This window comes from Thioclava sp. GXIMD4216 (genome assembly GCF_037949285.1).
GTDB lineage: Bacteria > Pseudomonadota > Alphaproteobacteria > Rhodobacterales > Rhodobacteraceae > Thioclava > Thioclava litoralis.
Genome location: NZ_CP149926.1, coordinates 222,855 through 334,886 on the forward strand (window position 1 = coordinate 222,855; position 112,032 = coordinate 334,886).

Here is a 112,032-nt window from a genome sequence, read left to right on the forward strand (position 1 = left end):
TATCTGCCAATCGCGCGGCGCGATGCGCCGCAGCTGATCTTGGCGCGGGCGGGGTTATTTCCCGCCCAACCGGCGCTTCACGCGCCCCCAGAGGCCTTCGGCACGGTCTTCGACACCATCCCACGCCTCTTCCATATCCTCGATCACCGGATCGATGGAGCGCCTGCGAAACTGCCGCCACATCGCGCGCAAAAACAGCAGCACGATCAGCAGGAAGGTCAGGATAACGATATTCGCCCAAGGAACGATCGTCGCATCCGGCCCCGACACAACATTGATCGATACCGCATTGGGATAGATCGAGATCCACTCGTTACGCCAGCCATAATGGGTGATCGACACCCAGACCGGATTGGCCTTGGTCGAGACAAGATCCTGCGCCACGGCTTGCAGGTTAGAGCTGTCCAGCTTGAAATAGGGCGGCCAGCCCCAGCCGGTATCCTCGTTGCGATAGACCATCGGCTTGCCGTTCGGGCGCTGCGTCTGGATGAAAAACACATCGCGGCTGCCCACCGCCTGCGCCGCCTTGTCGGGCGTTGCCCAGAAGATCGAATGCTGCCCGTAATCGATGCGGCGATTCTCCGTTCCGACAATCCGGACGATGTCATGCTGCGGCAGGGTGTAGTGGAAAAAGGCGAAGACCAGCAGCGCAAGCACCGCGAAGAAACCCCATTTGAAATACCGCATCATGGCCTCATGTGTAGTTCATTAAATAGACGATACAGATCACCACGCCCACCGGCACCAGAATGACCAGCACCAGCAGGCGCTTGCGCAGGGAGCGCGCATAATCGCGCAGACCTTCGGCAATATAGGCTTCGGGGTCAAGCTGCCCGTCCGCCGCGCGCTCCAGCCCCTCGCGGACACGCGAGCGCGCGTAAAGCGAAACCAGCCAGTAGATCAGGCATAAAACCCCGAACCCGATGACTGCAAAGCTCAGAAATGCGCGCATATGCTCTCCACACCGAGGGGGGCGCCGCCATCCGCCGCGCCTAAACGGGAATATTATCGATCAAGCGGACATTGCCCAACCATAATGCCACCAACAGGCGTGCATTGTCTTCAAGCTGCGCCAGCGGAGCAAGGCTGTCTCCGGCGCGCAGATCCAGATACTCGACCGTGCCGAACCCTTTCGCAGCCAGCTCCGCGCGGGCCGAGGCCAAAGCCACCCCGACATCGGCACCCGCGCGCAAACTGGCGGCAAGCTCTTGCAAGACCTGATGCAAGAGCGGTGCCATGCTGCGGTCTTCGTGGCTCAGCCGGACATTGCGCGAGGACATGGCCAGACCGTCGGCCTCGCGGATGGTCGGGCAGCCGATCACGGTCACCGGCAGATTGAGGTCGCGCACCATCCGGCGCACCACCTGCAATTGCTGCCAGTCCTTTTCTCCGAAAAAGGCGCGCCCTGCCTGCGTCATGCCAAACAGCTTGGCCACCACGGTCGCCACCCCGTCGAAATGGCCCGGACGGTGTTCGCCCTCCATCGGGGCCGAGACCCCGCTGACCGATACGGTCGTGGAAAACCCGTCAGGATAGACCTCGGCCACGTCGGGCGCAAACAGCACATCCACCCCCGCCTCGTCCAGAAGCGCAAGATCACGCGCCTCGTCGCGTGGGTATTTGCTCAGATCATCGGTATTGTTGAATTGCATCGGGTTCACGAAGATCGTCACGATCACACGGTCCGACTGCGCCCTTGCCGCCTTCACAAGGCTCAGATGCCCATCATGCAGCGCGCCCATCGTCGGCACCACACCGACCAGCATACCAGAGCGTTTCCATGCCGCGACCTTGTCCTGAAGTTCAGCGGAATTACGGATCACCAAGGTCATTTCTTCACCTCGTCGGAAAACATATGTTCGGGCGCAGGGAAACGGCGCGCGCGCACCTCTTCGGCATAGGCAGCAACCGCCTGCCCTGCCGCATCGCCCAACTGCGCATAGCGTTTGACAAATTTCGGTTTGAAGGCGGTAAACAGGCCCAGCATGTCATCCACCACCAGCACCTGCCCGTCGCAGTTCACGCTGGCCCCGATGCCGATGGTCGGCACCGAAATCTCGGCGGTGATACGGTCGGCCAGCCCCTGCGGCACCTTTTCCAGCGTCACCGCAAAGGCTCCGGCCTCGTCCACCGCAACGGCATCGGCCATCAGACGCGCCGCCGCATCCCCACGCCCCTGAACCTTATACCCCCCGAAAACATTGACGGATTGCGGGGTCAGCCCGATATGCGCCACCACCGGAATGCCGCGCTGGACAAGGAAGCGGATCGTGTCGGCCATATGCGCGCCGCCTTCCAGCTTCACGGCCTGCGCGCCGGTCTTGGCCATGATACGGGCAGCGTTCCGGAACGCCTGCGCGGGGCTTTCCTCATAGGAGCCGAAGGGCATATCCACCACGATACAGGCCGCCTGCGCCCCGCGTGCCACCGCCTGACCGTGCAGAATCATCATCTCCAAGGTCACGCCCAAGGTGCTTTCAAGCCCGTGCACCACCATGCCCAGACTGTCGCCCACCAGAACCAGATCGCAATGCGGGTCCATGATACGGGCCATAGGGGTGGTGTAAGCCGTCAGACAGACAATCGGGCTTTGGCCTTTCATTGCGGCAATATCGCTCGGCATCTTGCGCGAGATCTTTGCAGCAGCACTCATGGGCTATGTCCTCCTTTGGCCTGCATATCCTCCGATGCAGGTGCCAGAGCAATAGCCCCCAGTTTCTGCAATTGCAAAGAAAACCCTGCCCCCTGCCACGAAGGTGCCACCCGCCCCCCGAAAGGCCGGTCCGGGCCTGGCATAAATGAAAGCGCGACAGACCGGTCGGCCTGCCGCGCATCCCCTTTTCCCACCCGTGGGAAAACCTGTTTATGCGATCAGTTCCCGCTCAGTGCGGCCTCGCGCTCTGCATCGGTCATGGCCGCCGGATAGATCGCCTCGTCGGCTTTTTCCGCAGCTTCTGCTGCCGCGACCGGATCCCCGCCAGATGCCTGTGCCTTGGCTGCGGCCACCGCGCGGTCATGCGCTTCCTTATCGGAGATGGCCGGATCCTCGATCTTGCCCTCATCCCATGCTTTCGCATCCGCCTCGATGGCTGCGGTATCCGACGAGGGCACCACATATCCCGAATGCAGCTCGGTCATCGGGCCTTCCATCTTCAGGCTTTCTGCCTTCGAACGCACCTTCACGACAGTGCCCAGATCCGTTTCGTCGAACATATCCATGATGTCCTGATTGAAGAAGCGGATGCACCCTGCCGATGTCGCCTTGCCGATGGAGGACGGGTCCATCGTGCCGTGCAGACGGTAATAGGTATCGCGACCGTTTTTATAAAGATACAGCGCCCGCGCCCCCAGAGGGTTCTCCAGCCCCCCCTTCAGCCCGCCAGACAGCGGACCATAGAGGTCGGGATCATTGCGGATCATGTTCTTGGTCGGCGTCCAGCTGGGATAAACCTCTTTACGACGGATCACGGCCGTCCCCGAGAAGCCCTTACCGGCCTTGCCGACCGCAACCCCCATACGCATCGCACGCCCCGGCGCAACGATGTGATAGGCCACGCGGGCATAGGGGTCCACAACGATGGTGCCGACCGCCTCGGGGCCGTTGTAATCAACCCATTGGCGGCGGTTACGCTCGGTCAGATAACGCGGATTGATGGCCGGAACGGTCACATCCGGTTCCAGTTCGTCTTGGCGCGCGCGATATTCAGCCGGAACCGACGCTGTCGAGATCCGGGTCGAGGGGCTATCGGTATGCGGCTGTGCGGCACATCCCGCCAACGCAACCAACCCCGCAGCCGCAATCATCGGCAGGCGAAAACGAACAAATAGAGATGACACAGCAGCAAATCCTTTCGGAACTTTTTTACAAACCAGCGCCTGCCGGGCAGATCGGCAGGTCGTGGGTTAACCGGACCTTATTTTCATGTTCCAGTAAGCGGTCAAGCCTATTGACCGCAACTCGGTTCCCCCGAAGGTGAAAAAAATGCAAGCGGTGGCCAACATATGACATTTGCGCCGGTTTCTGCGGCAGCAGGGCGCCGTTTCCCCGATCACACTTAACGCGGATAAATTAAACTTAATCATTCTGCGGGATCATAAGGGCTGATCGTCGCAACGGAGCCGTCATGGCCGTCTTCAACCTCAACTTCTTTGATCTGAGCTATGCCAGTACCACGGCGGGGACCTTCAGCAATAATGGGGGCTACCAGTTCACCGTCAATGTGGACACGATCACCCTGCAACCCGGCGCGACGAGCGACGTCCTTCAGGTCGATGACCAAACCAACGCGACCTTCGATGATGATGACAACACGCAAACTCTGGCTGCCGGATATACGATCGGCGGGGTCAACTATGCGGCAGGCACCATCATCGAGGCGGAATATGATGTCATCGTGCAGGATTCGCTGGGCAACACCTATACGCTGCAATTCGTCTCTTTGAATGGGGATGCGTGGAATATCGAAGGCTTCGTCATTCAGGGGACGCCGCCGCCCTATGGCGAACCGCTGACGGTGATACAGGCCATTGACTATACAAGCGGCAGCTATGCCTATGCCACCTCCGCGCCATCCTGCTTCGGCCCCCGCACCCGCTTTCTTATGGCGGACGGGCAGCAGAAAATGGCCCAAGCCCTGCGCCAAGGTGATATGCTGCGCTGTCATGATGGCACCGCCGCGCCGGTTGCCATGCTCTTGCAGTCGCGCGTTCCGCTCGACAGCGCGCGCGACCATCGGCCCATCCGCCTGCGGGCCCATGCGCTTGGCAATGGTCTGCCCGGAAAGACGCTGATTCTATCGGCGCATCACCGTGTATATATTGCCGAGATTGACGCGCTTCTGCCCGCCTCTTCGCTGCTTGTCCGCCCCCGCATCGGTCGTGCCCCGGAAATTGCGGGACCCTATATCCATATCGTCCTACAGCGGCATGCGGTGATTTTTGCCAATGGCCTCCCCTGCGAGAGCTTCTGGCCCGGACCGGTGGCGCTGTCGCTTCTACCGCCGGAAATTGCCCGAAAGATCCGCAAGATCATGGGTCGCACCCCCACTCCGGCCAAGCCGCTCTGGCCGATGCGGGCCGCGCAGCGCCATACAACCCACGCCTTGGCACAAGAGCTGCGGATCTCTCTGCCCCAATTCGGCCCATAAAAAAACCGCCACAAAAATCGTGGCGGTTTTCTGTTACAAAGATCGGGGCCTTAGCGGCGCTCGTCTTCTTCTTCGTCATCATCGCCATGCGGCAGGTTGAAGAAGCTGTCCGCATCGGAATAATCGGCGGGCGATTTACGCTCGTCGTCATCTTCCGGCTTCGAAAGCGAGAAATTCTCCAGCCCCGCAATAGAGGACGGCAGACGCGGCTCGTCCGACATTTCCAGCGACTGCTCGGTGGACACCAGCTTGCGGCGCTCGTCATCGGTCATGACGCCCATCGCAGCGGCTTTCTTCGCGGCCTTCTGCACTTCCATATCCAGTTCGGACTGACGGCACAGGCCCAGAGCCACCGGATCGATGGCGGTCATGTTCTGGATGTTCCAGTGGGTGCGCTCGCGGATCGAGGCGATGGTGGGCTTGGTGGTCCCCACCAGACGCGCGATCTGCGCATCGGCCAGCTCGGGGTGGAATTTCACCAGCCACAGGATCGCGTTCGGACGGTCCTGACGCTTGGACAGCGGCGTGTAGCGCGGGCCACGGCGCTTGTCTTCGCCAACAGCTGCCTTGTTGAACTTCAGCTTCAGCTTGTAGAGCGCGTCTTTCTCGCCCTTCTCGATCTCACTGGCGTCCAGCTGGCCATGCGCCACAGGGTCCTGGCCCTTCACGCCCACAGCCACATCACCATCGGCAATGCCTTGGATTTCCAGCTCGTGCATGCCGGTGAAGTCACCGATCTGCTTGAAGCTCAGCGTGGTATTGTCCACCAGCCACACGGCGGTCGCTCTTGCCATCAGGGGCTTGTTGGTCATCTCAGCCATCCTTTACATATCTCTCCCGTGCCGAGAAATCGGCTGCGGGCGGGAGATCCCTACGCCGCGATCCATTTCTGGTGGGGAATTGGCCTCGTATATACTCAAATCCACAGCTCGGGAAAAGAGAAAATGACGAAACTTCGCGCATTCCTGATAATCTTGGCACTTCTGAGCACCAGTCTTTCTGCGCAAGCCGAGGGCGAAAAGGCAGGCCAATTCGATTATTATGTGCTTGCGCTCAGCTGGTCCCCAACATGGTGTGCCTTAACGGGCGATGCCCGTAACTCGCCGCAATGCGACACAGACCGCAACGGACCGCATGATTTTGTCCTGCACGGGCTCTGGCCGCAAAACGAAACCGGCTGGCCCAGCTATTGCAACATGTCAGCACGCGATCCGTCCAAGCGGCAGACGGCGGCCATGGAGGATATCATGGGCACAACAGGGGCGGCTTGGTATCAGTGGAAGAAACACGGGCGCTGCTCGGGGCTTGAGGCGCAGACCTATCTGGATCTGGCACGCCGCGCCTATGACAGCGTGAAAATCCCGGATGTGTTCGAGCAGCTGCGCAAGGATGTCACCCTGCCCGCCAGCGTAGTGGAAGAAGCCTTCCTTGAGGCCAATCCGCAGCTGAGCGCCGATGGCGTGACCATTACCTGCCAATCGCACCGCATTCAGGAGGTGCGCATCTGCCTGACGAAAGACCTGACGCCCCGCACCTGCGGGGCCGATGTGATCCGCGACTGCCCCCTGACGGACGCGCTGATGGATGGCATCCGCTGAGGCCAAGGCACCAAAAAACCCCCAAGGAAACCAAGGGGGTTCAAGGTGCGGGCAAACCCGCCAGCTTTCTCAACACGTCGAAACTCAGAGAGCCCCTTCACGCTGTGCTTTTTTACGCGCCAGTTTACGGGCACGGCGAACGGCTTCCGCCTTCTCGCGCGCTTTCTTCACGGACGGCTTCTCGAAATGTTGCCGAAGCTTCATTTCACGGAAAACGCCTTCACGTTGAAGTTTCTTCTTCAGGGCACGAAGCGCCTGATCGACGTTGTTATCGCGAACGCTGACCTGCATGGTGTCACCACCTTCCTAAGTTAGAGTTGCATCGGTTTGCAGGAGCGCTTCATATAGCTATAAACCTTCCATTTGTCCACCACCTGAAAGGGGCCCGAAAGGGAAAGGCCATGAAAAACGATCATCTCGATGCCGATCGCGCCAAATCAGAGCTGTTGGATGCGATCCTGCCCCATGTTCCTTTCGATGGCTGGGCCAAACCGGCCTTCGATATGGCCGTAAGTGATTCGGGTATCGACCCGGGTGTCGCCAAGATCCTCTGCCCTCGGGGGGCGCTGGATCTGGCGGTGGAATATCACCGGCGCGGAGATCGGGCGATGGTAAGCGCCCTGAAAACCGCCGATCTGTCAGCGATGAAATTCCGTGACAGGGTCGCCTTTGCCCTGCGCACCCGTCTCGAAGCTGTCGACCCCGAACTGGTGCGCCGAGGGGCCGCAACTTTTGCCCTGCCGCAAAATGCCGCGACCGGCACCCGACTGGTCTGGGACACCTGCGACCTGATCTGGAGCACGCTTGGCGACAGCTCGACCGATTACAACTGGTACACCAAACGCATGACACTGACCGGCGTCTATTCGGCTTCAGTGCTGTACTGGATGGGCGATGAAAGCGAAGACCATGCAGAGACCTGGGCCTTTATCGACCGCCGGATCGAGGATGTCATGCAATTCGAGAAAGTGAAGGGCAGCGTCATGAAGCTGCCCTTTGTGAAGACCATGCTTTCGGGCATTCGCGCGCCGCAGGGCTGCGAGGATCTGCCCGGCAAAACCGCGGCCCCGCAGGATAAGGACTGAAAAATGAGCCTCCCCCATGAAATGCAGGTGATGGAAATCACCCAACCGGGCGCCCCCGAGGTCTTGCAACCCGCCCATCGCGCCGTGCCTGTGCCGGGCTATGGCGAGATCCTGATCGAGGTGGCCTATGCAGGTGTCAACCGTCCCGATGCGCTGCAACGCGCCGGAGCCTATGATCCCCCGCCCGGCGCATCCGATTTGCCCGGGCTGGAATGTTCGGGCCGTGTGGCTGCGTGCGGGCCGGGTGTCAGCGACTGGTCCGTGGGCGACGAGGTCTGCGCGCTTCTGCCCGGTGGCGGCTATGCCGAATTTGTCACCTGCCCTGCTGCCCATGCCCTGCCCGTCCCGAAAGGTATGGACCTGAAACTGGCCGCCTGCCTGCCCGAGACCTGCTTCACCGTCTGGTCCAACGTGGTGATGCGCGGCGGTCTGAAAGGTGGCGAACGCTTTCTGGTGCATGGCGGCTCGTCCGGCATCGGCACCACCGCCATCCAGATCGCCCGCGCGCTCGGCGCCACGGTTTTTGCCACGGCGGGCTCTGCCGAAAAATGCAAGGCTTGCGCGGATCTGGGTGCCACCGCCATCAATTATCGCGAGGAGGATTTCGTCAAGATTCTCACCGCTCAGGGCGGTGCGGATCTGATCCTCGATATGGTCGGAGGCGAGTATATCAAGCGCGACCTCAAAGCTTTGGCAATGGACGGGCGGCTGGTCTTTATCGCCTTCCTCCAAGGGCCGAAAGCCGAAATCAATTTCGCCCCTGTGATGACCCGCCGTCTGACCATCACCGGCTCGACGCTGCGCCCGCAAACCGATGCACAGAAAGCTGTTATCGCAAGCGAGTTGCTCGAAAGGGTCTGGCCGATGGTCGAAACGGGCAAGCTGAAAGTGTTGCTGGATTCAACCTACCCCCTGACCGAAGCCGCCGCAGCCCACGTCCGCATGGAGAGCTCGACCCATATCGGCAAGATCGTCCTGAAGGTCAAATAACCTCCGTCTCGGGGCGGGGCCTTCGGGAACAGAAGCCGCGCCACACACAGGCCACGGACAACAAAAAAGCCGCGACCCTTTCGGGCGCGGCTCGTTCGCTAAAGCTGGTTGCGTGAGCCTGACACCACCGAAATCTTACCGTTTACAAACTTTAGACGCTACCGGACCTTTTCCTGCGGAACACAATGGGCGGAAAGCGGACTTGCGGCAGTGCGGCTTGGCGCCTGCGGCGAGTTTGGGATAGCGGCCATTCATGCGCCGCGCAGCAAGGAACGCTGACCTTCGTTACGCATAGGGCGACAGAACCGCGAGAGCCTCATCATGCTACCTGCTCTGACATCTGCTTTTTCAGAAGATCTGCGAATGCCCTGATCTGCGTTTGGCGCAGAGCTTGAGGCCGCGTAACGAGAAACACGTCCAGTTTCGGCAGGCTCACGCTAGGGAAAAGCTCCACAAGCCCCACCGCTAGAGAATGTGGGAGAACGGCCGCCCCGTGCCCCCGCTCTACGGCCTGAATCTGGGCGGCAAAAGACGAGACCCTAATGCGGATGTTGCCAAATCCTGCTGCCCGCGCGGCTTTCATATGGGGCAACTGGTCCATTGGCGGCAAAAGCCCGATCATCGGTATGTCCTCGGGGCGAGCGTTCCGTTTGATGCCAAGATCTTTGATCGCGTAAAGGCCGAGTGAAACCTCAGGCATCCGTTGATAGATCAGCGACGGCTCTCCCAGATGTGCGGTGCGCACTGCGATATCGGAGGCGCCCTGTGCCAGCTCTACGAACTCGGGCGAACTGGTGATGTCGACGGAGCAGCCGGGATGCTCGGAAATGAAACGCGCGGCAACATCAGCAACCAACCCGATGAACCCGTCGCCCGCCGTCACCCTGACGCGACCGGAAAGACCAGCGCTCTTCTGTGGCAGGATAAGCGCGCTTTCGAACTCCTGCGCCGCTTGGATCAAAGTCGATCCCCTCTCGGTTAGGCGCGTTCCATCCGCGCCGCGTTCGACCAGAGCCGCGCCCATCTGATGTTCCAGCTGCGTGATCCGGCGTGAGAGGGTCGAGGCAGCCATGCCGAGCGTCTCGCCCGCCCTGAGGAAACTGCCGCGCCGCGAGATCGCCAGCAACAATCGGATATCATCCCAGTTCATCTTGGCTCTCTGCTGTGCATTTTGACAAAGCTGTTTTGCCATGGTGTGCGTTCTACGCAAAGCCCGGCTTTGCTATCAAATCGCTAAGCGGCGCAGTGTGCGCCCGCAAGGAGATCTTTCATGCAAACCGTTTTCGTCACTGGTGCCACCGAGCTATTGGGCAATAATCTCGTGCGGCTGCTGCTTGATCGCGGTATTTTCGTGCGCGCTTGTCCGCTCGCGGGCCAAAGCCCATGCGCAGTTCGGAGCGATCCCCCAGCTTGAGATTATCGAAGGCGATCTGCTGGACGTTACGACATTCGCAGCGGCGCTTTCGGGGTGCGACACGGTGTTTCACACCGCGGCTTATTTCCGCGAGAGTTATGGCGGCGGAAAGCACTGGGCCATGCTCAAGCGGATCAATATCGATGCCACAGAGGCGTTGATCTCCGCGGCATATACCGCAGGCATACGCCGTTTCATCCATACCAGTTCGATCGCGGTGGTGAATGGTCCCCGTGGATCGCTGATAGACGAGACGATGACCAGAGACCTGTCCAAACCGAACCCGCGTGAGGAATGGATCATTACCGAACAACCGGATCTACGGATCATCGAAGATGACCTTTGGCGCCGCGTGAAGGCACGGCAAGACACCATCCGGGAAGAGATGAACCATACCGCGCAGGATGACACACCGCTGCGCCGCGATTTCGCGCGCCAACCGAAGTTCCTGCTCTCCGGCTTGATCAAATGCGGCTGTTGCGGTGGCAACTACATCCTGATCAACCGCACCCGCTACGGGTGCTCCGTCTCCCGGAACAAGGGACTGGCAGTCTGCGACAACCGCGCGACCATCGGGCGAGAGGACCTCGAAGCCCGCGTGCTCGGCGGGCTGAAGGATCGCCTGATGCACCCGGAGCTGATTGCTCTGTTCGTCGAAGAATACCGCCGCGCCTGGAACGACGCGCTGGCTGGGCAGGTCGTGCAACGCGCCAAGGCCGAGCGTGAGCTTGCCCAGCTGGAGCGGAAGATTTCAGGTATATTGGCGGCGGTCGAAGACGGGATGTATGATCCATCGATGAAGGCACGAATGGAGACGCTGAAGGCCGAGAAGACACGGTTGACACTTGCCGCGGCGCCCGAGCCCCCTGCCCTGCGCCTGCATCCGGGACTCGCTAAGACCTATCGGGCGAAAGTGGCGGATCTGGCATCGTCGCTGTCAGACCCGGCGCACCAGCTTCAGGCGAGCGAGGCGCTTCGCGGGTTGATTTCGCAGGTACGGCTCATGCCGGATGCCGCTGCCATGGACGGGCACGCGATCGCGCTTGTGGGGGATCTGGCTTCAATTCTTACGTTGCAGGAGGCGGAAACGGCGCAAACCCCGCCGAATACGAGGCGGTGTGTTGGCGGTGATGTTGGTATGCAAGTAAAAGTGGTTGCGGGAGTAGGATTTGAACCTACGACCTTCAGGTTATGAGCCTGACGAGCTACCGGGCTGCTCCATCCCGCGTTATTTTGTGTCTGATTTGGGGGGGTGTTATCGTTATAGAGATGAATGACGCTCTTTATTAGGTTTGGCGGTGACCTACTCTCCCACGTCTTGAGACGCAGTACCATTGGCGTGTTGGCCCTTAACGGCCGGGTTCGGAATGGGACCGGGTGTATAGCCAGCGCTATGACCACCAAACCGAATAAAGAGCGTGCAAGTCAAGTTGTATGCATGATTTTGATCTGTAGGAGTGTCTGTCTACTACTGGATCAAATCAAGCCAATCGGGCAATTAGTACTGGTCAACTGAATGCATTGCTGCACTTACATCTCCAGCCTATCGACGTGGTGGTCTTCCACGGCCCTCAAGGGATACCTAGTTTTGAAGGGGGCTTCCCGCTTAGATGCTTTCAGCGGTTATCCTGTCCGGACATAGCTACCCAGCACTACCGTTGGCACGATAACTGGTCCACCAGTGGTCCGTTCACCCCGGTCCTCTCGTACTAGGGGCAACTCTTCTCAAGTATCCTACACCCACGGCAGATAGGGACCGAACTGTCTCACGACGTTCTAAACCCAGCTCACGTACCTCTTTAAACGGCGAACAGCCGTACCCTTGGGACCTGCTCCAGCCCCAGGATGAGATGAGCCGACATCGAGGTGCCAAACGGTGCCGTCGATATGGACTCTTGGGCACCATCAGCCTGTTATCCCCAGAGTACCTTTTATCCGTTGAGCGATGGCCCTCCCACTTGGGACCACCGGATCACTATGGCCGACTTTCGTCTCTGCTCGACTTGTCAGTCTCGCAGTCAGGCAGGCTTTTGCCATTGCACTCAACGACCGATTTCCGACCGGTCTGAGCCCACCTTCGCGCGCCTCCGTTACTCTTTGGGAGGCGACCGCCCCAGTCAAACTACCCGCCACACAGGGTCCCGGATCCGGATAACGGACCGCGGTTAGACATCAAGAGTGCGAAGGGTGGTATCTCAAGGATGCCTCCACCGGAACTGGCGTTCTGGTTTCAAAGGCTACCACCTATCCTGCACATCACAATCCTGATGCCAGTGTGAAGCTGTAGTAAAGGTTCATGGGGTCTTTCCGTCTAACCGCGGGTAGTGTGCATCTTGACACACAGTTCAATTTCGCTGAGTCCACGTTTGAGACAGCGGGGAGATCGTTACGCCATTCGTGCAGGTCGGAACTTACCCGACAAGGAATTTCGCTACCTTAGGACCGTTATAGTTACGGCCGCCGTTTACCGGGGCTTCAATTCAGAGCTTGCACCCCTCCTTTTAACCTTCCGGCACCGGGCAGGCGTCAGACTGTATACGTCGCCTTACGGCTTCGCACAGCCCTGTGTTTTAAGTAAACAGTCGCCACCCCCTAGTTTGTGCCCCCCACCACCAGTTGCCTAGCGATGGGGCCTCCTTCTCGCGAACTTACGGAGGCATTTTGCCGAGTTCCTTAAACGTGGTTCTCTCAAGCGCCTTGGTATTCTCTACCAGTCCACCTGTGTCGGTTTCGGGTACGGTCTTATAGAGAGGCTATTTCCAGGGACCTGTAGGCTGCCCACACAATCCGATAAGTGTGAACAACGGTTCAGATCCGTCACCATCTCACGGCCCAGGAATATTAACCTGGTTCCCATCGACTACGCCTTTCGGCCTCGCCTTAGGGGCCGGCTTACCCTGCTCAGATTAGCTTTAAGCAGGAACCCTTGGACTTTCGGCGACAGGGTCTCTCACCCTGTTTGTCGCTACTCATGTCAACATTCTCACTTCTGATCACTCCACCGGATGCCTTACAGCCCGGCTTCACAGTCAGAACATTGCCTCCAATGTATCCGAGGATACTAAGGAGGCAGCGTTCTATATCACAGAACGCTCCGCTACCACGCACTTCACAGTGCATCCAAAGCTTCGGCTCGTGGCTTGAGCCCCGTTACATCTTCGCCGCAGGACCTCTTGACTAGACCAGTGAGCTGTTACGCTATCTTTAAAGGATGGCTGCTTCTAAGCCAACCTCCTGGTTGTTTTGGAAGTCCCACATGCTTTCCCACTTAGCCACGAATTGGGGGCCTTAGCTGTTGGTCAGGGTTGTTTCCCTCTCCACGACGGACGTTAGCACCCGCCGTGTGTCTGCCGATCAGTTCTTCCCGGTATTCGGAGTTTGCTTAGACTCAGTAAGGCTGTGGGCCCCCATCATCCATGCAGTGCTCTACCCCCGGGAGAATACAATCGACGCGCTACCTAAATAGCTTTCGCGGAGAACCAGCTATCTCCGAGTTTGATTGGCCTTTCACCCCTAGCCACACGTCATCCGGACCCTTTTCAACGGGTGTCGGTTCGGACCTCCAGTTGGTGTTACCCAACCTTCATCCTGCACATGGCTAGATCACTCGGTTTCGGGTCTGATCCCACGAACTCGTCGCCCTTTTAAGACTCGCTTTCGCTGCGCCTACACCTATCGGCTTAAGCTTGCTCGTAAGACCAAGTCGTTGACCCATTATACAAAAGGTACGCCGTCAGAGCTCGAGGCTCCTCCGACTGCTTGTAGGCGTCCGGTTTCAGAAACTGTTTCACTCCCCTCGTCGGGGTGCTTTTCACCTTTCCCTCACGGTACTGGTTCGCTATCGGTCAGTAAGGAGTACTTAGCCTTCGAAGGTGGTCCTCCGATCTTCAGACAGGATTTCACGTGTCCCGCCCTACTTAATACGTCCCGTTGAGCTTCGTATACGGGGCTATCACCCATATTGCTGGACATTCCAGACCATTCTACTCACTCTCAAGGCTCGGCTGGTCCGCGTTCGCTCGCCACTACTAGCGGAGTATCATATTGATTTCCTTTCCTCCGGGTACTTAGATGTTTCAGTTCCCCGGGTTCGCTCTTAAAACCCTATGTATTCAGGTAATAAGTCCCTGGTTATGCCCGTTGTAAATTACCAAGGTAATTACAACAAACATTCAGGTGGGTTTCCCCATTCGGAGATCCATGGATCAAAGCTTATTCTCAGCTCCCCATGGCTTATCGCAGAGTATCACGTCCTTCATCGCCTCTTACTGCCAAGGCATCCACCAAACGCCCTTCTCGCGCTTGATTTGATCCAGAAGAAGATAGACTTCTTCCTGTATCAAAAGCATGCATACTATTCCCGCTGATGATCTAAGATCATCAACATTGGTTAGTGTACTTGACTTGAACAACATCGCTGCTTGCAGATCGAACTGCTGTCACCCGTACTTGGGCGACCCGCGATGCTGATGTTTAATTTCATCTCTATATACGATATCAAACCGTCCAATCGGACGAGCAAACCGTTCATCACTTGAACGTCTTGCTGATCTGATTGGATCTAGTCATCTTTGGTTTTACTGTCAGAAGTTATGGTGGAGCCTAGGAGGATCGAACTCCTGACCTCCTGAATGCAAATCAGGCGCTCTCCCAGCTGAGCTAAGGCCCCATAAACTGTGGAAAGTGGTGGGTCGAGGAGGACTTGAACCTCCGACCTCACGCTTATCAGGCGTGCGCTCTAACCACCTGAGCTACCGACCCATTCCTGGACCGAAGCCCTTGGCATTTTTCCGACTACTGAAGAGATATGAGGACGGCCTGGCCGTATATGTTTGAGGCTCTGACTGAGCCTCATGCTAAGTGTTTCACGAGCAAGGCAAGCCAAGCTACTAGAAACATCCTTAGAAAGGAGGTGATCCAGCCGCAGGTTCCCCTACGGCTACCTTGTTACGACTTCACCCCAGTCGCTGAGCCTACCGTGGTCCGCTGCCTCCATTGCTGGTTGGCGCACGGCCGTCGGGTAGACCCAACTCCCATGGTGTGACGGGCGGTGTGTACAAGGCCCGGGAACGTATTCACCGCGTCATGCTGTTACGCGATTACTAGCGATTCCGACTTCATGGGGTCGAGTTGCAGACCCCAATCCGAACTGAGACGACTTTTTGGGATTAGCCCATTGTCATCGCCATTGTAGCACGTGTGTAGCCCAACCCGTAAGGGCCATGAGGACTTGACGTCATCCACACCTTCCTCCGACTTATCATCGGCAGTTTCCCTAGAGTGCCCAGCCGAACTGCTGGCAACTAAGGACGTGGGTTGCGCTCGTTGCCGGACTTAACCGAACATCTCACGACACGAGCTGACGACAGCCATGCAGCACCTGTCACTGATCCAGCCGAACTGAAGGAAAGTGTCTCCACTAACCGCGATCAGGATGTCAAGGGTTGGTAAGGTTCTGCGCGTTGCTTCGAATTAAACCACATGCTCCACCGCTTGTGCGGGCCCCCGTCAATTCCTTTGAGTTTTAATCTTGCGACCGTACTCCCCAGGCGGAATGCTTAATCCGTTAGGTGTGTCACCGACAAGCATGCTTGCCGACGACTGGCATTCATCGTTTACGGTGTGGACTACCAGGGTATCTAATCCTGTTTGCTCCCCACACTTTCGCACCTCAGCGTCAGTATCGAGCCAGTGAGCCGCCTTCGCCACTGGTGTTCCTCCGAATATCTACGAATTTCACCTCTACACTCGGAATTCCACTCACCTCTCTCGAACTCAAGACTAGCAGTATTAAAGGCAGTTCCAAGGTTGAGCCCTGGGATTTCACCTCTAACTTACTAATCCGCCTACGTGCGCTTTACGCCCAGTAATTCCGAACAACGCTAGCCCCCTCCGTATTACCGCGGCTGCTGGCACGGAGTTAGCCGGGGCTTCTTCTGCTGGTACCGTCATTATCTTCCCAGCTGAAAGAGCTTTACAACCCTAAGGCCTTCATCGCTCACGCGGCATGGCTAGATCAGGCTTGCGCCCATTGTCTAAGATTCCCCACTGCTGCCTCCCGTAGGAGTCTGGGCCGTGTCTCAGTCCCAGTGTTGCTGATCATCCTCTCAAACCAGCTATGGATCGTAGGCTTGGTAGGCCATTACCCCACCAACTACCTAATCCAACGCGGGCCGATCCTTTGCCGATAAATCTTTCCCCCGAAGGGCACATACGGTATTAAACCCAGTTTCCCGGGACTATTCCGTAGCAAAGGGTACGTTCCCACGCGTTACTAACCCGTCCGCCGCTAGATCCGAAGATCTCGCTCGACTTGCATGTGTTAGGCCTGCCGCCAGCGTTCGTTCTGAGCCAGGATCAAACTCTCAAGTTGAAAGCGATTTACATCGCTAACCTTGACGCATGAACCTTCGCACATCGTCTATCCAATTGGATAAACGCTTTCTGCTTACCGTTCTCACTTGCGTGAAACCGACAAACAGTGAAGCTGACACTCACATCATCGGGCTAGACGCCCTAGTGAGCCGATATGCAAACGATCATTTAGTCGATCATCGACCAAACCGCCCGCATATCTCTTCAGTAAAACCATCAATGTCAAAGAGCCGAAGACAAAAATTACCAGCAGCACCCAATCCTCAGGTGCTAACCGCCAACCTAATCTTCCGAATTTCCTTCCGCCTCAACCACTCCAAACCGTCTCTTTCGATCCTGTCTGCCGCGGCTCAAGCGCCCCGCTGCGTCGTCTGCCGCTGCGGTGAAGCGGTATTTACGGAGAACACCCACAACCCGCAACCCCTTTTTTCACAAAAACATACCAAAAACCAAAAAAATCAACTAACCAACTGAAATTAAAGTATATATTTCGAACAGTTTTATGACGCCAATCCCCAACACACCCAAAACCACAGGAATCACCCGCCCAAAAACCAACCCACACACACCCTGCCCCAGCCGAACCCTCCCCGACGCGAAAACAAACCCACCTCAAAGCGCTCCTTAACGGCCCATCAAACCCCAAACACCCCGAAGAAGCATCAGCAGGGTGAATGCCGCGATCCAGATCCAGCCTTCCTGCGAGATCACCTTCATCTGCCAGACATAATGCAGCACGCCCAAGCCGACGGCCGGATAGACCAGCCAGTGCAGGCGGCGCCAGTTTTTGCCCAGATGCCGGATCGAGGCCTTATTCGAGGTCAGCGCCAGCGGGATCATCAGCACAAAGGCGGCAATCCCGAAGAACAGATAGGGGCGGCGATAGAGGTCGGGCAGCAACTGCCCCCAGAGCAGCGCCATATCCAGCACGATCCATGCCAGAAGATGCAGCGCCACATAGAAGAAGCCCAGAAGCCCCACGGCACGGCGATAACGCAGCAAGTTCACCCCCGTGGTTCGGCGCAGGGGCGAGATCACCAGCCCGCCCATCAGGAACCACAGCGCGATCTTGCCCAGACGGTGCTCGATCCCCTTGACCGGATCGACACCGATCCCGCCGGAAAGCACCAGCCACACCACCCAAGCCAAGGGGATCAGTCCCGCTATATAGACGAGCCATGTCGGCAGATGACGTGTGGCGCGATTGATCGGAGACGCGATAGCCAGCTGCATCAGTAGAACTTCCGCAGATCCATGCCTTTATAGAGAGAGGCCACCTGCTCGCCGTAGCCGTTGAACATCAGCGTCTCTTTCCGCCCGCCAAACAGCCCCGCGCCAATCACCCTCTCGGTGGCCTGTGACCAGCGCGGATGGTCCACCTGCGGGTTCACATTGGCATAGAAGCCGTATTCCTTCGGCTGCAGCGCCTGCCATGTATTCAGCGGCTGGTCTTTCAGAAGCGAGATCTTCACGATGCTCTTGGCCGATTTGAACCCGTATTTCCACGGCACGACCAGCCGGATCGGTGCGCCGTTCTGCTTGGGGAGGTCCTCACCATAAAGGCCGGTGGCCATCAGGGTCAGCGGGTTCATCGCCTCGTCCAGCCGCAGCCCTTCCTGATAGGGCCAGTCGATGCCGGAATACCCGCTCTGGCCGGGCATCTCTTTCGGGCGCAGCACCGAGGTGAACCCCACATATCGGGCGCCGGATTGCACACCGACGCTTTCCAGCAGGTCCGACAACTGGAACCCCGACCACGGGATCACCATCGACCAGGCCTCGACACAGCGGAAACGGTAGATACGTTCGCTGACGGTGACCATCTTCAGCAGATCCTCCAGCGCATAGGTGCCGGGCCTCTCGACCAGCCCGTCAATCTCCACCGACCAAGGGGTCGTGGTCAGCGCCGCCGCATATTTCTTCGGGTCCGACTTGTCCCAGCCGAATTCGTAGAAATTGTTGTAAGAGGTGATCTCCTCGAAGCTATTGGGCGTGAGCGCCTCGGCACGGGCTCCGCGCGGCAGGGCCGTGACACACGCCGCCCCGAGGCCACCAGCCATGATCTGGCGGCGGTTGAGAAACATCTCCTTCGGGGTGACATCCCGATCCTTGTAGATATCCCAGTCTTGGCGCATCATCGACCCTCCGGCTATAGGCATCTGGCAAAGCATACGGGGAAGTATACGGGCCGGACGGGGCAGAAGTTTCAGGCTTTGCGCAAAAATCCCTCACGATTTGGTCACCCCGCAGCCTGTAGGATCTTTACTCGGGCGGCCAGCCGCCCTATCTCTGCCCGATCATGGCTAAGAAACCGAGTTCCGAGAATAACGGCCTGATCGCCGAGAACCGTCAGGCACGCTACCATTACGCCGTCGAGGATACGCTCGAGGCGGGCATCGTGCTGACCGGATCCGAGGTCAAGTCCCTGCGCAATGGCCGCGCCAATATCGCCGAGAGCTATGCATCCGTCGAAGAGGCGGAGCTGTGGCTGATCAACGGCAATATCGAGAAATACGCTCAGGCCAAGACCTTCGGCCATGAGGAACGCCGCAAGCGCAAGCTGCTGGTGTCCAAGCGTGAACTCTCGCGGCTGTGGAATGCGACCCAGCGCGAAGGCATGACCATCGTGCCGCTGAAGATGTATTTCAATGAAAAGGGTCTGGTGAAGCTCTTGATCGGCATCGCCAAGGGGAAGAAAGTGGCCGATAAACGCGCCACCGAAGCCAAGCGCGACTGGGATCGCCAGAAGCAGCGCCTGCTCAAGCAGAACCTCTGACCTGACGCGCGGATGCAAGCTGCGGCTGTGCGGGCAAGGCAGCCTTGCCCGATCCGCCCTTGCACCCCCGATCCTCTTCCGTTTAATCAGGAAGCTGAGTAAAAGGGAGGGAGGCGCGCGATGGATAATCCGAAGATACTGGTATCGACCGACTGGCTTGAGGACCATCTGAAAAATCCCGATCTGCGGGTGATCGATGCATCCTGGTTCATGCCGGGGTCCGATAAGGATGCGAAGGCGGCGTATGACGCCTGCCATATCCCCGGCGCACGCTTTTTCGATATCGACGAGATTTCCGACCAGCGTTCCGATCTGCCGCATATGGCACCGCCCGCCGAAAAGTTCATCTCGCGGATGCGGGCAATGGGCGTGGGCGACGGCCATCAGGTGGTGATCTACGATCAATGCGGCATCTTCTCGGCACCGCGCGTGTGGTGGCTGTTCAAGCTGTTCGGCAAAGCCGATGTTGCGGTGCTGGATGGGGGCCTGCCGAAATGGCTGGCCGAGAACCGCCCCACCGAAGACATGCCGCCCGTGCTGCGCGAACGGCATATGACGGTGCAGCGTCAGGCGCAGCTAGTGAAGGATGTGACGCAGGTCGCGCATAGCTCGAAACTGGGCGATGCGGTGATCATCGATGCGCGTGCCGCCGAACGCTTTGCGGGCAGCCAGCCCGAGCCGCGCCCCGGTCTGCGGGCAGGCCATATCCCCAATGCGCGCAATGTGCCCTTCGGCACGGTTCTCAACGCGAACGGCACGATGAAATCCCCCGAGGATCTGCGCGCGATTTTCGAAACAGCAGGCGTCGATCTGGCGAAACCCGCCATCACGTCCTGCGGATCGGGTGTGACGGCGGCCGTGCTGGCGCTGGCGCTCGAATCGATGGGCAAATCGGATTGGTCGCTTTATGACGGCAGCTGGTCCGAATGGGGCATGTATAACGACCTCAGGGTCGCAACCGGAGAAGCATGATGTTCAGCAATCTCAAACCCACGCCGGCGGACAAGATCCTTGCCTTGTCCGGCCTCTATCGCGCCGATCCGCGCGACGAAAAGATCGACCTTGGTGTCGGCGTCTACAAGACTGCTGAAGGCAAGACCCCGATCATGTCGGCAATCTCGAAAGCCGAGAAGATCCTGCACGAGACCGAAACCACCAAAACCTATGCCAGCCTGATCGGCCAGCCGGATTTCCACGGCGCAATGGCCGCGATGGTGCTGGGCGAAGGCTATCCGGCGGACCGTCTGGCCTTCCTGTCGACCGTCGGCGGCACCGGTGCCTGCCGTCAGGCCTTCGAACTGGCGCGTCTGGCCAACCCCGAGATGAAAGTCTGGGTGTCGGACCCGACCTGGCCGAACCATATCGCCATCCTGAATTTCATGGGTGTCGAGGTCAAACCCTACCGGTATTTCGACAATGACGCCCGCGCGGTGGCCTTTGACGCGATGATCGAAGACCTCAAGCAGGCCAAGAAGGGGGATGTCGTCCTGCTGCATGGCTGCTGCCATAACCCGACCGGCGCGAACCTGACGCTGGAGCAATGGGCCGTGGTTGCCGAGACCCTGCTGGCAAACGGCGCGACCCCGATGATCGATCTGGCCTATCAGGGCTTTGGCGACGGTCTGGAAGCCGATGCCGCAGGCACCCGCCTGATGGCCGAGAAGATGCCGGAACTGATGATCGCGGCCTCCTGCTCGAAGAACTTCGGCATCTACCGCGAGCGCACCGGCTGTCTGATGGTGCTGGGCGATGCGGCCAATACCGCAATCACGCAGGACAATCTGGGCAAGCTGAACCGTCTGGCCTATTCCTTCCCGCCCTTCCACGGGCAGGCGCTGGTGGCGAAGGTCCTGACCGACCCGACCCTGCGTCAGGAGTGGGAAGACGAGCTGGAATCCGTGCGCAACGGCATGCTGGGCCTGCGCGAGCAACTGGCCGCCGAGCTGCGCCAGTTGACCAATTCGGACCGGTTCGACTTCCTCGCCCGTCACCGCGGCATGTTCTCGCGTCTGGGGGCGACCGAGGCACAGGTGATGAAAATGCGCGAAGATAACGCGATCTATATGGTCGGTGACTCGCGTCTGAACATCGCCGGCCTGAATGAAAACTCGGTGCCGCTCTTGGCCAAGGCGATTGTCGCAGCCGGCGTCTGACCCGCAGATTGCATCTTTAAGACCTAAGTAGGCAGCCCCCAGGGCTGCCTTTTTTCATATATTGTAAGACGAATGCGGTAGAGTTACTTTGAGCAAACTTATAAAATAATAACCGTTTCATCCTAAGATGATGTCAGACAACAGAGGTTCCCTATGCCCAAAGCCCGCCTAGCCTATCTTCTGCACGACGCCTCGCGCGCCGTGCGCAGCCGCTTTGAAACCCATACGGCCGATATCGGACTGACATCTTCGCAATGGCGCCTTATGTCGATTCTCATGCGTGAAGGACCGCTGCCGCAGGCGCGGATTGCCGAGTTGATGGAAATCGAGCCGATCTCGGTATCGCGTCTTGTCGACCGGATGGAACAGGGCGGCTGGGTCGAGCGGGCCCCCTCCCCCAATGACCGTCGCGTGCGGCTGGTTGCGCCGACAGAAAAGGCCCAGAACACGTTCACCGAAGCCCGTAGCGCCGCTGACCGCGTTTATGCCGAATCCATGACCGGTATGCCCGAGGGCACCTATGAAGAACTGACCGACATTCTGGAAAAGCTGATCCACAACCTCAATACGCTGAACAACCAGCACCGTTGAGGCCACGCCCAGATCGCGACAGCCTTGCCCCGGGCGTGTTACAGGCGATGCCATCACATAGCAAAAGGCCCGGATCGCACGGATCCGGGCCTTTCTTCTAAGCGGTGATGCGCCCCTCTTACGGGTGATACGCGCTTTCGCCATGCGAGGTCTGGTCCAGACCCTGACGCTCTTCGTCTTGGCTGACGCGGAAGCCGACAAGGGCCTTGGTGATGTAGAGCAGGATGATCGAGCCGATCCCCGTCCACAGGATGGTCACGCCAATCGCCTTGATCTGCGCCATGACCTGTGCCGCCATCGTGCCTGCCTCGACCACATAGCCGGTACCGCCCAGCGACGGTGCGCACAGGATACCGGTGCCGATCGCGCCGACGATCCCGCCCACGCCGTGGATGCCGAAGACATCGAGGCTGTCGTCATAGCCGAACTTGTTCTTCACGGTAGTGACGAAGAAGTAGCAGAAGCCCGAAGCCACAGCGCCCAGAACAATCGCGCCAACCGGACCGGTGGTGCCACATGCCGGAGTGATCGCCACGAGGCCTGCAACCATCCCCGAGGCAGCGCCCAGCATCGACGCCTTGCCACGTGCCATCGATTCGATGAGGCACCATGCAAGGATCGCGCCAGCAGTGGCCACGAAGGTGTTGAACAGTGCCAGCGTTGCGCCGCCATTGGCTTCAAGGTTGGAGCCCGCGTTGAAGCCGAACCAGCCGACCCACAGCATCGCCGCACCCACCAGCGTCAGCGTCATCGAATGCGGTGCCATCATATCGCGGCCCAGACCGATGCGCGGCCCGATGAAGATCGCGGCAACAAGCGCAGCCACACCGGCATTGATATGCACCACGGTGCCTCCGGCAAAGTCGATTGCGCCCATGTTGAAGATCAGGCCTGCGCCATCCCACACCATATGGGCGATCGGGAAGTAGACGAAGGTGACCCAAAGCGCCGAGAAGACCAGAACGCCCGAGAATTTCACACGCTCGGCGAACCCGCCGATGAACAGCGCCGGAGTGATTGCGGCAAATGTCATCTGGAACGCGATAAAGACATATTCCGGCAGCACGACACCATCAGTGAAGGTGGCGGCGGTCGTGTCCGGCGTAACCCCTGCAAGGAACAGCTTGCCGAAACCGCCCCAGAACGGCGAGGTGCCGCCGCCAAAGGCCATCGAGTAGCCATAGACCACCCAGATCACCATCACCATTGCGCCGACTACGGTACATTGCATCAGAATCGAGAGCATGTTCTTGGTGCGCACAAGCCCGCCATAGAACAGTGCCAGACCGGGAACGAGCATGAAGAGCACGAGCAGGCTCGCGGTCATCATCCAGGCCACGTCGCCCTTGTCGATCACAGGCGCTGCCGCTTCCGTGGCGTCCTGTGCCAAAGCCGGCAGGGCCGACAGGGCGAATGCCGAGGCAAGCGCCGCTGATTTCAGCAATTTGTTCATTTCACCTATCCCTGTATTCCGTAACGCTTATAGAGCGTCTTCGTTGGTTTCCCCGGTACGAACGCGAACCGACTGTGCCACATCGAGCACAAAGATCTTGCCATCACCGATCTTGTCGGTTTTTGCGGCTTTGAGGATCGTGTCGACGACCTCATCCGCCAGACCATCGGTCACGACGATTTCAAGCTTCACCTTCGGCACGAAATTCACCGCGTATTCGGCGCCACGATAGATTTCCGTATGACCGGACTGCGCTCCGAAACCCTTGATTTCGGTCACCATCATGCCACGCACGCCGATGGAGGTGAGTGCTTCACGCACCTCTTCCAGCTTGAAAGGCTTGATTGCTGCAATAATCAGTTTCACGTTCGATCCCTTCCTGTATCCGCAGCTCCGCCTGCCGGATTCGATAGGCGGCACGCTGTCAGAAAGCCCATTTCTTAGGCATTGCACAAGCAAACCCTCATCGCCTCCTCACGATCCCGTGCCTTTCAGCGCAGGCAATATCCAATATTTAAGCAGCAAGATTAAAATTTAAGCGGACAATATACCGAATCGTGAGAACCATAATCTCCACAAAGCCTGCCCAGCCGTGTAAATTATCCGCAACGATCAAAAACGGAAACGAGCAGATGGCAAATAATGGCGGCCCGCGCAAACCGCTGGTGGCGGAACGACGCTACCCTCGCGGCGGCAAACCTGGACCGAAGAAGACCCCCCCGAAGAAATCCGCAAAACCGGCTCGGAAGCGTCCTGTGCGGCGTCACGGCCTGATTGTCGGATTGCTGCTGGGCCTTTTGAGGTTCTTCGGAAGCCTGCTGTTCAAGGTCACGTGGCGCGTCTTTGCCGTGATCGCCTTGGTGCTGGGTAGCTTCGTCTATTACTACTACACCCAGCTCCCGCCGCTCGAGACCCTGCTGGATGGCCGGACCCGCGGCTCTGTCACGATGCTTGACCGTGACAATCAGGTTTTCGCATGGCGCGGGGAAACCTTTGGCGGCCAGATTACCGCCAAGAACGTTTCACCCTATCTGCGCGAGGCCGTCGTGGCCACCGAAGACCGCCGCTTCTACCATCATTTCGGGGTCAGCCCGCGCGGCATCGGCTCGGCGATCCGCATCAACCTCAGCGAGGGGCGCGGCCCCTTCTCCGGCAATGGCGGCTCGACCATCACGCAACAGGTGGCAAAGCTTCTGTGTCTGGGCGTCGAATATGACCCCAAGAAATGGAAGAACGAGGCTGAATATGAAACCGACTGCCGCTCGGGCGGGCTGACGCGCAAGATCAAAGAGATCCCCTATGCGCTGGCGATGGAAGCCAAGTATACCAAAAACGACATCCTGACGATCTATCTCAACAGGGCCTATCTGGGGGCGGGTGCGCGCGGCTTCGAAGCCGCCGCACAGCGGTATTTCGGGATCTCGGCAGCCAATGTGAACCCGCAGCAGGCCGCCATGCTTGCCGGCCTGCTGAAAGCGCCGACCCGCTATGCCCCGACCAATAATCTGGCACGTTCGCAGGCGCGGGCAGGCACGGTTCTGGCCCTGATGCACGAGCAGAAATTCCTGACCGATGCCCAGTATCAGGAGGCCGTGGCGCATCCCGCAACCCTGTCGGAAGCGGCGCAGAAACGTGCGGGCGGCTATTTTGCCGACTGGGTGATGGATGACATCCCGCCCTTCCTGTCAAGCGACACCACCGAAGACGTGATCGTGCATACCACGCTGGACCAACGGGTGCAGGCTGCCGCCGAAAGCGCGCTGAAGGATGTGTTCGACAACAAGGTCAAGGATGGCTCCAAAGCGGAAGCGGCGATCATTGTCATGAGCGCCGACGGGGCGGTCCGTGCGATGGTCGGCGGGCGCGAAAGCAAGGTGACGGGGGCGTTCAACCGCGCGACAATGGCCCTGCGCCAGCCCGGTTCGACCTTCAAGCCCTTCGTCTATGCGGCGGCGATGGATATGGGCTACACACCTGATTCCATCGTGCAGGACACACCTCTGACGCTGAACATTCCCGGCTCCGGCCCGTGGTCACCGCAGAACTACGAGCGCACCTATAGCGGCCCGATCACCCTGACGCAGGCGCTGACGCATTCGGTCAATGTGGCCACCGTGCGCCTGCAGGAAGAGGTGGGCCGCGATGCCGTGCGCAAAGTGGCGGAAGATTTCGGCTTCGGGCACAATCTTGCCAAGGGTCCGGCGCTGGGTCTCGGGGTGTCGGAATCGACCCTGATCGACATGACGGGGGCCTATGCGGGCATCCTCAATGGCGGCTCCTCGGTCCGGCCTTATGGCCTGACGGACCTGCGACTGAAGGGGGACCAGACCCCGATCTTCACTTCCGGCGGCGGCATCGGCGAGCGGGTCATCTCCGAGAAAGCCGCGCGCGAGCTGGTCTATATGATGCATTCCGTCGTCGAGAACGGCACCGGCCGCCGCGCCAAGCTGAACGGCTACGAGGTTGCAGGCAAGACCGGCACCACCCAGTCGGCGCGGGATGCATGGTTTATCGGCTTCACCGCCGATTACGTCACCGGCGTCTGGATGGGCAATGACAATAACAAGCCCCTGACCGGCGTGACCGGCGGCGGCCTACCCGCCGAGATCTGGCACGAGGTCATGACCCGCGTCGAACAGGGGCAGGAATCGAAACCGCTGCCGATGGCCGACCCGTCGGAATGGCGCGGCCAGACCCAGCCCTATGACGGGCAAACCTATTCCAGCGATGGCACCGTCGTGTCCGGCTGGAATGCGCAGAACCAGCCGGTTCAGCAGCAAGAGCCGAATATCGCCGAAAAGATCATTAATGATGTTCTGGGGGCGATTACCGGAAAACGTTAGAGCTTTAACGAGATTCAACCCTTGCGGTAAATCTTCGGAAAGACCTCTGGGCAACACTGGACCCCGGCACCTCTTGAAACAGGTGCCGGGGTTCTTTTGCGACAACTCTGAAAGGGTGTCATGCCGGATCGTCGTTTTCTGAAGGGAAAGAAAGAGCTGAATGCCGAACGGCAGCGCGAGGCAGGGCTTCTGGTCAGCGTCGCGGTGTTCTCGGCTTTCGTGAACCTGCTGATGATGACGGGTCCGATGTTCATGCTGCAGGTCTATGACAGGGTGCTGGCTTCGCGTGCGGAAGAAACGCTGGCCAGCCTGTTCCTGCTGGTGGTGTTTCTTTACACGATCATGGGCACTCTGGATTTTGCCCGCGCCCAACTGATGTCGCATGTGGCCAAACGTATGATGGGCCGTCTGGAATCGCGGGTTTTTGCCGCGGTGCTACGCCGCAATGCGCTCAACCCCGAAGATCTGGTCTCCAGTCTGGGTCTGGCCGATCTGGATGCCGTGCAGAAACTTCTGGGCTCGCGCATTCTGCTGGCCATCTTCGACATGCCTTGGTCACCGCTGTTTTTCATGGCCATCTTCATCTTCCACCCGCTGCTGGGACTTCTGGCATTGGGCGGCGGCGCGGTTCTGATTGCGGTCACCCTGCTCAACCGTCTGGCCACCCGTGGCCTCAGCCGCGAGGCCGCGAAAGCGCAAACCACCTCCAGCAGGCTGGGCACCTATTTGCGCGACGAGGCCGAACTGTTGCAGGCCTTGGGCATGCAGGGCGCCGCCTTCCGGCGCTGGCGCGACAGCCGCAGCCTTGCCACCCAAAGCGAGGCCCGCGCCGCCGACCGCACGAATGGCTTCACCACCTTTACCCGCAGCTTCCGGCAGCTTCTGCAATCCGCCATGCTGGCCCTGGGTGCCTGGGTTGTCTTGCGCGGCGAGATGAGCGCGGGGGCGATGATTGCCGGCTCGATCCTCATGGGGCGCGCCCTCAGCCCCGTGGAAACCGTCATTGGCGGATGGAGCGTCATCATGCGCGCCCGCGACGGCTGGAACCGTCTGCCGGAATTGCTTGATAGCAAGCCCGCCGAAAGCAGCACGATCCCTTCGCGCCCCGCCGCGCGGATCTGGGCAAAAGACCTGACCGTCTTTCCGCCCGGCGCCCGCAAGCCCGCCCTGCGTGCCGTCAGCTTCCGGCTGGAACCCGGACAGGCGCTGGGGGTCATCGGGCCTTCGGGATGCGGCAAGACCACACTGGCACGGACCCTATGCGGCGTCAGGCCGATTGCCGACGGGCATCTGCGTCTGGACCATAATGAACTCGCGCGTTTCCAGTCGGACACGCTGGGCCAGCTTCTGGGGTATCTTCCTCAGAACGTTACGCTTTTCGAGGGCACGATTGCGGAAAACATCGCACGCATGAAAGAGACACCGTCTCTCGATTCGGTGATCGAGGCGGCAAAGCGCGCCGATGCGCATGACATGATCCTTGATCTGCCGGACGGTTACGAGACACGGGTGCAGGGCGCGTCGGGGCCGCTCTCGGGCGGACAGATCCAGCGCATCGGTCTGGCCCGCGCGCTTTACGGCGATCCCGTCCTGCTGATTCTGGACGAGCCGAATGCCAATCTTGATGCCGATGGAAGCGCCGCACTCAACCATGCCATCCGCGAAATGAAGGCGCGGCGGGGCGCGGTGATCGTGATGGCCCATCGTCCGGCGGCCATTACGGAATGCGACATGCTGCTGATGCTGGACCGTGGTCAGGTCCGCGCCTATGGCCCGCGCCAAGAGGTTTTGTCCAAAACCGTGCGAAACGCCAAGGATATCAGCCAGATCGCCAGCTATGACCGGTCCAAAGCCCAGCCCCGTCACGGAGGCCCCCTCTGATGCGCTACGAACCTCAAACCCCGCTCCGGGTGGCCGACCTTTCCAGACGTCTGGCCCAGACCCCTCCCCGCCCGGTGACCCCGGCAAAAAAGCCCGTGCCTTCGGGGCAGATCGCCCCCAAAGACAGCGCCACCAAACGGCTGCTGCTTCTGGGCTATGCGGCGCTGTTCATTCTGGTGGTGATCTTCGGCAGCTGGGCAAGCCTGACAACCATCGCGGGGGCTGTTATCGTTTCCGGCCGTCTGGAATTCGACACGAACCGGCAGGTGGTGCAGCACCCTCAGGGAGGAAGGGTCGAGGAAATCTATGTGCATGACGGCGATAAGGTTGCCGCCGGAGATATTCTGATCCGGCTGGACGGTGGCGACATGCAATCCGATCTCACCATCCTCGAAGACCAGCTGTTCGACCTGCGGGCACGGCGCGCAAGGCTCCAGGCCGAAAGAATTGGCGCAGAGCAGGTGGCCCTGCCCCCTGTTCTGGCCGCGAAAGCCGCCAACCGTGCCGATTTGCGGAAGATCCTGACGGGCCAGTCCACCTTGTTCGATGCCCGCCGCGAAACACTGGCCCAGATGCTGTCCCAGCTGGATCGCAAAGCGCTTCAGGCCGCCAACCGGCTGACAGGGATCGACGCGCAGATCAACGCCATCGGGCAACAGCAAATGCTTCTGTCGCGCGAGTTACAATCGCAAAAAGGCCTTTTTGAACGCGGTCTGACCCAGCGCACACGCATTCTCTCTCTGGAGCGCGAACTGGCCAGTCTTCTCGGACAACGCGGCCAGCTTATCGCACAACGCGCCGAAACCGAGGAAGAGATCACCTCGACCGAAATCCAGAAGCTCCAAGCCACGTCCGAACGCCGCGTCGAAGCCGAGGACCAGCTGCGCGACATCGACCAGAAAGAACTGACCCTGATGGAGCAAACGCGCGATTTGCGAAACAAGATCGCGCTTCTGGACATCCGCGCGCCGATTGACGGGATCGTGCACGAGATGGCCATCACGACCCGTCTGGCCGTACTTCGTCCCGCAGATCCGGTGCTTTATCTTATCCCGCAAGACCGCCCGATGCTGATCGAAATTCGCGTGCCACCCATGAATATTGACGAGATACGGCAGGATCAGGTGGCCTCGCTGCGCCTGCCCAGCCTGCCCTCCCGCGAAACACCCGAACTCTCCGGTCGCGTTCTGCGGATTTCGCCCGACGCATCGGTCGATCCGGCCACATCAACCACCTATTACCGCGCGGAGGTGATGCCCGATGCTGCGGCAGAGGCAGAAATGTCCAAGATGCCGCTTCTGCCGGGCATGCCGGTCGAAGCCTATCTGCGCACCACTGACCGCACGCCCCTCAGCTATATTCTGGCACCTTTCATGAGCTATCTCGAGCATGCCTTCCGCGAAAGTTGAGCTAGAGACGGTTCAGCAATCCAACGGTCGGCCAAGCATCGGCAGGCAACCCCAGAGCGGATTGCGCACCTTGTACGGCGGCCCGCGTCTTGCGGCCCAAGATGCCGTCCACCGTGCCGACATCCGCGCCACGGGCCGAGAGCTTTTCTTGCAAGATCTTGATCTGGGCCTTTGAAAGCCCCGGATCGGGATGGCCCGCCTCGAAAACCGGAGCCCCTTCCAGTCGCGTCGCGAAATAGGCCGCCGTCGTCACATAGACAAAACTCTTATTCCACTCGAACAGAACCTCGAAATTTGGGTAAGCAAGGAAGGCCGGCCCCTTGCGCCCCATCGGCAGGATCACGGCGGCAGACAATGCGGGGTCCAATACGCCATCGCGCGGCACCACCCCCCGCGCGACCCATTCCGAGATGGGCGCCGGGTGATCCAGCCCGGTCCGCGCCCAATCCAGATCATCGGGTAACGTCACCTCTTGCAGCCAAGGCGCGTTCGGTTGCCAGCCCAGATGACGCAGCAGTCTGGCCGCCGACGTCAGAGCATCCGCCGCAGACCCTTTCAAATCGACATGCCCGTCCCCGTCGCCATCCACCCCGTTTTCCAGAATATCCTTGGGCAGCATCTGGACCTGCCCGATCTCGCCCGCCCATGCGCCACGGGTTCGCAAAGGGTCGAAATCCCCCCGCGCATACAGCTTTGCAGCCGCCATGACCTGTGGCAGAAACAGCTGGGGGCGGCGGCAATCATGCGCCAGCGTCAAAAGCGCATCGCGGGTCTTATACGTCCCCTGCACCTGTCCGAAATCGGTTTCCAACCCCCAGAAAGCCAGAAGCACGCCACGTGAAACACCGTAAGTCTGCTCGATGTCTTGCAGCAACGGGCCTTGTTTCACCGCTTGATACGCGCCTGTCTCAAGACGGTTCCGGCTGATCACCCGACGCGCGAAGTCATCGAAATCCAACCGGAACACACCCTGCGCCCGATCCGCTTTCAGAACCTCCGGATCGATACGGGCCCCATGCAGAAATGCCTTCGCCTGAGAATCGCTTAGCCCCTCGGCCTGCAATTCAAGGGTCAGAGTGCTCAGAAAGGTTGTAAAATTGCCGCCACAGCCCGCCGCAGAAAGTGGCGCCGCGGCCACAGAACTTACAACCAGAAAAGAGAAAAACCGGGATTTCATCGTTATTTCCTTAGGTTATCCAAAAGCTTCACATCATCCACGGCTTTGCATCAGGTCAGAAATCTTGTGCGACTTCACTTGATTTTCACCATTAACGGCACAGAATTGATGCCAAGACCGCTCATCCGGAAGATGGAGGACCTGATGGAGTTCTTGCCCAAAGATATTGCCCAAGCCATGCGCGAGGCGCAAACCAAGACCGCGGGCCAACGTACGAGGCTGAGCCTGAAATCGGGCGAAAAAAGCTGGCCGATCCTGCGCCGCTGGCGTGGCGGGCTGGCGCTGAATGCCGATGAGATCGATCATCTTCGCGGCGAAGTCGCCCTGTATGAGGGCATCCGCCACATTGCCACGGGGCTGATCATCGCATCGGAAGTCGAGAATGGCGAACTGATCTGCACGATCAAGCGGGAAACCCCTGTGATGGACCGCGCGCCGCTGGATTTCGTGCGCGATCCCAATGCTCCGGCGGGCTACCTGCCAAGCGCCTGACGGAAATGGCCCCGACGACGGGGCCATTCACCGTTTTATTGCAGGTCCGCAAAGGCCTGCTGCAAGCGCGTGACAGCCTCCTCCACCCGTGCGCGCGGCGTCGCCAGATTGAAGCGCAGGTAAGCCTCGCCGCCTTTGCCGAAGGTCGTGCCGTAATTGGCGGCAATCTGCGCGTCCGTCTCGACCCTGCGGGTGAATTCCTCGCGTGCCATGCCCGTGCCCGAGAAATCGACCCAAGCCAGATAGGTCGCCTCCAGCGGCATCGACCGCAGCCCCGGAATCGCATTCACCGCCTCGTCGAAGATCTGGCGGTTGCCATCCAGATAGGCGCAAAGCGCATCCACCCACTCTGCCCCTTCGGGACTATAGGCCGCCGTCGCCATCGCCATGCCGAAGCTATTGGGCGAGATCCCGAGCGCCCCCATCCGCGCGGCAAAACGCGCCCGCAACGCCGGATCGGCAATGATCACATTGCCAGAATGGGTGCCCGCGATGTTGAAGGTCTTGGTGGTGGCGGTCATCATCACAACCGGAAAATCCCCCGCAACCTTCGCCATCGGCACATGGGTCTGCCCCAGCATCAGCAGATCATGGTGGATCTCGTCCGAAACCAGCACCAGATCATGCTTGCGGGCAAATTCCACCACCTGCGCCAACTCGTCCTGCGTCCAAACCCGACCGCCCGGATTATGCGGCGAACACAGCACCAGCATGCGGGTCTTTGCATCCACAATCCCGTCCCACGCGTCGAAATCCATCTGGTAGCGTCCATCCACCAGCTTCAGCGGACATTCCACAACCTCACGCCCCGCAGCCTTAATCACGCGGGCAAAAGCGTGGTAGACAGGCGTCATCAGCATCACCCCGTCACCTTCCGAGGTAAAGGCATCCACGCAAAGCGCCGTGCCATTGACCAAGCCATGCGTGGTGAAGATCCAGTCGTCCTGCACCTCCCAGCCGTGGCGCGTCTTCATCCACCAGCGGATCGCGGCGTTATACTCGGCATTCCCGCCCCAATAGCCGTAAACGCCCTGACGGGTCATCTCTTCCAGCGCCTTTTGCACGCAGGCGGGCGGGCGGAAATCCATATCGGCGACCCACATCGGAATGCCGGTCTCGGCGGGCACGCCGTAAATGCCCTCCATACTGTCCCATTTCGCGGAATGGGTGCCGCGGCGATCAATGATCTCGTCGAAATCGGGTGTGCTCATGACAACTCTCCTGCATCTATGCCGCGCATCAGACCACCTCTTGGCGCGGGATACAAATGCCCGATTGTACCCTTATAATGCGGGGCCGGGGCCGCTGACCCATTGCCTAAATCTCCACCATCGCCTAAATCGGCCCTATGACCCTACGCCCGATCCTGATCCATCCCGACCCGCGACTGAAGAAGACCTGTGATCCGGTCGCTTCCGTCGATGCAGAAATCCGCAAACTGGCCGATGATATGTTGGCCACGATGTATGACGCCCCCGGTGTTGGCCTTGCCGCGCCGCAGATCGGCGTTTTGCAGCGCGTCTTCGTGATGGATTGCGTGAAGGAAGAAAACGCGGCGCCCCAACCGATGGTGATGATCAACCCCGAGATCACATGGGCCTCGGAAGAGACCAACACCTATGAAGAGGGCTGCCTGTCGATTCCCGATCAATATGCCGAGGTCACCCGCCCGAAACTGGTGCGGATGAAATGGCTGAATATCGACGGCAAGGTCATGGAAGAGGAATTCGACGGGCTTTGGGCCACCTGCGCCCAGCACGAGCTGGATCACCTCGATGGCAAGCTGTTCATCGATTATCTCGGGCCGATGAAGCGCAAGCTGATCACCGCGAAGATGCAAAAGCTCAAACGCGAGCGCGCCCGCGCGCCGAAATCCGACGGGATCATCTAATGGCCGTTCGCAAGTTCATCCCCTTTGAGGACAAGCGCCTTCGCACGGCGGCCGAGCCTGTGGCCGAGATCACCGAGACCGTTCGGATGATCTGGGATGACATGATCGAGACGATGGACGCCATGCCGGGCGTCGGCTTGGCCGCGCCGCAGATCGGGATCATGCTGCGTCTGGCGGTGGTGGATGCGTCCGACAAACGCGGCGAGGCGGTGCGCATGGCCAACCCCGAGGTGCTTCATGCCAGCGTCAAGATGCGCAAGCATGACGAGGCCAGCCCCAATCTTCCGGGCGTCTGGGCGCCGATCGAGCGTCCTCGCGCCGTGACCGTGCGCTTTCTGAACGCCGATGGCGAGATGGAAGAGCGTGATTTTGTGGGCCTTTGGGCGACCTCGGTACAGCACCAGATCGACCATCTGAACGGCAAGACCTATGTGGACCATCTCTCGCCCCTACGCCGCAAGATGCTGATCCAGAAATCGAAGAAACTGAACAAAGGCTAAGGTTATGCGCGTCGTCTTCATGGGCACCCCCGAGTTTTCTGTGCCGGTGCTCGAGGCACTGGCGCGCGAACATGACGTCATCGCCGCCTATTCCCAGCCGCCGCGCCCTGCGGGCCGTGGCAAGAAGCTGCGCCCCTCGCCGGTTCAGGCACGGGCGGAAGAGCTGGGGATCGAGACGCGCACCCCTTTGAATTTCAAGGATGACGCCGACCGTCAGGCCTTTGCCGACTTGAAGGCCGATGTGGCCGTGGTGGTGGCCTATGGGCTGATCCTGCCGCAGGGTATTCTGGATGCGCCCGCGCAGGGCTGTCTGAATATCCATGCCTCGCTTCTGCCGCGCTGGCGCGGCGCGGCCCCCATTCACCGCGCGATCATGGCCGGAGACGCCGAGACAGGCATCTGTATCATGCAGATGGAGGCGGGGCTCGACACCGGCCCCGTGCGCCTGCGCCGCGCCACCGAAATCGGCGCGACAGAGACCACAGGCGAACTTCACGACCGGCTGTCGGTCATGGGGGCTTCGATGATCATCGAGGCGCTGGAAGGGCTTGCCGATCTGCCGATAGAGGTTCAGCCGGAAGATGGCGTGACCTATGCCTCCAAGATCGACAAGGCCGAGGCGCGGATCGATTGGGCCGCCCCCGCCGAAGAGATCACCCGCAAGATCAACGGGCTCTCCCCCTTCCCCGGCGCGTGGTGCGAGATCAACGGCGAGCGCGTCAAACTGCTGCGCGCCGCGCAGGTGGCGGGGTCGGGTGAGGCGGGTCAGGTGCTGGATGGCTTTACCATCGCGGGCAGCACCGGCGCGGTCGAGGTTCTGGAGGCCCAGCGGGCCGGCAAGAAACCGGTGAGCGCGGCGCAGGTGCTTCAGGCACTGCCCCTTCCCGAGCGCCTCGACTGATCCGATGTTCGGCCTGCTGATCGCCCCTCTGACCGCCCTGACCTCCCGCCTGCTCGGGGTGGTTCTGGTCGTGGCGCTATGGTTGATCTCGCGGCCTGGCGGGTGGGCCGTGTTGGTCGTGCTGATTCTGGTGGGTGTCAAGCTGCTGCCCGAACCGGCCTCTCACCCCGATGTGACCTCTCCCGCCCCTGTTACACCCTCCGCCCAGCCTTAAATCGGAACCAAAGGAGCGGATCATGCCTATTGCCATTTTTCTTGCGGTGTTCATTTTCATCGGCCTCCTGTGGTATCGCAGGCGTAATCCCTGCCGATGGGAACGGGTGGGCGGCAAAGGCACGCTGAAGCAATTCCGCTGCAAGACATGCGGGGCCGTCGCTTATTCGGCCCGCTATGACGGGCCCGAGCAATGCAAGAAGGGGCTCGAGCCTCCGGCGCTGTAGCCATTGGCAAGGATCTGCGCATCGGGCGGCGCGGATCTCACAACAGGGAACCTGCCAGCTTCCCCGACGTTTTACCGTCAAATCTCAGTCGAGAGGAGACGACAATGTCACAGACCCCTACACCTCCGCCGCGCCGCGATGGCGGGCTGTATTTCATCCTCGGGGCCATCGTCGTGGCTTTGGGGGTGTTGATGTGGTACATCATGGGTTCGCCCGGTGATCAGAGCGCAACCCCTCCTTCGGGCGCCGGAGATGTGTCCATTACCAATGAGGTCGCGCCGCAATCCGACCCCGCGCCCCAAACGCAGGACAACAAGGAACCTCCGGCGCAGGTGGATGTCGCGCCTGATGCCGATAATGGCACCCAACCGCAGGCAAACTGATCATATAGCTGCAAAAAGGCCCGCGATTGGCGGGCCTTTTCCACTGAGGCTTGTCCGGACGTTTCTCGTGAAACAGTCAGATATGGCGGATTTCAGCCAGAATTGCCTGCGCCGCGGCCTTGGGGTCTTCGGCCTGCCAGATCGGACGACCGACCACAAGATGATCCGCACCGGCGGACAGGGCAGATGCGGGCGTATCGACCCGTTTCTGGTCTCCCAAAGCCGCCCCCGCCGGACGCACGCCAGGCGTGACGATCAGCTTGCCTTCCGCTTGCGGCAGCGCGCGGATCATCGCCGCCTCGCGCGGCGAGGCGATCACGCCATCCGCACCCGCCTCCAGCGCACGGGCCGCCCGCTCGGTTACCAGATCGGCAATATCGCCCGGCTGGATCAACGCCGCATCCAGATCGGCACGGTCCAGCGATGTCAGGATGGTCACCGCCAGAATTTTGAGATCTTTGCCCGACGCGCCCTCTTTGGCGGCGCGCACCACATGGGGGTCGCCATGCACGGTCAGGAAATCCAGATCGAACTGGGCAATTCCGCGCACGGCATTCTCAACGGTCGCGCCGATATCGAAGAATTTCATATCGAGAAAGATGCGCTTGCCATGTTCCTGCTTGAGCTCATTGGCAAGAGCCAGCCCGCCGCCGGTCAGCATCCCCAGACCGATTTTATAAAACGACACGCTATCGCCCAGCTTCTGGGCCAGATCCAGCGCCGCCAGCGCATTGGGCACATCCAGTGCGACAATCAGACGGTCATCTGCGGGAAGTAGGGCAGTCATGCGGCATCTCCTGTGGGTTTGCACCCCGATGCGCAAGCCAGCCTCAAAAATCAAGCCCCGAGGCCCCGCGAACGGAAAAATCGCATAAAATTTCCTGTGCCGAGAGCCGCCGGGAAGGCCGCAACGTCAGATACGGGACTTGACCGGCGTCAAGGCATGCACCCGAAGGCGATGCATCATGACCAGACCCATAAAGGTTAAGGCGGCGAGGAAGGGCAGATAATGCAGCACAGTCATGATGTCTCTCCTGTTCCTGATGTCTCATCCTACGGGCGAGACATTTACGGAACCTTGCCAGGGCCCAAACAGTTCCCCAAACACGTCGCCTAAGGCGAAATATTTCAATTTGGTCGAGGCCGGTCCCTTGAATACGCATAGAAACCCACCCAATTATTCGATGAGACCCGACCAGATATGTGCCGCTTACGGGCATATCGATTTTCGGGGGCTTTAGAAAAGGAGATACCCGATGAACATGGAAAAGTTCACGGAGCGTTCGCGCGGCTTCCTTCAATCTGCGCAAACCATTGCAATGCGGGAAGGCCATCAACGTGTGGTGCCCGAACATCTGCTCAAAGCACTGATGGATGACGATCAGGGGCTGTCGGCCAACCTGATCAACCGTGCCGGCGGTGATGCCGCACGCGTGACCGATGCGGTCAATCAAGCCGTTGAAAAACTGCCCAAAGTTTCGGGTGGCGATGGTCAGACCTATGTCGAGCAATCGCTGGTGCGCGTGCTGGACGAGGCCGAGAAGATTGCCAAGAAAGCCGGTGACAGCTTTGTTCCGGTCGAACGGATCCTGATGGCGCTGGCTGTCGTCAATACCCGCGCGAAAGACGCGCTGGATGCAGGGGCTGTGACCGCACAGAAACTCAACACCGCCATCAACGACCTGCGCAAAGGCCGCACGGCCGATAGTGCCTCTGCCGAAGATGGCTATGAGGCGCTGAAAAAATATGCCCGCGACCTGACCGAGGCCGCTGCGGAAGGCAAGATCGACCCGATCATCGGGCGCGACGACGAAATCCGCCGCACGATGCAGGTCCTCTCGCGCCGCACCAAGAACAACCCTGTGTTGATCGGGGAACCGGGCGTGGGGAAAACCGCGATTGCCGAAGGGCTTGCGCTGCGCATCATCAATGGTGACGTGCCGGAATCCCTGCGCGACAAACGGCTTCTGGCGCTGGATATGGGCGCGCTGATTGCCGGTGCGAAATATCGCGGCGAATTCGAGGAACGCCTGAAATCCATCCTCAAAGAGGTCGAAGCCGCCGCCGGCGAAATCATCCTCTTCATCGACGAAATGCACACGCTTGTGGGCGCGGGCAAATCCGATGGGGCGATGGATGCGGCCAATCTGATCAAACCGGCGCTTGCGCGGGGCGAGCTGCATTGCGTTGGCGCCACCACTCTGGATGAATACCGCAAATATGTGGAAAAAGACGCAGCCCTTGCGCGGCGTTTCCAGCCGGTGATGGTGGAAGAGCCGACCGTCGAGGATACGATCTCGATCCTGCGCGGCATTAAGGAGAAATACGAACTCCACCACGGGGTGCGGATCTCTGACTCGGCGCTTGTGTCGGCGGCAACGCTCTCGCATCGCTATATCACCGACCGTTTCCTGCCCGATAAGGCCATCGATCTGGTCGATGAGGCAGCATCGCGCCTGCGGATGGAAGTCGATTCCAAGCCCGAAGAACTCGATGCGCTGGATCGCCAGATCCTGCAGGCGCAGATCGAGGCCGAGGCGCTAAAGAAAGAAGATGACGCCGCAAGCCAGGACCGTCTTGAAAAGCTCGAGAAAGAACTCTCGGAGCTGCAGGAACGCTCTGCCGGGATGACCGCCAAATGGCAGGCCGAACGTGACAAGCTGGAATCCAGCCGCGTGCTGAAAGAACAGCTGGACCGCGCACGGGCGGAACTGGAAGGTGCCAAACGCGAAGGCAATTTCGCCAAAGCCGGCGAGCTGCAATATGGCCGTATACCGGATCTGGAGAAACAGCTCTCCGAGGCCGAGGCGTCGGAAGATGTCATGGTGGAAGAGGCCGTGCGCCCCGAGCAGATCGCCGAGGTTGTCGAACGCTGGACCGGCATCCCGACCTCGAAAATGCTCGAGGGCGAGCGCGAGAAGCTGCTGAAAATGGAGGAAGAGCTCCATAAGCGGGTGATCGGGCAGGATGCGGCCGTGACAGCCGTGGCCAATGCGGTGCGCCGTGCGCGTGCGGGCCTGAATGACGAGAACCGCCCGCTGGGGTCCTTCCTGTTCCTCGGCCCGACCGGTGTGGGGAAAACCGAGCTGACCAAGGCCGTGGCCAATTATCTCTTTGATGATGATCAGGCGATGGTGCGCATCGACATGTCGGAATTCATGGAGAAACACGCCGTGTCGCGTCTGATCGGCGCCCCTCCGGGCTATGTCGGCTATGACGAAGGCGGGGTTCTGACCGAAGCCGTGCGCCGCCGCCCCTATCAGGTGGTGCTGTTCGACGAGGTCGAAAAGGCGCATCCCGATGTGTTCAACGTGCTTCTGCAGGTGCTGGACGATGGCGTGCTGACCGATGGCCAAGGCCGGACGGTGGACTTCAAACAGACGCTGATCGTGCTGACTTCGAACCTCGGCTCGCAGGCGCTGAGCACCCTGCCGGACGGATCGGATGCGGCACAGGCCAAAGCGCAGGTGATGGATGCGGTACGGGCGCACTTCCGCCCCGAATTCCTGAACCGGCTGGACGAGATGGTCATCTTCGACCGCCTCTCGCGCGAGAATATGGACGGTATCGTGACGGTACAGCTCGCACGGCTCGAAACCCGCCTGGGCCACCGCAAAATCGGACTGGCGCTCGATGATGCCGCGCGCACCTGGCTAGCCGACAAGGGCTACGATCCGGTCTATGGCGCACGCCCGCTGAAACGGGTGATCCAGCGCTATCTGCAGGACCCGCTGGCCAACCTGATCCTGTCTGGTGAAGTCCTTGACGGGTCCACCGTGACGGTCACCGCCGGAGCGGACGGACTTTCTGTCGGGGGGCACATCGTGCCTCCGGGGGACAACGCCCCCCTCAGCGCTTCGCTACATTAATCGGAGAGGCGGCGATACAAGTCGCCGCCTTTCCCACAACCGCGGAGGGGGCTCTGCCCCCGCTGCCTGCGGCAGCCCCCCGGGATATTTTCAGCAGCTGGATCTATAAGGTGGGTTTCCAGCTGCAAGAAATATCCTCAGGGGTGAATTGGCCCCAAGGGCCAAGAGGGGCGCGAGCGCCCCTCCTTCTTTTGCCTTTTGAGGGATATCATGGCGACGCTTTGCAGATCCTGCCTTGCACATTATCCCGATAACTTTCGGGGGCGTTGCCCGCGCTGTCGCCGCGATGGCCTTGTCTGCCATGACGAGATTTTCTCTCTGGGCATTGCCCATATGGATTGCGACAGTTTCTATGCTTCGGTCGAAAAACGGGATAACCCGTCCCTGGCCGCCAAGCCTCTGATTGTTGGCGGCGGCACGCGGGGGGTTGTCACGACCTGTTGCTACGTGGCGCGGATCTATGGTGTACGGTCTGCCATGCCGATGTTTCAGGCGCGCAAACTATGTCCGGATGCCGTTATTCTTCCCCCACGCATCTCCTATTATGCCGAGGTATCGCGCGAGATCCGGGCCAAGATGACAAGGCTAACGCCGCTGATCGAGCCGCTCTCGCTCGATGAGGCCTTTCTGGATCTGACGGGGACCGAGAAGCTTCATGGTATGACGGCCGCGGAGTGTCTGGCGCGGCTGGCCAACGAGATCGAGAACGAGATTGGCGTGACGATTTCGGTGGGGCTTAGCCACAACAAGTTTCTTGCCAAGATTGCGTCCGATCTCGATAAGCCGCGCGGATTTTCGGTGATCGGCAAATCCGAGACAGCCGCATTTTTGCAAGATAAGCCCGTCAGTATTCTATGGGGGGTCGGCGCGGCGACACGTCAGGCCTTGGGACAGGCAGGTATCCGGACCCTGAACGACATCCGCCGGATCGGGCGGGATGACATGCTCCGGCGGTTTGGCGGTCAGGGTATGCGGCTTTGGTCATTGGCGCAGGGCGAGGACAGCCGCAAAGTGATACCGGATGCGCCGGTCAAGTCCGTCTCGAACGAAACAACCTTCTCGCAGGACCTCAGTGACCGTGACGCGCTGCTGGCTCAATTATGGCACATGTCCGAAAAGACGGCGGCGCGGATGAAGGCCAAGGAACTGGCGGGCAGCATCGTGACGCTCAAGCTGAAAAGATCCGATTTCTCGACCATCACCCGCCAGTTGCCGCTGGAAGACCCGAGCCAGCTGGCCGATACGCTGTTTCACGTGGGACGGCGGCTGTTTGATACCCTGCCCTCCGGCACGGCCTATCGGCTGATCGGCATCGGATATTCGGGTCTGCGCCCGGCGCAGGCGGGCGATCCTGTCGGCGACCTTCTGGACCCCGATGCCGGACAGCGGGCCAAGCTGGAGCGGGCCACCGATGCGATCCGCGCGAAATTCGGCGCTACGGCCATCCGGACCGGACGCGGGCTGGATCTGGACCCGAAAGACTAGCTATTCCGCCGCAAGAGAGCCGGACTGGCGCGGACGGCCGATATCCGCGATACGGGTCAGCACCCCGTCCATAAGCACCTGAAACTCGGGAAAATCCGCACGTCGTTCGATTCGCGCTTCATCCATGTAGAGCGCGCGGTTGATTTCGATCTGCACCGCATGGCGGCCCAGGTTCGGCTGACCATAGGTTTTCGCGATATATGCCCCGGCAAAAGGCGCATTCCGGCTGACAGAAAGGCCGGTCTCGGCAAATGCCGCCTCGATTCCCTCGACGATTCGCTCCGATGCCGAACTGCCATAGCGATCCCCGATCACAATCTCGGGGCGCCGCAAGCCGAATGCTTCAATCGCCTCGCTGGGCATGGAATGCAGATCAACCAGAATCGCTTCGCCAAAAATAGCGTGCACATCCTCCATCAGGCTCGCAATCCGGCCATGCCAGGGCTCCCAGATATCATCAAGGCGATTCTGGGCCTCTTCGACACTGATCTTGCCGCGCAAGATTGCGCGACCGCCCGAAACCACGCGGGGAATCACGCCAAGACCGGCGGCCACGCGACTTCCGCTGCCCCGATGGCGCAGCCCGTCGATGATTCCCGGATCAAGCTCGTCTTTCGCACGATTGAGATCGAGATAGGCACGCGGATAGGTCGCGGCGATGGAACAGGCCCCGAGATCAGGGGCCAAGCGCATGAAATCATCCACAAAAGCATCTTCTGACGACCTGAGGCGCAGCAGATCCAACGCTGTATTCTGTTTAAAATCAGATGGATAATAGCGCCCAGAATGCGGCGACGAAAAAATGACAGAAGTCCGGACCGGATCGGGCACGGACAGTTTGAATGCCGGAAGATCATGTTTCATGGATGGTCATGAACCCTCTTTATGATGCCCGCAGTGTAGCGCAATGCATTTTCTCGTCAAAACCCTCTTGCGCGTCTCGCGAACACCTTTTATAGACCCCTCCACACCGATGAGGTGAACCGGAAGATCGAGGTTCTGGACAGGCACAAGCCTGAGACAAAATCCGGTCGAAGGCAAATCAAATCGGAGCGTGGGCGGTTAGCTCAGCGGTAGAGCACTACGTTGACATCGTAGTGGCCACTGGTTCGATCCCAGTACCGCCCACCATTCTATTTCGCCGCCCCTTCGGCCTGGCTGTCGGGGCTTTTTGCTTTCAAGGCGCACGCGCGCCGCGACAAGGAGATACGACCATGAAGGTTCGCAACTCGCTCCGCTCGCTCAAGCAGCGTCATCGCGATTGCCAAATCGTGCGCCGCAAGGGCCGCGTTTACGTGATCAACAAGACGCAGCGTCGTTTCAAAGCCCGTCAGGGCTGAGACGACCGAGCCATCGGCAAGATCAAACCGCAAGGGAAACCTTGCGGTTTTTCTTTTGCCATCTCGCTTTTCTTGCAAAATCCTGCTGTGAAAAATCCTGCCGGACGGGTGGATTTTTGATAGCCCCATGCGCGCTCTTCTGATTCAATGGTGATAGGCCGATTAAGGAACGCACTGCCATGCTGACCCTTCTTCTACATCGCCAATGCGCCCGCGATTTCTACCGTGTGGACGTGTGCGACAATCTTTTTGGTGAATACACCGTCCAGCGCGAATGGGGGCGCCACGGCCGCGCTACAGGAATGCGCAGCGTGCTTTTCTCGAACCTTCGAGATGCGGTTCAGGCCGCTGATACATGGCGCATGCAGGCCGCCCGCAAGGGCTATGCCCTAACCGAGGCAGCCGCCTCCTGAAAGCCCCTCAGAACGGCGCTTCGGCACTAAAGGACATATGCATCCCACCATCGGGATGACGCAGCCGCAGCGTATGGGCATGAAGCATAAGGCGCGGATAGGCCTGTGCCTCTCCCTCGGCATAAAGCGGATCCCCCAGAATGGGATGCCCCAGCGACTGGCAATGGACCCGAAGCTGGTGGCTCCGGCCTGTCAACGGCATCAGCCGCACCCGCGTCGTCCCGTCGGGATCATGGCGCAGCACTTTCCAGTCGGTCTGGGCGGGTTTGCCGTTCTCGTGATCCACATGCTGGCGCGGGCGGTTCGGCCAATCAACGATCAACGGCAGGTCGACACGCCCCGCTTTCGGCTCCAGATGGCCCCAGAGCCGCGCCAGATACGCCTTTTTGGTCTGGCGGTGCTCGAATTGCAGCCCCAGGTGCCGTTGCGCATGGGGGGTAAGCGCAAAGACCATCACCCCCGAGGTATCGCAATCGAGACGATGCACGAGCAGGATCTCGGGGTAGGAATGACGCAGGCGCGCAATCAGGCAGTCCGCCTTTTCCGGCCCCTTGCCTGGCACCGACAGCAAGCCGGACGGCTTGTCGACCACCAGAATTTCATGGTCGGCATGCAGGATCGTGACGGGGTCGGTTGGCGGATCATAGCGATACATCATAAAGGTCGCTTGCCTGCGATCGTCTGCGTGGTCAAGCCCCCTTTGGTCCCGATTACGGCCGGAGCCATAATTACGGTTTGGTAAGCTTTTGCGCTTAAACGGGATAGGTGAAGAGTGACGAGCTGGAGACTGCAGATGAATCTTTATGCCGAAGCCCGCCAAGACGCATTATGGGTCCGGGTCGAAGAGAACCGTCTTGATGCAGCCATCGCGATCCGCTTCAAAGATCAAATGCGTGAAGCCTGCACGCAACCATCGCAACGCGTGGTACTGGACCTTGAAAGCGTGACATTTCTCGACAGCTCCGGCTTGGGGGCGATCGTGGCGGTCATGAAAGCGTTGCCGGCGGATCGCAAGCTGGAACTGGCCGGTCTGAATATGAATGTGGCAAAAGTCTTCCGCCTGACGCGGATGGACACCATTTTCAAAATCCATCCCACTGCGGAAGAGGCCTTCCTGCCGGAGGTACGGAATGCTGGCTAATCATGACGCAGAGGCGTTGAAGTCCGGCACGGCCATTCCGCGAGAGGATCGGCTTCAGCCGCGACTGTTTCATCATAGCTTTCCCGCCACCCCGCTTGCGGTACGAGAGGCATTGCGCGCCGCTTTGGCACGGTTTGTCTTGCATATGTCGCAAGACGAAGCGGGGACGCTAGAGCTGCTGCTGGCGGAAGTGCTCAATAACATCGTTGAACATAGCTATCAGGATACCGGCGTCGGAACGATCACCCTTTCCATGGTGATGGAAAAGCGCGGGCTGAACTGCTCTGTCACTGATGACGGGGTCGAGCTGCCGTCCTTCGTTCTGGAGGACCCGTCAACCTTCGATACTGTCGAAGATGCGTTGCAGACTCTGAATACAGACGAACTTCCTGAAGGCGGGTTCGGCTGGTTCCTCATTCGCGATCTGGCCGAAGATCTTGGCTATAAACGCGAAAATGGACGTAACATGTTGGCCTTTCGCCTGCCATTGCGGCAAGAAGGCTGATCGGGGTTCAGTTCAGCTGGAATTGCAGCGGATAGGCGCCGTTTTCAAACTCGCCGAACAGATCCGGCAGATCCGGATGCTCCACAGGCTCACCTGACCCGTCTACAATCAGGTTCTGCTCCGAGACATAGGCGACATAGAAATCGTCATCCGTCTCGGCGAGAAGGTGGTAATAGGGCTGGTTTTTCGCAGGGCGGCTATCCTCGGGAATAGCGTCATAGAATTCCTGTGAATTGGCGAAAGTTGGATCCACATCGAAGACAACGCCACGAAATGCATCCTTCCGGTGGCGCAAAACCTGCCCGATATGGAATTTGGCTTGAGTGGCAAACATACACGGCCTTCCCTAAAGTTTTCGAATTCTTAATTCTTTTACAAACAACCCAGCATTTTTTCCACAAATTCGCCGGAAACAATCTGTGTAAGTGGCCCTGACAGTCGTGCCGGAAGCTTTGTGATTTTCGTTATGGTCATTTTCGGATACACTGCCCTGCAAAACGAGATCATAATCAGGCAAGAGCAGTATGAAGAAATTCGCCTTTTTGGCGCTGGCCCTACTGGCCGCTTCCTGTGGTGGGGGCAACTACAAGGCGCCACAAAATCTTGATGACGCATGCGCATTGTCGCGTGAGAGACCCGCCTATTTCAAGGCGATGAAACGCACCGAATCGCGGTGGGGGATTCCTGTCTATGTGCAGATGGCCACCATTCACCAAGAGTCGCGCTTTGTCGGCAATGCCAAAACCCCGTTCAAATATGCGCTTGGGGTGATTCCGATGGGGCGTCAGAGTTCGGCTTATGGCTATAGTCAGGCGCTGGACGCGACATGGGAAGAATATCGCGACAGCGGCGGCGGGCGCGGTGCGCGGCGCAACCGGATTCAGGACGCCACCGATTTTATCGGATGGTATATGGATGGCACCAGCAAAAAGCTGGGCATCCCCAAAACCGATGCCATGAACCAGTATCTGGCCTATCACGAGGGGCGGGGCGGCTTTGCCAACGGGTCGCATAAATCGAAGCCCTGGCTTCTGGCCGTGGCGCGCAAAGTGCAAAGCCGTGCGCTGATGTATCGCGCACAGCTTGCCTCCTGTCGGCGCTGAAAACAGGGATCAGCCGCCTCGGCGGCTGACCTCCTGATCGATCGAGAACAGCGACGGCGCAAAGGCTTTGCCATTCTGCAGGCCATTCAGAATCACCGTGGTTTTCGCCCCCGCATTATCGGTAATCACCCATTGGCGGAGCTGGGTCGGGTTGCCCGTAAACACCATCTGGATATTGCCATATTCGGGGTGCTGCGGGTCCTGCGCGGTGACGGTTGTTTTCGTCCCATCCGATGTATGCTGGGTCACCATCCCCGATTTGGCCAGATTGACATTATCGGCCAGAATCAGGCTCAAGGGCGTTTTCGACAGCGGATATTGCTCCGGTCGTCCCATATTGGATTTCGGATCGAAAATCGCCACCTGCCCTGCCGAAGCCAGCACCAGCGTTTTATCCTTATCATATTCGAACCGCACGCGATTGGGGCGGCGGATATAAATCGTGCCTGTCGAGATCGAGCCATCGGAATTCACCTGTGTGAACTTCGAAGAGGCCGATTGCAGGCTGTTGAGATAGCTGGACAAAGTCCCAAGCGAAATCGCATCGGCAAATGCCGGCACGGCAAGAGACAGGGCGAGGACGGGCGCAAGCGCGAAGCGAAGTATGTTCATAAGCTGGAATTTAGGCGCTTTTTGAAAAAGGAAAAGCCCCGCGCAATCAACTTGCACGGGGCGCCTATCACGAGTTTGCGGAAACCGGCTCAGGCTTCGGGGATCAGGATCTCGCGTTTACCGACATGGTTCGCGGAAGACACCACATGGTTTTCCTCCATCTGCTCGACCAGACGCGCGGCCTTATTATAGCCGATGCCCAGTTTACGCTGGATGTAAGAGGTCGAGCATTTGCGGTCCTTCGCCACGATCTGCACCGCCTGATCGTAAAGCGCGTCCTCATTGCCGGTATTGCCGCCGGTATTGAGGCCCAGCACCGCGTCGATATCCGAGGCCTTGTCATCTTCCGGCCCCTCGACCACGCCCGACATATAGCTGGGCGGCCCGAAGGATTTCAGGTGGTTCACCACCTCCTCGACTTCTTCATCCGAGCAGAACGGCCCGTGCACACGGTTCAGACGCGAACCGGTGCCCATGTAAAGCATGTCGCCCATGCCCAAAAGCTGCTCGGCCCCCTGCTCGCCCAGAATGGTGCGGCTGTCGATCTTCGAGGTCACCTGGAAGGAGATACGGGTGGGGAAGTTCGCTTTGATCGTGCCTGTGATCACATCCACCGACGGGCGCTGCGTGGCCATGATCAGGTGGATACCCGAAGCACGTGCCATCTGTGCAAGCCGTTGAATACAGGCTTCGATTTCCTTGCCCGCGACCATCATCAGGTCGGCCATCTCGTCGACGATAACGACGATATAGGGGAAGGGCTCGGGACGGAATTCATCGGTCTCGAAGATCGGCTCGCCGGTCTCCTCGTCAAAACCGGTCTGCACGGTGCGCTTGAACATCTCGCCACGCGCCAGCGTCTCTTTGACGCGGCCGTTATAGCCTTCGATATTGCGCACGCCCATCTTGGACATCTTGCGATAGCGGTCTTCCATCTCGCCCACGACCCATTTCAGCGCCACAACGGCCTTCTTCGGGTCGGTCACAACGGGCGAAAGCAGATGCGGGATGCCATCATAAACCGACAGTTCCAGCATCTTCGGGTCGATCATGATCAGACGGCATTCATCCGGCGTCAGGCGATAGAGCAGCGACAGGATCATCGTGTTGATCGCCACCGATTTCCCCGAACCCGTGGTCCCTGCGATCAGCAGGTGGGGCATCTTGGCAAGGTTGGCCACAACAGGCTCGCCGCCGATATCCTTACCCAGAGCCAGCGGCAGGCGCATATTGCCATCGCTGAAATCACGCGCGGTCAGGATCTCGCGCAGCACGACCTTCTCGCGATGCTCGTTCGGCAACTCGATCCCGATCACGGTGCGCCCCGGCACGGTCGACACCCGCGCAGACAGCGCCGACATCGACCGCGCGATATCATCGGCCAGACCGATCACGCGGCTGGCTTTCAGACCCGGCGCCGGTTCCAGTTCGTACATGGTGACCACGGGACCCGGACGGACCGAGACGATCTCGCCCTTGACGCCGTAATCTTCCAGCACGGTTTCCAGCTGGCGCGCATTTTCTTCCAGCGCCTCGTCGGGCAACTGGTGACGCGGGATGGAAGCCGGATCGGTCAGCAACGACATCGGCGGCGCTTCGTAATTGGCATGGGTCGCGCTCGGCATATGCACGGGCTTCTGGATCGGCCCGCGATTGAGGCTTTCCCCCTGTGCCACGGTCTTTGCCGTTGCAACCGGCTTGACGGCAGGCACATCCGGCATGGCATTGCGCGCAACGCCCATATCATGCGCCTCATCCAGCGATGGCTGCGACAATGACGGCTGCGGCGCATCCATCATGTCGTCGTCATCATCTCCGCTCAGCGTCGCATCCTCGGCATAGGCCTCGCCGCGCTGGATCATACGATAAGCCGCAGACGGCTCCTCGTTCTCTTCCACCGGCGCCGAGAAGCTGGCGCGGGGCATCTGTGCGGGTGCGGGCTCGGAATGGGCGGAGCCATAGGTCTCGTCCAAGGCGCTGAACGCATCCACGTCGAAAGGCTCGAACTGATGGCTGTCCATCGTTTCGACCTCATCCATGTGATAGCCCTGATCAAGCCACTGATCCTGCGCGCGGAAATCCTGATGCGGCTCGGCCATCAAACGGCTGCGCGCATCCGAGACCTCTGCCGCAGATTGCGCGCTCGGCGCGGGCTGCGGGGCATAAGCAGGATGCACCATATCGGCATAAGGGGCCGACGGAGCCTCGGCATGGGACGCTCCGAAACGCGGCATATAGCGCGGCTCGGCACGCAGCGGCGGTTCGACGCGGGCCGGCTCGGCCTTCAGCTGCGGCTCGATCCGCTCGCGCAGTTTCGGACCACGGGCCAGACGGCGGGCCACAGCCGCCATGACCGAAAGCGGGGCTTCGGGCCGTGCAGGCTGGACCTCTTCGGGTTCCGGCGCGACCGGTGCTGCAAGGTGTTGCGGAGCCTCCTGACGCTGCACCCGCGGGGCCTGCCGACGCTGATGCACGGCCTCGGCAATACGTGCCTTGATCCGCTCGGGGCTGGGTGCCTCGTCCGTTCCGGCGCGCGGATCGTCATATTCGAAGTCCACAAGCTCGGCTTCGACCATCGGCTCCGGCTCGGCGGGACGGATAATGCGCGACAGGAAGCCTGCGCGAGGCGCGTCCTGTTCGGGTTCGTCGTCGTAAAGAACCTCCTCTTCCTCGTCATAGACGGGGGCCTGATATACCGGCGCGCGACGCGCCGATTGGGCGCGCGGGGGCTGGGCCGCCTGCGCCTGATAGTCCTGTTGGGCTTCCCATTCGGCCAGTTCGGCGGCATGGGCCTGTGCCTCGGCACGGCGGGCACGGTGGCGTTCGGCGGCACCACGCGCCGCCAGCACCGAAGCCGATGCCCCCTGCCCGATCATACGCATGATCGCGTCATAACCTGCCAGCAGACCAAGCAGCAGAAAACGCAGGATATTTTGCAACTCCGGCTTCACGAACCCGGTAACGAAGGCCATCATCGCAAGGCTACCGGCCGCAAAGAGCAGCGACAGGAACTTCACCACAAAGGCCGAAGCGCCAACGATCCCCAGCATCATTCCCGCGATCATATCGCCAAAATGGCCGCCAAGTCCGAAATTCGCGGTCCATTCCGCCCCCGGCACCAGAAGTGCCGAATGCACCGCCGAAACCGCGATTGCGATGGGCAGGAAAATCAGCCGCGACAGGGCCCGTTCTTCGCCGCGATGGGTCATGAAACGCACGCCCCATGCCAGCGAGGCCAGCGGCAGAAGCCATGATCCACGGCCAAAAATGACGTAAAGCGGCGAGGCAATCCCCGCGCCGATCCGCCCCAGCCAGTTCTGCACCTCTCCATCCGAGGCGGCCATCCAGCTGGGATCTTCGGGCGAATAGCTGACAAGCATCATGCTCAAGAGCGCCGCCAGAACGATCAGTCCCGCGCCGGCAAGCTCTTTACCGCGGCGTTCAAGAAGTGCCTGCGTATTCTGGTCGAGAAGGGGGTCGCGCTGTCTCATTTGATACAATGCCATCTGCTGCTCGTCCTCAAAGGTAAAGGCAATCACGGAGCTTGGTCAGTCCGCGTCGCGTTTCTTCTCTTGGGGCGACAAGAGCCACCCGAATATAGGATCTGCCGGGATTTTCGTCCTCGACTTCGCGCGAAAGATAGGCACCGGGCAGAACCCGCACACCGGTCTCGCGCCATAATTTCATGGCCGCCGCCTCGCCATCCTCCACCGGCAACCACAGGAAAAAGCCCGCATCGGGCATGGTAACCGAATTGATGCCGTCAAAGACAACGGCCGCGTCATCGAATTTCTCCTGATACAGGCGGCGGTTCTCGATCACATGATCCTCGTCCGCCCAGACCTTTTCCGCGACACGCTGCAAGGGCTGCGGCAGCGGCGCCCCCGAATAGGCGCGCAGCTGGCGGATATAATGCATGCTTTTCGGCCCCGCCGCAACAAAGCCGGACCGCAGCCCCGGCAGGCTGGACCGTTTGGACAGCGAATGGAAGATCACCACGCGCTCGGAATCGGCCCCCACCTCCTGCGCCACCTCGATCAGCCCGGGGGGCGGGTCATGGCGATAGAGTTCCGAATAGCATTCATCGGCAAAAACACGGAAATCATGTGTCTCGGCCAGCTCTAGCAGATCGGCCAGATACGCGCGCGAGGCCACGGCCCCCTGCGGATTGGCGGGCGAGCAGATAAAGGCGATCGCCGTGCGGTCCAGCACCTCGGCAGGCAGCGCGCGATAATCGGGCATGAACCCCGTTTCTGCGGTGGCGGGCACGAAAACAGGCTCTGCGCCGATCATCATCGTGGCGATGGCATAGACCTGATAGAAGGGGTTGGGGATCAGAACCACGGGGCGCTTGCCCCGTTTGGTTTCGGGGCAAAGTGCCAGCACCGCATTGAACAGCCCTTCGCGGGTGCCATTCAGCGCCATGATCCGATCCTCGGCAACCTCCACGCCGTAGCGCCGCGCAATCCATGCCGAAATCGCGGCCAGAAGTTCGGGGGTACCGTTATTGGCTGGGTATTTGCCGAATTCCGCGACAGAGGCCGCCAGCACATCGCCCACAAAGCCCGGCATCGCATGCCGCGGCTCGCCAATGGTCATATTAATAATTTCCCCGCCCGGCTGGTGGGAATCGAGCAGCGTCCGCAAACGCGGAAACGCGTATTCGGGCAGGTTCGAGAACCGCTCGGGATAATCCATTATATGCCTCATTTGCCGGAGTCATTTTGCGCCCCGTTCGGGACGACGTTACCCAAAAACCACATGTCCTGTCCAGATCATGGCGAGATGCGGGCAAGGTCGCCTTTGGATTGTGGCATTTCAGCCAAGCGCGGCCTCGATCGCAGCCCCAAAACACAGCACCTTTTCATCCTCTCCGGGCAGCCCCAAAAGGCTTAGCCCCACCATATCGCGCCCCGTGGGTAGGGTCAGCACCGGCCCGCCCAGAAGCGCCGCACTGCCGACATTCCGGCTGGCCAACTGTTGCTGGCTCCTAAAGAAATCCTGATCTATCAACAGGCTATCATAGCTTGGGGCCAAGGAGGCCGCAGTGGGCATCAGCACGACATCATAGCCCGCAACCACGCCCCGCCAGTCCTGCCGCACCGCGTGCAACTGCGCGAGCCCCTGCAGATAGACATCCGCCGAGACACCTCCCGCCGCCTCGAAGGCCCGTAGGAAATCGGGCGTCACCTTAAGCGGATTTTCTCTCACCCGCTGCTGCCAGCGGGCGTGAAACTCGGTCTGCGCCAAAAAGCGCAGCCGCTTCAGCGCCTCGAACGCTTTGGGGCTTTGCACCGTAATCTTGGTGCCCGCCTTGGCCAAACGGCCTATCGCACGGCTCATTGCCTCCAGACAGGCCGGATCGGCATCATCAAAGACGCCGCCCTCCAGCACCAGAAGACGCGCGCCCGATATGTCTGCGCCACGCAGATCGGGGAGCTTGCCGTTTTCCACCAGCGCCAGCCCCTGCGCGCAATCCTCGACCCGTCGCGCCATGAAGCCCAGCGTATCGAATTGCGACCCCGTCGCCACCCCCGCAAGCGGCACGCGCCCCAGTCCGGGGCGGAACCCCACCAGATCGTTCCACGCGGCAGGCACCAGAAGCCCGCCGCCATTCTCCAGCCCCACCGCCATAGCACAAAGCCCCAGTGTGACCGAGAGCGCCCCGCCAGAGGCCCCTCCCCCCGTCACAAGGCTGGGGTCATGGCGGTTGGGCGGGGTGACGCTGAGGGCATTCACCCCCAGAAGATCCAGCCCCAGCTCGGTCATCTGCGTCTTCCCCAGACAGACCCCGCCCGCGGCACTGGCCTGCTGCAACGCGCGCGCATCACGGGCGGGCACATGGCCCGAAAACAGCCGGCTGCCCGCTTCGGTGACCGCCCCCGCACTGTCCACCGCATCCATCCATGAAATGGCCACCCCATCCAGCGCCGAACGCCCCTGCCCCACTTTCGTGCGGGTCCGCGCCGCCATCGCCTCGAAGCGCGCGCGATTGGGGGTCAGGCGGGCAAATGCCATCCGGCCATCGCGCCCCGCTGCCGTCTCCAGATAGAGTTCGACCTGCGCGACCGGATCCAGCATGCCCGCGGCAATCAGACGCCCTTGTTCCGCGGCAGGCAGATAGCGGGTCGAGGTCGTCATGCAGGCTCTCCAATCATCACTCAAACCCAAGGCTAGACATGATTTTATCGTTCTGACAATGGGGGTTACACCAAAGTCGTGCAAGCAATGGACAAGCGCGCCGAAAACGCCATATTTAGCAGCATGAAAACCGATTGTGATATCCTTATTTCCGGCGGCGGGCTGAACGGCCCGACCTTGGCATTGGCGCTGGCACAGGCGGGGCTACGGGTGACCGTGGTCGATGCAACGCCGCCCCGCGCAAGGGCCCATCAGGGCTTTGACGGGCGGGCCTACGCTTTGGCGGTCGCCTCGCAGCGGCTGCTGAAGGGGCTGGGCCTATGGCGCCAGCTTGCCCCCGAGGCGCAACCGATGATGGATGTCAAAGCCTCCGATGGTCACGCAGGCGACGGCGCGGCCCCCTTCTTTTTGCATTTCGACTCGCGCGAGATGGACCAGTCCCCTGTGGGCTGGATGCTGGAAGACCGCTATCTGTCCCGCGCCTTGCAGGACGCGATGGAGGCACAGCCCCTTGTCACCGTGATCGCGGGCACCTCTGTCATCGCGCAAGAGGTATCCCAAGGCCATGTCACAGCGACGCTTTCGGACGGTCAATGCCTGACGGCCCGCCTGCTGGTCGGGGCCGACGGGCGCAAATCCGGCGTGGCCGAACGTGCGGGGATCACGCGCGAGGGCTGGGATTACGGCCAGACCGCTCTGGTGGCCGCAATCGCCCATGAAAAACCGCATCACGGCATCGCGCAGCAGTTCTTCATGCCGACCGGCCCGTTGGCGATCCTGCCGCTGACCGGCAACCGGTCCTCTATCGTCTGGAGCGAGACGCGCGAGAACGCGCAGACGCTGGACGGCCTGTCGGATGGCGATTTTCTGGGCCTGCTGCGCCCGCGCTTCGGGGATTTCCTTGGCCAGATCTCTCTGGCTGGCCCGCGTTTCAGCTACCCGCTGAACCTGACACTGGCCAAATCCTATGTGGCCGCGCGGATCGCATTGGTCGGCGATGCGGCGCATGGCGTGCATCCGATTGCGGGACAGGGGCTCAATCTCGGGCTGCGTGATGTCGCGGCGCTGGCGCAGGTTCTGGTGGATGCCTACCGGCGTGGCGATGATATCGGTGCGCTGAATGTGCTGGAAGACTATCAAAGCTGGCGGCGCTTTGATTCCACCTCGCTGGCGCTGGGGATGGATACGGTCAACAAGCTGTTTTCCAACCATAACCCCCTGCTGAAACTCGGGCGCCAGATGGGAATGGGGCTGGTTCAGGCACTCCCCGGATTGCGGCGCGGCTTCATGACACAGGCCGCGGGGCTGGGTGGCACCCTGCCCCGCCTTCTGAAGGGCGAGCCGCTTTAACCCGCCTCAATCGACATCCAGATCCCGCGCCTCGGACGGGATCAGGATCGGAATGCCGCCGCGGATCGGGAAGGCCAGACGTGCGGGCTTCGAGATCAGTTCCTGTGCGGCGGCATCATAATGCAGCACGGCATGGGTCAACGGGCACACAAGCACCTCCAGCATCCGCCTGTCGAAGGCAGGGCGCTCGGTGCTGACACGGTCGGGATTATCCTCCGGTTGCGCTGTGCTCATTGCAGGCTCTCTTCCCCTTCGCCACCGCTGCGCAGGGAGAAGTCCATCAGCGTCAGCAGGGTTTCGCGCCGCACCGTCAGGTTGGGAGCCTCCAGCAGGGCCTGCTTGTCCTCCGGAGAAAGCGGCATCAGCATCGAAAGCGAATTGATCAGCAATTCGTCCTCGGCATCACGCAGACTGTCCCAGTCGGTATCCATGCCATTGGCCTCGAAAAACCGGCTGAGAAGCGCAAAGAAACTCTCGCGTTGCAGGCCCCGGTCATGGTCAGGCCCATGCAGATCGCCGGAGAACTCGTCCCACTCGACCTCGCCCATAATGTAGGGCGTGAACCCGTCGCGTGCGCCCATCAGACGGAAGCGCGAGATGCCGGTCAGGGTGATCAGATAGCGCCCGTCCTCGGTTTCGGAAAACCCCGTCAGACGCCCCGCGCAGCCGATCGGCGCAAGCTCGGCCTCGTCCTCGCCGTGATTGCGCGGCAAGATCATCCCGATCAACCGCCCCGGCGTTTTCAGGCAATCCTCGATCATCTGCAAATAGCGCGGCTCGAAGATATGCAGGGGCAGCGTCCCCCGGGGCAGCAAAAGCGCCCCGGGCAACGGGAAGAGCGGAATGGCATCGGGCAGGTCGATTGCGTTCATCATGGACCACCAGCTAGGCCGAAACCCCGATCAGACAAATATCATCGAGGCGAGTTTGCGACGCCCCTTTGCAACCAGAGGATCGGTGGGTTTGAGCGCCTCGAAAATGGTCTGCAACTGGGCTTTGGCCGCGCCATCATTCCATTCGCGGTCACGGCGGAACAGCTCCAGAAGCTGGTTGATCGCGCCTTCCGCATCACCTGCGGCAAACAGCGCCTGCGCCAGATCGAAGCGCGCCTGAGCATCGGCCGGATCGGCATCCACCTTGGCCTGCAGTTCCGCCTGCGGACCGGCATTGGCCGATTGTTTGGCAAGTTCCAGCTGTGCCAGCGCCGCCTCGACCGATGCCGCCGTGGCAAGGGCGGGCGCAAGATTTTCAACCAGCGCCTGCGCCTGCTCAAGCTGCCCTGCCGCGATATGGGCACGGATCAACCCCGAGAAGGCCTCGGCATTTTCAGGCTCTTCGTCCAGAATGGCCGCAAAGGTCTCGGCGGCGTCCTCGGCCGCGCCCTCCGCCAGCATCTCTTCGGCGGCGGCAATCGCATCGGCCAGACCGTTATCGGCCCCCGGCCCCATCTCGGCGATCTTGGTCACGAATTTCTCGATCTCGGAGCCCGGAAGCGCGCCCTGGAACCCGTCCACCGGCTGGCCCTGATAGAAGGCATAGACGGTCGGGATGGACTGCACCCGCATCTGCCCTGCGAGCATCTGGTTTTCATCGACATTGATCTTGGCCATCACGACCGCACCCTTGGCCTTGGTCACCGCCGCTTCCAGCGCCGGACCCAGCGTCTTGCACGGGCCACACCACGGCGCCCAGAAATCGACGATCACTGGCACGGTTTGCGATCTCTCGATCACGTCGGCCATGAAATTGGCTTCGGTTACGTCCTTGATCAGGTCATCGGTTGCGGCTGTCATACCGCCGATCATCTCATTGCCGAGCATGGGATCTTCCTTCCGGAGTTCTGTCGGTGTCTATATGCGCTCGCGGACCCGCCCCGCCAAGGGCTGCCCTGCGGGACGCGCGAAATTAAAGATCGAAAGTCGCGAAGACCGGCGCATGGTCGGAGGGCTGTTCCCAACCGCGCACATCGCGCAGGATACGCGAGCCCGAGGCCGCGCCCGCAATATCCGCTGTCGCCCAGATATGGTCCAGACGACGGCCCTTATCGGCGGCGGACCAATCCTTGGCGCGATAGCTCCACCAGCTATAAAGCAGCCCTTCGGGGATGTCCTGACGGGTCACATCGACCCAGTTGCCCGCTTTCATCACCGCGTCCAGATGCTCTACCTCGATGGGCGTATGGCTGACGATTTTCAGAAGCTGCTTATGCGACCAGACATCATCCTCGCGCGGGGCGATATTCAGATCGCCCACCAGAATGGCGCGCTCGGGCGCTTTGGCGGCGAATTCATCGCGCATATGGGTGAGGTAATCCAGCTTCTGGCCGAATTTCTCGTTCACCTCGCGGTCGGGCACATCGCCCCCTGCGGGCACATAGAAGTTATGCACCGTCACGCCATTGGCAAGACGCCCCGCCACATGGCGCGCATGGCCCAGATTGGCATAATCGCCGGCGCCTGCCTCTTCCATCGGGATCTTGGAAAAGATCGCCACCCCGTTATAGCCCTTCTGGCCGCGGGCAACCATATGCTCGTAGCCCAAAGCGCGGAAGCTCTCGAAGGGGATGCTCTCCACAGGGCTCTTGCACTCTTGCAGGCACAGCACATCGGGCGCCTCTTCGCGCATCAGACGCGCCACGAGCCCCTCGCGCAGGCGGACCGAGTTGATGTTCCAGGTGGCAAGGGTAAAGCTCATGGGTGTCTCCGTTTATCGCGCGCGGATAGTGGCGATAACGGCCGAGGGGCGCAAGGCGAAAGGCAAGGCTCCACCCCGGCCATCCCAGGCAAATGCCCCCTCCTGCGGCCCGGATCGGCCTCACGCGCCGCGCCCGAGCGGGGGATCGGCAGCGCCACGGACAAAATGGGGGGGAAACCGTACGGGCGACCGGACTCGAACCGGTATGGGCCTAGGCCCCAGGGAGTTTAAGTCCCATGCGTCTACCATTCCGCCACGCCCGCAACGTCGTCTTGGCTAAGCGAAAGGCTGCGAAGGCGCAAGAGGCCAGCGCCTCTAACCCTTCAATATTTCGTCCAAACGCGCCTTTTCCTCGACACTCAGCGCCTCGGGGCGGGGGTCGTGACGGCGGGCCCTGCGGCGCACCCAGACCACCACACTGCCCAAGGCGATCAGCAAGGTGGCAGGCCCCGCCCAGTAGAGCAGCAGATTGGCGCCCTTCGCCTCGGGAGAAAACAGCACATATTCCCCGTAGCGCGCCGTCACATATTCCAGCACCTGCTGATCCGTATCGCCCGCCACCAGCCTTTCGCGCACCAGACGCCGCAGATCACGGGCCACGGCGGCGTTGGAATCGTCGATATCCTCGCCTTGGCAGACGGGGCAGCGCAGCTCTGTGCTCAGGGCGCGAGCGCGGGCCTCCAGCGCCGGATCGGGCAGGATCTCGTCGGGCTGCACGGCCAGAACCGCCGCCGCCTGCAACATGACGAAAGACAGGGCGCAAAGAAGGATACGGATCATCGGCACGGCCTCACTCTGCCGGAGTTGCGGAAGAGACGGCCGACGCCTTGCGCGCGCCCGCAGCCACACGATACCGGCGGTCCGACAGGCTGAGCAACCCGCCAAGGGCCATGATAATCGCCCCGCCCCAGATCCAGATCGCGAAGGGTTTGATATAGGTGCGCACGGCCCAGCCGCCATTCTCCTGCGGATCGCCGATCACCAGATAGATGTCGCGCAGGAAGCCACTACGGATTGCGGCCTCTGTGGTGGGCATGCCCTCGGTCGGATAGACCCGCTTTTCGGGATGCAGCACCGTGACCACCTTCCCGCCACGCCGCACAGTCATCGTGGCGGTGGTGGCAACATAGTTCGGCCCCTGATCGCGATGCACCTCGTCAAGGCTGATCCGGTATCCGGCCACCTCGAAAGGCTGCCCCTCCTGTGCCACGCGGATATCCTCGACCTGACCGGCGGTCAGCAGCCCGACCCCCATGATGGTGATCGCCAGACCGGAATGCGCCACCGCCTTGCCCCAATCGGCGCGCGGCAGGCGCAACAGCCGTGCGGGCCTGCGTCCGGCGCGCTGCCAGAGTTCGACAAGCGCCCCCAGAATGATCCATGCCCCGAGGAAACTGGCCACCAGCGCCATCAGCGACCGGCCCGTTTCCATTGTCCATCCCAGTCCGGCAATCGCCAGCGCCAGCACGAAGGCCGGCAGCAGCGGACGCAGCACACGGCCCATCTTCGCACGTTTCCACGGCATCATCGCCCCGACCGGCAGCACCAGCGCCAGTGCCACGAAGAACGGCGTGAAGCTTTTATCGAAGAACGGCGCTCCGACCGAAAGCTTGCGCGCCCAGAACATCTCGGCCAGCAGGGGCCAGATCGTGCCCACAAACACCACAAGCGCCGCCACGGCCAGCAGGATATTGTTCAGCACAAGCGCGTTTTCCCGCGACAGCATGGAAAACACGCCCCGCGCCTGCATGGCCCCCGCGCGGAAGGCATAGAGCGTCAGCGCCCCGCCCACGAAGACCGCCAGAATGCTCAGGATATAGATCCCGCGCTGCGGGTCATTGGCAAAGCTATGCACCGAGGTAATCACACCGGAGCGCACGATAAACGTGCCGATCAGCGAAAATCCGAAGGCCAGAATGGCCAGAAGGATCGTCCAGCTTTTCAGCGCCTCGCGTTTTTCCACAACGATCGCACTATGCAAAAGCGCCGCCGCCAGAAGCCACGGCATGAAGGAGGCGTTTTCCACAGGGTCCCAGAACCAGAAACCGCCCCAGCCCAGCTCGTAATAGGCCCACCATGATCCAAGGGCGATACCGATGGTCAGAAAGATCCATGCCGCAAGCGTCCAGGGCCGCACCCAGCGCGCCCATGCCGCATCGACGCGCCCCTCAATGAGGGCGGCCACGGCAAAGGAGAAGGCCATCGAAAGCCCGACATAGCCCAGATAGAGGAAGGGCGGGTGGAAGGCCAGACCGGGGTCTTGCAGCAGCGGGTTCATCCCGCGCCCGTTCATCGGCGGATTGGCCATGCGCAGAAACGGGTTCGAGGTGAACAGGATGAAAATCAGGAATGCCAGCCCGATCATGCCCTGCACCGACAGGACACGGGCCCGCAGACGGGGCGGGAGATTGCCACCAAACCATGCCGCCGCCGCGCCGAAGATCGACAGGATCAGCACCCAAAGCAGCATGGAGCCCTCGTGGTTGCCCCAAACTCCCGAGACCTTATAGAGCATCGGCTTGTCGGTGTGACTGTTCTCGTAGACCAGCGCGACCGAAAAATCCGATGTCACGAAAGCATAGGTCAGCGCCAGAAAGGATGTCACGACAAGCAGAAACTGCACCGTCGCCGCCGGTCCGGCGACCGCCATCCAGCCGCGCCAGTTCTTATGCGCCCCGATCAGCGGCACAAGGGACTGAATAACGGCCACAAAAAGTGCCAGTATAAGAGTAAAGTGACCTAGCTCGGCAATCATCGCGGGGGCCTCCTGTTGCGCAGGCACCTTACCGCCCGCAGGCGCGTAGGAAAAGCACCCAGCCTATCACACCATGGAATATGTTGCAGGCTTGGCCCTAGCCGATCACCGCAGGCCGCCTTGTGCCCAGCAACAGGCTGGTTTCGCTGCGGCGCACCCCTTCGAAGGCGCGGATGATCAGCAGAAGATCATCGAATTCCTGCAGATTGCGGGCGCCGATCTCCAGCAGGAGATCCCATTGCCCATTGGTCGTATGCACCGCCTGCACCAGAGGCAGGCCCAGCAGGTTCTGCACGATCTGGTCGGTCTGGCGACCGTCGATCTCCAGCAACATCACCCCGCGCACGGCAGCCTGCGGCGCATCCGAGCGGGTCTGGACGGAAAAGCCGGTAATCTCGCCCCGCGAGATCATCTTTTCGATCCGCGAGCGCACGGTGGCCCGCGACAGGTTGAGCTGGGTCGCCAGATCGGAGACAGCCGCCCGCCCATCGCGACGCAGCGCGGCAATCAGACGGCGGTCCGTATCATCGAGCTGATCAGAAGAAACGCTCTCACCTGTCATGAAATCACCTCGGGAAAACCGCTCTCAGACATCCCTATCCGGCTCGGACAGGGCAACCACAGGAACAAAAACAGCACATGCTGCGGCCCCTTTTGATTAATTTACCACAGCTCTGCAAGCGGTTTCTGGCACGGCATGAAGGCCGGCCCGCCCCCGAACCACCCCGCCCAAGAGGCCGATCGCCCGCGCGCGCCGGAGGGTCCTCACGTCAATGGCCTTTACTTCACTGCACAATGACCGCATGCATGGACGATACCGACACGGGCCGGAATGCGCCGATTTTGGCCTGCGGGCCGTGCCAGCACGCGTTCCGGTCCTTATCCGAAGGATAGCCCCATGCGTTTCATGCTCCCGATTGCCCTGATTGCTTGTCTTGCCGCCTGCAAACCCGATGCCCCACCAGCGGATATGCTGGCCGCTCTGCCTGTCGGGCAGGAATGGCAGGTCACGCAGATCGCAGGCCGTCCGGTGCCCGAGGGGGTCAAGGTCAACCTGCTCCATCCGGAAGCGGAGCAGATTGCCGGAAATTCGGGCTGCAACCGCTATAGCGCGCCTGTGGAACGGCGCGACGGCAAGCTGCATATCGGTGCGATTGTCGGCACCCGCATGATGTGCTCGGAACTGCAAATGCAGACCGAACAGGCCTTCCATGCAGCCATTGCCCGCGTCGACAGTGTTGCGGCCACACAAGACGGCATCGAACTGCGCGCCGATGGCCAACCCGTTATCATTGCGGTCAGACCTGCGGACTGATCGCCGCCGCATCCGTCACCGTCTCCATCGCCACATAGGTGGTGGTGGAGGAAACATGTGGCAAAGCCGAGATTTTCTCGCCCATCACACGGCGATAATCGGTGATATCGCGGGTCCGGACCTTCAGCAGGTAATCGAAGCCGCCAGCGATCATATGGCACTCTTCTACCTCGGGAAGGGCGCGCACCGCGCGGTTGAACGCCGCCAGCGACACCTCGCGCGTGTCCAAGAGCCGCACCTCGACAAATGCCACATGGCTCAGCCCCATACGGATCGGGCTGAGCACGGCGCGATAGCCCTTGATCACCCCCAGATCCTCAAGCCGCTTCATCCGCGCCTGCACAGGCGTCTTGGTCAGCCCGACGCGGCGCGCAAGCTCGGTAACAGACAGCCGCCCCTCTTCCGAAAGCGCCGCGAGAATCTTCTGGTCGTAATTATCGAGGTCTGGCAGATCATTTGGCATGTTTAGACCCGTATCTTTGGTTTCTTCGACCAAGAATTGTCATCGAATGGGCGAAATAAAAAGTGGTTTCGATGTAGATTAGACAAAATACCTTCCTTGAGGCCCGCCATGACCAAAATTTCATCTCCCATCGTTGATCCGGCGCTGGACTTCCAGCAGATCGACGCGCTGACGTTGCAACCCGAAGAACCGCTGCTGGACCGCCTGATCGCGCAGGCCGCGCTGGATGAGGGCACGCGGGGCAAGATTGCCGCACGCGGGGCCGCACTGGTGCGCCGTATCCGCGCCGATAGCCGTCCGGGCCTGATGGAGGTCTTTCTGGCGGAATACGGTCTGTCGACCGAGGAAGGCATTGCGCTGATGTGTCTGGCCGAGGCGCTGTTGCGCGTGCCGGATGCCGACACGATGGATGCGCTGATCGAAGACAAGATCGCACCGTCGGATTGGGGCAAGCATCTGGGCCATTCGGCCTCGCCGCTGGTCAATGCTTCCACGTGGGGCCTGATGCTGACGGGCAAGGTGCTCGATGACCGTCCGCCGGGAATGGCAGGCCATCTGCGCGGCGCGATCCGCCGTCTGGGCGAGCCGGTGATCCGCAAGGCCGTAAGCCGCGCGATGAAGGAAATGGGCCGCCAGTTCGTACTGGGTGAAACCATCCAGTCGGCGATGGTGCGCGCCAAGAAGCAGGAAGCCAAGGGCTATTCCTACAGCTATGACATGCTGGGCGAAGCCGCCCGCACCATGAAAGACGCCAAGCGCTACGAGGAAGACTACTCGAAAGCGATCGACGCGATTGCCACCAACTGCCGCAAGGGTCACCTTTACGACAACCCCGGCATTTCGGTGAAATTCTCGGCGCTGCATCCGCGCTACGAGCTTGCCAAGGAAGAGCGCGTGATGGCCGAGCTGGTGCCGGTCGTGCTGCGTCTGGCGCAAAAAGCCGCCAAAGCCGATATGAGCTTCACCGTCGATGCCGAAGAAGTCGACCGCATGACGCTGTCCTTCAAGGTGATCGAGGCCGTTCTGGCCGATCCGTCGCTGGCAGGCTGGGACGGTTTTGCCGTGGTGGTGCAGGCCTATGGCCGCCGCTGCACCCCTGCAATCGACTGGCTCTACGATCTGGCGCAGCGCTATGACCGCAAGATCATGGTCCGTCTGGTGAAAGGCGCCTATTGGGACGCCGAGGTGAAGCGCGCGCAGGTCATGGGCCTCAAGGACTTCCCCGTATTCACCCGCAAAGCCTCGACCGATGTCAGCTACATCTCCAATGCCCGCAAGCTTCTCAGCCTGCGCGACCGGATCTACCCGCAATTTGCAGGCCATAATGCGCATACCGTGTCGGCCGTGCTGGAAATGACCGAAGGCGAAGACCGTCGCAATTTCGAATTCCAGCGTCTGCATGGCATGGGCGAGCGTCTGCATGACCTCGTTCTGGGCGATCACAAGACCCGCTGCCGGATCTATGCGCCCTGTGGTGCCCACCGCGACCTGCTGGCCTATCTGGTGCGTCGCCTGCTGGAAAACGGCGCGAATTCGAGCTTCGTGAACCAGATCGTGGACGAGGATGTGACCCCCGAGGAAGTGGCCTCCTGCCCCTTCGCTCAGGTGGAAAGCACCCGCCATGTGGAAAACCCGATCCTGCGCAAACCCGATGCGCTGTTCGGCGACCGCAAGAACTCGACCGGCTTCGATCTGACCGAACGCGACGCTCTGGCGACCATTGATGCCGCCCGTGCACCGTTCAAGGCCGCCCGTTTCGAGGCCCGCCCGCTGATCGCAGGCACCGCACAGCCGTTGCCCGTTGTCGAGGCGCTCAACCCCTCGAATGGCGATGTGATCGGTCAGGTCTTCAACGCCTCCAGCGCCGATGTCGAGACCGCTCTGGCCAATGCCCAACCGTGGGCCGCGTCGGAAACCGAACGCGCCGAGGTTCTTAACCGCGCCGCAGAGCTTTACGAAGCCCATTACGGCGAAATCTTCGCGGCCCTCGCCCGCGAGGCCGGCAAGATCCAGATCGATGCCGTGGCCGAGCTGCGCGAAGCTGTCGACTTCCTGCATTACTACGCCCACAACATCCCGCAAAATGCGCAGGCGCGTGGCCTCTTCACCTGCATCAGCCCGTGGAACTTCCCGCTGGCGATCTTCACCGGTCAGGTGGCCGCAGCCCTTGCGACCGGCAATGCCGTGCTGGCCAAGCCCGCCGAGCAGACGCCGATCATCGCCACCCTCGCCGTGCAGCTTCTGCATGAGGCAGGCGTGCCGCGCGAAGCCCTGCAACTGCTGCCGGGGGATGGGGCGACCGTGGGCGCGCGCCTGACCTCGGATGCGCGGATCAATGGCGTGGCCTTCACCGGCTCGACCGAGACCGCGAAGATCATCCGTCGCGCTATGGCCGACAACATGGACCCCGGCGCGCCGCTGATCGCGGAAACCGGTGGTCTGAACGCCATGATCGTCGATTCCACCGCCCTGCCGGAACAGGCCGTGCGCGATATCCTCGTCTCGGCCTTCCAATCGGCGGGTCAGCGCTGCTCGGCCCTGCGTTGCCTCTATGTGCAGGACGATATCGCCCCCACCATTCAGGAAATGCTGTTTGGCGCGATGGACGAGCTGCTGGTGGACAACCCGTGGGATCTGACCACCGATATCGGTCCGGTCATTGATGACGAGGCTGCAGGCATCATCCGCGACCACGTGGCAACCGCCCGTGCGCAAGGCCGCGTGCTGAAAGAAATCAGCGCCCCGCAGCAGGGCCATTTCTGTGCCCCCGTCGCGATCCGTGTGAACGGCATCGAGGATATGAAACGCGAGATTTTCGGCCCCGTGCTGCATATCGCGACCTTCAAATCCGAAGACCTGCACAAGGTCATCGACGCGGTCAACGCGACCGGCTACGGGCTGACCTTCGGTCTGCACACCCGTATCGACAACCGCGTGCAGGAAGTCACGGAAAGCATCCATTGCGGCAATATCTACGTTAACCGCAACCAGGTGGGCGCGGTCGTGGGCAGCCAGCCTTTCGGTGGCGAAGGGCTTTCGGGCACCGGCCCCAAAGCGGGTGGCCCCGAATATCTGTGGCGCTTCACCACTTCGGCACCCTCGGACAAGCCGCAAGAGGCGCGCTCGCTTCCGGGCCCGACCGGTGAATCGAACCGCCTGACGCTGCATGTGCGCGAACCGCTCCTGTGCATGGGCCCCAGCGCCGAAGAGGCCCGCAACCAGAAAGCAGCTGTCGAAGCACTGGGCGGCGTGGCCGAAGTGGCCACCAATATGACGCCGGATGGTCTGACCGCGAAACACGGCATTTCGGGGGCGCTCTACTGGGGCAAACCGGAAGAGGCGCGCAAATACGCGCAGGCCTTGGCCCGCCGTGAGGGACCGATCCTTGCGCTGATCACCGGCCATCCCGATGTGGGCCATGTCTGGCATGAACGCCATATCTGCATCGATACCACAGCGGCAGGCGGCAACGCCCAGCTTCTGGCCTCGGCGGGCGCGAAATAACCCGTCCGGACCCAGTTCCCCTGAATGGCCTCCCCTTGCGGGAGGCCATTTTTATTGTGGGCGCGGCATCTTCGCCTATGCTGGTTGGTGAACCGGAGGAAACGCCCATGATCATCGACCAGAATGCCCCGCAAACCGTGAGCTGCCATTGCGGTGCCGTAAAGCTGCAAATCCGTCTGGCAGACGGGCTGCGCACAGCGCGGCGCTGCGATTGCTCGTTCTGTCGCAGGCGCGGGGCGGCGGCTGTTACGGTGAAACTGGAGGATCTGGAGATCACGCAGGGCGAAGAGAACCTGACCGTCTATCAGTTCAACACCAAGACGGCGGTGCATTACTTCTGCAAGACCTGCGGGATTTACACCCATCACCGCCGCCGCTCGGACCCGACCCAATATGGTGTGAACCTTGGTGCCATCGAGGGCGTGAACCCCCGTGACTGGGAGCCTGTCAAATGGGTCGACGGGGTCTCGCACCCCTCTGACAGATGAGCCGTTCCGAACGGCTGCTGCAGCTTCTGGACATCCTGCGCCGCCATCGCCATCCGGTGACGGGGGCCGCTTTGGCGCAGGAACTCGGGGTAAGCCTGCGCACGCTCTACCGCGATATTGCCACCTTGCAGGGGCAAGGCGCCCCGATCGAGGGCGAGGCCGGTCTGGGCTATGTGCTGCGCGAAGGCTTTCTGCTGCCGCCGCTGACCTTTCCGGTCGAAGAGCTTGAGGCGCTTGTTGTTGGCACCCGCTGGCTGGCCAGCAAGGGCGACAGCGATCTGGCGCAGGCGGCGGAAAGCGCGCTGGCGCGGCTGCGCGCGGTGGTGCCCGCTGCCCTGCGCGACGAGATGGACCTGACCACGCTGGTGGTGGGCGGCCCGCGCCCTGCCCCCGATCAGGTGGCCTCGCGCGCGCTGCGGGCGGCCATCCGCCAGCAACAGAAGCTGCGCATTACCTATCGCACGGGCGAGGGTACCCTGTCGGAGCGCGTGATCTGGCCCGTGGCGCTGGCATTTTTTGACCAGGCGCGGGTGCTTCTGGGCTGGTGCGAGCTGCGCGGCGATTTCCGCAGTTTCCGCACCGACCGAATATCGGAAGCACTCCCCACGGGCGAGACCTACCGTCCCCCGCGCAAGAAGCTGTTCGATGACTGGCGGCGCGCGCAGGGGCTGCTTGGCTGCTGACAGAAACTGACACAGGGGCACGCTAGAGAGGGGGCATCATGAAAAGGAGCACCCCATGACCCAGACCACTCTCTTTCTGTATGTTGCGGATATCGCACGGTCCTGTACCTTCTACGAAGCGGCTTTCGGGCAGGCACCGCTTGAAAGGATGGACCAGTTCGCGCTGTTCAAACTGCCCGACGGGCAAGCCCTTGGGCTTTGGCAGAAGGATCATGTGACACCGGCTGCCACGGGAGCTGCCGGGGGCTGCGAGATCGGCTTCAAGCTGGCCCAAGGCGAGGTCGACACGCAGTTTGACCAGTGGAAAGCACTAGGTCCGGTCCTGATGGAGCCGACCGACCTACCCTTTGGCCGCAGCTTCGTGATTGCCGACCCCGACGGGCACCGGCTGCGGCCCTATGCTATGGGCTGATCACTTCAGCAGACTGTCTTTCGACGCGCGGCGGTTCATTCCGCCGCGATTTGCATGACGGCTGTCATGGCCGCCCTGACAGTCCACACATAGCTTCACCCCCGGAATCGCCTTGCGCCGCGCCTCGGGGATCGGCTCGTCACAGTCCACGCAGAACTCGGCGCTTTCGCCCGTGGGGCCACGGCGCTGGCGCATACGGGCCAGTTCATCCTGAACCGAGGCTTCGATCTGTTCGTTCACGGCCCCGTCGCGGGCCCAACCTCCTGCCATAGCGCACCTCCTGTTTCCAAGATGGGCAGCATAGGCGCACGGCACAAGCCCGTTGGTCGCCAAGCGGCATTCTGACATAGAAAAACGCCCCCGCGGGTGGCAGGGGCGTTTGGTCAATGTTGCAAAAAGGATCAGCTGCGCAGGCTGCCCTTGGTCGCCTTGGTGACCTTGTCGATGATCTTGGCAGAGACCGCCTCGATATCCTTATCGGTCAGCGTCTTGTCCCGCGGTTGCAGGCGGACGCTGAGCGCGATGGACTTCTTGCCCGCACCCATCTGCTCTTCCGCTTTCGGGCCGGTGAACTGGTCGAAGACATTCACTGCCTCGATCAGCGCCTTATCCGCGCCCAAGGCGGCATTTACGGCGGTCAGCACCTCGGTCTTGGCATCGACGACAAAGGCGAAGTCACGCTCGACCGCTTGCAGGTCGGACATTTCCAGCGCCGGACGCGACGGGCCCTTGGCTTTCGGGAAGGGCACATTTTCCAGCCAGATGGTGAAGGCCACCGCCGGACCTTTCACGCCCATCTCACGCAGGACCTTGGGGTGGATCTCGCCAAAGGCACACAGCTTGTTCGGACCCAGCGCCATCACACCCGAGCGACCGGGGTGCCACCAGCCATCCAGCTTGCGGTTGATCTGCATCCGCACAGGCGCACCGATCGCCGACAGAATGACCTCGGCATCGGCCTTGGCGTCATACAGGTCCACCGGACGGCGCGAGCCATAGGGGTCACGCGGGGCGATCTGGCCGACCAGAAGGCCGGTTGCCTGCAGATGCTGCTCGCCCGGCTCACCGCCGGTGAAGGCCGGACCGACCTCGAAAAGCGCCAGATCGCCCGCGCCGCGTGCCTGATTGCGGCTGGCGGCTTGCAGAAGGCCCGGCAGAAGATCGGGGCGCAGATGGGTCATTTCCGAGGAAATCGGGTTCTGCAGCTTGGTCGCATCCGCGCCGCCGCCGAACAGCGTGGCCGAGGCGGCATCGATGAAGCTATAGGTCACGCATTCATTATAGCCCGCGCCCGCAATGGTGCGACGCGCCATTTTCTCGCGGCGCTGCACCGGCGTGAGGATCGCCCCCGGAACGCCCGCGGTCTCGCGCGCCATCGGCTTGCCTTCCAGCTGCGCGAGCGAAGCGATACGCGCCACTTCCTCGACCAGATCGGCCTCGCCCAGAATATCGGGACGCCAGCTGGGCGGGGTCGCCATATCGCCGTCCAGCGTGAAGCCAAGCGCCTCAAGCGTTGCGCGTTGGGTCGCCTCGGGGATCTCCATGCCCACAAGGCTGATCACGCGGGCGGGGTCGAGCTTATAGGCGCGGTCCACCTGCGGCATGGCACCATCGGACACCACATGAGACGCCTCGCCGCCGCAAAGGTCCAGCACCATCTGCGTCGCCAGCTCCAGCCCGTCCAGCGTGAAGGCCGGATCAACGCCACGTTCAAACCGGTAGCGCGCATCCGAATTGATCTTCAGCGCACGGCCCGTGGCTGCCACGGTGATCGGGTCCCAATAGGCGGATTCAAGGAAGACATCGACGGTGTCAGCCTCGGCACCCGAAGCAGAGCCGCCCATGATACCGGCAAGGCTTTCGACGCCATTGTCATCGACGATCACCATCTGGCCTTCGCGCAGGGTGTAGGTTTTCTCGTCGAGCGCGGCGAAGCTTTCGCCGCCTTTGGCGGGCTCGATACGCAGACCACCGGCCACTTTGGCGGCATCAAACACATGCAGCGGGCGGTTCAGGTCGAAGGTGAAGTAATTGGTGATATCCACCAGCGCCGAGATCGGACGCAGGCCAATCGCCTCAAGACGCTTTTTCAGCCACTCGGGGCTTTCGCCGTTTTTCACACCACGGATCACGCGGCCCGCGAAATAGGGGCAACCCTTGGCCTTCAGGCCCGCGTCGATGGACACAGACACAGGGCTGTCGAAGCTGCCCGCAACCGGCGTGACCGCCAGCGGCTTCAGCTTACCCAGACCCCGCGCCGCCAGATCGCGCGCGATACCACGCACGCCCAAAGCATCGGGGCGGTTCGGGGTGATCGCGATATCGATGACCGGATCAACAGCGGCAGGGTTATTCTCGGCCAGCCAATCGACAAACTTCTGGCCAACCTCGCCCGAGGGCAGTTCGATGATGCCGTTATGCTCATCCGACAGTTCCAGCTCGCGCTCGGAGGCCATCATGCCGAAGCTTTCCACGCCGCGGATCTTGCCGACCGACAGGGTCACATCAAGGCCGGGCACATAATCGCCGGGCTTGGCCAGAACAACGGTGATGCCTTCGCGGGCATTGGGCGCGCCACAGACGATCTGCGTCTCGCCCTCATCGGTGGCCACACGGCAGACGCGCAGACGGTCGGCGTCGGGGTGGCTCTCGGCATGGACCACTTTGGCGATGGTAAAGCTGGCCAGCTTGGAGGCGGGGTCAATGACCTCTTCGACCTCAAGTCCCAGATCGGTCAGCGCATAGAGGATCTCGTCAAGGCTTGCCTCGGTGTCCAGATGCTCTTTCAGCCAGCTCAGCGTGAATTTCATGGGTCAACCCTTCGTCTATTCCCCCTACGGGATGCGGGCCTGTCCTAGCGGATAAGGGACCGGATGGGAAGGTCACTCCTGCCGCTTCGCGACATCCTTTGCATCCCCCATCTGCAAAAGCCGGATTTCCCGCACCAGACGGATCGTCGGCTTGGCTGCAAAGAGGATCGAGCCGATCAGAAACAGCCATGTGCCGGGGATCATCCATGCGTCAAAGAAGAACATGATCGACCCCACCACAAAGCAAACGGCCGCCCCGAAATCGACCAATGTATAGGCGAGTTCATAGGCGGCATAAAGCTTGCGCTTTTCGTCGGAATCACCACGTTGGTCGCGGTGAAACAAGGGTTTTCCTGAAATCCGCATAAGCCTCTTTCAGTGTGCGTGCTCTTCTGCCCCGCTGGTGGCGGCCCGGACGACCGACCGGAAGATCACGCTGACCAGAACGACCACCAGCTCGACAAAAATGAGGCTGAGCATGTCGAAATTCCAGCCGAAAGACCCCATCATGACACCAAAGACCACATGCATCGCGGCCACGACAAACATCACGACATCGTATTTCATGCCCAGATCGTAATTACGCTCGTTCATCGTCTGGCGCGTGTCCGCCCATGCAATAACCAGCGTGATGCAGATCCCCGTGGCAAAGGCCATATAGCTTGCCAGAGGCATAACGCGGTCCACCCCGATGGCCAGCAGGAAGACAAACAGGATTGCACCGCCAAGGCTTGCCACACCAATGCGGGTGATCCCCGCCTCGTAATCCTCGTCCCGCGCGCGCGTCGTCCCCTTGCCCCAGACATATAGCTGACCCACAAGGCTGACCGCGCAGCCCAATACCATCAGAAAAATCAACCCACCCCAGCTCATGAGATCCCTCCGGTTCCTACGATTTATCTCTGCCAGCATTCTTACCCGCCCCGCGCCAAACGGCCACCCACTTGGCGGGAAGTTGATGAGCAAGATCTTAATGTCGCAGCGAAAGATCAGCGGCCCGCCGCCAGATGCCCATTTTTTCAGCACACCATTCCAGCCTTCCTCTGCCGCCAAATGCAAAACGCCGCCCCTCGGGGGCGGCGTCTTTGCGGTCTGCATCTTGGCAGGCAGGCTTAGCGGCTCAGGCCGCCCAGCACGGTCGGCACATCCTGCGGCGCAAAACCGTAATGCTTGAGCCAGCGCAGATCGCTGTCGAAGAAGGCGCGCAGATCGGGGATGCCATATTTGAGCATCGCCAGACGGTCGATCCCGATACCGAAGGCAAAGCCTTGATATTGCGTCGAATCCACACCAGCCGCCTCAAGCACCTTCGGGTGGACCATGCCCGACCCCAAAATCTCCATCCAGCTATTGCCTTCGCCGATCTTGAGTTGCTTGCCCTCCCAAGAGCAACGGATATCCACTTCTGCCGAAGGCTCGGTGAAGGGGAAATGCGAGGCGCGGAAGCGCAGCTCGACATTATCGACCTCGAAGAAGGCCTTGCAGAACTCTTCCAGCACCCATTTCAGGTTCGCCATCGAGATGTCCTTCCCGATCGCAAGCCCCTCGATCTGGTGGAACATCGGCGCGTGGGTCTGGTCCATATCCATGCGATACACACGGCCCGGCGCGATGACACGGATCGGCGCGCCCTGCTCCTGCATCGCGCGGATCTGCACGGGGCTGGTATGGGTGCGCAGCACATGCGGCGGACGGTCATCGCCCTCGGCACGATGCATGAAGAAGGTGTCATGCTCCTGGCGGGCGGGGTGCTCGGGCGCGATATTCAGCGCATCGAAATTATGCCAGTCGTCTTCCACCTGCGGCCCTTCGGCCACCGAGAAGCCCATATCGGCGAAGATCGCGGTCACCTCGTCCATCACCTGAGACACAGGGTGGATGGTGCCCTGACGACGCGGACGCCCCGGAAGGGTCACATCCAGCCATTCATCCTGCAGACGTGCCTCGAGAGCGGCATCGGCCAGCGCCTGTTTCTTCTCGCGCAGGGCGATGTCGATCTCGGTCTTCAGCTCGTTGAGCGCCTTACCGAAGGTCTGCTTTTCTTCCGGGCTCATCTTGCCCAGCTCGCGCATCATCAGGCTGATTTCGCCTTTTTTGCCAAGCCCTGCCAGACGCAGCTCTTCCAGAGCCGCCTCATCCGCGGCATCCGCCACGCCGGAAAGATATTTCGTGCGAAGCTGGTCGAGATCGCTCATCTGACTCTTACCCTCTGTAATGTTGGGGCTGTTGCTAGCCTTGTCAGGGGCGAAATTCAAGCCGCTCTGGTGCAGAACCCCGCCCGAAGGCGCATTCACTCGGCCGAGGCGATGGTCTGGGGAAGCTCGGCATGCGGGCCATAGGTATACATGAGCACACCCGACAGCATCCCGACGGCAAAAAGAGTGTAGGCCGCAAACATCATGCGACGCCCGACCGCTGCCGTATACCAGCCAGACCGGCGCTTCATCACCTGACAGTCAACCATCAGATACATCGGCAGCGTGATCATAAAAGCCACCGCATATTGCACGAGGGGCAGCCAAGCCGCATCCCCCTGCCCGAACTGATTGGCTATGCCATGGCAGAGCACAAGCCCCAGCCAGTGGTTGAGATAGAGCGGAAAGGAAATCCCGCCCAGGAACTTACCCACAGACGACCGCGGGCCGCTTTGCGACAGTGCCAGCACAACCGACACACAGAACAGCGCCTGCAGGGCCGGCGGCACCGTGACATTCATCGGACCGAACAGCGGAACCCCCAGCCCGACAGCCACCAGAAGCGCGACCCGACGCACCCATAGACGCCCCGTAAGGTCATAGTCGCGCTGAAGGATTGCCGCCAGAACGCCCAGAGCAATGATCCCGAAGTAGGGATAGACCGACAAAAGCACCGCCGAGACCACAACCCAAGTCAGCGCCTTACGTCCCCATGGCAGCACAATCATCACCAAGGGCGCCCAAAGGTAGAACTGCTCTTCGACGGACAGGCTCCAGAACTGGTTGCCGGAACCGTCAAGCGGCATCTCGAATTTCGCTACGGGGAAGATGGTGAAGATCTGGTGGGTGAAAGTCAGATCCATCACCAGATACTTCAGCCAGAAGAAACCGGTGCCTTCACGAATAGCGGCGGCCCCGTAAAGCAAAGCGATTGCCGCAGCATAGGGCAGCCAGATCCGCGTCGCGCGGTTGAAGAAGAAACGGGGCAGTTCCGTCACCGAGGTGCGCAGCAGAATCGACCCGATCAGCCAGCCGCTCAGAGCGAAGAATACCCCGACCGAGAGCCCTCCGGAAATTCCCGGCACCCCTGGCATATGCGCGTGGACCATGACCACCAGTGATGCCAGCACGAACCGCAGCCAGTCGAACATCGGGTAAGAGGCCAGCTTCGTCGTTTCCGGATTGCGGGCCGTAAGAAAATTTGTCCGGCCTAGACCACTAGCGAGCATTGTCATTCCTGCGGGGCTGAAATGGAGAAAGTTAATTAAAAATTAATAAAGCACATTTGCCGCATCGCAGCAAGTTGCCGCCGGTCAGAATGCTTAACACATGCAAAAACCCGCACCTTTCGGCGCGGGTTTTCAAAAACTCATCGGTGCGGCAGCGATTAGGCTGCTGCTTTTGCCTGTGCAACGATTGCAGCGAAGGCTTCCGGCTCGTGAACTGCCAGATCGGCGAGAACCTTACGGTCCACTTCGATACCGGCAACGGCGAGCAGGTTGATGAATTTCGAGTAGGTCATTTCGGCGTCGACTGCGCGGACACCTGCGTTGATACGCTGGATCCAGAGCGAGCGGAAATTGCGCTTGCGCGCCTTACGGTCGCGGGTTGCGTACTGGTTTGCCTTGTCGACGGCCTGAGTGGCGGTGCGGAAGTTACGCGAGCGCGAGCTGTAGTAACCTTTTGCGGCCTTCAGGACCTTCTTGTGACGGGCGTGGGTGACCTTACCGGATTTAACGCGTGCCATAGTTCAAGTCTCCCAGTATCAGCGGTTGTACGGCATGTATTTTTTGACGATTTTCTCGTCGGAGTCGCACAGGACCATGGTGCCAGCGGTGTTACGAATGAACTTCGTGGTCCGCTTGATCATGCCGTGGCGCTTACCTGCGTGACCAACTTTGACATGGCCGTTCGCGGTGAACTTGAACCGCTTTTTGGCAGCGGATTTCGTCTTCATCTTGGGCATTTCCGTCTCCTTAACGTAAGAGGGGTTTACGCGCGACTCGGCATGCCTCTTGGGCCGGCCGCGCGGCCGTCTAGAACGCGCCTTCTAGAAAGCTTTGCCCCGTTTTGCAAGCCTTATTCTGGCCTGACAGCCGCCCCATCGGGCCGGTATGGCCAGATCTCGCGATATCAGGGCAGAAACCGTGCCATAACCCGCGCCACGGCCTGCGGAATGTCACTATAGCTATAGCCGGTCGGGCTGAGAGTCACCGCAAGGATGACAAGACAGGCCCCCAGCACGATCGTGACGGCGGCCATGCGGGGCGGGCGCATTTCGGAATAGGCGGAAACACCGGCGGGAATCGCGAAAACGATCAGCAAAAGACCGAAAGTCAGACAATAATCCGCCGTCATACCCTGCCTTTCCGAGCTGTCTCCCAAATGACAACCGCCCCGAACGCGGGTCCGGGGCGGCAGCTTGGCTTGAAACGGTTATTCCGGCTCGGTGCGGAAGATCTGGCGCTCGTCGCAAGGCGCGACGCGCAGGATGTTGGTCGTGCCTTCCACATTGAACGGCACACCGGCCACCACCACGATCTGGTCTTTCTCATCGGCCAGACCGAAATCGCGGGTCGCACGGACCGCATTGACCACAGCCATCTTGAAGCGCCCCACCTCTTCGGATTTGATCGCCTGCACGCCCCAGGTCAGGCAGATCTTGCGCAGGGTCTTGGTGACCGGCGACAGCGCGACAATCGGCACCTGCGGACGTTCACGCGCCACAAGACGCACCGAAGTCCCCGTCTGGGTATAGCAGCTGATCGCGGCGATATCGGTGGTCTCCGCAATCTCGCGGGCCGCGGCCACAATGCCATCCGCCACAGTCTGGCGGCGGGCTGCTGTGAAGGTCCGGCTGGAGTTTATAACCTCGCGGTAGGTCGAATCGCCTTCGACCTGCTCGGCGACATTATTCATCGTTTTAACCGCTTCGATCGGATAGCGGCCTGCGGCCGATTCCGCCGAAAGCATCACCGCATCCGCACCCTCATAGATGGCCGTCGCCACATCCGAGACTTCGGCGCGGGTCGGCATCGGGCTTTCAATCATCGATTCCAGCATCTGGGTTGCGACGATCACCGGCTTGGCCGCCGCACGCGCCTTGCGCACCAGCTTCTTCTGGATCGGCGGGACGTTCTGCACCGGAAGCTCGACGCCAAGGTCACCACGCGCAACCATGATCCCGTCGGACACCTCGAGGATCTCGTCATAGGCCTTCACGGCGGCGGGCTTCTCGATTTTCGACAGCACCAGCGCACGCCCCTGCGCCAGAGCTTTCGCCTCAAGCACGTCATCGGCGCGCTGCACGAAGCTCAGCGCCAGCCAGTCCGCGCCCAGCGAGCAGGCGAATTCCAGATCTTTCTTGTCCTTCTCGGACAGCGCGGGGATCGGCAGAACCACATCCGGCACGTTCACGCCCTTACGGTTCGAGATGGTGCCCCCCACCGTCACGGTGCAATTCGCGAAATCCGCACCGCACTCCTCGACCTTCAGGCGGATCTTGCCGTCATTGACCAGAAGCGTGGTGCCCGCTTCCAGAGCGGCAAAAATTTCGGGATGCGGCAGGCAGACACGATGCTGGTCGCCGTCTTTGTCCTCCAGATCCAGACGGAAGGCATCCCCCTCTTCCAGATCTGCCGCACCGGCAGCGAAGGTTCCGACCCGCAATTTCGGGCCCTGAAGATCTGCCAGAACAGCAATCGGGCGCCCCAAATCTTCTTCGACCTTACGAATGATCTCGTAGCGGGCACGCTGTTCGTCATGCGTGCCGTGGCTCATGTTCAGACGGAACACATCGGCTCCGGCCTCGAACAGACCGCGGATCGTTTCATAGTCGGAAGATGCAGGGCCCAGAGTGGCGACGATCTTTACTTTGCGAAGGCGTCTCATGCGACCTCGTTGGTTAGGAATTACGATTTAGTCGTGGGCCGCCCCAAGGTATTGCGCGATTTTGTCGCAAGTGCAACTGGCACTTCGGGGCAGGCTCGCTTATTCACTGTGATGCAGCACCAAAACTAAGAATGCGTGACAATAGGTGATCTTCCATGACCGAAACCGCTTTTCACATTCAGGGCGCAGAGCGGAGCGCATGCTGGCTGGTCACCTGTGATCACGCGACAAACCATGTGCCGGACTGGATCAACGGCGGTGATCTGGGGCTGCCGCCTGCCGATATGGCGCGCCATATCGCTTATGATCCGGGCGCGTTGGGCGTCTCCGAGGCTTTGGCACGCCTGCTGGACGCCCCGTTGATCAGCACAAATTTCTCGCGGCTGGTGATCGACCCGAACCGTGGCGAGACGGACCCGACGCTGCTGATGAAGCTCTATGACGGCACGATCATTCCCGCCAACCGCCATGCCGATGCCGCCGAGAAACTGCGCCGTCTGGAGCGCCTGCACCGTCCCTATCACAAGGCACTGGAAACCTTGGCCGCACGGCGCGAGAACAGCGTGATCTGCGCCATCCATTCCTTCACGCCCCAGCTACGCGGGCGACCGCCGCGGCCTTGGCAGGTCGGCATCCTGTCGGATCCCCGGGACCGCAGACTGGCCGAACCGCTGATCGAGGCGCTCAGGGCGCGACATATTCCGACCGGAGATAACGAACCCTATAAGGGCCATCTTGCCGGAGATTCCATTGACCGCCACGCGCTGCAAACGGGACGCCTGAACATCCTGATCGAACTGCGTCAGGATCTGATCCAGACCAGAGCCCAGCAAGAGGAATGGGCCGCGACTTTGGCGCCCCTTCTGCAACAGTCTCTGGATTGTTGCCAGAACCAGCGATAATATCGCGGTATTCAAGGTTAACAGTTTCCAACTTCACGCATTATCACGCGCGCGTGTGAATTAAGATTGACTTAACCATCCAATCACATATCCAGCAGATATTCTTATGTTCTGCTGGGGCCGGTCATGGGCGCTTTTTTACTTCTTTCCCTTCTTCCTTTGGCTTTCGCTTTCGGCATCCACGACATGTCCGATCACGATGATGATAGCGACGATCCCTCTGACGAGATGACCGCCGATACCGATACCGATACCGATACCGGCACGCAGACCGACGATGCGGAAGACGACAGCACTGACGACGCAACGCAAAGCGATAGCACCACCGAGCCGGACAGCACCGAGGATAGCGCCTCCGAAGCCACCGACACGACCGAGGAAACCGGAGAGGACGAAACGGCGCAGGACAGCTCGGAAAGCGGCACCGATGACAGCACCTCTGGCGAAAACGACTCGCAAAGTGACACGCAAAGCTCTCCGATACGGCAGGTCGCGGCCTCGGGTCAGGTCACCTATGGTTCAGCCGGACGGGACTGGATCCACGGCACCGAGGGCAGCGACACGATCATCGGTGGGGATGGCGATGATACGATCATGCTCAAGGGCGGCGACGACATGGGCAGCGTCCCCGCCGACCTGAGCGATCTGACGACGCTTTCCTCAATAGATGACCTGATCAGCTCGCTTGAGGATCAGGGCTTCTTTGGCGGGATCGGCGGTGCGGGCGATGACTATATCGATGGCGGCGCGGGCAATGATGCGCTGCTTGGCGGCCCGGGCAATGACACGCTGCGCGGCAATACCGGCGATGATGTGCTGATCGACCATCAGGGCTCGGATTCGCTGCATGGCGGCTATGGCGATGACGGGCTGATCGCGCTGGATACGATCGCGGGCAATTCCGATACCCTCAATGGCGGCGCGGGCAGCGACCTGCTGATCGGCGATGATGGCGATGTCATGTGGGGCGGCGATGGTCAGGATGCCTTCATCGTCAATGCAACCAATGCTGGCTCGCCCTATGGCGATCCGGTGACCATCAAGGATTTCGGCGAGGGCACGACCGAGGATGACCCCGAAGTGCTGGTGCTGAGCACCATGCAGGGGCCGCCCTCGACCTTCACCATCTCGGCCGATGATGCGGGTACCACGGTGCGCATCAACGGAAATAGCGTGGCCTATCTGGAAGGCGTCACCGAGGATATGGAAACGCTGGCGCAACAGATCGTGCTGGTGGATGACCTCACCCAGCAAGCCTATCTGCCCACCGTCCTGAATGCCTGATCGAGAACCGATCCTGCGGATGACAAAAACCCCGACCGCGCGGTCGGGGTTTTCTTTTGCCGTTTCGGGGGCCGCGCTTACAGCGCCGATTTCGCGCTTTCGGCCAGATAGATCTCGCGCAGGCGGGTCGCCACGGGGCCGGGCTTGCCGCTTGCAACCGGTTTGCCATCCACTTCGATGACCGGCGTCACAAAGGCCGAAGCCGAGGTGAAGAAGGCCTCATCGGCGGCCTGCGCCTCTTCGATGGTGAAGGAACGCTCTTCGATCTGCATCTGCGCCTCGGCGGCATATTTCAGCAGCGCCGCGCGGGTGATCCCGTGCAGGATGTCATTCGACAGCGCGCGGGTGATGATCTTCCCGTCCTTCACGATATAGACGTTATTCGACGAGCCTTCGGTCACGAAACCATCCTCGACAAACCATGCATCATCCACATGCGCTTTCTTGGCCGCCATTTTGGCCAGCGACGGGTAGAGAAGCTGCACGGTCTTGATATCGCGGCGGTGCCAGCGCAGATCGGGGATCGAGATAACCTTGATGCCTTTCTTGGCTTTGGGGTCATCCAGCAGGCCGTTCTTGGCTTGGGTATAAAGCACCACGGTCGGCTTCACATCGGCGGGCGGGAAGGCGAAATCACGGTCGCCGGCATTCCCGCGCGAGATCTGCAGGTAGATGCCGCCATCGATGAAATCGGGGTTGCGCTTGATCAGCTCGCGGTGGATCTCCAGAAGCTCGTCGCGGGTCAGCGGGTTCTGCATCTCCAGCTCGTTCAGCGAGCGGGCGAGGCGCTTCACATGGCCCTCGAAGTCCCACAGCTTGCCGCCGATCACGGCCGTCACTTCATAAACTGCATCGCCCATAACGAAGCCGCGGTCGAAAATCGACACTTTGGCTTCTTCTTCGGGGATATAGTCACCGTTGAGATAAACGATACGGCTCATCGGCCTTACTCCTTCTTCCCTCAACCCCAAAGCACTGCTTCGGGCGGATAAACTTTGCCATCTTCGTAATAGAGCGGCTGCTCACGGTCTTCTGCCAGAAGCAGCGGGGCGTCAAGATCGACAATAGCGGCACCTTGCGCCACCAAGGTCGCGGGCGCCATCCCCAAAGACGACCCCAGCATACAGCCGACCATCACCTTATAGCCTTCCGACAGCGCCACATCGCGCAGGCTGAGCGCCTCGGTCAGGCCGCCGGTCTTGTCGAGCTTGATGTTGATCATGTCGTATTTGCCCTTCAGATGCGCCATCGAAGCGCGGTCATGACAGGCTTCATCGGCACAGATCGGCACCAGACGTTCGACCCCCATCAGGCCCTCATCGGCGGCGGCAGGCAGCGGCTGTTCAACCATCGCGATATTCAGGCGCAGGAGGTGCTTCTGGATATCGAGGAAGGTCTCCATCTCCCAGCCCTCATTGGCATCAAGGATGATCTTGGCCTTGGGGGCCCCTTCGCGCACGGCCTCAAGCCGCGGGATATCATCGGGCGTGCCCAGCTTGATCTTCAGCACGGGGCGATGGGCGTTCTTGGCGGCTTTCTCGCGCATTTTCTCGACCGTATCGAGCGAGAGCGTATAGGCGGTCACTTCCGGCTTGGGTGCGGAAAGCCCCGCCATCTCCCAGACGCGCTTGCCCGCCTTCTTGGCCTCGAGATCCCACAAGGCGCAATCCACCGCGTTACGGGCCGCACCGGCGGGCAGCGCCTCTTGCAGCTCCATACGGGTGATGCCCTCGGGCAGCGAATTGATCTGCGCCGTCACACTTTCCAGAGTCTCGGCATAGCGTTTATAGGGCAGGCATTCGCCCCAGCCGGTCACACCGTCGCGGGTGATCCGAACGGTCAGCACATCGGATTGGGTCCGCGAGCCGCGCGAGATGGTGAAAGCCTCGGCGAGTTTGAAACTGTCGGGGGTAACTTTGATCATGATCTCTTCCTCACTCTGGCAGGGCCTGTCACAGGCCATTTGACCCGCAAGCTAAGGCTTTTTCCAAGAGTGTCAGTAAAAACCCGCCGGAAACTGGTTCCGGCGGGTCATGGGCTTACTCGGCGGCGACGGCGTCAAGCGCTTCCAGCGCATCGACCAGCGGGCCCGCACCAAAGCGGAAGGGGTCGGTTGCGGGCAGACCCATTTCGGCTTCGACCTTGGCCAGATAGGCTTTGGCTTCGGCTTCGGGCATGCCCTTGGTATTGATCGAGATACCCACAACCTTACAGGCCGGATTGGCAACCTGTGCCAGTTGCAGCGCCAGATCACGCACGGCTTGCAGCGAGGGCAGCTTATAGCCCGGCAGGCCGCGCATATGGTCACGGGTCGGCTCGTGGCAGATCACCAGCGCGTCGGGTTGGCCGCCGTGGATCAGCGCCATGGTCACGCCCGAATAGGACACGTGGAACAGCGAGCCTTGGCCCTCGATCAGATCCCAGTGATCCTCGTCATTATCGGGGGTCAGATATTCGACCGAACCGGCCATGAAGTCGGCAATCACGGCATCCAGCGGCACACCGTCGCCGGTGATCAGGATACCGGTCTGGCCGGTTGCCCGGAAGCTGGCCTTCATGCCACGCTCGCGCATCTCTTTTTCCACACAAAGCGCGGTATACATCTTGCCGACCGAGCAATCGGTGCCCACGGCCAGCATACGCTTGCCCTTACGCTTCACCCCATTGGCGATCGGATATTTCACCGAAGGAATACGCACGTCATGCAGTTGACGGCCGTTTTTCTCGGCAGCGGCCACCAGTTCGGCCTCGTCGCGCAGCAGGTTATGCAGGCCCGATGCGATGTCCAGACCGGCTTCCAGCGCCTTGACCAGAACCTCTTTCCACGCCGCCGAGATCACACCGCCACGGTTGGCCACGCCGATCACCAGCGTTTTGCAGCCCGCGTCCACGGCCTCTTCCAGCGTCATATCGGCCAGACCCATATCGGCATTGCAGCCCGCCATGCGGAACTGACCCACGGCAAACTCGGGACGCCAGTCCTTGATGCCCTGCGCCACTTTCGCGGCCAGAGCGTCCGGCGCGTCACCAAGGAACAGAAGATACGGGGTTTCGATAAGCGCCATCGTTTAGGCCTCCAAATGGGTTGTTGGACATAGGCTATGACCTTTGCGCAGAAATTTCCTTGGTATTTGGAGCATTTTTGAAAGATAATTCTGAAATATATTTCAACAAAAGGCAATTTGGCCGATTTTATTTGCGTCATGTTGAAAAAGAGTCGGAGATTGATCTGAAATTTTACAGATTCAAGCAATCCTCTGCCGCATAAACGACTCGTTCATTCTGCATTGCAGAAAGTGATTGAAAACGCACGCGCAACAATATATCAACTCAAGCATCAGGATAGAAACATCATTACCGGAGGAACGATGAGTTTCCGCATCCAGCCTACCCCGCCTGCCCGCCCGAACCGCTGCCAGCTGTTTGGACCCGGCTCGAACACGAAGCTTTTTCCCAAGATGGCAGCCTCGGCGGCAGATGTCATCAATTTGGACCTCGAAGACAGCGTCGCGCCCAATGATAAGGCGGTTGCCCGCAAAAACATCATTGCCGCCAGCCATGAGATCGACTGGGGCAATAAATACCTTTCGGTGCGGATCAACGCGCTGGATACGCCCTATTGGTACCGCGATGTGGTCGAGCTGCTGGAGGAAGGCTCGGAGCGCATCGACCAGATCATGATCCCCAAGGTCGGCTGTGCGGCGGATGTCTATGCCGTTGACGCGCTGATCACCGCGATCGAGACCGCCAAGGGCCGCACAAAGAAGGTCAGCCTTGAGGTGATCATCGAATCTGCGGCGGGCATCGCCCATGTGGAAGAAATCGCGGCCAGCTCGCCCCGCCTGCAGGCGATGAGCCTTGGTGCCGCCGATTTCGCGGCCTCGATGGGGATGGCGACCACCGGCATCGGCGGCACGCAGGAAAACTACTATATGCTGCATGAAGGCGCCAAATACTGGTCCGACCCGTGGCACTGGGCGCAAACGGCGATTGTGGCAGCCTGCCGCACGCATGGGCTGTTGCCGGTGGACGGGCCGTTTGGCGACTTCTCGGATGATGACGGCTTCCGCGCACAGGCGCTGCGGTCGGCTACGCTGGGCATGGTTGGCAAATGGGCGATTCACCCCAAGCAGATCGCGCTCGCCAATGAGGTCTTCACCCCCTCGGAGGCCGCCGTCACCGAAGCGCGCGAGATCCTCGCCGCGATGGAGCAGGCCAAATCCGAGGGCGCAGGCGCCGCTGTCTATAAGGGCCGCCTTGTGGATATCGCCTCGATGCGTCAGGCCGAAGTCATCGTGCGTCAGGCAGAGATGATCGGCGTCTAATCACGCCAGCGGGAGCCGGATTTCCGTCCGCAGCTCCCGCTCCGGCACTTCCTCGGGATTGTTGAGATAGACCTCATAGGCCACCAGCCCGCGATGCTCCTCGCCCGAGGCGGGATACCATTCGTCGCTGAGTTTGGCATAGGCCTGCGCCAGTTGCCGATAGGGCCCGACCACCTCCAGAACGGCGTAACGGCCTTCGGGGTAACGGATTTCTTTCATCGGCGGCACAATCGGGCAGGTCTCCGACACAATGAAACAGGCATCCGAACGCAGTTTTTCCACAGGCGTTATCCGCGGATTGTCATAGCCCACGGCGGCGGCCCCTTCCACATGCCCCCATAGGAGCCCGTCCTCGAACATATGCACCAAGCGGGCAAAGGCTTCGGTCAGGTTCTGATAATCCCCGCGATGGGCCAGGCCCGCCAGACGGACACCCGCCAGAGTGCGGATGGTCACCTCTCCGATCATACTGCTCTCCTCTTTCCTCGCCCCTGATGTAGCACAGCTTTCGCAAGCTCACAGCCCTACCGTTGCATTTCCATGCGCGCGAGGTCATATAGGCGCCATCGAGCCAACCGGAGGGTCACGATGATCAGCTATCTCGAATTCGAAAAGCCTCTTGCCGAGATCGAGGGCAAGGCCGAAGAGCTTCGCGCCTTGGCACGGGCAAACGAAGAGATGGATGTGGAGAAAGAAGCCGCTGCGCTGGACAAGAAAGCCGCGCAGATGCTGAAGGATCTGTACAAGGATCTTTCGCCCTGGCGCAAATGTCAGGTCGCGCGCCATCCCGAGCGTCCGCATTGCAAAGATTACATCGAGGCGCTCTTCACCGAGTTCACGCCGCTGGCTGGCGATCGCAATTTTGCCGATGACCACGCGGTTATGGGCGGCCTTGCGCGCTTCGACGACCAGCCGGTCGTGGTGATCGGCCATGAAAAGGGCCATGACACCGCCTCGCGGATTGCCCGCAATTTCGGCATGGCCCGCCCCGAAGGCTATCGCAAGGCGATCCGCCTGATGGAAATGGCCGATAAATTCGGCCTGCCGGTCATCACCCTGATCGACACGCCCGGTGCCTATCCCGGCAAGGGCGCGGAAGAGCGCGGCCAGTCCGAAGCGATTGCCCGCTCGACCCAGACCTGCCTCAATATCAAGGTGCCGCTGATTGCGCTTGTCATTGGTGAAGGGGGGTCTGGCGGGGCCGTAGGCTTTGCCGCAGGCGACCGCGTGGCGATGCTGGAACATTCGATCTACTCGGTCATCTCGCCGGAAGGCTGCGCCTCGATCCTGTGGAAGGATGCCGAGAAAATGCGCGAGGCGGCGGAAGCGCTGCGCCTGACCGCGCAGGATCTCAAGAAGCTCGAGGTGATCGACCGGATCATCAAGGAGCCGCTGGGCGGGGCCCAACGCGACCGCACCGCAACTTTCGAGGCCGTGCGCACGGAAATCGGTGCCATGCTGAAAGAACTGGCGGGCCGCGACGGGGTCGCGCTTGTGAAATCGCGCCGCAAGAAGTTTCTGGATATGGGCTCGAAAGGGCTTGCGGCATAAAGCCGCCGACATTCCGAAATTCTCCCCCGTCATCACCAATGGCGGGGGTTTTGCTTTGCCAGCCGTTCCTTACAGTGGCGCCATGCGTATCGACCCAAACAAGATCACTCTCCGCACGGCCTCTGCCGAAGACGATGATGCTGCCCTGACCGGCCTGCTCAACGAGGCTTTTCCCGGCTTTTTCGAAGAGCGCAGCTTTTTCAAGCAAGAGCCGCATCAGCGCGTGCTGGCCTTTCAGGGCCCGACGCTGGTGGGGCAGATCGGCATTGACCGGCGCGTGATCTCCATCGAGGGCACTCCCTACCGGATCATCGGGCTGATCGATCTTTGCGTCACCCCCAAAGCCCGCAGACAGGGGATCGGGCGGGCTTTGGTGCAGGCCGCGGAAGCTTTGGGGCAGGACCGCGAATTTGCGATCCTGTTTTCGGACAGCCCCGAGATCTATCGCGCATGGGGCTATCGTCCGCTTCCCGCTGCACCGATGCGCTGGCTGGCGATTGACGAATTAAGAAGCCATGCGGTGATCGAGGGCGAGATGAGCGACGTGCTGCTGGTCAAGCCGCTGGGGACGCGGAAATGGCCCCCCGGCATGATCGACCTGCTGGGCTATATGTTCTAGCCCTCAGCCCTTCGGCGTCAGCTCGGCCACAATCGGCATACCGGCTTCGGCCATCAGCATGTTGGACCGGGTCTCGATCTGGGTCTCGATCTCGGCCATGAAGGCATCGACCTTCAACCCCGGAGCGATCGGCGGCAGAAACTCCACCACAGCCAGCCCCGGCTTGCGCAGGATCGCATGTTTGGGCCAGAACAGCCCCACATTCACCGCCACCGGAACAGCGGGCGTTTTCAGCGTGGAATACAGCGCCCCCGCCCCCACCTTATAGGGCTTCTGCGCCCCCGGAGCGACACGGGTGCCTTGCGGGAAGATCACCAGTTGGCCGCCCTTTTCCTGCCCTTTCTTGGCGGCTTTCAGCATGGCTTTCACCGCAGCCCCGCCCTTGCCACGGTTAACCGGAATGCAGCCGATCAGCCACGCATACCAGCCCACGAAGGGGGTCCAGACCAGTTCGCGTTTCATGATGAACTTGCCCTTGGGCAGGACCGAATAGATCATCAGGATATCCATGAAACTCTGGTGCTTGGCACAAACGAGCACATCCCCTTCCGGAACGGTGCCGCGCACTTCGGTCCGCAATCCGACAATCCAGCGCGCCGAAAAGCGCACCCAATGACAGAAGCTGCGGCAGATCACGATGGCCACGCCGCGCCCGCCGATCAGGGCAACGGGGAACAGGCAGATCGCCATTACGGCCATCACGAGATACATCAGCACGATGAAGACGAGCGAGCGGAGATATTGCATCAGCGGATCCCTTTCAGCATGCGCATGGCGGCGAATTGCGTTGCGCCGAAGGCCACAAGCGCCGCCAGAACCGGAATAAGGAGCGGCCAGAGCCAGCCCGCCCCGCTAAACCCGAGCCCTGTCAGGAACGCCCCCGCCGGACTCGCATCGGGCAGAAGCGCCACAGCCGCCATCCCCAGAAGCGTGCCGATCATCGCGCCCGCAAGTCCCCGCGCGGTAAAACGGCGCACAAAGGCGCTGGCGATGAACTGGTCACGCGCGCCCACCAGACGCAGGGTGCGGATCACCTGTCCGTTGGCGGCAAGCGCCGCCTGAGCGGCCAGCGTGATCATCCCCGCCATCGCCCCGCCGATCAGAACCAGTGAGACAAGCCCCAGCATGCGCAACCGGCCAGCCGCCTGCACCAGCGGCCTGCGCCAGCGGGTATGGTCGTCCAGCACCGCACCGGGAGCCTCGGCCTGAAGCCGGAGCCGCAGCCCCTCGACATCAATCCCCTGCCCGTTCTCGGTAATCTCTACCAGACGCGGCAAGGGCAGCGTATCCACCGGCAGGTCAGCACCGAACCACGGCTTGAGAAGGGCCAGCATCTGCGTATCGTCCAGCGCCTTATATTCCGAGATTCCGGGCGTCTCGCCCAGCACCTTCAGCACCGCATCCACCTGCGTCTGCATCTGGTCCTCGGGGGCCGAAATCCGAACGGTAGCGGTGCGCGCCAACGCATCGGCCCAGCGATGTGCCAAACGGTTGGTCGCCAACGAAAGCGCCAGCGCAAAGACCGCCAGAAAGGCCATTGCTGCGGCCGTGATCAGTGTCAGCCGCGCGGTAAAGCCCGTGGGCGGCACGACCCGCGCCGCAGTGCCTTGTTCGATCTTGAGAAAGTTCAGGGAAATCACAGGTCCGCTCCCGCCAGTTGCAACCGCCGTCCGGAAATGCGCAGCACCCGCGCCTGCACCTGCGCCTTGGCCTGCCGGATCAGGTTCAGATCGTGGGTGGCAATCACCACCGTCTTGCCCATCCGGTTCAGCTCGACCAGAAGCCCCAGCAGACGCAGCGACATCTCCCAGTCAAGATTTCCCGTCGGCTCGTCGGCCAGAATGACATCGGGGCTCATCATCACGGCGCGGGCCAAAGCCGCGCGCTGGCGTTCGCCCCCCGAAAGCTGCGGCGGCAGGGCATTCGCCTGACCGCGCAGCCCGACCCAAGACAGCAGCTCGCCCAATTCCTGCGGATGCGCAGGACGCCCCGAAACGGTCAGCGGCAGCGCGACATTCTCGATCACCGGCAGATGGTCCAGAAACTGGCAATCCTGATGCACCACACCAATCCGCTGCCGCATCAGGGCGCGGTCATCGCGGGTCATCGTACGGATATCTTGCCCCATCAGGCTGACATGGCCCGCCACCGGCAGAAGCTCGGCATAGCAGAGCTTGAGAAACGAGGTCTTCCCCGCCCCCGAAGGACCCGTCAGAAAATGGAACGATCCGGGGACCAGTTTGAGCGAGACTTCGGACAGAAGCTCGACCCCGTTATAGCCAATCGCGACATTTTCTAGTTCGATCACCAAAGGCCCCCTTGCATCGCCATTTTTCACCGCAACGACGCTACTACTTGGATAATGATTGGCTGCTTGCTACAACATCGTAAAATGAATTGCCAGATTGGCGATGGCGTCCTATCCGGACGCATTGGGCCCATAAGTTAAGTAACCGAGGCATATCCTTAATGCGACTGACCTGCCCCAAATGCGCAGCCCAGTACGAAGTCAATGACTCGGTGATCCCCGATGCGGGGCGCGATGTGCAATGTGCCAATTGCGGGACGATGTGGTTCCAGCCCTCGGCGCGGATGCAGGCGCTGCCCGATGCGGTGACAGACCCCCGCGATGAACCTGCCGAAGAGATCGCCCCGTCTGCATGGAAGCCCGGTCATGCGATCACGTCACTGGCCGATGCCGATCGGGCACAGGACCTGCATGATGACGCGATCGCGGCAGATATTGCCAGGGCGCTGGAAAGCGACAAAGAACCGCTTGAAACGGAGGGAAGCGCCGTCGCTGATGCGGCTGCGGACGAGATATCTGACAATTCTGAATCTTCAGAGATCCCGGAAAAAACGGCATCTGGCGAGGCATCGCCAGACAAGCCCCGCGAGGAAGAGCCCCCCCAGGAAGACGAGGCAGAGGATCTGCGTCCGGCGCCCCAACCCGGCATGATGCCACGGCGCAAGCTGGATGACGGGCTGCTGGCGATCTTGCGTGAAGAGGCGGAGCGCGAGGCGCAGGCCCGCCGCGCCGAGGGGAGCCTGCTTCAGACGCAGGAAGAGATGAATCTGGAACCCGTCGCTCAGGCAGCAGCCAGCCGTGTTCAGGCCAAGCTGGCGCTTCTCAGGCAAAACGAGCAAAGCGCACCGGCCACCTCCGAGGTCGCGGAAGTGGCGCTGCCCGATGCCGGTATCACCGATGCCGATATCACCGAGGCAGCCCTGCCGAGCGAGGAGGCACCGGTCCTTGCGGCCTATGCCCCGCCGCAGCCCGATGACGGCTTCGAGGAAGACGATCCGGATTACCATATCGGCGCGGTGCTTCCCGAGGCAGACCAGTTCAGCGACGCGCCCGAGGATAGCCTGCCGGAACCGGATGCGCAGGCGCATGTCTCGATCAGCTATACAAGCGACCTCCCCCCTGCGCAGGGTGCCGCGCCCGTATCCAAGCCCGAGCCACAGCCAGAATCCCAGCCCGCCCCCGTTGCGGAAGAGGCGCCGCACGTGGAGGCCGTCGAGTTGGTGCATGTGGAGCCGGACCCCGCCTCTGACCCGATCCATCAGATCAGCCGCCGCGACCAGCTGCCGGATATCGAGGAAATCAATTCGACCCTGCGCGCCTCCTCGGACCGCGGGCGCCATGCTGCGGCCTATGATGCACCACAAACTCTGGCGCGTCGGCGCAGCAGCTTCCGTCTGGGCTTTTCTCTGGTTGTCGGGCTGGCGGCCATCCTGCTGGCCATCTATCTCGGGGCGTCACAGATTGCAGCCGCGGTTCCTGCCGCGCAACGCCCTTTGCAGGCCTATGTGACCAAGGTCGACCAAGCCCGTCTGGCGCTGGATGACCAGCTTGAAAAGCTGATCATCTGGCTCGGCGGCACCGCTTGACGCCGCGCTTCCGCGACACAGGTCCGCACGCAGCGCCCCTGTGAAACCGCCTCCGTTCAGAACCTGTCCAGCAGACGGTCCAGATAATCGCGCTCCTGCGCGCTGCGGTCCCGCTCGGCCTGACGACGCCGGATCTCGTCCAGCAGATCGCGGGCGCGGCCATAGGGGTTTTCGCCCTGAAGCATGTTCTCTTCGGTTCCGACACGGTTGCCATCTCCGGCCGAGCGCCCGAGCGGATCGCGGGGCATCGCCCGCTGGCCACCCTGACCGCCCTCCCCGTCGCGCATCTGGCCTTGCTGGCCCTGTTGTTGCTGGCCCGCCTGACGCTGCTCTTCGCCGTTTTGCGCATTGTTCAGCGCCTGCATACCTTCGCGCAGCGACTGGATGGCCTCGGCCTGATTGTCCAGCGCCCGTCCGTTATCCCCTTTGCGCAGCGCATCCTCGGCGCGGCCCATCGCCTCGCCCGCATCATCAAGTCGCTGGCGGGCACGGTCACTTTCGGCGGACCCGAGATTGGGCAGCAGTCCCTTCTGGCGATCCAGTTCCTGACGCAGGGCGCGCTGACGGTCCGAAAGGCTCTGCCCTGATCCGGATGGCGGCGGCGCATCCTGCGCCTGACCGTTCTGATTATTCTGACCGTTCTGACTGTCCTGACCACTCCGGCCTTCTTGCCCCTGCTGACCGTTTTGCAGATTGCGGAACGCATCATCGGAGAGCTCCTGCTGTTCGCGCAAAGTGTCACGCAAGTTCTGCATCTGACGACCACCTTGCCCCTGCCCGTCGCCCTGCGTGACTTTCATATTCTGCATCATACGATTGAACTGCTCCAGCAGCTCTTGCGCCTCGGCCATACGGCCCTCTTTCATAAGACGCTGAATCTCGTCCATCATCTGTTGCAACTGGTCGCCGGTAATCTGCTGGCTCTGCTGATCCTGATTCTGCGTCGGATCGCCCTGCGTCTGGTCGCGTTCTGCCAGCATACGGATATAATCATCCGTCGCGTCTTTAAGCTCTTGCATCAGCTTGTCGATTTCGTCCTGCGACGCGCCATTCCGCATGGCCTCGGACAGGCGCTCCTGCGCCCGCTGCATGCGCTCCAACGCGTTCGACAGACCGCCATCCTCGACCAGCTCGGCCATATTCCACAGCATGTCAGCCATCGCGTCGCGCGCCTGCGGCGTATCAAGCCCCTGATCCAGCCGCCCGATCACGCCGCGCAGCAACACGCGCACCTCGGCAGATCTGATCAGGTCGGGCGCACGATTGTTCAGAGCTTTCAGAATATCGGAAACATAGGCCGCATTCCCACGGTTCCACAACAGATCCTGACGCATCTCGACAAATGCCGACGCCAGAGGATCAAAGAACCGCCGTCCGGGCAAAACAATCGCCTGCCAGCCCGAAGATCCGGTCTGGCCGCGCCCGTCGGTCACCTCCAGCTCCAGCTTGACCGGCAGATTGGCCCATGCATGCTTTTCGGCATCTTCAACCAAAGACCCGTCAAATGCCTTGCGTGAACCGGTGTAAGGCATCGGCAGATCATAGATCAGCGCCTCGCGCGGCTCGGGATCGACCTTCAGGCCGAATTTGCGCGGAATCGCCGCCAGATCCAACTGGATCCTCGCCTGACCGGAGGTCACGGCATAATCATCCGAGGCGTGGAACGGCAGCACCATCTTTCCATCGGCACGCCGCTCGACCGCCCCCGTCAGACGGATTTCAGGGGCATCATCCGGCGAAATCCGGATATCGAACTTGCGGCCTGCCATGCCAGAAATCTCGACGATGCCACTTTGCACCGCCTCGAAATCGCGGCGCGATACATCGGTGCCGCTTGTATCTTGCGGCGCGACGGCCGGACTGGACACGCTTTCGCGAAACCCGATCTTGCGGGAATCCCCATAGAACCGGAAAGAAAAACGGGTGCCCTCGGGCAGGGTCAGCGTATCGGTCTTGAGAGAGTTGAGATAGAGCCCCGGTTGTCCGGTATAACGCGGCGGCTCGGCCCAGCCTTCCCAACTGGGGCCCATTGCCGCCAGCGCGGGCGCGGTCCCTCCGGGCAAGGCACCGTTTTCAAACATGCGGGAGGGTGCCCCGAACACCAGCGCGCTGACCAGCAGCAGGATCGCCGTCAAACGCAGCGCATAGGGATCACGCGGGGCCAGATCGGGATTGGGGCGCACCGCTCGGGCGGTTTTCGCGCGCTCTGTCATGCGGGCAATATGCGCCTGCCACAAAGCCCGGCTTGCGGGATCACTGCCCCCAAGCGCCATATCATCGGCCAAGGCGGTTAACGGACGCCCCGGCAAGGTCTCATCCACACGCGCCACGGCCTCAGCATGGCTGGGCCAGCGGAAAACGCGCCAGCCCGCAATCAGGCTGGCTGTCAGGGCAAGCCCCCAAAGCCCGAGGCCAGCCCAGCCAATCCATGCCGGCAGCGTCAAGATCCCGAAGACAAGGACCGCCATACCGACCGCGCAGAGCGAAAGCGCAGGCCAGAACGCCCGCAGACCACGTTCAACCACCAGCCCCAGACGGGTCTGCGCAATTTTACGGGCCACCCGACGCAAAGCGGGGTCGGCATATGTCCGGGCGGGATCAGGCTTGCGCAGGGTCATCGGTCCTTTCCGGGCATGTAGAGCACGCCCGGAACAGGGGCGCGTTTAGAGCCACTCGGGAATGCTATCGCGAGACAGCATTTCCTCAAAGCTTGGTCTTTGACGGATGACAGCGAAGTGATCACCACGCACCAGAACCTCTGGGATCAGCGGGCGCGAGTTATATTCGGATGCCATAACAGCACCATAGGCCCCTGCCGAGCGGAATGCCACCAGATCTCCAGCCCCTACAGGCGGAAGATTGCGGGCTTTGGCAAAAGTGTCACCGGTCTCGCAAACGGGCCCCACCACATCAAAAGGCGCTTGCTCGACACCGGCCTGTGCCTCGACCACCGGAATGATGTCGTGATGGGCACCATACATCGAGGGGCGCACCAGATCATTCATCGCCGCGTCGAGAATCAGGAAGTTCCGGCCCTCGCCTTCCTTCAGATAGATGACCTCCGAGACCAGAATACCGGCATTGCCGGAAATCAGACGGCCCGGCTCGATCTCGATCTCGCAGCCCAGATCCCCCACGGCGCGGCGGATCACTTCGCCATATTCAATCGGCAGCGGCGGCGCGTTATTGTCGCGCTGATAGGGGATGCCCAGACCACCGCCCAGATCGAGGCGGCGGATATCATGGCCATCGGCGCGCAGGGCGCGGGTCAGTTCGGCCACCTTGTTGAAGGCGGCTTCAAAGGGCTCAAGATCGGTCAGCTGCGAGCCGATATGAACGTCGATGCCCATGACTTCGATCCCCGGCAGCGTGGCGGCCATCGCATAGACGGCCTGCGCCTTAGCGATTGGAATCCCGAATTTATTCTCGGATTTTCCGGTAGCGATCTTCTCATGGGTTTTGGCATCCACATCGGGGTTCACGCGCAGCGCGATCGGCGCCTTCAGCCCCTTGGCTGCCGCGATTTCCGAAATGGCCAGAAGCTCGGGCTCGGATTCCACGTTGAACTGACGGATGCCACCATCAAGCACCAGAGCGATCTCTTCGCGGGTCTTGCCGACGCCGGAAAAGACGATCCGCTCGCCCGGAACGCCCGCAGCCTTGGCGCGGCGATACTCGCCGCCCGAAACCACATCCATGCCCGCCCCCAGATCGCCCAGCAGCTTCAGCACCGCCAGATTGCTGTTCGATTTGATCGCGAAACAGATCAGATGGTCGGTCCAGCCAAGGGCCTCCTGGAACAGTTTGAAGTGACGTTCCAGCGTGGCAGCCGAATAGATATAGACCGGCGTGCCAACCGATTTGGCGATCTCTGATACGGGCACATCCTCGGCATGCAACGCACCGTTTTTATACGTGAAATGATCCATGAAAGTCTTCCGGATATGATGTGACGGGGCCGCCAGAACCGGCGGCCTCAAGCATTACGGGGTCTGTTGGGCCGCTTCTGACGGGGGCACCGGCGGGCCTTCGACCCCGCAGGCCGCCAGTGCCAGAAGCGCTAGGACAAGCGCGGCCTTCATGCCTGCGCCTCTTTCCAGCGCGCGATCTGGGCGCGGACCTGCGCGGGCGCGGTGCCACCATAGGACATGCGCGACGCGACCGAGTTATGCACCCCCAGCACCGTGAAGATTTCATCCGTGATGGCCGCATTGACCGATTGCATATCCGCCAGCGTCAGATCGGGCAGGTCACAGCCCTTATCCTCGGCCATCGCAACCAGCGTGCCGGTGACATGATGCGCGTCACGGAAGGGCAGCCCCGCCTCGCGCACCAGCCAATCGGCCAGATCGGTCGCGGTGGAGAAACCGCTGGAGGCCGCCGCCTCCAGCTTTTCGGTGTTCACGGTCAGATCGGCAATCATGCCCGACATCGCCGCCAGCGCCAGCATCAGGTTGTCGGCGGCGTCAAAGACCTGTTCCTTATCTTCCTGCATATCCTTGGAATAGGCCAGCGGCAGGCCCTTCATCACGGTAAACAGCGCAACCGTCGCACCCAGAATACGGCCGATTTTGGCGCGGATCAGTTCGGCCGCATCGGGGTTGCGCTTCTGCGGCATGATCGAGGAACCGGTCGACCATTTGTCCGACATCGCCACAAAACGGAATTGCGCGGAGGACCAGATCACCAGCTCTTCGGCCAGACGGCTCATATGCACAGCGCAGATCGACGAAGCGGAAAGGAATTCCAGCGCAAAGTCACGGTCGGACACGGCATCAAGGCTATTGGCCATCGGACGGTCGAAATCGAGCGCCTTCGCCGTGGCGTGGCGGTCGATATTGAAACCGGTGCCCGCCAGAGCCGCCGCCCCCAGAGGCGATTCGTTCATCCGTTTGCGGGCATCGGTGAAACGGCCCAGATCGCGCGCGAACATTTCGACATAGGCCATCATGTGGTGGCCCCAGGTGACCGGCTGCGCGGTCTGCAAATGGGTAAAGCCCGGCATCACCCAATCCGCGCCCGCCTCGGCCTGACCGATCAGCGATTTGATCAGCGACTGCAGGCCGTTGATCGCCGCATCACATTGATCACGGACCCAAAGACGGAAGTCGGTGGCCACTTGGTCATTGCGCGAGCGCGCGGTGTGCAGACGGCCTGCGGGCTCACCGATGATCTCTTTCAGACGCGCCTCGACATTCATGTGGATATCTTCCAGCGCGGTCGAGAAGGTGAATTTGCCACCCTCGATCTCTGACAAAACGGTGAGAAGACCTTCCCTGATGGCACTTGCATCGCTATCAGTGATGATGCCCTGCGCGGCCAACATCGCCGCATGGGCCCGGCTGCCCCGGATATCCTGTGCGGCAAGACGCTGGTCAAACCCGATCGAGGCATTGATCGCCTCCATGATCGCGTCGGGACCTGCGGCGAAACGCCCGCCCCACATTGCGTTGGAGGATTTCGGTTCGCTGGTCTGTTCGGTCATCTTTCGGCCCTGTCATCTGGAGGCAAAATGCTGCGGTCCCTTGTCCTTTATACGGCCCTCGCGCTTGGTGCAAATGCGGCGATGGCTGCAGAGCTTGATCCGCTCAAGACCGGAGAGATGCAGAAGCTGGTTACCTATAACGCGCCAATCGATCTGCCTGAACTGGAATTTCAGGACGAAGGCGGGAAAACCCATCACCTTTCGGACTATAGGGGCAAAGTCGTTGTGGTGAATTTCTGGGCAACGTGGTGTGTGCCCTGCCGGGAAGAGATGCCCGCATTGGAAAAATTACAAAAAACGATTGGCGGCAAAGATCTCGCGGTGGTGACAATCGCCAGCGGCCGCAATCCGCCAGAAAAGATCGACCGGTTTTTTGCAGATATCGGCGTGGAGAACCTTCCCAAATTCACCGATAAATCCCAACATGCGGCCCGATCATTAGGCGTTCTGGGACTTCCCGTGACCCTTATCGTCAATCGCGAGGGGCAAGAGATTGCCCGCTTGATCGGAGGAGCCGATTGGGCGGGAACAGACGCGCAAACCCTTTTGCGCGCCGTTATTTCAGATCCGGCCTGACCGGTCCCGCTCAGGAACTACGCATATAGGACGACATCGCGTTCTCGATGACTTCCGAAAGTTGCATGATCGCTTCCAGCCGCTCTTTGATATCGGCATGGAAAGAATCAAGCTGGTCAATCGTGGTCGACAACCCGCCAACATCGCGCATCCGACCACATTCGACCCTCCCCAGAACGCGGATCGTATCAAGGCCCAGCATCTGGCGCCGGATATCCGCGCTGGCACGGTTCAGCTCTGCGGCATAGCCGACCGCTCGTGACATTGCCGTGCGGGCATCCTCGGTACATTGCGTTTCCAGCCCGTGCAGAAGCTCTTTCTCCGCAAACCAGTCAATTTGTGGCACCGGCACGCTTTTATCAATATTCACAACCATTTCCGACATAACGCGGTTGCAACCGATCAGGAACAGAACACGCGCCACCTCGCGCGATAGCCGCTCGCACATATTGTCATGTCCGCCCACAAAGCTGGCAAGACGCTGGGAGATCACTTGCGAGCTGGCTTTGTAATTTTCAGAAATTGCCGAGACCGGCCCGCCCGAAGGCTCCATCCGCGACGCCACAATGCGCATGTTATTGGGCACAGATTGCAACGCTTCGAAGCTGCGCAGCAGTTTCATCTGCTGCTCCGTCGCCTGTTCAAGCGCATGATTCATCTCTGCCAGAATGCGCGTCCTCCGGTCTGCCGCCCGTTTCAGACGCTCGTCCCGCTTGGCCAGTTCCTGTCCAAGCGCATAGGCGATGAAACTTGTATAGCTGGAAAACCCCTGAGATTCCGCTTCCTCGCGCAGCAAGGAGGCCGACTCTTCCGCCGTCAGCCCCTCGCGCTGTTCGCGTTCGACCAGCTGCGGATAAATCTCCTTGATTCGCTGAAACACGTCACTGGAAGGTTTCAAACGCACACTGAGATAGCCGCCATCGATCGGGAGGATAACAGCCAGAACCCAATAGTAATCGCCATTCTCGCAGCGATTCTTCACATAGGCCCCAATCGGATTCCCCTTCTGGATCGAATCCCACATAATGCAGAAAACGCCCTTGGGGACATCCTTATGCCGCACGATCTTGTGGGGGGCGTTGATAAGCTTGTCCCACGAGAAACCGGCGACGCGCTGAAACACATCATTCCCAGCCTGAATGACGCCGCGCTTGTCCGTACGGGAATAGAAGAGCTCATCAAAACCGAACGGAGCCTCACTTTCGTGAGTCGTCGAGAAACCGGTTTGCGCGTTCATAAACAAAAGCCTCTTTGCCTGGATCTGACCCAGTCATACAGGCAACGCGGTTACAGTTTGGTTTACAGGCCTAAACCTTGCGGCCTTCAAGCTTCATTTACCATAAAGCGAGGAGAAAATTCCTATTTACAAAATCTTAGCCCTCACACGCCAGTCTTGGAGCACCCAGAGACGGAGCGCCACAATGCAAAGCGATTCGAATATCGATCTATATACTGAACAAAATTCGGACAGCCCGCTCTCTTTCGCCATTGCGCAGCGCGACAAGAACACGATTGCGATGGTCGAAAGAGCTGTCGAGCGCCATGATGTCGTTCTGGCCTTCCAGCCCGTTGTGCAAACCTCCCGTCCCGATCAGGTTGCGTTTTACGAAGGGCTTATCCGCGTTCTCGACGAACGTGGTCGAGTGATACCTGCAAAAGATTTCATCGAAACCGTCGAAGATACATCGCTCGGGCGTAAACTCGATTGTCTCGCCCTTGAGGCCGGGCTGCAGGCTCTGCGCGAAAACGAGGCTCTGCGCCTTTCGGTCAACATGTCCGCACGGTCAATCGGATATCCCAACTGGATGAAAACGCTAAATAAAGGCCTTGCGGTTGACGAAACAATTGCAGAACGGCTTATTCTGGAAATTACCGAAAGTTCGGCAATGCAGATGCCCGAACTCGTCACGGTCTTCATGCAAGATCTACAGGCCAGAGGCGTCGCCTTTGCTCTGGATGATTTCGGCGCGGGATATACTTCTTTCCGCTATTTACGGGAATTCTACTTTGACATCCTGAAAATTGACGGCCAGTTCATCAAAGGAATTTCCGAGAACTCGGACAATCAGGTGCTGACCGAAGCACTGATGTCTGTTGCACGGCATTTCGAAATGTTCACCGTCGCAGAGGCCGTTGAAAACTGTGATGATGCCGCATTTTTGACCTCTTTGGGCATTGATTGCATGCAAGGTTACTATTTCGGTGCGCCGACAATTATGCCACCTTGGAAAACACCACCCGCTGGCCGGATGCGTGCATAAAGAGTTTGATACTTCCCTGTGTAAACCTAAGATTGTTTTTGACAAAGCATCTCGGTCTTTGCCTGCACGGCTGACCGAGTCGCGGTCGCTTGCAAATCCAAAAAGCAATAAAATTTCAAAATACACCGCATTCCTTTACGATTAGCACTTGACCTCCTGCCTTGAGTCGCCATCCTGCGGTTCAAGCGCGGCCCTATGGCTGCTTCTTAGGAGGATTACATTATGACCAATGTCGTCATTGTTTCAGCGGCACGTACTGCCGTCGGTAGCTTCAACGGGTCTTTCGCCAATGTTCCCGCACATGACTTGGGAAAGTCAGTCCTTGAGGCCGTGGTTGAACGCGCAGGCATCGAAAAAGCCGATGTATCGGAAACCATTCTGGGACAAGTCCTGACAGCGGGACAGGGTCAGAACCCGGCACGTCAAGCGCATATCAACGCTGGGCTGCCCATTGAATCAGCCGCTTGGAGCATCAACCAAGTCTGCGGCTCGGGTCTGCGCACAGTTGCGCTGGCAGCACAGCACATCATGCTGGGCGACGCTTCCATTGTTATCGCAGGCGGTCAGGAAAACATGTCGATGTCTCCCCATGTCGCGCATCTTCGCGCTGGCACCAAAATGGGCGACATGAAAATGATCGACTCGATGATCAAAGACGGTCTTTGGGACGCTTTCAACGGATACCACATGGGGCAAACGGCCGAAAACGTGGCGTCCCAATGGGAAATCTCCCGCGAGATGCAAGATGAATTCGCGCTGGCATCGCAACAAAAAGCCGAGGCCGCGCAAAAAGCCGGACGCTTTGCAGATGAAATCGTGCCGTTCACGATCTCGACTCGCAAAGGCGACATCATCGTCGATTCTGACGAATATATCCGTCATGGGGCGACCATCGAAAGCATGCAGAAATTGCGCCCCGCATTCATGCGTGAGGGGGGAACCGTCACCGCAGGCAACGCATCCGGCATCAATGACGGGGCAGCGGCTGTTTTGCTGATGACCGAGGAAGAAGCCGCGAAACGCGGCCTGACCCCGATGGCGCGAATCGCCTCTTATGCGACGGCGGGTCTTGATCCGTCGATCATGGGCTGTGGCCCGATCCCCTCGTCGCGCAAAGCGCTGGAAAAAGCAGGCTGGTCGCCAGCGGATCTGGATCTGATCGAAGCGAACGAAGCCTTTGCGGCGCAAGCTTGTGCGGTCAACAAGGATATGGGCTGGGATACGTCCAAAGTTAACGTGAATGGCGGCGCCATCGCAATCGGTCACCCGATCGGGGCCAGCGGCGCGCGCATTCTGAACACGCTTCTGTTCGAAATGAAGCGCCGCGAAGCCAAAAAAGGCCTCGCCACGCTGTGTATTGGTGGTGGCATGGGTGTTGCAATGTGCATCGAGGGGCTCTGAGCCTCTCGACCAAAGCACAAAAGAAACAAAAGTTAAGACGCATTAGGGTTCGATGAAACAGGACCCAGGAGGAAGAGAATGTCCAGAGTTGCACTCGTCACCGGCGGTTCGCGCGGAATTGGCGCAGCCATCGCAAAGGCCCTTAAAGCCGCAGGCTATAAGGTTGCCGCCAACTATGCAGGTAACGACGAGGCCGCCGCGAAGTTCACGGAAGAGACCGGTATCCCGACCTATAAATGGTCGGTTGCCGATTACGATGCCTGCGCAGCAGGGATCGCCAAAGTCGAGGCGGACCTTGGCCCCGTGGAAGTGCTGGTCAACAATGCCGGTATCACGCGCGATGCACCGTTCCATAAAATGACGAAAGATCAGTGGGATCAGGTCATTGGCACCAATCTGACGGGCATCTTCAACATGACCCATCCGCTCTGGCCGGGTCTGCGCGAACGTAAGTTCGGTCGCGTGATCAACATCTCGTCGATCAACGGTCAGAAGGGACAATTCGGTCAGGCCAACTATTCGGCAGCGAAAGCAGGCGATATCGGCTTTACCAAGGCGCTTGCGCAAGAGGGCGCGCGCAACAACATCACCGTCAACGTGATCTGCCCGGGCTATGTTGCGACCGAAATGGTTATGGCCGTGCCGGAGAAAGTGCGCGAAGCCATTATCAGCACGATCCCCGTCGGTCGCTTGGGGGAGCCGGAGGATATCGCGCGTGCGGTGGTCTTCCTTGCGTCGGATGACGCAGGCTTCATTACCGGCTCGACCCTGTCGGCCAATGGTGGCCAGTATCTTTCGTAAGGCGTATCTTTCGTAAGGCGTTCTGGCCGGCGAAGATATGACGCGATCCGAAAAAAGGCCCGCATCTGCGGGCCTTTCCTTTTTGACCTCCCTAGATCACCCGTCCGTTCTCGACAGGCAGACACAGGGGGAGCGGTCCGGCAAAGACGTTCTGCCGATCGCTATCATTTTATTCCAGATACGTTTCTACGTATCTTTCAGGATATGTTCCGGACTAGGGAGCGCGGTGCTGGCCAGCTTCTTCGGATGAAGACCGCGCAACCTTGCTAAAGGTGCTGCGCTGAGGCCCTAAAGGGCCACAACAGTGAGGTCACGCCTGCTCGAGACGCGCGATCTCCTGCTTGATCTGCAGTTTCTGCTTCTTCATCTGGGCAATTTCGAGCCCAGGGAAGCCAGGATTTCGCGTCGCGCGCTCAACCTCGGCGGACAGAGCCTGGTGCTTCTTGCGGAGTTCGGTGATATGCGAACTAAGCGACATGGGCAGTCTCCTCTCTGTATGAGCCCTTACAGTTCAGCACGTTTTTTCGTTTCTGTCACGAATTTGTCGCGCTCTCAGGGTCACGCTCAGATTGGCCGGCGAATTATTGCAAAAATGTTAAAGTCAGATCGGCAAGTTTTGCCCAAAACGCAGTATAGACTGCGCAACTTCGCTCAAGTCCTCGGCATCCCCTGCGTGATATGCGCGTGCATGCAGAACCAGGGGCGCCAGAAGGCGAAGCGGCGTCTTTGCACCTTTTCGTGAGCTAACAATCACCCGCCCCGCATCGCGCCCCTGACGCGCTGCAATCGGCAAAATCCGAATCGCTCCGGCCCGCCCGTGCAGCGCAAAAAGGATATCATCCAGACGGTCGGCATTCTGGATCAGCACCAAATGGCCCGAGGGCTTCAGCCGCTTCAACCCTTGGCGCACCCATTCCGCCAGAGGAGTATCTTCGCGCTGCGCGGTCTCGCGCCCCGCATCCCGTGCCGCCGTTCCGTTCTGCGGCGCAAAATAGGGCGGGTTGGCGATGACATGGTCAAAGCTCATCTGCCGCAGCGCAGCGGGCATCTGCGCCAGATCGCCCTCATGCACCGTCAGCGCCAGCCCGTTGGCCTGCGCATTGCGTCGCGCCAGATCGGCATAGGCGGGCTGCACCTCCAGCCCGTGCAGCGCCACCCCCTCGACCCGCCGCCCCAGACAGAGGCTGGCCACCCCTGCCCCGCAGCCCAGTTCCAGCACGCTTTCGCCCGCCCGCGCCCCGCAGGCCGCCGCCAGCAGCACGGGGTCCATCGCCGCACGATAACCGTGGCGCGGCTGATAGATGCGCAAAGCGCCCCCGATAAAATCGTCACAGGTCAGGTCTTCGGCGGCAAACATCACTCCGGCCCGATCTCGTTATCGTCCAGCACCCTCCGCGCCCGCGCCAGATCCCCGTCCGTGACCATAAGACGACGCGGCAAAATCCCTATGCTGCCTTCGAGCACGCTCATATGGACGTCCATTTCAAAGCTGTTTATACCCTCGCCGGTAAGAAGGGCTTTGGCGAAGGCCAATTTCACGGGATTTGTCGTGCGCAGAAGCTCTTTCATTCATCCTCATTAGCCTCAGGCCCTTGGCCTGTCGAGATGGGGAGAGCGGGAAGGACAAGGAACATGAGCCTCGACGACAAGGCAGTAAAACCGCATGACCGGCTTGCGCAGGCTCTGGCCGGCGACATGGAGGCGGTGAACACCCTGATCCGCGAGAAAATGGCGTCGAAACATGCGCCGCGCATTCCGGAAGTCACCGCGCATCTGGTCGAGGCCGGCGGCAAGCGTCTGCGCCCGATGCTGACCTTGGCCGCCGCGCGCATCTGTGGCTATAACGGCCCCTATCACGTGCATCTGGCGGCGACCGTCGAATTTATCCACACCGCAACGCTGCTGCATGACGATGTGGTCGATGAAAGCGCGCAGCGCCGTGGCCGCCCGACCGCGAACCTGCTGTGGGACAATAAATCCAGCGTTCTGGTGGGCGATTACCTTTTCGCCCGCGCCTTCCAGCTGATGACCGAGCCCGACAATATGCGCGTGCTGGGCATCCTGTCGAACGCCTCTGCGGTGATTGCCGAAGGCGAGGTGCTCCAGCTGACCGCCGCGCAGGATCTCTCGACCACCGAGGATACCTATCTGCAAGTGATCCGCGGCAAGACGGCGGCGCTGTTTTCGGCAGCAACCCAAGTGGGCGGCGTTCTGGCCGAGGCTGACGAGACCGCCGAGAAGGCGCTGTTCGATTATGGCGATGCGTTGGGGATTGCCTTCCAGATGGTCGATGACCTGCTGGATTACGGCGGGGTGACCGATGTCATCGGCAAGAATACCGGCGATGATTTCCGCGAGCGCAAGCTGACCCTGCCCGTCATCAAAGCGGTGGCCGCCGCAGACCAGACCGAGCGCGCCTTCTGGAGCCGCGTCATCGAGAAGGGCGACCAGCAGGACGGCGATCTGGAACAGGCGATGGCGCTGATGGCGAAACATGGCACGCTGGCGGCGACCCGCGATGCGGCGATCCTCTGGGCGGATCAGGCGCGCGCGGCGCTGAGCGCCCTGCCCGCGCATCCGCTGCGCGATATGCTGGACGATCTGGCCGATTATGTGGTGGCCCGCGTGCGCTAAGGCACGACGATCAGGACAACATCTGCGCCGGTTGGACCCACCAGCCGGCGTTTTTCTGTGCCAGTCGGCGCGCCGCAGCTTCTGCCGCCTGCTGCGTGGCAAAGACGCCCCAGCAGGTGCTGCCCGAGCCGGAAAGATTTTGCATCAGACATCCGTCCTGATCAGCAAGCGCCTGCAGGATCTGGGTAATTTCAGGCAGATAGACGGCTGACGCCGGATCGGTCAGCACATCGGCAAAGTCATTGCCATATGCGGCAAGCCAAAGCGCGAATGCCGCGTGCCCCATCCCCAAAGGCACAGTTAATGCCACATCGGACGGTGCAGGGGCCTTGCGCCCCAAAGCCTGAAACATCGCGCCTGTGGGGGTTTCGACCCTCGGATTGACCAGAACAAGCCAACATTCCGGCAGTACGGGAGCCGCGCTCAGCACCTCGCCAATGCCCCGCATGATCTGCGGCTGAGGTGCCTGCATACAGACCGGCACATCGGCCCCAAGCGCAACCGCGCATTCGGGGGCAATCGCGGGCACATCCCAAAGCCGCGCCAGAAGACGCAAGGCGACCGCCGCATCCGAAGAGCCGCCGCCAATCCCGCCACCATGCGGCAGGGTCTTGGTCAGCCGGATCCGTGCGCCCTGCGTCGTGCCAGTTTCGCGCTGTAGCAGATGCGCGGCCTTCAGGACCAGATTGCGCGCATCCACCGGCACCCCTTCGGCAAAGGGGCCATCGACCTGCAAGTCCAAGCTGTCATGCGCCTCAACCGTCAGCCGGTCCCCGAAGCCTGCAAAGACCACAAGGCTTTCAAGCGTGTGATAGCCATCTGCCCGTCGCCCCGTCACCGCAAGCGACAGGTTGACCTTTGCAGGCGCTATATCCGAGAGGCTCATTGAACCGGCTGCGCCTTGAGCGGCGGTGCGCCCTCTTCCTTCAGCACGGCATCAAGGCCGACCTCCAGCTTGCGCTTGACGCGATCCATATCGACATCTTCCCCCGGCCCGAAAGCAATCGCGCGCTTCCATTGGAACTGCGCCTCGCGCTTGCGACCCACAGCCCAGTAGGCATCGCCCAGATGGTCATTGACCAGCGGATCGACGGATTCCAGCGTGATCGCTTTCTCCATCTCTTTCACCGCCTCGTCATAGCGCCCCAGACGGAACAACGCCCAGCCCAGACTGTCGATAATATAGCCCGAATCCGGCGATGCCTTGACCGCCTGCCGGATCATCTTCAGCGCCTCGTCAAGGTTCTCGCCCTTTTCCACATAGGAATAGCCAAGATAGTTCAGCACCGAAGGCTGGCCCGGGTTCAGCTCCAGTGCCTTGCGGAATTCTCCTTCGGCGCGATCCCATTTATCGGACCGCTCATCGGCAATACCGGCGGCATAATACACGAACCAGTCCCGCGGCTGCGGCGATTGCAGACGCGACAGCGCCTGCTGATAGGCATCGGCGGCCTCGGCAAAGCGCTGTTCACGGCGCAGCATGTCCCCCAGAGACACCCAGACGCCCGGCAATTCGGGATCGTCCTTGGCCACGCCCTGCACGACCTTGATCGCCTCATCGGCGCGATCCGCGCGCATCATGGTCTCGGCCTTGCCCAGCTCTGCCGCATAATAGACCGTGCTATCGGCGGGCACTTCATCATAGGTCGCGATGGCAAGATCATGCTGGTCTTGCTGATCCAGAATAGAAGCGGCCAACAAGGTTGCATCGACATTTTTAGGATTGAGCCATTGGGCGATGCGGGCATGGACAAGCGGAATCGTATCGGAGACATCTCCGCCCGCCAGCGCCGCCCCCACCGAATAATACAGCTCGCCCACACCTTCGCGCGCCGTGTTGGCCACATCGAAGGGCACGGTTTCCCCTGCCTCCAGACGTTTGCGCAACTGTGCAAGCTGCGGATCGAGCGACTCCCCGAACACGTCCTTGAGAAGCGCGACCGCATCGGCATCGCGATCAAGGTTGGACAGCACTTCGACATGGGCCATCACACCACGCCGCGTGGCATGGATCGCGTCCGCCGCCCCGCCCGAGAGAATTTTCTCGGCACTCTCGAAATCCCCAACCTGCGCCATCGCAAGTGCCTTGTGATAATCGGCAAAGCCCTGCAGCCCCGGCATCTTGGCCACCTGATCGAAGGCCTTGAACGCATCGCTCATATTGCCTTGGCCGACATAGACCCATGCGCGGTAAAGCTGCGTGAAAAGCGGGCCGATATTTTCCGTCCCGTTGACCAGCTTCATCGCTTCGTCATATTTGCCCTCGCCCACGGCATTGGCCAGACGGACAAGGAAGACAGGCTGGCTATCGGCGGCCTGCGCGTCGCTGGCGGCGATCTGTTCGGCAATGGCCGCCGCCTTGTCGTAATTGCCAAGGACGATCTGCGCCGTCATGGCCGATTCCGCCACGCCCATATCCACGACGCCTGCCTGAAGAAGCTGGCCGTAATAAGCCGTCGCCTGCTGGTAATCATGATCGCCCGTCGCAGCGCGCGCCGCCAGATACGCCCCTGCGGGCTGCGCGGAAACCATTGGCGCCTGGACTGCGGCGAATGAAAGAGCCAACGCGCAAACCGGCGTCAATCGAAACGGCATGGATATGTCCTCTCTGATGTCTAGGCGACCCTAGCGATAGCGCATGCCGGAGGCAATGCAGGCTGAGGGCCGCCCGAGCTATGGCTACGGAAAAACACGCTTTCTTGACCGCGCGGGGCCTTTCTGGCGCGGCGTCGCGGTCAGACCAGCAGGCGTTTTCCGTCGTGACCACGGATTTTCGCCGTCAGGATCGTGCCTTCGGGCTGGTCTGTGTCGAAATGCACCTCGGTGAAGGTCTCGGTGCGGCCTGCCTGCGGCCCTTCGGTCAGGATCACCAGATCGGAGCCGACCTGACATGCAAGATGCGCCTCAAGCGCGCGGTCTCCGGCCTCACGCAGACGGCGGGCACGGTCCTTGATGGCCTTGCCATTCACCGCAGGCATGCGCGCGGCAGGCGTGCCCTTGCGCGCCGAATAGGGGAAGACATGCAGGAAGGTCAGCCCGCACTCATCCACCAGTTTCAGCGAGTTCTGGAACATCTCTTCGGTCTCGGTCGGGAAACCCGCAATGATATCGGCCCCAAAGACGATCCCGGGCCGCAGCTTGCGCGCCTCTTCGCAGAACGCGATGGCATCATCGCGCAGGTGGCGCCGCTTCATCCGCTTGAGCACCATGTCATCGCCCGCCTGCAGCGACAGGTGCAGATGCGGCATCAGGCGCGGCTCGGTCGCGATGGCCAGCATCAGGTTTTCATCGGCCTCGATGGAATCTATCGAGGAAATCCGCAGGCGCGGCAGATCCGGCACCAGTTTGAGGATACGCATCACCAGATCCCCCAAGCGCGGCTCGCCCGGCAGATCCGCCCCCCAAGAGGTCAGATCGACGCCGGTCAGCACCACCTCGTTGAAACCACGGTCGCGCAGACGCTTGATCTGCTCGACCACCACCCCCGCCGGAACAGAGCGCGAATTGCCACGGCCATAGGGGATGATGCAGAAGGTGCAGCGGTGGTCACAGCCGTTCTGCACCTGCACATAGGCGCGGTGGCGGCCAAAACCGTCAATCAGATGGCCTGCGGTCTCTTTGACCGACATGATGTCATCCACCTGAACCTTTTCGGTCTCGCCAATCAGGTTGGGGACGCGCATCTGTGCCCATGTCTCGGGCAGCATCTTCTCGTGGTTGCCGATCACCTTGGTGACCTCGGCCATGCCCGCAAAAGTCTCGGGTTCGGTCTGCGCGGCGCAGCCGGTCACGATGATCGGCGCATCGGGGTTCTCGCGGGCCAATCGGCGGATCTCCTGCTTGGCCTTGCGCACGGCCTCTGCCGTCACCGCGCAGGTATTCACCACAACAGCCCCCTCGACGCCAGCGGCGGCGGCGAGTTCCTTCATCGCCTCGCTTTCATAAGCGTTCAGACGGCAACCAAGCGTGGCAAAGACAGGCGGTTTCATAGGGCACCCAGAAAATCAGAGGTCAGTTCCGCGCGGAACACAAAGGCCGTGGGGCCGGTCATCCAGACGCCATCCTCGCGCCAGTCGATCTCAAGCCGACCGCCGTCCACATCCACCGTCACCCGCCGCCCCGTGAGGCCGCGCAGATGCGCCGCCACGGCGGTCGCACAGGTGCCAGAGCCACAAGCCAGCGTCACGCCCGCGCCACGCTCCCACACCCGCATGCGCAGATGATCGGGGCCCGTGACAGAGGCAAACTCGACATTGGTGCGCTCGGGGAAGGACGGGTGATGCTCGATCTCGGCGCCCCAGCTTTCCAGCGCGACCTTCTCGGCATCTTCGACAAAGAAGATGCAATGCGGGTTGCCCATGCCCACGGCTACCGGATCACCATCGATTCCCGTCGCCTTAGGATCGCCGTCAAAGGGAATCATGCGCGCCTCCAGAATCGGCGCCCCCATATTGACCGAGACCATCCCATTCGCGGCGCGCTTCGCCTCAAGCTGGCCACGATCGGTGGTGAAGCGCACATGGTCCTTGCCAAGCTGACCCATCATCCAGTCCGAGACACAGCGCGAGGCATTGCCACACGCCCCCGAAAGCGAGCCATCCGAATTGTAGAATTTCAGATGGAAATCGGCCTCTTGCGAGGGGCCGATCAAAGCGAGCTGATCGAAACCGACACCACGGTGCCGGTCTGCCAAGGCCTCGGCCAAAGCAGGTGTCACCGGATCGACCCCGTCACGGGCGTCAATCACGACGAAATCGTTTCCAAGGCCATGCATTTTCATGAAGGCCAATCCAGACAGGGGTAAAGACGCGTTTTTCATGAGCGCGATATACGCCCCCCGAAAACTTTTTTCCAGAGATCTCATTTTTTTTGAATTTCGCTGTTGACGCCCCCCGCACAGAGCCGTAGAAGGCGCCCACACCAGCAGGGAAGCACACAGCGAACCGGTTGGAAACGAAAGAAAGTGGGCCGTTAGCTCAGTTGGTAGAGCAACTGACTTTTAATCAGTGGGTCGCAGGTTCGAATCCTGCACGGCTCACCACTTTCCATAAAATATCCTTTCCCTTTCATGGGTTGCGGGTATTTGCGACGAACCTATCAGAGCGGTTCGTCATGTTTGTAATTCCATTGGTGCGCGAAGTCAGCTTATCAAACGCTTAATCAGCCAACCCTTCGCGTTCTGCCGCAGCTGTATAGTGCTGCACAAGCGCTAAGGTCTTGTGGCCTGTTACGGCTGCGATCTGATTTGTGGTCGCCCCGGCCTCTGCAAGCCTCCGCGCGCAGGCCTTCCGAAGGCCATGTGAGGAGCACGCTGGCAAATTTGCCCCCCGTGTCCAACGCTGCATGAGATTCCCGGGGCCAGCTGGTGTACGCGCAGTACCTTGTTTCGTAGAGATATAAGGGCGATCAGAAGGCAGCTTTGCCAGAACCTCAACAAGGTCCGGATGAAGGGGAATTGAGATGAGACGCCCATTCGTCTTTTTCGTCTTCTGACGACGATACTGAAACCGCCCTCCTCGATGTTCCACGGCCCAAACCGCACAGCGTCAACGCGGGCCGCCCCAGTGTACACCATCAGCGTCATCACCTTGTGCGCCTCAGTGCCCTCAGGATGCGTCTGGATGAATTTTGCGATCTCCATCTCGGTCCAGGTGTGGAAGCCCTCCGTAGCGACCTTGTAGGGCTTCGTAGCGCGCGCTGGATTGTCCGCTCGCCATTCCAAGGCGATCGCATAGTCTAGAAGCTGGATTAGCCTCTTGCGAAGGTTATTGGCCGCTGCAGGCGTCGGCCACGGCAGTATCTTCCTCGGCCTTCTTTCGGGCACGGCTTTCCAGCCTTCGTGCCTCCGCCTCTGCGGTAACCAACCTGGCCACCGCCGCCTCCCGATCGCGGCGGGCCGCCTCGATCAACTCGTTGCTTTCGGTCAATGCACTCTGCCGCTTCGACTCTGCCTCTGCGTCCAGGATGGCGGCTTGTTCCAGCTGCTCCGCTAGACGGACGGTGATCTCCTCCTCCGTGGCTGAGAGCTCTTCCTCATGGATGGCCAGGGCCGAGACGCGATCTTCCATCTCTCGCAGCAGCAGCGCATCCTGCTCCGCAGCCGCCTTGCGCGCGCGCCATTCTGCACGGGAAAGCCTCTCCCGCTTCGGACCCAGCCGAGTATCCAAGGCGGCGCTACCGCCTATTTGCAGCAGTATAGCGGCCGACACATCTCCCCTCGACGCCAAGCGCAAATCGCGGGAACTGCTGTCTTGTAACTGCAATGCGCTTGGTATACATCGGCATACTAAAGGCTTGTGGCGACTCGGCGGGTGTTTGGCGGCCGGCGTGCAAGCGTGAAACGATAGCGACATCTAGGGACCGTCATGAGCTTGTACACAGACTACCTAACCGAGATCGAAACCCGTAAGGGCGAAGGCCTGCACCCCAAGCCCATCGATGATGGCGCGCTGGTGGCAGAGCTGATCGAGCAGATCAAAGACGAAGGCAACGCCTACCGCGAGGATTCGCTGAAGTTCTTCATCTACAACACCCTGCCGGGCACGACTTCGGCGGCGGGCGTGAAGGCGAAGTTCCTGAAGGAAATCATTCTGGGCGAGGCCGTCGTTGCCGAGATCACCCCCGATTTCGCGTTCGAACTGCTGTCGCATATGAAGGGCGGCCCGTCGATGGAAGTGCTGCTGGATCTCGCGCTTGGCGAGGATGCAGCGATTGCCGCCAAAGCGGGCGAAGTCCTGAAAACGCAGGTCTTCCTGTATGATGCCGATATGGCGCGTCTGGCCGATGCCTATAAGGCGGGCAATACCGTCGCCAAGGATGTGCTGGAAAGCTATGCCAAGGCCGAATTTTTCACCAAGCTTCCCGATGTGGAAGACGAGGTGAAACTGGTCACCTATATCGCCGCCGAAGGCGATATCTCGACCGACCTTCTGTCGCCGGGCAACCAGGCGCACTCGCGCTCGGACCGCGAGCTGCACGGCAAATGCATGATCTCGGAAGAGGCCCAGAAAGAAATCGAGGCGCTGAAAGCCCAGCACCCCGACAAGCGCGTCATGCTGATCGCGGAAAAAGGCACCATGGGTGTGGGCTCCTCGCGTATGTCGGGCGTCAATAACGTGGCGCTCTGGACCGGCAAGCCGACCTCGCCCTATGTTCCCTTCGTGAACTATGCGCCGGTTGTTGCGGGCACCAACGGCATCTCGCCGATCTTCCTGACCACCGTTGGCGTGACCGGCGGGATCGGTCTGGACCTGAAAAACTGGGTCAAGAAGGTCGATGCCGATGGCAAGCCGGTTCTGAATGAAGAAGGCAACCCCGTTCTGGAACAGAAGTATTCTGTCGCCACCGGCACCGTGCTGAAAATCGACACCAAAGCGAAGAAGCTGCTGAGCGAAGACGGTCAGGTTCTGGCGGATGTCGCCTCGGCCTTCACGCCGTCGAAGGTCGAATTCATGAAGGCAGGCAGCTCTTATGCTGTGGTCTTCGGGAAGAAACTGCAAACGTTCGCGGCGGAAACGCTGGGCGTTGAGGCAGCGCCGGTCTTCGCGCCTTCGAAAGAAGTCTCGATCGAGGGTCAGGGCCTGACGGCTGTGGAAAAAATCTTCAATGCCAATGCCGTGGGTGTGGAAAAGGGCAAGACCCTGCATGCCGGTTCGGACGTGCGCGTAAAGGTCAATATCGTCGGCTCGCAAGACACCACCGGCCTGATGACCGCGCAAGAGCTGGAATCCATGGCCGCGACCGTGATCTCGCCCACCGTGGATGGCGCCTATCAGTCGGGCTGCCACACCGCTTCGGTCTGGGACAAGAAAGCGCAAGCCAATATTCCGAAGCTCATGTCCTTCATGAACAACTTCGGCGTTGTCACCGCGCGTGACCCCAAAGGCGAATACCACGCCATGACCGACGTTATCCACAAGGTGCTGAACGACATCACCGTCAGCGACTGGGATATCATCGTCGGCGGCGACAGCCACACCCGTATGTCCAAAGGCGTGGCCTTCGGTGCGGACTCGGGCACCGTTGCTCTGGCACTGGCCACCGGTGAAGCCACCATGCCGATCCCTGAATCGGTCAAGGTGACCTTCAAGGGCCAGATGAAGGACTATATGGACTTCCGCGATGTGGTTCACGCGACCCAAGCGCAGATGCTCCAGCAATTCGGCGATAACGTCTTCCAAGGCCGCATCATCGAAGTGCATATCGGCACGCTGCTGGCGGACCAAGCCTTCACCTTCACCGACTGGACCGCAGAGATGAAGGCAAAAGCCTCGATCTGTATCTCGAATGATGACGTGCTGATCGGGTCGCTGGAACTGGCGAAATCGCGTATCCAGGTGATGATCGACAAGGGCATGGATAACGAAGCCAAGACCCTGCAAGGCCTGATCGACAAAGCCGACAAGCGGATCGCCGAGATCAAATCGGGCGAGAAGCCCGCGCTGAAACCCGATGCCAATGCGAAATATTTCGCAGAGGTCGTCGTGGATCTGGACCTGATCGACGAGCCGATGATCGCAGACCCCGATGTGAATAACGCCGATGTCTCGCGTCGCTACACCCATGACACCATCCGCCCCGTGTCTTACTACGGCGGCGACAAGAAGGTGGATCTGGGCTTTGTCGGCTCTTGCATGGTGCATAAAGGCGACATGAAGATCGTGGCCCAGATGCTGAAAAACCTCGAGAAAGAGGCCGGCAAGGTCGAATTCAAAGCGCCTCTGGTTGTGGCTGCGCCGACCTATAACATCATCGACGAGCTGAAAGCCGAAGGTGATTGGGACATCTTGCAGAAATACTCGGGCTTCGAGTTCGACGATCTCTTCCCGAAATCGCAGGCGCGCAAAGAGTACGAAAACATCATGTATCTCGAGCGTCCCGGCTGTAACCTCTGCATGGGCAACCAGGAGAAAGCTGCGAAAGGTGACACCGTTCTGGCGACCTCGACCCGCCTGTTCCAAGGCCGCGTTGTGGAAGATACCGCCGAGAAGAAAGGCGAGTCGCTGCTGGCCTCGACCCCCGTCGTGGTTCTGTCGGCCATCCTTGGCCGCACCCCGAGCCTTGACGAATACAAGAAAGCCGTCGAGGGCATCGACCTGACCAAATTCGCTCCGCCGCTGGAAAAGCCGGCTGATACGAAGTCGGTCCACTTCTAAGCTTTCGGCCAAGAGGCCTAGAAATACCAAAAGGGCGAGACAAAAGTCTCGCCCTTTTTTGATGCGCTACAACGGCAAGACAGCCATTCTACGCGATGAGGCCGAGTGCCGGGGCGCGGGATCTACGATAACATGAGGACCGCAGTGGACCGTGCCCGCTGTGACAGCGGCCATACGTATCATCTCGGAAGCGGCGGCAAGCCTCGACGTGGCGGTGAAGACCGTGGGCGAGGATGGCGCTGAAACGGCGCTGGCATGGCACCCTTCGGCGGCCTTTGTCTCGGGCGAGGCGAACGGCTGGACCTCGAGCTATGAGCTGATCCGCGATCTTGTCATCGACGCGCTGTCTGATGACCGTGGCGGGCTCGCCTTCGTCAACCGATCTGGCGACGGTCGTATCCTCGAAATCATCCGACCCCGCGCCGGCGTGATGCAGGTGACCGATAGGCTGAGCGCCTATATGGCCACGGTCCCGAAGCGCGGCCTGACAGTGGTATGCAATCAGAACGGCGGCCCTGCCTCCTATCGATCCGTCGCAGACGAGATGCGCGACGTGAAGGACGCGATGAAGCACCCCGACGCCAAGACCTATGTCACCCACGGCCTGCGCAAGAATGCGACGATCGAACTGTATCTGGCGGGATGTGATGACGAGATGGTCAAGGCCATCACCGGACACTCAGGCGTCGAGATGCTGAAAAAGTATGGCGGGCAAGAGCGTCAAAAGGTTCTCGCGATGAAAGCTCAAGAGGCGCGGAATCGAGCATGGACAGAACAGGCACAGAACACGAATGTTTCAAAGCTTGTTTCAAAAAATCAGGAGAGGAAGAACAGCAATGACGCAAGTCACTGATTTTGTTGGAGGCGAGTACCGGAATCGAACCGGTGTACACGGATTTGCAATCCGCTGCGTCACCACTCCGCCAACTCGCCAGCCATGTGGTAGTGGGGATCTAACGGATTGTGCGGCCTCGCGCAAGAGGGTGTGACGCCCAAGCAGCATTGATTTTTACTTCTTTGCGTCACGCCAAGGCTCAACTTGCCCCGAATGGCTTTCTATGCAAGTAATGCCGTAACATTCCAGACTGAAGAGTTTAGCAAAATGCAGGACTTCGAAACGCGCCGCGTGGTCATGGTGGACACTCAGGTCCGGCCGAATGATGTGACGAAATTTCCCATCATCGAGGCTATGCTGAATGTCCCGCGGGAGACCTATGTTCCTGATTCCCTGCGGGAACTTGCCTATCTGGGCGAAAATCTCGAGATCGCGCCGGACCGGGTCCTGTTGGAACCGCGCATCTTCGCCAAGCTGCTTGACGCCCTGAACATCCGCTCGAATGACCTCGTTCTCGATCTGGGATGTGGTCTTGGCTACTCTTCGGCGATCATCGCACATCTGGCCGAAGCCGTTGTCGCGGTAGAGGAAGACCCGCTGGCAAAACAGGCCGAACTGACCCTTGGTCAAGCGGAAGTCGACAATATTGCAGTCGTGCATAATGCCCTGCCGCAGGGCGCACCGCAGCACGGGCCTTTCGACGTGATCATGATTGAAGGGGCTGTCGAAGAAGTGCCCGACACCATCCTCGAGTCGCTGAAAGAAGGCGGGCGCATCGGGACCGTTTTCATGGAGAACAACCTGGGCATCGCACGTATCGGCATCAAAACCGATGGGGTCGTCAACTGGCGCGATGCGTTCAATGCCGCAGCCCCTGTTCTGAGCGGCTTCCGGCAGGTTTCGCGCTTCAGCCTTTAATGCGACCCCGCTACGGGCGCTGAACAGGCCGTTTATAAATATAAAGACAGCCCATGCCGTCAGGCCGGGCTCATAACATGACAAAGGCATGGCGGGCACGATGTTGAAATCACTTCTTCTGGCGACAGGCATTACGGGCTTCATGGTTGCAGGATCGGTCACGGCACAGGCGGAAACGCTCGCGGATGCAATGATCTCTGCCTACAAGACCTCGAACCTCCTCGAACAAAACCGTGCCACGCTACGGGCCGCCGATGAAGGGGTAGCGCAGGCCGTCGCGGCGCTGCGCCCTGTTGTGCAATGGACCGCCAGCTATGGCTGGACCAAATCCGAAGGCGTATCGTCGCTGACGGGGCGGGATGTCACCAGCGAGGGGTCCTCGGCCACGACTGCCCTGAGCGCCTCGATCACGCTGTTCGATTTCGGTCGCAACCGGTTGACGATCAGCTCGCAGAAGGAAGCGGTTCTTGCCACGCGCGAAACCCTGCGTTCGATCGAACAGCAGGTGCTTCTTGCAACAGTTCAGGCCTATTCCGACGTGAAGAGTGCGCAGGAGCAGGTTGCCATCAACCAGAACTCGGTGCGCGTGCTGCAAGAAGAGCTGAATGCCACCAATGACCGGTTCGACGTGGGCGAAGTGACCCGCACCGACGTGTCGCTGGCCGAGGCGCAGCTGGCCTCGGCACGGGCCTCGCTGGTCAGTGCGCAAGGCTCGCTCGAGAC

General features: G+C 60.5%; 109 protein-coding genes, 7 tRNA genes and 3 rRNA genes (2 of these 119 running past the window's edge). 49 read left to right on the forward strand and 70 right to left on the reverse strand.

Annotated features, from left to right (window positions below; translation table 11 throughout):
- Positions 1-37, forward strand: the 3' portion of a protein-coding gene (locus tag WDB88_RS01155; RefSeq protein WP_339108392.1) for a hypothetical protein. Its footprint begins 335 nt before the window's first position; 37 of the gene's 372 nt are visible here — the last part of the coding sequence; its start codon lies beyond the left edge, outside the window; its stop codon occupies positions 35-37.
- 17 nt (positions 38-54) lie between these two features.
- Here the strand turns inward: WDB88_RS01155 and WDB88_RS01160 are convergent, their stop codons facing one another.
- The 5 genes from WDB88_RS01160 to WDB88_RS01180 all read right to left on the reverse strand — a co-directional run bounded on the left by WDB88_RS01160 (position 55) and on the right by WDB88_RS01180 (position 3,837).
- Positions 55-690, reverse strand: coding sequence for a DUF1523 family protein (locus WDB88_RS01160; protein WP_339108393.1), 636 nt, complete (start codon positions 688-690; stop codon positions 55-57).
- A gap of 4 nt (positions 691-694) precedes the next feature.
- The gene (locus tag WDB88_RS01165) at positions 695-952 is read right to left on the reverse strand and encodes a hypothetical protein (RefSeq protein ID WP_339108394.1); all 258 of its coding nucleotides are present in this window, start codon (positions 950-952) and stop codon (positions 695-697) included.
- 40 nt (positions 953-992) lie between these two features.
- Positions 993-1,832, reverse strand: a complete 840-nt coding sequence (gene panC / locus WDB88_RS01170) for a pantoate--beta-alanine ligase (protein ID WP_339108395.1) — start codon at positions 1,830-1,832, stop codon at positions 993-995.
- Positions 1,829-2,653, reverse strand: coding sequence for a 3-methyl-2-oxobutanoate hydroxymethyltransferase (gene panB, locus WDB88_RS01175; protein ID WP_339108396.1), 825 nt, complete (start codon positions 2,651-2,653; stop codon positions 1,829-1,831). Before panB ends, panC begins: the two co-directional genes overlap by 4 nt.
- Positions 2,654-2,871: 218 nt before the next feature.
- On the reverse strand, positions 2,872-3,837 hold the full coding sequence (locus WDB88_RS01180) for a L,D-transpeptidase (protein WP_339108397.1): 966 nt from the start codon (positions 3,835-3,837) through the stop codon (positions 2,872-2,874).
- A 287-nt stretch (positions 3,838-4,124) separates the two neighbouring features.
- Here WDB88_RS01180 and WDB88_RS01185 point away from each other — a divergent pair, with 287 nt between their 5' ends.
- Positions 4,125-5,147 (forward strand): Hint domain-containing protein, encoded by a 1,023-nt coding sequence (locus WDB88_RS01185; protein WP_339108398.1) that lies wholly within the window; start codon positions 4,125-4,127, stop codon positions 5,145-5,147.
- 50 nt (positions 5,148-5,197) lie between these two features.
- On the opposite strand, the gene WDB88_RS01190 is transcribed toward WDB88_RS01185, so the two are convergent.
- Positions 5,198-5,959 (reverse strand): cell cycle transcriptional regulator TrcR, encoded by a 762-nt coding sequence (locus WDB88_RS01190; RefSeq protein WP_339108399.1) that lies wholly within the window; start codon positions 5,957-5,959, stop codon positions 5,198-5,200.
- A gap of 132 nt (positions 5,960-6,091) precedes the next feature.
- Here WDB88_RS01190 and WDB88_RS01195 point away from each other — a divergent pair, with 132 nt between their 5' ends.
- Positions 6,092-6,745: a ribonuclease T2 gene (locus tag WDB88_RS01195; RefSeq protein WP_339108400.1), complete on the forward strand. Its 654-nt coding sequence runs from the start codon at positions 6,092-6,094 to the stop codon at positions 6,743-6,745.
- Between the two features lie 84 nt (positions 6,746-6,829).
- On the opposite strand, the gene rpsU is transcribed toward WDB88_RS01195, so the two are convergent.
- On the reverse strand, positions 6,830-7,036 hold the full coding sequence (gene rpsU / locus WDB88_RS01200; protein ID WP_083217574.1) for a 30S ribosomal protein S21: 207 nt from the start codon (positions 7,034-7,036) through the stop codon (positions 6,830-6,832).
- Between the two features lie 110 nt (positions 7,037-7,146).
- Here rpsU and WDB88_RS01205 point away from each other — a divergent pair, with 110 nt between their 5' ends.
- The gene (locus tag WDB88_RS01205; protein ID WP_339108401.1) at positions 7,147-7,830 is read left to right on the forward strand and encodes a COQ9 family protein; all 684 of its coding nucleotides are present in this window, start codon (positions 7,147-7,149) and stop codon (positions 7,828-7,830) included.
- Positions 7,831-7,833: 3 nt separating this feature from the next.
- A complete protein-coding gene (locus WDB88_RS01210) occupies positions 7,834-8,820 on the forward strand; it encodes an NAD(P)H-quinone oxidoreductase (protein WP_339108402.1) in 987 nt (328 codons plus the stop codon).
- A 319-nt stretch (positions 8,821-9,139) separates the two neighbouring features.
- Here WDB88_RS01210 and WDB88_RS01215 read toward each other — a convergent pair whose 3' ends face one another.
- The 10 genes from WDB88_RS01215 to msrP all read right to left on the reverse strand — a co-directional run bounded on the left by WDB88_RS01215 (position 9,140) and on the right by msrP (position 18,747).
- Positions 9,140-10,012 (reverse strand): LysR family transcriptional regulator, encoded by an 873-nt coding sequence (locus WDB88_RS01215; RefSeq protein WP_339108403.1) that lies wholly within the window; start codon positions 10,010-10,012, stop codon positions 9,140-9,142.
- Positions 10,013-10,553: 541 nt separating this feature from the next.
- Positions 10,554-10,940, reverse strand: a complete 387-nt coding sequence (locus WDB88_RS01220) for a hypothetical protein (RefSeq protein ID WP_339108404.1) — start codon at positions 10,938-10,940, stop codon at positions 10,554-10,556.
- A gap of 445 nt (positions 10,941-11,385) precedes the next feature.
- Positions 11,386-11,462: transfer RNA gene (locus WDB88_RS01225), tRNA-Met, on the reverse strand.
- 62 nt (positions 11,463-11,524) lie between these two features.
- Positions 11,525-11,639, reverse strand: a 5S ribosomal RNA gene (rrf, locus tag WDB88_RS01230).
- A gap of 72 nt (positions 11,640-11,711) precedes the next feature.
- Positions 11,712-14,542: ribosomal RNA gene (locus tag WDB88_RS01235) — 23S ribosomal RNA — on the reverse strand.
- 285 nt (positions 14,543-14,827) lie between these two features.
- A tRNA-Ala gene (locus WDB88_RS01240) sits at positions 14,828-14,903 on the reverse strand.
- Positions 14,904-14,918: 15 nt separating this feature from the next.
- Positions 14,919-14,995: transfer RNA gene (locus WDB88_RS01245), tRNA-Ile, on the reverse strand.
- Positions 14,996-15,139: 144 nt separating this feature from the next.
- Positions 15,140-16,607, reverse strand: a 16S ribosomal RNA gene (locus tag WDB88_RS01250).
- Together the 16S, 23S and 5S rRNA genes with 3 tRNA genes alongside form the textbook arrangement of a ribosomal RNA operon.
- A gap of 626 nt (positions 16,608-17,233) precedes the next feature.
- Positions 17,234-17,842, reverse strand: coding sequence for a protein-methionine-sulfoxide reductase heme-binding subunit MsrQ (msrQ, locus tag WDB88_RS01255; RefSeq protein ID WP_339108405.1), 609 nt, complete (start codon positions 17,840-17,842; stop codon positions 17,234-17,236).
- The gene (gene msrP, locus WDB88_RS01260) at positions 17,842-18,747 is read right to left on the reverse strand and encodes a protein-methionine-sulfoxide reductase catalytic subunit MsrP (RefSeq protein WP_339108406.1); all 906 of its coding nucleotides are present in this window, start codon (positions 18,745-18,747) and stop codon (positions 17,842-17,844) included. The genes msrQ and msrP overlap by 1 nt, the downstream gene beginning before the upstream one ends.
- A gap of 161 nt (positions 18,748-18,908) precedes the next feature.
- Here msrP and smpB point away from each other — a divergent pair, with 161 nt between their 5' ends.
- The 4 genes from smpB (at position 18,909) to WDB88_RS01280 (ending at position 22,129) form a co-directional block, all read left to right on the forward strand.
- Positions 18,909-19,385, forward strand: coding sequence for an SsrA-binding protein SmpB (gene smpB / locus WDB88_RS01265; protein WP_339108407.1), 477 nt, complete (start codon positions 18,909-18,911; stop codon positions 19,383-19,385).
- A gap of 120 nt (positions 19,386-19,505) precedes the next feature.
- Complete coding sequence (gene sseA / locus WDB88_RS01270; RefSeq protein ID WP_339108408.1) at positions 19,506-20,357, forward strand: 3-mercaptopyruvate sulfurtransferase; 852 nt, start codon at positions 19,506-19,508, stop codon at positions 20,355-20,357.
- Complete coding sequence (locus tag WDB88_RS01275; RefSeq protein ID WP_339109449.1) at positions 20,357-21,538, forward strand: amino acid aminotransferase; 1,182 nt, start codon at positions 20,357-20,359, stop codon at positions 21,536-21,538. The genes sseA and WDB88_RS01275 overlap by 1 nt, the downstream gene beginning before the upstream one ends.
- A gap of 153 nt (positions 21,539-21,691) precedes the next feature.
- On the forward strand, positions 21,692-22,129 hold the full coding sequence (locus WDB88_RS01280; protein ID WP_339108409.1) for a MarR family transcriptional regulator: 438 nt from the start codon (positions 21,692-21,694) through the stop codon (positions 22,127-22,129).
- Positions 22,130-22,247: 118 nt separating this feature from the next.
- Here WDB88_RS01280 and WDB88_RS01285 read toward each other — a convergent pair whose 3' ends face one another.
- Positions 22,248-23,582 carry an ammonium transporter gene (locus tag WDB88_RS01285; RefSeq protein ID WP_339108410.1) on the reverse strand — a complete coding sequence of 445 codons (1,335 nt, stop codon included), beginning with the start codon at positions 23,580-23,582 and terminating at the stop codon, positions 22,248-22,250.
- Between the two features lie 27 nt (positions 23,583-23,609).
- The gene (locus WDB88_RS01290) at positions 23,610-23,948 is read right to left on the reverse strand and encodes a P-II family nitrogen regulator (protein ID WP_339108411.1); all 339 of its coding nucleotides are present in this window, start codon (positions 23,946-23,948) and stop codon (positions 23,610-23,612) included.
- 266 nt (positions 23,949-24,214) lie between these two features.
- Here WDB88_RS01290 and WDB88_RS01295 point away from each other — a divergent pair, with 266 nt between their 5' ends.
- The 3 genes from WDB88_RS01295 to WDB88_RS01305 all read left to right on the forward strand — a co-directional run bounded on the left by WDB88_RS01295 (position 24,215) and on the right by WDB88_RS01305 (position 29,715).
- Positions 24,215-26,425 (forward strand): PBP1A family penicillin-binding protein, encoded by a 2,211-nt coding sequence (locus tag WDB88_RS01295; protein WP_339108412.1) that lies wholly within the window; start codon positions 24,215-24,217, stop codon positions 26,423-26,425.
- A gap of 120 nt (positions 26,426-26,545) precedes the next feature.
- Positions 26,546-28,306 carry a type I secretion system permease/ATPase gene (locus WDB88_RS01300; protein WP_339108413.1) on the forward strand — a complete coding sequence of 587 codons (1,761 nt, stop codon included), beginning with the start codon at positions 26,546-26,548 and terminating at the stop codon, positions 28,304-28,306.
- Entirely contained in the window at positions 28,306-29,715 is a 1,410-nt protein-coding gene (locus tag WDB88_RS01305) for an HlyD family type I secretion periplasmic adaptor subunit (RefSeq protein WP_339108414.1), read from the forward strand. Before WDB88_RS01300 ends, WDB88_RS01305 begins: the two co-directional genes overlap by 1 nt.
- Before the next feature lies 1 nt (position 29,716).
- Here WDB88_RS01305 and WDB88_RS01310 read toward each other — a convergent pair whose 3' ends face one another.
- Positions 29,717-30,892 (reverse strand): lytic murein transglycosylase, encoded by a 1,176-nt coding sequence (locus tag WDB88_RS01310; RefSeq protein WP_339108415.1) that lies wholly within the window; start codon positions 30,890-30,892, stop codon positions 29,717-29,719.
- Positions 30,893-31,036: 144 nt separating this feature from the next.
- Between WDB88_RS01310 and WDB88_RS01315 the strand changes: the two genes are divergently transcribed.
- Positions 31,037-31,384 carry a hypothetical protein gene (locus WDB88_RS01315; RefSeq protein ID WP_339108416.1) on the forward strand — a complete coding sequence of 116 codons (348 nt, stop codon included), beginning with the start codon at positions 31,037-31,039 and terminating at the stop codon, positions 31,382-31,384.
- A 35-nt stretch (positions 31,385-31,419) separates the two neighbouring features.
- On the opposite strand, the gene WDB88_RS01320 is transcribed toward WDB88_RS01315, so the two are convergent.
- Complete coding sequence (locus WDB88_RS01320; protein ID WP_339108417.1) at positions 31,420-32,595, reverse strand: MalY/PatB family protein; 1,176 nt, start codon at positions 32,593-32,595, stop codon at positions 31,420-31,422.
- Positions 32,596-32,732: 137 nt separating this feature from the next.
- Here WDB88_RS01320 and def (WDB88_RS01325) point away from each other — a divergent pair, with 137 nt between their 5' ends.
- From def (WDB88_RS01325) to WDB88_RS01350, 6 genes are all read left to right on the forward strand, one after another.
- Complete coding sequence (gene def, locus WDB88_RS01325; RefSeq protein WP_339108418.1) at positions 32,733-33,275, forward strand: peptide deformylase; 543 nt, start codon at positions 32,733-32,735, stop codon at positions 33,273-33,275.
- The gene (gene def, locus WDB88_RS01330) at positions 33,275-33,775 is read left to right on the forward strand and encodes a peptide deformylase (protein ID WP_339108419.1); all 501 of its coding nucleotides are present in this window, start codon (positions 33,275-33,277) and stop codon (positions 33,773-33,775) included. Before def (WDB88_RS01325) ends, def (WDB88_RS01330) begins: the two co-directional genes overlap by 1 nt.
- A gap of 4 nt (positions 33,776-33,779) precedes the next feature.
- Positions 33,780-34,676, forward strand: a complete 897-nt coding sequence (gene fmt / locus WDB88_RS01335; protein WP_339108420.1) for a methionyl-tRNA formyltransferase — start codon at positions 33,780-33,782, stop codon at positions 34,674-34,676.
- 4 nt (positions 34,677-34,680) lie between these two features.
- On the forward strand, positions 34,681-34,890 hold the full coding sequence (locus WDB88_RS01340) for a hypothetical protein (protein ID WP_339108421.1): 210 nt from the start codon (positions 34,681-34,683) through the stop codon (positions 34,888-34,890).
- A 22-nt stretch (positions 34,891-34,912) separates the two neighbouring features.
- Positions 34,913-35,116 (forward strand): hypothetical protein, encoded by a 204-nt coding sequence (locus WDB88_RS01345; RefSeq protein WP_339108422.1) that lies wholly within the window; start codon positions 34,913-34,915, stop codon positions 35,114-35,116.
- Positions 35,117-35,220: 104 nt separating this feature from the next.
- Positions 35,221-35,499 (forward strand): hypothetical protein, encoded by a 279-nt coding sequence (locus WDB88_RS01350; protein ID WP_339108423.1) that lies wholly within the window; start codon positions 35,221-35,223, stop codon positions 35,497-35,499.
- Positions 35,500-35,575: 76 nt separating this feature from the next.
- On the opposite strand, the gene pyrF is transcribed toward WDB88_RS01350, so the two are convergent.
- Positions 35,576-36,286 carry an orotidine-5'-phosphate decarboxylase gene (gene pyrF, locus WDB88_RS01355; protein ID WP_339108424.1) on the reverse strand — a complete coding sequence of 237 codons (711 nt, stop codon included), beginning with the start codon at positions 36,284-36,286 and terminating at the stop codon, positions 35,576-35,578.
- Between the two features lie 469 nt (positions 36,287-36,755).
- Between pyrF and clpB the strand changes: the two genes are divergently transcribed.
- Positions 36,756-39,368 (forward strand): ATP-dependent chaperone ClpB, encoded by a 2,613-nt coding sequence (gene clpB / locus WDB88_RS01360; RefSeq protein WP_339108425.1) that lies wholly within the window; start codon positions 36,756-36,758, stop codon positions 39,366-39,368.
- Positions 39,369-39,578: 210 nt separating this feature from the next.
- A complete protein-coding gene (locus WDB88_RS01365; protein WP_339108426.1) occupies positions 39,579-40,853 on the forward strand; it encodes a DNA polymerase IV in 1,275 nt (424 codons plus the stop codon).
- Here the strand turns inward: WDB88_RS01365 and WDB88_RS01370 are convergent, their stop codons facing one another.
- Positions 40,854-41,717 carry an N-formylglutamate amidohydrolase gene (locus WDB88_RS01370; RefSeq protein ID WP_339108427.1) on the reverse strand — a complete coding sequence of 288 codons (864 nt, stop codon included), beginning with the start codon at positions 41,715-41,717 and terminating at the stop codon, positions 40,854-40,856.
- A gap of 192 nt (positions 41,718-41,909) precedes the next feature.
- Here WDB88_RS01370 and WDB88_RS01375 point away from each other — a divergent pair.
- Positions 41,910-41,984, forward strand: a tRNA-Val gene (locus tag WDB88_RS01375).
- Positions 41,985-42,067: 83 nt separating this feature from the next.
- The gene (ykgO, locus tag WDB88_RS01380) at positions 42,068-42,193 is read left to right on the forward strand and encodes a type B 50S ribosomal protein L36 (protein WP_096433353.1); all 126 of its coding nucleotides are present in this window, start codon (positions 42,068-42,070) and stop codon (positions 42,191-42,193) included.
- 22 nt (positions 42,194-42,215) lie between these two features.
- Here the strand turns inward: ykgO and WDB88_RS01385 are convergent, their stop codons facing one another.
- Positions 42,216-42,374, reverse strand: coding sequence for a hypothetical protein (locus WDB88_RS01385; RefSeq protein WP_339108428.1), 159 nt, complete (start codon positions 42,372-42,374; stop codon positions 42,216-42,218).
- Between WDB88_RS01385 and WDB88_RS01390 the strand changes: the two genes are divergently transcribed.
- Positions 42,373-42,606: a WGR domain-containing protein gene (locus tag WDB88_RS01390; RefSeq protein WP_339108429.1), complete on the forward strand. Its 234-nt coding sequence runs from the start codon at positions 42,373-42,375 to the stop codon at positions 42,604-42,606. The genes WDB88_RS01385 and WDB88_RS01390 overlap by 2 nt on opposite strands.
- Before the next feature lie 7 nt (positions 42,607-42,613).
- Here WDB88_RS01390 and WDB88_RS01395 read toward each other — a convergent pair whose 3' ends face one another.
- Complete coding sequence (locus tag WDB88_RS01395) at positions 42,614-43,264, reverse strand: pseudouridine synthase (RefSeq protein ID WP_339108430.1); 651 nt, start codon at positions 43,262-43,264, stop codon at positions 42,614-42,616.
- 135 nt (positions 43,265-43,399) lie between these two features.
- On the opposite strand from WDB88_RS01395, the gene WDB88_RS01400 reads away from it, so the two are divergent.
- Together WDB88_RS01400 and WDB88_RS01405 are read left to right on the forward strand one after the other, a co-directional pair.
- Complete coding sequence (locus WDB88_RS01400) at positions 43,400-43,747, forward strand: STAS domain-containing protein (RefSeq protein WP_339108431.1); 348 nt, start codon at positions 43,400-43,402, stop codon at positions 43,745-43,747.
- Positions 43,737-44,252 carry an ATP-binding protein gene (locus WDB88_RS01405; protein WP_339108432.1) on the forward strand — a complete coding sequence of 172 codons (516 nt, stop codon included), beginning with the start codon at positions 43,737-43,739 and terminating at the stop codon, positions 44,250-44,252. The genes WDB88_RS01400 and WDB88_RS01405 overlap by 11 nt, the downstream gene beginning before the upstream one ends.
- A gap of 7 nt (positions 44,253-44,259) precedes the next feature.
- Here WDB88_RS01405 and hspQ read toward each other — a convergent pair whose 3' ends face one another.
- Positions 44,260-44,586, reverse strand: coding sequence for a heat shock protein HspQ (gene hspQ / locus WDB88_RS01410; RefSeq protein WP_339108433.1), 327 nt, complete (start codon positions 44,584-44,586; stop codon positions 44,260-44,262).
- A gap of 190 nt (positions 44,587-44,776) precedes the next feature.
- Here hspQ and WDB88_RS01415 point away from each other — a divergent pair, with 190 nt between their 5' ends.
- Positions 44,777-45,355: a lytic transglycosylase gene (locus tag WDB88_RS01415; protein ID WP_339108434.1), complete on the forward strand. Its 579-nt coding sequence runs from the start codon at positions 44,777-44,779 to the stop codon at positions 45,353-45,355.
- Positions 45,356-45,364: 9 nt separating this feature from the next.
- Here the strand turns inward: WDB88_RS01415 and WDB88_RS01420 are convergent, their stop codons facing one another.
- The 4 genes from WDB88_RS01420 to WDB88_RS01435 form a co-directional block, all read right to left on the reverse strand.
- Positions 45,365-45,967: an outer membrane lipoprotein carrier protein LolA gene (locus WDB88_RS01420; RefSeq protein WP_339108435.1), complete on the reverse strand. Its 603-nt coding sequence runs from the start codon at positions 45,965-45,967 to the stop codon at positions 45,365-45,367.
- Positions 45,968-46,056: 89 nt separating this feature from the next.
- On the reverse strand, positions 46,057-49,473 hold the full coding sequence (locus WDB88_RS01425) for a DNA translocase FtsK 4TM domain-containing protein (protein WP_339108436.1): 3,417 nt from the start codon (positions 49,471-49,473) through the stop codon (positions 46,057-46,059).
- 13 nt (positions 49,474-49,486) lie between these two features.
- Positions 49,487-50,665, reverse strand: a complete 1,179-nt coding sequence (locus WDB88_RS01430) for an aminotransferase class I/II-fold pyridoxal phosphate-dependent enzyme (RefSeq protein WP_339108437.1) — start codon at positions 50,663-50,665, stop codon at positions 49,487-49,489.
- 120 nt (positions 50,666-50,785) lie between these two features.
- Positions 50,786-52,108: an amidase gene (locus WDB88_RS01435; RefSeq protein ID WP_339108438.1), complete on the reverse strand. Its 1,323-nt coding sequence runs from the start codon at positions 52,106-52,108 to the stop codon at positions 50,786-50,788.
- A 123-nt stretch (positions 52,109-52,231) separates the two neighbouring features.
- Here WDB88_RS01435 and WDB88_RS01440 point away from each other — a divergent pair, with 123 nt between their 5' ends.
- Positions 52,232-53,458, forward strand: a complete 1,227-nt coding sequence (locus WDB88_RS01440) for an FAD-dependent monooxygenase (protein WP_339108439.1) — start codon at positions 52,232-52,234, stop codon at positions 53,456-53,458.
- A 6-nt stretch (positions 53,459-53,464) separates the two neighbouring features.
- Here the strand turns inward: WDB88_RS01440 and WDB88_RS01445 are convergent, their stop codons facing one another.
- From WDB88_RS01445 to WDB88_RS01480, 8 genes are all read right to left on the reverse strand, one after another.
- Positions 53,465-53,692: a Trm112 family protein gene (locus WDB88_RS01445; RefSeq protein WP_339108440.1), complete on the reverse strand. Its 228-nt coding sequence runs from the start codon at positions 53,690-53,692 to the stop codon at positions 53,465-53,467.
- On the reverse strand, positions 53,689-54,333 hold the full coding sequence (locus WDB88_RS01450; protein ID WP_339108441.1) for an LON peptidase substrate-binding domain-containing protein: 645 nt from the start codon (positions 54,331-54,333) through the stop codon (positions 53,689-53,691). Before WDB88_RS01450 ends, WDB88_RS01445 begins: the two co-directional genes overlap by 4 nt.
- Before the next feature lie 27 nt (positions 54,334-54,360).
- Positions 54,361-55,278 (reverse strand): co-chaperone YbbN, encoded by a 918-nt coding sequence (locus WDB88_RS01455; RefSeq protein WP_339108442.1) that lies wholly within the window; start codon positions 55,276-55,278, stop codon positions 54,361-54,363.
- An 85-nt stretch (positions 55,279-55,363) separates the two neighbouring features.
- Complete coding sequence (locus tag WDB88_RS01460) at positions 55,364-56,152, reverse strand: exodeoxyribonuclease III (protein WP_339108443.1); 789 nt, start codon at positions 56,150-56,152, stop codon at positions 55,364-55,366.
- Between the two features lie 180 nt (positions 56,153-56,332).
- Positions 56,333-56,415, reverse strand: a tRNA-Leu gene (locus WDB88_RS01465).
- A 52-nt stretch (positions 56,416-56,467) separates the two neighbouring features.
- The gene (locus WDB88_RS01470) at positions 56,468-56,932 is read right to left on the reverse strand and encodes a cytochrome c-type biogenesis protein (RefSeq protein WP_339108444.1); all 465 of its coding nucleotides are present in this window, start codon (positions 56,930-56,932) and stop codon (positions 56,468-56,470) included.
- 10 nt (positions 56,933-56,942) lie between these two features.
- Positions 56,943-58,907 carry a heme lyase CcmF/NrfE family subunit gene (locus WDB88_RS01475; RefSeq protein WP_339108445.1) on the reverse strand — a complete coding sequence of 655 codons (1,965 nt, stop codon included), beginning with the start codon at positions 58,905-58,907 and terminating at the stop codon, positions 56,943-56,945.
- A gap of 97 nt (positions 58,908-59,004) precedes the next feature.
- On the reverse strand, positions 59,005-59,469 hold the full coding sequence (locus tag WDB88_RS01480) for an Lrp/AsnC family transcriptional regulator (protein WP_339108446.1): 465 nt from the start codon (positions 59,467-59,469) through the stop codon (positions 59,005-59,007).
- A gap of 336 nt (positions 59,470-59,805) precedes the next feature.
- On the opposite strand from WDB88_RS01480, the gene WDB88_RS01485 reads away from it, so the two are divergent.
- Complete coding sequence (locus WDB88_RS01485; protein ID WP_339108447.1) at positions 59,806-60,222, forward strand: META domain-containing protein; 417 nt, start codon at positions 59,806-59,808, stop codon at positions 60,220-60,222.
- Here WDB88_RS01485 and WDB88_RS01490 read toward each other — a convergent pair.
- Positions 60,206-60,685, reverse strand: a complete 480-nt coding sequence (locus WDB88_RS01490) for an Lrp/AsnC family transcriptional regulator (RefSeq protein ID WP_339108448.1) — start codon at positions 60,683-60,685, stop codon at positions 60,206-60,208. The two genes, WDB88_RS01485 and WDB88_RS01490, sit on opposite strands and share 17 nt — an antisense overlap.
- A 108-nt stretch (positions 60,686-60,793) precedes the next feature.
- On the opposite strand from WDB88_RS01490, the gene putA reads away from it, so the two are divergent.
- The 4 genes from putA (at position 60,794) to WDB88_RS01510 (ending at position 65,772) form a co-directional block, all read left to right on the forward strand.
- Positions 60,794-64,189, forward strand: a complete 3,396-nt coding sequence (gene putA, locus WDB88_RS01495) for a bifunctional proline dehydrogenase/L-glutamate gamma-semialdehyde dehydrogenase PutA (RefSeq protein WP_339108449.1) — start codon at positions 60,794-60,796, stop codon at positions 64,187-64,189.
- A gap of 107 nt (positions 64,190-64,296) precedes the next feature.
- The gene (locus WDB88_RS01500) at positions 64,297-64,677 is read left to right on the forward strand and encodes a GFA family protein (protein ID WP_339108450.1); all 381 of its coding nucleotides are present in this window, start codon (positions 64,297-64,299) and stop codon (positions 64,675-64,677) included.
- Positions 64,674-65,360, forward strand: a complete 687-nt coding sequence (locus WDB88_RS01505; protein WP_339108451.1) for a YafY family protein — start codon at positions 64,674-64,676, stop codon at positions 65,358-65,360. Before WDB88_RS01500 ends, WDB88_RS01505 begins: the two co-directional genes overlap by 4 nt.
- Before the next feature lie 55 nt (positions 65,361-65,415).
- Positions 65,416-65,772, forward strand: coding sequence for a VOC family protein (locus WDB88_RS01510; protein ID WP_339108452.1), 357 nt, complete (start codon positions 65,416-65,418; stop codon positions 65,770-65,772).
- Here WDB88_RS01510 and WDB88_RS01515 read toward each other — a convergent pair whose 3' ends face one another.
- From WDB88_RS01515 to pyk, 10 genes are all read right to left on the reverse strand, one after another.
- The gene (locus tag WDB88_RS01515) at positions 65,773-66,042 is read right to left on the reverse strand and encodes a DksA/TraR family C4-type zinc finger protein (RefSeq protein ID WP_339108453.1); all 270 of its coding nucleotides are present in this window, start codon (positions 66,040-66,042) and stop codon (positions 65,773-65,775) included.
- 131 nt (positions 66,043-66,173) lie between these two features.
- Entirely contained in the window at positions 66,174-68,582 is a 2,409-nt protein-coding gene (gene pheT, locus WDB88_RS01520) for a phenylalanine--tRNA ligase subunit beta (protein WP_339108454.1), read from the reverse strand.
- A 72-nt stretch (positions 68,583-68,654) separates the two neighbouring features.
- Positions 68,655-68,948, reverse strand: coding sequence for a YrhK family protein (locus WDB88_RS01525; RefSeq protein WP_339108455.1), 294 nt, complete (start codon positions 68,946-68,948; stop codon positions 68,655-68,657).
- A gap of 9 nt (positions 68,949-68,957) precedes the next feature.
- Positions 68,958-69,455, reverse strand: a complete 498-nt coding sequence (locus WDB88_RS01530) for a hypothetical protein (protein ID WP_339108456.1) — start codon at positions 69,453-69,455, stop codon at positions 68,958-68,960.
- 239 nt (positions 69,456-69,694) lie between these two features.
- Positions 69,695-70,777 (reverse strand): phenylalanine--tRNA ligase subunit alpha, encoded by a 1,083-nt coding sequence (gene pheS / locus WDB88_RS01535; RefSeq protein WP_339108457.1) that lies wholly within the window; start codon positions 70,775-70,777, stop codon positions 69,695-69,697.
- Between the two features lie 95 nt (positions 70,778-70,872).
- Positions 70,873-72,006, reverse strand: coding sequence for an acyltransferase (locus WDB88_RS01540; protein ID WP_339108458.1), 1,134 nt, complete (start codon positions 72,004-72,006; stop codon positions 70,873-70,875).
- A 158-nt stretch (positions 72,007-72,164) separates the two neighbouring features.
- Positions 72,165-72,524 (reverse strand): 50S ribosomal protein L20, encoded by a 360-nt coding sequence (gene rplT / locus WDB88_RS01545; protein ID WP_339108459.1) that lies wholly within the window; start codon positions 72,522-72,524, stop codon positions 72,165-72,167.
- An 18-nt stretch (positions 72,525-72,542) separates the two neighbouring features.
- Positions 72,543-72,743: a 50S ribosomal protein L35 gene (gene rpmI, locus WDB88_RS01550; RefSeq protein WP_339108460.1), complete on the reverse strand. Its 201-nt coding sequence runs from the start codon at positions 72,741-72,743 to the stop codon at positions 72,543-72,545.
- Between the two features lie 167 nt (positions 72,744-72,910).
- Positions 72,911-73,135: a hypothetical protein gene (locus WDB88_RS01555; protein WP_339108461.1), complete on the reverse strand. Its 225-nt coding sequence runs from the start codon at positions 73,133-73,135 to the stop codon at positions 72,911-72,913.
- 78 nt (positions 73,136-73,213) lie between these two features.
- On the reverse strand, positions 73,214-74,668 hold the full coding sequence (gene pyk, locus WDB88_RS01560; RefSeq protein WP_339108462.1) for a pyruvate kinase: 1,455 nt from the start codon (positions 74,666-74,668) through the stop codon (positions 73,214-73,216).
- Between the two features lie 155 nt (positions 74,669-74,823).
- Between pyk and WDB88_RS01565 the strand changes: the two genes are divergently transcribed.
- Together WDB88_RS01565 and WDB88_RS01570 are read left to right on the forward strand one after the other, a co-directional pair.
- Positions 74,824-75,570, forward strand: coding sequence for an N-formylglutamate amidohydrolase (locus WDB88_RS01565; protein WP_339108463.1), 747 nt, complete (start codon positions 74,824-74,826; stop codon positions 75,568-75,570).
- A 186-nt stretch (positions 75,571-75,756) separates the two neighbouring features.
- Positions 75,757-76,854, forward strand: a complete 1,098-nt coding sequence (locus tag WDB88_RS01570) for a calcium-binding protein (RefSeq protein ID WP_339108464.1) — start codon at positions 75,757-75,759, stop codon at positions 76,852-76,854.
- 77 nt (positions 76,855-76,931) lie between these two features.
- On the opposite strand, the gene WDB88_RS01575 is transcribed toward WDB88_RS01570, so the two are convergent.
- From WDB88_RS01575 to dgcN, 3 genes are all read right to left on the reverse strand, one after another.
- Positions 76,932-77,795, reverse strand: a complete 864-nt coding sequence (locus WDB88_RS01575; RefSeq protein WP_339108465.1) for a D-amino-acid transaminase — start codon at positions 77,793-77,795, stop codon at positions 76,932-76,934.
- Between the two features lie 20 nt (positions 77,796-77,815).
- Positions 77,816-78,778, reverse strand: a complete 963-nt coding sequence (gene dgcA / locus WDB88_RS01580; protein ID WP_339108466.1) for an N-acetyl-D-Glu racemase DgcA — start codon at positions 78,776-78,778, stop codon at positions 77,816-77,818.
- 115 nt (positions 78,779-78,893) lie between these two features.
- Positions 78,894-79,919, reverse strand: coding sequence for an N-acetyltransferase DgcN (dgcN, locus tag WDB88_RS01585; protein WP_339108467.1), 1,026 nt, complete (start codon positions 79,917-79,919; stop codon positions 78,894-78,896).
- Between the two features lie 303 nt (positions 79,920-80,222).
- On the opposite strand from dgcN, the gene WDB88_RS01590 reads away from it, so the two are divergent.
- A complete protein-coding gene (locus WDB88_RS01590) occupies positions 80,223-81,179 on the forward strand; it encodes an L-malyl-CoA/beta-methylmalyl-CoA lyase (RefSeq protein WP_339108468.1) in 957 nt (318 codons plus the stop codon).
- Here WDB88_RS01590 and WDB88_RS01595 read toward each other — a convergent pair whose 3' ends face one another.
- Complete coding sequence (locus tag WDB88_RS01595) at positions 81,180-81,647, reverse strand: GyrI-like domain-containing protein (protein ID WP_339108469.1); 468 nt, start codon at positions 81,645-81,647, stop codon at positions 81,180-81,182. It abuts the gene before it with no gap.
- A 123-nt stretch (positions 81,648-81,770) separates the two neighbouring features.
- Between WDB88_RS01595 and WDB88_RS01600 the strand changes: the two genes are divergently transcribed.
- Together WDB88_RS01600 and WDB88_RS01605 are read left to right on the forward strand one after the other, a co-directional pair.
- Complete coding sequence (locus tag WDB88_RS01600; protein WP_339109450.1) at positions 81,771-82,730, forward strand: acetyl-CoA carboxylase carboxyltransferase subunit alpha; 960 nt, start codon at positions 81,771-81,773, stop codon at positions 82,728-82,730.
- An 82-nt stretch (positions 82,731-82,812) separates the two neighbouring features.
- Positions 82,813-83,349, forward strand: coding sequence for a GNAT family N-acetyltransferase (locus tag WDB88_RS01605; protein WP_339108470.1), 537 nt, complete (start codon positions 82,813-82,815; stop codon positions 83,347-83,349).
- Positions 83,350-83,352: 3 nt separating this feature from the next.
- On the opposite strand, the gene WDB88_RS01610 is transcribed toward WDB88_RS01605, so the two are convergent.
- Genes WDB88_RS01610 through WDB88_RS01620 form a run of 3 tightly spaced genes read right to left on the reverse strand, consistent with a single transcriptional unit; the run spans position 83,353 to position 85,657 of the window.
- A complete protein-coding gene (locus WDB88_RS01610; protein ID WP_339108471.1) occupies positions 83,353-84,096 on the reverse strand; it encodes a lysophospholipid acyltransferase family protein in 744 nt (247 codons plus the stop codon).
- Positions 84,096-84,989, reverse strand: a complete 894-nt coding sequence (locus WDB88_RS01615) for a cell division protein FtsX (protein ID WP_339108472.1) — start codon at positions 84,987-84,989, stop codon at positions 84,096-84,098. Before WDB88_RS01615 ends, WDB88_RS01610 begins: the two co-directional genes overlap by 1 nt.
- On the reverse strand, positions 84,986-85,657 hold the full coding sequence (locus WDB88_RS01620; protein ID WP_339108473.1) for an ATP-binding cassette domain-containing protein: 672 nt from the start codon (positions 85,655-85,657) through the stop codon (positions 84,986-84,988). The genes WDB88_RS01615 and WDB88_RS01620 overlap by 4 nt, the downstream gene beginning before the upstream one ends.
- A 161-nt stretch (positions 85,658-85,818) precedes the next feature.
- Between WDB88_RS01620 and WDB88_RS01625 the strand changes: the two genes are divergently transcribed.
- Positions 85,819-87,243 (forward strand): zinc-ribbon domain-containing protein, encoded by a 1,425-nt coding sequence (locus WDB88_RS01625; protein WP_339108474.1) that lies wholly within the window; start codon positions 85,819-85,821, stop codon positions 87,241-87,243.
- 56 nt (positions 87,244-87,299) lie between these two features.
- Here WDB88_RS01625 and WDB88_RS01630 read toward each other — a convergent pair whose 3' ends face one another.
- From WDB88_RS01630 to argH, 4 genes are read right to left on the reverse strand one after another with little or no spacing between them, the layout of a single operon-like run.
- Complete coding sequence (locus tag WDB88_RS01630; RefSeq protein WP_339108475.1) at positions 87,300-89,861, reverse strand: TIGR02302 family protein; 2,562 nt, start codon at positions 89,859-89,861, stop codon at positions 87,300-87,302.
- 45 nt (positions 89,862-89,906) lie between these two features.
- Entirely contained in the window at positions 89,907-91,172 is a 1,266-nt protein-coding gene (gene lysA, locus WDB88_RS01635) for a diaminopimelate decarboxylase (RefSeq protein ID WP_339108476.1), read from the reverse strand.
- 54 nt (positions 91,173-91,226) lie between these two features.
- A complete protein-coding gene (locus WDB88_RS01640) occupies positions 91,227-91,325 on the reverse strand; it encodes a lipoprotein (RefSeq protein WP_339108477.1) in 99 nt (32 codons plus the stop codon).
- Positions 91,322-92,728 (reverse strand): argininosuccinate lyase, encoded by a 1,407-nt coding sequence (argH, locus tag WDB88_RS01645; RefSeq protein WP_339108478.1) that lies wholly within the window; start codon positions 92,726-92,728, stop codon positions 91,322-91,324. The genes WDB88_RS01640 and argH overlap by 4 nt, the downstream gene beginning before the upstream one ends.
- 27 nt (positions 92,729-92,755) lie before the next feature.
- On the opposite strand from argH, the gene WDB88_RS01650 reads away from it, so the two are divergent.
- Positions 92,756-93,304, forward strand: a complete 549-nt coding sequence (locus WDB88_RS01650; protein ID WP_339108479.1) for a TlpA disulfide reductase family protein — start codon at positions 92,756-92,758, stop codon at positions 93,302-93,304.
- Positions 93,305-93,314: 10 nt separating this feature from the next.
- Here the strand turns inward: WDB88_RS01650 and WDB88_RS01655 are convergent, their stop codons facing one another.
- On the reverse strand, positions 93,315-94,541 hold the full coding sequence (locus tag WDB88_RS01655) for a PAS domain-containing protein (RefSeq protein WP_339108480.1): 1,227 nt from the start codon (positions 94,539-94,541) through the stop codon (positions 93,315-93,317).
- A 184-nt stretch (positions 94,542-94,725) separates the two neighbouring features.
- On the opposite strand from WDB88_RS01655, the gene WDB88_RS01660 reads away from it, so the two are divergent.
- From WDB88_RS01660 to phbB, 3 genes are all read left to right on the forward strand, one after another.
- On the forward strand, positions 94,726-95,565 hold the full coding sequence (locus WDB88_RS01660) for an EAL domain-containing protein (RefSeq protein WP_339108481.1): 840 nt from the start codon (positions 94,726-94,728) through the stop codon (positions 95,563-95,565).
- 222 nt (positions 95,566-95,787) lie between these two features.
- A complete protein-coding gene (locus WDB88_RS01665; protein WP_339108482.1) occupies positions 95,788-96,966 on the forward strand; it encodes an acetyl-CoA C-acetyltransferase in 1,179 nt (392 codons plus the stop codon).
- Between the two features lie 78 nt (positions 96,967-97,044).
- Positions 97,045-97,767: an acetoacetyl-CoA reductase gene (gene phbB, locus WDB88_RS01670; RefSeq protein WP_339108483.1), complete on the forward strand. Its 723-nt coding sequence runs from the start codon at positions 97,045-97,047 to the stop codon at positions 97,765-97,767.
- A 310-nt stretch (positions 97,768-98,077) separates the two neighbouring features.
- On the opposite strand, the gene WDB88_RS01675 is transcribed toward phbB, so the two are convergent.
- The 3 genes from WDB88_RS01675 to WDB88_RS01685 form a co-directional block, all read right to left on the reverse strand.
- A complete protein-coding gene (locus WDB88_RS01675; RefSeq protein ID WP_339108484.1) occupies positions 98,078-98,245 on the reverse strand; it encodes a YdcH family protein in 168 nt (55 codons plus the stop codon).
- A 123-nt stretch (positions 98,246-98,368) separates the two neighbouring features.
- On the reverse strand, positions 98,369-99,124 hold the full coding sequence (locus WDB88_RS01680; protein WP_339108485.1) for a methyltransferase: 756 nt from the start codon (positions 99,122-99,124) through the stop codon (positions 98,369-98,371).
- Positions 99,124-99,336 carry a DUF2007 domain-containing protein gene (locus WDB88_RS01685; RefSeq protein ID WP_339108486.1) on the reverse strand — a complete coding sequence of 71 codons (213 nt, stop codon included), beginning with the start codon at positions 99,334-99,336 and terminating at the stop codon, positions 99,124-99,126. The genes WDB88_RS01680 and WDB88_RS01685 overlap by 1 nt, the downstream gene beginning before the upstream one ends.
- Before the next feature lie 63 nt (positions 99,337-99,399).
- Here WDB88_RS01685 and WDB88_RS01690 point away from each other — a divergent pair, with 63 nt between their 5' ends.
- A complete protein-coding gene (locus tag WDB88_RS01690; RefSeq protein WP_339108487.1) occupies positions 99,400-100,401 on the forward strand; it encodes a polyprenyl synthetase family protein in 1,002 nt (333 codons plus the stop codon).
- A 10-nt stretch (positions 100,402-100,411) separates the two neighbouring features.
- On the opposite strand, the gene WDB88_RS01695 is transcribed toward WDB88_RS01690, so the two are convergent.
- The 4 genes from WDB88_RS01695 to dapF form a co-directional block, all read right to left on the reverse strand.
- On the reverse strand, positions 100,412-101,287 hold the full coding sequence (locus tag WDB88_RS01695; protein ID WP_339108488.1) for a 4-(cytidine 5'-diphospho)-2-C-methyl-D-erythritol kinase: 876 nt from the start codon (positions 101,285-101,287) through the stop codon (positions 100,412-100,414).
- A complete protein-coding gene (locus WDB88_RS01700) occupies positions 101,284-102,933 on the reverse strand; it encodes a tetratricopeptide repeat protein (RefSeq protein WP_339108489.1) in 1,650 nt (549 codons plus the stop codon). The genes WDB88_RS01695 and WDB88_RS01700 overlap by 4 nt, the downstream gene beginning before the upstream one ends.
- A gap of 203 nt (positions 102,934-103,136) precedes the next feature.
- Positions 103,137-104,390: a tRNA (N(6)-L-threonylcarbamoyladenosine(37)-C(2))-methylthiotransferase MtaB gene (gene mtaB, locus WDB88_RS01705; RefSeq protein WP_339108490.1), complete on the reverse strand. Its 1,254-nt coding sequence runs from the start codon at positions 104,388-104,390 to the stop codon at positions 103,137-103,139.
- Positions 104,387-105,181: a diaminopimelate epimerase gene (gene dapF, locus WDB88_RS01710; protein WP_339108491.1), complete on the reverse strand. Its 795-nt coding sequence runs from the start codon at positions 105,179-105,181 to the stop codon at positions 104,387-104,389. The genes mtaB and dapF overlap by 4 nt, the downstream gene beginning before the upstream one ends.
- Positions 105,182-105,366: 185 nt before the next feature.
- Here dapF and WDB88_RS01715 point away from each other — a divergent pair.
- A tRNA-Lys gene (locus tag WDB88_RS01715) sits at positions 105,367-105,442 on the forward strand.
- Between the two features lie 724 nt (positions 105,443-106,166).
- On the opposite strand, the gene WDB88_RS01720 is transcribed toward WDB88_RS01715, so the two are convergent.
- The gene (locus WDB88_RS01720; protein WP_339108492.1) at positions 106,167-106,568 is read right to left on the reverse strand and encodes a hypothetical protein; all 402 of its coding nucleotides are present in this window, start codon (positions 106,566-106,568) and stop codon (positions 106,167-106,169) included.
- A gap of 198 nt (positions 106,569-106,766) precedes the next feature.
- Between WDB88_RS01720 and WDB88_RS01725 the strand changes: the two genes are divergently transcribed.
- Entirely contained in the window at positions 106,767-109,556 is a 2,790-nt protein-coding gene (locus WDB88_RS01725) for a bifunctional aconitate hydratase 2/2-methylisocitrate dehydratase (RefSeq protein WP_339108493.1), read from the forward strand.
- A gap of 151 nt (positions 109,557-109,707) precedes the next feature.
- Entirely contained in the window at positions 109,708-110,409 is a 702-nt protein-coding gene (locus WDB88_RS01730) for a phage portal protein (RefSeq protein WP_339108494.1), read from the forward strand.
- Between the two features lie 6 nt (positions 110,410-110,415).
- Here WDB88_RS01730 and WDB88_RS01735 read toward each other — a convergent pair.
- A tRNA-Cys gene (locus WDB88_RS01735) sits at positions 110,416-110,489 on the reverse strand.
- A 169-nt stretch (positions 110,490-110,658) separates the two neighbouring features.
- Here WDB88_RS01735 and WDB88_RS01740 point away from each other — a divergent pair.
- Complete coding sequence (locus WDB88_RS01740; protein WP_339108495.1) at positions 110,659-111,309, forward strand: protein-L-isoaspartate O-methyltransferase; 651 nt, start codon at positions 110,659-110,661, stop codon at positions 111,307-111,309.
- Between the two features lie 100 nt (positions 111,310-111,409).
- Positions 111,410-112,032 carry the 5' end (the start) of a TolC family outer membrane protein gene (locus tag WDB88_RS01745; RefSeq protein WP_339108496.1) on the forward strand. The gene runs 763 nt beyond the window's last position, so the window shows 623 of its 1,386 coding nt (coding positions 1-623); the start codon lies at positions 111,410-111,412; its stop codon lies beyond the right edge, outside the window.

Excerpts from the sequence above, each read along its gene's own strand:
- WDB88_RS01630 (WP_339108475.1), bottom strand. The coding sequence starts at position 89,861 with ATGACCCTGCGCAAGCCTGATCCCGCCCGGACATATGCCGACCCCGCT.
- panB (WP_339108396.1), bottom strand. The coding sequence starts at position 2,653 with ATGAGTGCTGCTGCAAAGATCTCGCGCAAGATGCCGAGCGATATTGCC.
- rpsU (WP_083217574.1), bottom strand. The coding sequence starts at position 7,036 with ATGCAGGTCAGCGTTCGCGATAACAACGTCGATCAGGCGCTTCGTGCC.
- msrQ (WP_339108405.1), bottom strand. The coding sequence starts at position 17,842 with ATGCAGCTGGCTATCGCGTCTCCGATCAATCGCGCCACACGTCATCTG.
- WDB88_RS01625 (WP_339108474.1), top strand. The coding sequence starts at position 85,819 with ATGCGACTGACCTGCCCCAAATGCGCAGCCCAGTACGAAGTCAATGAC.
- rpmI (WP_339108460.1), bottom strand. The coding sequence starts at position 72,743 with ATGCCCAAGATGAAGACGAAATCCGCTGCCAAAAAGCGGTTCAAGTTC.
- def (WP_339108419.1), top strand. The coding sequence starts at position 33,275 with ATGGCCGTTCGCAAGTTCATCCCCTTTGAGGACAAGCGCCTTCGCACG.
- WDB88_RS01675 (WP_339108484.1), bottom strand. The coding sequence starts at position 98,245 with ATGTCGCTTAGTTCGCATATCACCGAACTCCGCAAGAAGCACCAGGCT.
- WDB88_RS01500 (WP_339108450.1), top strand. The coding sequence starts at position 64,297 with ATGATCATCGACCAGAATGCCCCGCAAACCGTGAGCTGCCATTGCGGT.
- msrP (WP_339108406.1), bottom strand. The coding sequence starts at position 18,747 with ATGATGCGCCAAGACTGGGATATCTACAAGGATCGGGATGTCACCCCG.
- lysA (WP_339108476.1), bottom strand. The coding sequence starts at position 91,172 with ATGGATCATTTCACGTATAAAAACGGTGCGTTGCATGCCGAGGATGTG.
- WDB88_RS01280 (WP_339108409.1), top strand. The coding sequence starts at position 21,692 with ATGCCCAAAGCCCGCCTAGCCTATCTTCTGCACGACGCCTCGCGCGCC.
- WDB88_RS01640 (WP_339108477.1), bottom strand. The coding sequence starts at position 91,325 with ATGAAGGCCGCGCTTGTCCTAGCGCTTCTGGCACTGGCGGCCTGCGGG.
- WDB88_RS01575 (WP_339108465.1), bottom strand. The coding sequence starts at position 77,795 with ATGAGCCGTATCGTTTATCTCAACGGTGACTATATCCCCGAAGAAGAA.
- WDB88_RS01680 (WP_339108485.1), bottom strand. The coding sequence starts at position 99,124 with ATGTTTGCCGCCGAAGACCTGACCTGTGACGATTTTATCGGGGGCGCT.
- WDB88_RS01190 (WP_339108399.1), bottom strand. The coding sequence starts at position 5,959 with ATGACCAACAAGCCCCTGATGGCAAGAGCGACCGCCGTGTGGCTGGTG.
- sseA (WP_339108408.1), top strand. The coding sequence starts at position 19,506 with ATGGATAATCCGAAGATACTGGTATCGACCGACTGGCTTGAGGACCAT.
- WDB88_RS01165 (WP_339108394.1), bottom strand. The coding sequence starts at position 952 with ATGCGCGCATTTCTGAGCTTTGCAGTCATCGGGTTCGGGGTTTTATGC.
- smpB (WP_339108407.1), top strand. The coding sequence starts at position 18,909 with ATGGCTAAGAAACCGAGTTCCGAGAATAACGGCCTGATCGCCGAGAAC.
- WDB88_RS01515 (WP_339108453.1), bottom strand. The coding sequence starts at position 66,042 with ATGGCAGGAGGTTGGGCCCGCGACGGGGCCGTGAACGAACAGATCGAA.
- WDB88_RS01700 (WP_339108489.1), bottom strand. The coding sequence starts at position 102,933 with ATGGTTTCCGCGCAGCCCGCAGGGGCGTATCTGGCGGCGCGCGCTGCG.
- WDB88_RS01610 (WP_339108471.1), bottom strand. The coding sequence starts at position 84,096 with ATGCAATATCTCCGCTCGCTCGTCTTCATCGTGCTGATGTATCTCGTG.
- WDB88_RS01590 (WP_339108468.1), top strand. The coding sequence starts at position 80,223 with ATGAGTTTCCGCATCCAGCCTACCCCGCCTGCCCGCCCGAACCGCTGC.
- dgcA (WP_339108466.1), bottom strand. The coding sequence starts at position 78,778 with ATGATCAAAGTTACCCCCGACAGTTTCAAACTCGCCGAGGCTTTCACC.
- WDB88_RS01415 (WP_339108434.1), top strand. The coding sequence starts at position 44,777 with ATGAAGAAATTCGCCTTTTTGGCGCTGGCCCTACTGGCCGCTTCCTGT.
- WDB88_RS01445 (WP_339108440.1), bottom strand. The coding sequence starts at position 53,692 with ATGAGCACAGCGCAACCGGAGGATAATCCCGACCGTGTCAGCACCGAG.
- phbB (WP_339108483.1), top strand. The coding sequence starts at position 97,045 with ATGTCCAGAGTTGCACTCGTCACCGGCGGTTCGCGCGGAATTGGCGCA.
- WDB88_RS01390 (WP_339108429.1), top strand. The coding sequence starts at position 42,373 with ATGCTGACCCTTCTTCTACATCGCCAATGCGCCCGCGATTTCTACCGT.
- WDB88_RS01660 (WP_339108481.1), top strand. The coding sequence starts at position 94,726 with ATGCAAAGCGATTCGAATATCGATCTATATACTGAACAAAATTCGGAC.
- WDB88_RS01565 (WP_339108463.1), top strand. The coding sequence starts at position 74,824 with ATGACCGAAACCGCTTTTCACATTCAGGGCGCAGAGCGGAGCGCATGC.
- WDB88_RS01525 (WP_339108455.1), bottom strand. The coding sequence starts at position 68,948 with ATGCGGATTTCAGGAAAACCCTTGTTTCACCGCGACCAACGTGGTGAT.
- argH (WP_339108478.1), bottom strand. The coding sequence starts at position 92,728 with ATGACCGAACAGACCAGCGAACCGAAATCCTCCAACGCAATGTGGGGC.
- WDB88_RS01345 (WP_339108422.1), top strand. The coding sequence starts at position 34,913 with ATGCCTATTGCCATTTTTCTTGCGGTGTTCATTTTCATCGGCCTCCTG.
- WDB88_RS01540 (WP_339108458.1), bottom strand. The coding sequence starts at position 72,006 with ATGCTCGCTAGTGGTCTAGGCCGGACAAATTTTCTTACGGCCCGCAAT.
- WDB88_RS01405 (WP_339108432.1), top strand. The coding sequence starts at position 43,737 with ATGCTGGCTAATCATGACGCAGAGGCGTTGAAGTCCGGCACGGCCATT.
- WDB88_RS01195 (WP_339108400.1), top strand. The coding sequence starts at position 6,092 with ATGACGAAACTTCGCGCATTCCTGATAATCTTGGCACTTCTGAGCACC.
- WDB88_RS01205 (WP_339108401.1), top strand. The coding sequence starts at position 7,147 with ATGAAAAACGATCATCTCGATGCCGATCGCGCCAAATCAGAGCTGTTG.
- pheS (WP_339108457.1), bottom strand. The coding sequence starts at position 70,777 with ATGAGCGATCTCGACCAGCTTCGCACGAAATATCTTTCCGGCGTGGCG.
- WDB88_RS01695 (WP_339108488.1), bottom strand. The coding sequence starts at position 101,287 with ATGAGCCTCTCGGATATAGCGCCTGCAAAGGTCAACCTGTCGCTTGCG.
- WDB88_RS01440 (WP_339108439.1), top strand. The coding sequence starts at position 52,232 with ATGAAAACCGATTGTGATATCCTTATTTCCGGCGGCGGGCTGAACGGC.
- WDB88_RS01505 (WP_339108451.1), top strand. The coding sequence starts at position 64,674 with ATGAGCCGTTCCGAACGGCTGCTGCAGCTTCTGGACATCCTGCGCCGC.
- WDB88_RS01450 (WP_339108441.1), bottom strand. The coding sequence starts at position 54,333 with ATGATGAACGCAATCGACCTGCCCGATGCCATTCCGCTCTTCCCGTTG.
- pheT (WP_339108454.1), bottom strand. The coding sequence starts at position 68,582 with ATGAAATTCACGCTGAGCTGGCTGAAAGAGCATCTGGACACCGAGGCA.
- WDB88_RS01530 (WP_339108456.1), bottom strand. The coding sequence starts at position 69,455 with ATGAGCTGGGGTGGGTTGATTTTTCTGATGGTATTGGGCTGCGCGGTC.
- fmt (WP_339108420.1), top strand. The coding sequence starts at position 33,780 with ATGCGCGTCGTCTTCATGGGCACCCCCGAGTTTTCTGTGCCGGTGCTC.
- rplT (WP_339108459.1), bottom strand. The coding sequence starts at position 72,524 with ATGGCACGCGTTAAATCCGGTAAGGTCACCCACGCCCGTCACAAGAAG.
- WDB88_RS01160 (WP_339108393.1), bottom strand. The coding sequence starts at position 690 with ATGATGCGGTATTTCAAATGGGGTTTCTTCGCGGTGCTTGCGCTGCTG.
- clpB (WP_339108425.1), top strand. The coding sequence starts at position 36,756 with ATGAACATGGAAAAGTTCACGGAGCGTTCGCGCGGCTTCCTTCAATCT.
- WDB88_RS01350 (WP_339108423.1), top strand. The coding sequence starts at position 35,221 with ATGTCACAGACCCCTACACCTCCGCCGCGCCGCGATGGCGGGCTGTAT.
- WDB88_RS01285 (WP_339108410.1), bottom strand. The coding sequence starts at position 23,582 with ATGAACAAATTGCTGAAATCAGCGGCGCTTGCCTCGGCATTCGCCCTG.
- WDB88_RS01215 (WP_339108403.1), bottom strand. The coding sequence starts at position 10,012 with ATGGCAAAACAGCTTTGTCAAAATGCACAGCAGAGAGCCAAGATGAAC.
- mtaB (WP_339108490.1), bottom strand. The coding sequence starts at position 104,390 with ATGAAACCGCCTGTCTTTGCCACGCTTGGTTGCCGTCTGAACGCTTAT.
- WDB88_RS01435 (WP_339108438.1), bottom strand. The coding sequence starts at position 52,108 with ATGACGACCTCGACCCGCTATCTGCCTGCCGCGGAACAAGGGCGTCTG.
- WDB88_RS01395 (WP_339108430.1), bottom strand. The coding sequence starts at position 43,264 with ATGATGTATCGCTATGATCCGCCAACCGACCCCGTCACGATCCTGCAT.
- WDB88_RS01210 (WP_339108402.1), top strand. The coding sequence starts at position 7,834 with ATGAGCCTCCCCCATGAAATGCAGGTGATGGAAATCACCCAACCGGGC.
- WDB88_RS01665 (WP_339108482.1), top strand. The coding sequence starts at position 95,788 with ATGACCAATGTCGTCATTGTTTCAGCGGCACGTACTGCCGTCGGTAGC.
- WDB88_RS01295 (WP_339108412.1), top strand. The coding sequence starts at position 24,215 with ATGGCAAATAATGGCGGCCCGCGCAAACCGCTGGTGGCGGAACGACGC.
- WDB88_RS01340 (WP_339108421.1), top strand. The coding sequence starts at position 34,681 with ATGTTCGGCCTGCTGATCGCCCCTCTGACCGCCCTGACCTCCCGCCTG.
- WDB88_RS01570 (WP_339108464.1), top strand. The coding sequence starts at position 75,757 with ATGTCCGATCACGATGATGATAGCGACGATCCCTCTGACGAGATGACC.
- WDB88_RS01300 (WP_339108413.1), top strand. The coding sequence starts at position 26,546 with ATGCCGGATCGTCGTTTTCTGAAGGGAAAGAAAGAGCTGAATGCCGAA.
- panC (WP_339108395.1), bottom strand. The coding sequence starts at position 1,832 with ATGACCTTGGTGATCCGTAATTCCGCTGAACTTCAGGACAAGGTCGCG.
- WDB88_RS01185 (WP_339108398.1), top strand. The coding sequence starts at position 4,125 with ATGGCCGTCTTCAACCTCAACTTCTTTGATCTGAGCTATGCCAGTACC.
- ykgO (WP_096433353.1), top strand. The coding sequence starts at position 42,068 with ATGAAGGTTCGCAACTCGCTCCGCTCGCTCAAGCAGCGTCATCGCGAT.
- WDB88_RS01365 (WP_339108426.1), top strand. The coding sequence starts at position 39,579 with ATGGCGACGCTTTGCAGATCCTGCCTTGCACATTATCCCGATAACTTT.
- WDB88_RS01385 (WP_339108428.1), bottom strand. The coding sequence starts at position 42,374 with ATGGCAGTGCGTTCCTTAATCGGCCTATCACCATTGAATCAGAAGAGC.
- WDB88_RS01275 (WP_339109449.1), top strand. The coding sequence starts at position 20,357 with ATGTTCAGCAATCTCAAACCCACGCCGGCGGACAAGATCCTTGCCTTG.
- WDB88_RS01690 (WP_339108487.1), top strand. The coding sequence starts at position 99,400 with ATGAGCCTCGACGACAAGGCAGTAAAACCGCATGACCGGCTTGCGCAG.
- WDB88_RS01740 (WP_339108495.1), top strand. The coding sequence starts at position 110,659 with ATGCAGGACTTCGAAACGCGCCGCGTGGTCATGGTGGACACTCAGGTC.
- WDB88_RS01470 (WP_339108444.1), bottom strand. The coding sequence starts at position 56,932 with ATGATCCGTATCCTTCTTTGCGCCCTGTCTTTCGTCATGTTGCAGGCG.
- WDB88_RS01370 (WP_339108427.1), bottom strand. The coding sequence starts at position 41,717 with ATGAAACATGATCTTCCGGCATTCAAACTGTCCGTGCCCGATCCGGTC.
- WDB88_RS01475 (WP_339108445.1), bottom strand. The coding sequence starts at position 58,907 with ATGATTGCCGAGCTAGGTCACTTTACTCTTATACTGGCACTTTTTGTG.
- dapF (WP_339108491.1), bottom strand. The coding sequence starts at position 105,181 with ATGAAAATGCATGGCCTTGGAAACGATTTCGTCGTGATTGACGCCCGT.
- WDB88_RS01455 (WP_339108442.1), bottom strand. The coding sequence starts at position 55,278 with ATGCTCGGCAATGAGATGATCGGCGGTATGACAGCCGCAACCGATGAC.
- WDB88_RS01425 (WP_339108436.1), bottom strand. The coding sequence starts at position 49,473 with ATGGCATTGTATCAAATGAGACAGCGCGACCCCCTTCTCGACCAGAAT.
- WDB88_RS01400 (WP_339108431.1), top strand. The coding sequence starts at position 43,400 with ATGAATCTTTATGCCGAAGCCCGCCAAGACGCATTATGGGTCCGGGTC.
- putA (WP_339108449.1), top strand. The coding sequence starts at position 60,794 with ATGACCAAAATTTCATCTCCCATCGTTGATCCGGCGCTGGACTTCCAG.
- def (WP_339108418.1), top strand. The coding sequence starts at position 32,733 with ATGACCCTACGCCCGATCCTGATCCATCCCGACCCGCGACTGAAGAAG.
- WDB88_RS01320 (WP_339108417.1), bottom strand. The coding sequence starts at position 32,595 with ATGAGCACACCCGATTTCGACGAGATCATTGATCGCCGCGGCACCCAT.
- WDB88_RS01605 (WP_339108470.1), top strand. The coding sequence starts at position 82,813 with ATGCGTATCGACCCAAACAAGATCACTCTCCGCACGGCCTCTGCCGAA.
- WDB88_RS01595 (WP_339108469.1), bottom strand. The coding sequence starts at position 81,647 with ATGATCGGAGAGGTGACCATCCGCACTCTGGCGGGTGTCCGTCTGGCG.
- WDB88_RS01685 (WP_339108486.1), bottom strand. The coding sequence starts at position 99,336 with ATGAAAGAGCTTCTGCGCACGACAAATCCCGTGAAATTGGCCTTCGCC.
- WDB88_RS01420 (WP_339108435.1), bottom strand. The coding sequence starts at position 45,967 with ATGAACATACTTCGCTTCGCGCTTGCGCCCGTCCTCGCCCTGTCTCTT.
- WDB88_RS01430 (WP_339108437.1), bottom strand. The coding sequence starts at position 50,665 with ATGGATTATCCCGAGCGGTTCTCGAACCTGCCCGAATACGCGTTTCCG.
- dgcN (WP_339108467.1), bottom strand. The coding sequence starts at position 79,919 with ATGGCGCTTATCGAAACCCCGTATCTTCTGTTCCTTGGTGACGCGCCG.
- WDB88_RS01485 (WP_339108447.1), top strand. The coding sequence starts at position 59,806 with ATGCGTTTCATGCTCCCGATTGCCCTGATTGCTTGTCTTGCCGCCTGC.
- WDB88_RS01555 (WP_339108461.1), bottom strand. The coding sequence starts at position 73,135 with ATGACGGCGGATTATTGTCTGACTTTCGGTCTTTTGCTGATCGTTTTC.
- pyrF (WP_339108424.1), bottom strand. The coding sequence starts at position 36,286 with ATGACTGCCCTACTTCCCGCAGATGACCGTCTGATTGTCGCACTGGAT.
- WDB88_RS01315 (WP_339108416.1), top strand. The coding sequence starts at position 31,037 with ATGGAGTTCTTGCCCAAAGATATTGCCCAAGCCATGCGCGAGGCGCAA.
- WDB88_RS01490 (WP_339108448.1), bottom strand. The coding sequence starts at position 60,685 with ATGCCAAATGATCTGCCAGACCTCGATAATTACGACCAGAAGATTCTC.
- pyk (WP_339108462.1), bottom strand. The coding sequence starts at position 74,668 with ATGAGACGCCTTCGCAAAGTAAAGATCGTCGCCACTCTGGGCCCTGCA.
- hspQ (WP_339108433.1), bottom strand. The coding sequence starts at position 44,586 with ATGTTTGCCACTCAAGCCAAATTCCATATCGGGCAGGTTTTGCGCCAC.
- WDB88_RS01305 (WP_339108414.1), top strand. The coding sequence starts at position 28,306 with ATGCGCTACGAACCTCAAACCCCGCTCCGGGTGGCCGACCTTTCCAGA.
- WDB88_RS01460 (WP_339108443.1), bottom strand. The coding sequence starts at position 56,152 with ATGAGCTTTACCCTTGCCACCTGGAACATCAACTCGGTCCGCCTGCGC.
- WDB88_RS01480 (WP_339108446.1), bottom strand. The coding sequence starts at position 59,469 with ATGACAGGTGAGAGCGTTTCTTCTGATCAGCTCGATGATACGGACCGC.
- WDB88_RS01655 (WP_339108480.1), bottom strand. The coding sequence starts at position 94,541 with ATGAACGCGCAAACCGGTTTCTCGACGACTCACGAAAGTGAGGCTCCG.
- WDB88_RS01650 (WP_339108479.1), top strand. The coding sequence starts at position 92,756 with ATGCTGCGGTCCCTTGTCCTTTATACGGCCCTCGCGCTTGGTGCAAAT.
- WDB88_RS01510 (WP_339108452.1), top strand. The coding sequence starts at position 65,416 with ATGACCCAGACCACTCTCTTTCTGTATGTTGCGGATATCGCACGGTCC.
- WDB88_RS01725 (WP_339108493.1), top strand. The coding sequence starts at position 106,767 with ATGAGCTTGTACACAGACTACCTAACCGAGATCGAAACCCGTAAGGGC.
- WDB88_RS01310 (WP_339108415.1), bottom strand. The coding sequence starts at position 30,892 with ATGAAATCCCGGTTTTTCTCTTTTCTGGTTGTAAGTTCTGTGGCCGCG.